Below are 115,343 nucleotides of genomic sequence, written 5' to 3' on the forward strand. Positions count from 1 at the left end.
TACATGTCTGCAGTCGCACTGGGTTTTTCGACCATAGAAAATATCTTCTATTCCTTTAGCAGCAATTACCCCTACACACTACTGGCACTTCGATCGGTTATTTGTGTTTTAGGTCACATGTCCTTTTCCGGCTATATGGGTATTGCTTATTACATTCATAAAAAATCAAGCAGCAACTGGAGAGGTTTATTAGTTTCTTTTATTGTGGCTTCAGTGGCACATGGTCTCTATGATGGTTTTATTTTTGAGACCAATTCAAATCTATTGATATATGGCTTTTGGCTAATTTCAGTGATATTCTTCATTGCCTTTTTCAATATGACCTTAAGCCTCTCACCTTTTAAAAAGAGGTTTCACCATGATGAATTCAAAGAAATTAACAAGGTAATTTCATTTCAATGTATTAATTGCGAAGCTGATATTAAATCTAACAGATTAACCTTCCAGAAACTAGAGTTTTCTATTTGCGAAAGCTGTGATCAGGTACTGGTAAGTCGCGACCATGTATTCAAACTATTTACCTATTACCGGCCTGGGTTCCGAAAAAAAAAGTTTGTCAATTCACTGCCTGAGGGAGGCCAGAAAGCATTGTTAGATGACAACGGCAACATCCATTACCACAGCCAACATCATCTACTCAGTGCCAGGCACGATCACTTGGAGATTTGGCTTAACAACTTTGGTAAAAAAGGTGTGCTAGAACGTATAGAAACAAAAATATCAGGAAAGATTTTTAAGTGGATTGGGGCGGATAAGTTGTTGGGCTTAAATGCTTAATTTAACATTAATCAACTCAATCCCGAGGCCCGTGAGACACCAACCTTACTAAGAATTAATGAATTGGTTAACGAAGAAAAAGAAAGTGAAAATTTAAAAATTAATCTTCGTAAATAAATTCAACTAAAAGTTCTTCGAAATCTACATATACTGTCAAAGGGTAACCATCTTCATTGTATGTAATTTCGAAATCATTAAACGTAGTTGAAATCACATTATTCCTAATTGGATATATAGAAAAAGATGATATTAAATTGTCATAGACAGGTCTGGGGAATTGGAAAAAGGGGTTTAATTTATTATCCACTTCAAGCTCAAAAGTGGTTTCTGAATTATTATTAAAAATACTTACCAATTTATCACCCTCATAATTGTATTTTAACCATTCATTTCTAAAGCCAGCCACTAGTTTCCACGATTCTATTAGGTTTCCTTCATTATCATATAAAAATTCAGACGTAGATGTATAGTCCTGAAAATTTCTTGTTTCGTAGGATTCTGTAAACTGTCCTTTCTCGTTATATGAAAAAACATGATAATATATTCGATCCAGAGGATAGTACTCGTTAAGACCTACAATTAAATCTCCATCATATACTAATTCTCTTGTTTCATAGATAGTGCCATCTGTGGAATTATAATTTTCTATCTTCAATAGTCTATTACCTTCGTAAGTAAAGTCAGCCATCAATTGTCCATTATACAGTATCTTGTCAATTTTTGGAGGAACTAAAGGACTCACACTTTCTTCACTTTCTGAACAGGCGTTAGTAAATAATAAAACTATTAAAGATATCCTAAATATTTTCATATGGTTCAGTTTAAGTGGGCGAAATTAACTTCATAAGCCATACTTTACAAAAGAAGTTTCACATTTCTTCTCTCAATTCAAATACCTTCCTCATCTTACCAATCAGCTTAGATGACTCGTCAAAATTTAGTGTTTGCTGACCGTCAGAATAGGCCTCCTCAGGTTTCTCATGTGTTTCGTAAATCACTCCATCGGCTCCAGCCATAATACAGGCTAAAGCAACAGGCTCAACAAAATCCCTGATACCTATACCGTGCGAAGGGTCTGCAATAACAGGCAAGTGGGACTTCTCTTTCAAAATAGCAATAGCATTAATGTCCATGGTATTTCTGCTGGCACGCTCGTAAGTTCTAATGCCACGTTCGCACAGCATCAAGTTTTCATTACCTGCTGAAAATACATATTCTGCTGAAGATAATAGTTCTTCAATAGTACCAGATATCCCTCTTTTAATTAATACAGGTCTATCTACTTTGCCCAACTCATCAAGCAAATTGAAGTTTTGCGTATTTCTGGCGCCTACCTGATATACATCTACATAATCATACATTTCCTCGATTTGTGAAACCTGCATCACCTCTGTGATGATTTTGATGCCAGCTTCACGAGTTGCCTTATACCACATCTTCAAGCCATCAATCCCCAAACCTCTAAATGAGTAAGGCGAACTCCTTGGTTTATAAACACCACCGCGCATGATCCTGATATTATTTTCAACAAGATGAGCAATGGTCTTTTCTATCTGCTCCTCACTCTCTATGGAACACGGGCCTGCCATCAGAGCCATACCGCCTTCTTCAATGGTCACGCCATCACCAAGGTCGATCACAGTTGGCTTTACTTTCCACTTTCTTGACACGAGTTTATAATCATCAGAAACAATGTGGATATCAGCTATGCCAGGCATATGGCCAATGTCCCGGATATCGAAATCCTTTTTGCCTATACCCACCAAGTAATTGCCTTTTTGAGTTTTTACTTCTGTGGATTTGTATTTGAGCCCAGCAATTTTATCTATGATCTGATTTTTATCATCGCTGGTTATATTGTCTTTTAGTTGTATTAGCATCTTTTAACGAGTTTCGTGTTTTGAGTTACGAGCTGCGAGCTTTACTGCACTAGCAGCTCGAAACTATTGGCTCATGGCCATTAACATTTAATTGATTCCTTTAATATTTTTAACAAATTCTCTTATATCGCCTTTCAAATCTGAGCTTTTGGCAATTGTTTTGATAAAGGCACTTCCTACAATAGCTCCACTTGAAGTTCGTGTTGCCTGATCAAAAGTTGTGTGATTTGAAATCCCAAAACCGGTGAGTGTAGGATTATTCAATTCCATATCCTTGATTCTTGTGAAATAGGCCATGTTTTCCTCTGAAAACTTATCCTTTGCGCCAGTCGTTCCTGCTGAAGAAACCATATAAATAAAACTGTCAGAGATGCTATCGATATGTCTTATCCTCTCTTCCGAGGTCTGCGGAGAGATTAAAAACACATTTTTAAGTCCATATTGCTGAAAGGTGGACTGGTAATGTTCCTGATACTCCAAAACGGGAAGGTCAGGCAAAATCAAACCATCAACACCTACTTCCTGACAGGCTTTGCAAAACTCCTCAAGTCCAAACTGGATCACTGGATTGATATAACCCATCAGAATTACTGGAATATCAACTGATTTCCGCAGACCTTTTAGCTGCTCAAAAAGCAGTTTTAAAGTCATCCCATTGTTCAAAGCCTTTTGATTACTCTCCTGAATGGTCGGTCCATCAGCAACAGGATCTGAAAATGGAATACCAATCTCCACCATATCTGCGCCCGCTCTTTGAAGGTGCTGAGTTATGGCAAGGGTATCATCAATCTTTGGAAACCCTGCAGTATAATAGACCGAGAGAATGCCCGATGATTTTTCGTTAAATAATTTATTAATTCTGTTCATATTTTAAAAGTTATAAGCAACGAGTGGTGAGCTTTGAGCCATGAATTAATCTCGCAACTAGTCCCCCGAAACTCGAAGCCATTTAATACTCTCCCCACTTTATATAAGTCTCTAAATCTTTATCTCCCCTACCTGACAGGTTAATTATTACAATTTCATCTGTCTTCAATTCCAATTTATTTAAAGCCGCCAAAGCATGGGCAGATTCGATTGCAGGAATAATACCTTCCAATCTACTCAACTCAACGCCAGCTTCCATAGCCTCCTGATCAGTGGCACTTTCAAACTTCACACGTCCTACATCAAATAAATGAGCATGAATAGGACCAATACCCGGATAGTCCAACCCGGCAGAAATAGAGTAAGGCTCTACCACTTGCCCATCTTCTGTTTGCATAAGCAAAGTCTTGCTGCCATGTAACACACCCGGTTTACCTAATACCGTTGTAGCCGCAGATTTTCCGCTTTCATTTCCTTTTCCGGCTGCCTCCACTGCAATGAGCTCTACCCTTTCATCATTTAGGTAATGATAAAATGCCCCAGCAGCATTACTACCTCCACCAACACAGGCTATAATTTTATCCGGCAATGCTCTTCCTTCTAAGCTGGACAGTTGAGTTCTTATCTCAGCGCTAATCACCGACTGAAATCTTGCCACCATATCGGGATATGGATGCGGACCTACAACAGAGCCAATGATGTAATGTGTATCGGTAGGATTACTGATCCAATGGCGCATGGCTTCATTGGTTGCATCTTTCAAGGTCTTACTTCCACTTTTCGCAGGCACAACCTCTGCCCCTAACAATCGCATGCGCTCAACATTAGGCCGCTGACGGGCCATATCCACTTCACCCATATACACAATGCACTCCATGCCCATCAAAGCACAAACTGTGGCAGTGGCCACACCATGCTGTCCGGCTCCGGTTTCTGCAATTATCTTTTGCTTGTTCAATGCCTTAGCCAATAATATCTGTCCAATGGTATTGTTAACCTTGTGGGCACCAGTGTGACACAAGTCTTCCCTTTTCAGATAAATCTTGGCCTTATACTTTTCAGAAAGTCGTTTTGCAAAATAAAGAGGTGTTGGCCTGCCAACATACTGCTTTAGTAAATCATCAAACTCAGCTTTAAAACTCTCTTTCTCAATGATTTTTAAGTACTGCTGTCGTAGCTCCTCAATGTTTGGATAGAGCATTTCAGGAATAAACGCGCCACCAAACTGCCCATAGTAGCCGTTACTATCTACATCATATTTCATGTGTCATCATTTTTTTAAGTGACTTCAGTTTTTCTATATCTTTTCTTCCCGGGCTGATTTCGAATTTGCTATTCACATCAATAGCAAAAATCTCAAGCCTATTCAGTTCCTCAATGGATGCTATATTTTCAAGGCTCAACCCGCCTGATAAAAAGATTGGTTTTTTAATTGTCAAGGTTTTCAGGTTGTTCCAGTCAAAGGTCATTCCCGTTCCACCATATGTTTCCAGCTTGGTATCGAACAAAAAGTAATCTACAAAAGGCAGGAAAGCATCAATTTCGTGCTGAGCAGGAAGCTTATTCCCCGCAAATACCTTAATGATTTTTAAATCATAAGCCTTTAGTTCCACGCAATAATCCACATTCTCATTGCCATGCAGCTGAACCATGTCAAAACGGTGTTTCTTCGCCAGATCAAGCACCTCATCAATAGGCTGATTAACAAAAACTCCAATTTTAAAAGCTTCATTTTTTAAGTTATTTGAGAAATCTTTTCCAATATATCTTGGCGATTTGTCATAGCATATAAAGCCCATAAAATCAGGCTTAAGTGCAGCCACCTCTGTGATATTATCACGAAGTCCGCAAACCTTGAGCTTTATATTGGCCAGTTTAGACATATTGCTTTTTCTCCAATTGACTAAGTGATTCTATAAATCGGGCGCAAGCTTTTTCTGGTCTGCTATTCTGCATGAAACGCTCCCCCATCAAAAAGCCTTGAAAACCAGCTGCTCTTAAATCCATAATTGTATCAGGATCACTGATTCCACTTTCAGAGACTTTAACAAAATCAGAAGGGATTTGTGGAGCTAGGGCTTTAGAAGTTTCAATGCTTACCTTAAAGGTTTTGAGGTTTCGGTTATTCACCCCGACAAGATCAATGTGTTCATTTACAGAGGCCGATAATTCTTCTTCATTATGCACCTCCAAAAGTGTCTCCAGTCCTAGCGACTGTGCAAATGCAGCCAACTCCTTCAACCTTTTTGGATCAAGTGCAGCTGCAATCAATAAAACTGCATCTGCCCCTATGGATTTGGCTTCCACAATCTGATACTCATCAACCGTAAAGTCCTTCCTCAATATTGGACAGAAGTTAAATTTTCTGGCTGTAGTTAAATCTTCATTTTTCCCGCCAAAGTAATCAGTATCTGTCAGTACTGACAGTGCAGAAGCCCCAGCCTGCATATAGCCAATGGATGTGCGCTCTATTGATACGTGTGCATTGATAGTACCTTTAGAAGGCGATTTTCTTTTAATCTCAGCTATAATGCCTGATTTATCTTCCCTTAATATGTACTTCTTCAGAGAGACAGTATCTGAGTTAAAATAGATACTCTTCTCCAATAATTTGGTAGGAAACAGCGACTTCCTCTCCTCTACTTCCTTGTATTTATGTGCAATAATTTGTTCCAGTATATCCATGATTTAATGATTTGAGATCGTAGTTTTCTTATTTATCAAATTTTTAAAAGCGCTCAGTGCCTTGCCCGATTTCAGGGATTCATCAGCCCTGGCAATGGCTTCTTCGTAAGACTGCGATTGATCAGTACAATATAGTGCCATTCCTGCATTTGCCAGTACAGCATTGGTTTGCGCTTTAGTCCCTTTACCCTTTAACACATCCTCAAAAATTTTGGCTGCCGATTCTATAGTACTTCCTCCATATAAATCCTGAGGTGTTACAGAAGTAAAACCCAGTTGTTTTGGAGACAACACCTGTTCGCCACTATTGGTTATCATTTTAAAGTCCCCTGTTAGCGATATTTCGTCATAACCATCCAAAGCATGAAGTATCACAAAGCTCTTGTTTGTTTTCTGGTATAGATAACCATATAGTCTGGCGAGCTCAAGGCTAAAAACACCAACTAACTGATTCTTAGGAAATGATGGGTTAACCATAGGTCCCAGCATATTAAAGAATGTCTTTACTCCCAAATCTTTACGTATAGGAGCTACATTTTTCATGGCAGGGTGAAAAAGAGGTGCATGCAAAAAGCATATGTTGGCTTCATCAAGGCTCTTTTTTAGCGTATCAATATCATTGGTGAATTCATAACCAAAATGTGCTAACAAGTTGGACGAACCACAAACCGAACTCACACCATTGTTACCATGCTTGCCCACTGCCTGTCCGGCACCTGCTACAACAAATGAAGCCAGTGTAGAAATATTGAATGTATCTCTACCATCGCCACCAGTACCGCAAAGATCAATGGCATTGTATTCATCAATCTCAACAGGAAGGCAAAGCTCCAGCATCGCATCCCTAAACCCTTCCAATTCATCAACGGTGATGCTTCGCATCATATACACCGTTAAGAATGCAGCAACCTGACTATGATTAAACTTTCCATTTGCAAGATCGATCAATATTTGACGTGCCGTCTCTTTATCTAGCGTATCGTGTTCGAATAATTTATATAGTATTTCTTTCATTTTTTTTGAGTAGCTAGTAGTTAATTCTCTTCAAGAGGGGATTTCTAGTGTTTCATCCAATTTTCAATCATCGTTATTCCATGTTCTGTCATTATAGATTCAGGGTGAAATTGTAAGCCCTGAACGTCATATTCCTGATGTCTTAAACCCATAATCAGTCCTTGATCATCTTCGGCAGTAATGCTTAAAGGTGATGCAATAGACTCCTTTTTTACAGCCCATGAATGATAATGAGCACCAATAAACGATGCTGGAATTCCTTTGAATAAATAGTTTTGGTTATCTAGCACATTTATCTGTCCTGACATACCATGCTTAACTTCTTTCATATTGAAAAGCTGTGCTCCGAAAACTTCGGCAATGGCCTGATGTCCAAGACAAACCCCTAATATGGATTTCGATGAAGCATAAGTTTTTATCAATGACTTTAAGATTCCAGCTTCATCAGGGATACCTGGCCCTGGGCTAAGCAATATTTTATCATAAGCCTCCACTTCATCAAGCGCAATCTTATCATTTCGGGCTATAGTCATTTGTGGCCCGTAACCAAGCTCCTTGATGATATGAACAAGGTTATAAGTGAATGAATCGTAATTATCCAGAACTAGTATCTTCATGATGCTCCGTTAATTGTTTGCGCCATATTCAATGCATTTCTTAAAGCTGCCAGTTTGTTATCCACCTCTTTCAGCTCACTTTCGGGAACAGATTTAGCCACTACTCCTGCGCCAGCCTGGTAATGCAGCACATTATTTTTACTCAAAAATGATCTGATCATAATGGCATGGTTAAACTCTCCATTGAACCCAAGAAAGCCAATGGCACCACCATAATAGCTTCTGCTTCTATTTTCATATTTATCTATCAGTTGCATGGCCTTATACTTTGGTGCCCCAGAAAGGGTGCCCGCAGGAAATGTGTCGCCAACCAATTGTAAAGCCGAATCATTTTCATTCAGTTCTCCAGACACTTTGGACACCAGGTGAATCACATGGGAGTAGTACTGTATCTCTTTAAAAACCTCTACACTCACCTTCTCTGCACTTCTGCTCAAATCATTGCGTGCGAGATCCACTAGCATAATGTGCTCTGCATTTTCCTTTTCATCTTCAGATAGTTTCTTTGCTAATTCTGCATCTGCAGTGTCATCACCTGTTCTTCTGAAGGTACCAGCTATAGGATATATTGTTGCCTTGTTATTACTGATCGTAATCTGAGATTCTGGTGATGAGCCAAAAATCTTAAAGCTGCCATAATCGAAGTAAAATAAATAAGGCGATGGATTAATAGACCTTAGCGCGCGGTACACATTAAATTCATCGCCTTTAAATTTTTTCTGGAATCTTCGGGAGAGGACAATCTGAAAAACATCACCCCTCAAACAATGGTTTTGACCATTCTTTATAATCTCTAGAAAGGTTTCATCATCATAATTGGAAGACTCCTCACCTACCATCTCAAACCCAAATTGTGGATCATCATGTCTTTTTATTAATGAAACCAAATTTTCGATCTGAGATTCATTGTCACCTTCAAGCTGATGTTCAAATAGATAAAGCTCATTTTTAAAATGATCAATTACAATCACAAAACGGTACATCCGATACATGACAGTAGGAATATCTTCATTCTTATTATTAAAAGTAATGTCTTCAAATTCCTGAACAGCATCGTAGCTCATGTATCCAAAAAGGCCATTGATGCTAAATTTAAATTCATGAGGGTCATTACTAAAAGAAGCCTTAAATGCCTCCATTTCTTTCACCAGGCTGCCTTTCTTCAAATCAGATTCCTCTTTTGACAAGTCAGGATACTGCCTGATTAACTTCTTGCCCTCCACTGAAAATGATGCTATTGGAGAGCAACAGATATATGACATGCTGTTGTCATTGCCATGATAGTCAGAACTTTCCAAAAGAATGGAGTCGGCATACTTATCTCTTAGTCTTAAATACAAACTAACCGGAGTCAGCGTATCTGCCAGAAGTTTCTTGTATTTCGTTTTTATTTTAAATGTTTTCATATATCGTTTTTTAAACAAAAAGGCCTTGCGAGTGAACACAAGGCCTTTTTATCAGACATAGCAAGTGTGTTCAATCCTTATGAATTGTTATGTGCCACCACCAGTTTAAAATTTGCTTGTTTTTCATTTTTGTTAATTAAAAAAGGCTTGCTGAATGAACAGCAAGCCTTTAGATTATATTTTTATATACAATAACGCTGTCCACTTCCTATTTAAGGAAATGCCACCACCATGCGTTATTTGTAAAATTTTTCTTCATTGTGCTTCAAATATAGAATCTGCTTTGATATATAAAAATACTTTATGTTTATTTTTTGAAAAATAAAGGAGGTGTCTCAAAAATATTAAATCTCGTCTTTGCGAGGAATCGAAGCAATCTCATGACGGTTTATACCCATTTAATGGAGATTGCTTCACTGCGTTCGCAAAGACGCTTAACTTTTGAGACGCCTTCTGAAAGCAACATTTGCTATGCTTTTGTTTTCTTAGCTGCAGCCTTCTTTTTAGGCTTTTCTTTCACTTCAGCTGCCACAGCCGATCCCTTTTTACTATCAGCCCGTCTTCTTGTTACACCGAAGGTACCTTTGGCTATTTTACCTCTTCTTGTTTTAATATCTCCTTTTCCCATTGTCTTTTTAGATTTTTGTTGAAAGATTAATTAAGCCATAAAGTAAAAAAACCTCTGGTAATTAAGCCAGAGGTTCTTCTAATTATTAAGAATCATTAGTTACCAAATCTTCACTCTGGCACTATCTGCTCTGTACATACCGTCCCCTTCTTTTACATCAAAAGCTTTATAGAAAGCTTCTAAGTTAACAAGCGGTCCATTGGCTCTGTACATTCCCGGAGAATGTGGATCTGTAAGCACCTGGGTTCTTAGAGTCTCATCTTTGTATTTAATTCTCCATACCGTTGCCCATGACATAAAGAATCGCTGTTCTGGAGTGTATCCATCAATTAAACCGGGATTTCCATTGGCAGCTAAATGTCTTTGTAAACCATCATAAGCGGCATTTATTCCTCCCAGGTCACCGATATTTTCGCCTAAAGTGAATGCCCCATTTACATGCACACTATCCAATGGCTCGTAAGCATCATATTGAGCTACCAACATTCCTGTTCTTTCCTTAAAGTTCGCAGCATCCTCGTCAGACCACCAGTTTTTCAAGTTACCTTCAGCATCAAATCTACTTCCCTGATCATCAAAACAATGAGATATTTCATGGCCAATTACCGCTCCAACACCTCCATAATTAACAGCATCGTCTGCTTTGTAGTTGTAGAATGGTGGCTGCAAAATAGCTGCCGGGAATACAATCTCATTAAATAATGGATTAAAATATGCATTAACCGTTTGTGGGCTCATGCCCCACTCCTTTTTATCAACTGGCTTACCGAGTTTGGCTACCTGACGTTCAAAGCCAAATTTAGCTGCGTTCATCAGATTCTGTGCGTATGAGCTAGTTTCAGGGTCACCATTAACCTCTAAAGCACTATAATCCCTCCACTCATCAGGATACCCGATTTTGACCGTCATGGTCTTAAGCTTCTCCAATGCCTTTTCCTTTGTAGAATCTGTCATCCAATCCAATGCCTTGATTCTTTCAGCAAAAGCAATTTTGATATTCTCTACCATTTCCAAGGCCTTCTGCTTGGCTTCTGGAGGGAAAGTTTCATCTACATACAATTTGCCAATGGCTTCTCCTAATGAGCCGTTGGTTGTTCCAAGCACACGCTTCCATCTCGGACGCATTTCTTCCACTCCATTTAATTCTTTACTGAAGAACTCGAAGTTGGTCTGAACGAAGTCATTGCTTAAGTAAGCCGCTGCGCCATCAATTAACCTCCATCTTAAGTATTCTTTGATTTCAGCCATAGGAACCTTGGTAGCAATTTTTTGAAACTCTTCCATAAACTTAGGCTGAGTAACAATTAAGGTGTCAACCCCAGTTACACCCATATCTGCCAAGTACATTTTCCAGTCAATTGAGGGAACAATTTTAGAAAGCTCACCTAAAGACATTTTATTATACAAGGCTGGAATATTCCTTTGCTCAACATTAGTCATAGAAGCATTGGCCAATTTTGTTTCTAATGACATTATCCTTTTTGCCTGAGCTTCAGCAGAACCTGCGTCATCACCAAGCAGTTGAAGCATTCTTGCAACGTGTTTAACGTACTTCTCACGAATCTCTTTAGACTTGCCATCTTGCTTAGTGTAATAGTCTCTATCAGGGAGCCCTAATCCACCCTGACCAAGATACGTACCCATCACTTTGCTATTTTTCAAATCAGGAAAAACGCCAAATCCAAAAAATGCACCTCCACCATAGGTCTCTTGCTTAGATAAATATTTCTGTAAGCTAGCCACATCACCAATGGCTGCTATTTGCTCAAAATGTGGTTGTAAAGGTTGAACCCCTGCGCGCTCAGCAAGTAACGAATCCATGCCTATAGCATAGAAATCAGCTGCTTTACGTTGGTCAGTACCGGCTGCGTATTTATCGCTTTTGGCTGCAGTTTCAAGTACATTCAAAACAGTCTCATTAGTCTGCTCTCGCAATTCGTTGAAACTGCCCCACCTTCCCTGGTCTCCGGGTATTTCAGTTTTATCGATCCATTTTCCATTCACAAATCGAAAAAAATCATCTGCCGGACTAACAGTGGTATCCATCAATTCAAGATTGATGGCCACTACTTCAGGTGCTTCAGTTGCTGCCTCTGGTTTCTCACCACATGACTGCCAAATAAGGGCTGCACCCAGTATGGCTGCCATTGGCTTCACATTAAATTTGTTTATTCTCATCGTAGTATTTTTTGGTTTTTGATTTAAAGGGAGCACCAAAATATTCATTTTTATTCAATCCCGCCTCAAAAATCCTGACTAACGGTCATTAGTTTAGATTAGCACCTCATTTGTGGTTTATGTGTTGTGAGCAAACTTTCCTTTTTGTATTTTGTTATTAATTAAAACACGAAGGCATGGCAAAAGCTAATAATGAAATCATTCTGGTGCTGAGAAAAACAGCCAAAGAGTTATCGAAGGCATCGACCTATCAGTGGGGACATATGGGAAGCTGTAACTGCGGATTTCTTGCTCAGCAGATCACTAAAATGAGCAGCAAAGAGATTCACTCAAAAGCCATGCAAAAACATGGCGATTGGAATGAACAGTTGAATGATTATTGTCCTACCAGTGGGTTGTTGATGGATGACCTTATTAGCCAAATGCTTGATTTTGGTTTTGACTCAGACGACCTCAAACATCTTGAGAAATTAAGCGATAAGAAAATATTACAATGCGTGCCTATTGAAGAGCGACATCTTCAACACAACAATAAAAATGATGTGATCAAATACCTAGAAACATGGGCCGCCATGCTAGAACAATCTCTTATCAAAAATATTGAGTTGCCAGCAATTGATGTTCAAAAAATCAGAAAGAAACGTGCTACCTTTGCTGAGGTTTAAAGCTTATTTATGATTCACGAATATTTCAAAAAAGATTTTGGCGACTTTAAAATTATTGTTCAATTAAATCCCAAAACCTTCGAAGGTGTTGAGTTGACCGTTCACTTAAACAAAGAGATTGAAAAAAGGCAGATGCAATTTGATGCTGAAATATATGATGACTTCAAAGAGGATAATTTTATAAAAGCAAGCCCGTTAGAGTTCAACCTTTACCTCAATGGCATAAGCGATTAATAGACCTCCCATTCCAGACTATACTTAGCCGCCTCTCCTTTTTCAGCTTTTAGGTCAGTTCTGAAAGGCCCTCCTCTTTCGTTAATCAACATACTAAATGTTCCAAGTTTATCATTAGGTGTCCAAAAATCATATTCCCATAGTTCCATACTCACTGTTTCATCTTTATTGATACCTTCTATATTGTGAGCTACCTTATGATCACCTTCTTTCATTTTTACATATTTGGCATCAACTGGCCATATCTTTTCTTTCTTAATCTTTAAGAAAACTTCATCACCATCACTTTCATCTTGTCGATAACAAGAAAGGTTTAGTATTCTTAACTGGTATTTCACATTATCTGCCATGAGTAAAGGTGGTTTTGAATTATGAATTTATAAAAGATATGGCAAAGTGAGAATATAATTTTAACAATTGATTTATTCGGCTTAACTTTGCCTTGGCAAATCAGTACGACCAGCTCCTGCTGAACTCCCCCAGGACCGGAAGGTAGCAAGGGTAAGCGGTTGTAGCGGTGCGATACTTGATTTGCCTTTTTTATTTCCCCTATTCTTTAAAGTAAGAAACTGTTAACACAGCATTCAGAGTGGATTGCAATTCAACCCATTGTCCATGACTGGTTTTTCTTTCAAAGGTTCTATATTCTTTATTATTAGAAGTCCTTTTGTCATCTACCATTAACCCTGTAAAAGGTGGAAGGCTCTTAAACCCAGGCCAGTTCATCATATTGCCATGATACTTGAAATAATGTGTCGAGTCATTTTCAACCACCATTTCAACCTTTTTATTACCAAGCAAATATTGTCTTTCCTTCCAGTCTCCCCACTCCTTTAGCCCAATAAGTAAACTATCACGCTGTTTTCGATCTTCAAGCCATTCAAAGCCTACAACTATACTTTTATTGTCAAACACTAAATCATAGTATGAAAGATCAAAGTTTAACCAACCAAACCTTTTTGCTTTTCGCAAAATGATTTCCCTTTTTAAGAGTTCTTTTCCCGGCTTATTTCCTAAAGAATCCCACTCATAAAAGTGCAATCTAAATGTTGCGGTATCCTTTGAGTTATACATTAGCCTTAGTTGTAACTTATCAATAAAAAAAACATTCTCAGATGGGTCTAGTAGTATTGCCACTGTACCTCCGCCCATAATTGTATCAAAAGGCAACACACCTTCTTTACCTTTCATCCAGCCGAGTCTTTCCCTTTTCAACCTGGCTTTTTTTGAATACACCTTTACTTCTTCTAGTATCTGAGCCTTAGGTTTTAACTCTAGTTTATAAAGCATGTCCATCTCCGTGATTTTAAAAGTCTCAGTTTCATAGCCAATAGATGAAACAGTAATTTCCTCATTCATAAAAGCAAGTGGGACTTTGATTTCAAAACTTCCGTCAGGGTCTGACAGGGTACCAACATTCTTATTTATGATGCCAATGTTCGCATATGGAATAGGTTCATTAGTTTGAGCCTTCTTAACCTCGCCTTTAATGGCAATTTCACCATGCCTATGGGTAAATTGACATTGAGTGATTTCTAATTCACCCCTCACCAGTTCTTCCAGAGAATACAAACATTGATCATATTGAAGCACTTTATCAAGATCAATAATTAATGGATTTTCAAAATCACGCTTGTAATAAGTGTAAATTCTTCTTGCTTTTAAATCATAAATATTTGAGTAAACCGTCAGTTCTTCTTGATGTGTATTGACTAATATTTTTTTCATATTAGCTACACTAGCCATATCATTTTCCAATATTAGCTCCTCTGCTTTCCCATAACGCCAGCATTTAGGTTCCTCACTGAGTTCTGGTTGCCACGGATTGAAGTTAGTTTGAAGAAGGTAGGATTCTTTAATCGATTTAACTTCAATATTTCCATCTTTCACACCAATTATTATTGCGCCACCTGTAGAATCAGCCAGAAAAACATGTGCCTCTTCCAGATCAGGCAATTGGTAATGAGAAAGTAATTTCAATGCATCTTCTACAGTGGAGCACTTATCAAGGACTTCCTGCCATATATAGCCATCAAAATGAGTTCTTTCAGGTAAATGATTAATTTCTTGATAAGGAGTATAGGCAGCATCAAAAAACAAACCTTGGTCATTAATACCTCCTTGCGCCCATTTTTCATCTTGGAAAGTAAAAATTAGAGAACCAAATCTATTCTCGTTAGGGGCATTCACTTTGATGGCCGCATTATCTTTAAACCAGTCCTCATGATTGCCAATTATTGTACGCTGGTCATCTTTCAGACAAAGTATTAAGCACGCCCTAGATGAGCCAAAACTGAAAACCAAAACGAACAAACATGCAAAAATGGTTTTATAAACTACAGAGATATGTTTCATTATAAGCTAGATGAGGATTCTTAAGCTTTAGTTGCATATCCGAACCAATTAAGAATCCTACACTACAGGGAGTTATTAACTCAAGAGTGTTTTTACTCACATAAAATTCTTTATTGATACCGCAAATCCAGATAACATCAATCAAGCCTTATACCTTGATGTTCTTAATGGAGTTACTACCAACACTATATTTATGGCCAAAGAAGGGATTACCAGAGAAGTTCATAATTGTTGCACGTCCTCACTAGCATGAAAAGTAATGCATCGTAACCGTGCGATACTTGATTTGCCATTTTTATTTTTAGCATTCAAGTAAGGTTTACAACAAAAATACAGATAATTCTGAAGGAGACTTTAGGTCAAACTATTGCTTAATGAACCTTTTTCTAACCGCTTGGCCTTCAAATACAACCTCAAGTAGATACACTCCGACTGCAAGCTCGCTCACATCCAATTGTGCCTCATGGATGCTAGTATTGATGGGAACGCTTAAAAGTTGGCCACTTCTGTCTCTAACCAAAATATAAGCATTGCTTAAATCATTGGAAGCAATAATATTTAAAATATTATTAGCAGGGTTTGGGTAGGTATCTAATACGCCAATTTGTTCATTATTCACCCTCGCTGGTTCAAAGTATTCGATTGTTCCATCATAGTCTGTTTGTGTTAAGCGGTAATAGGAAAGGCCTGGCAATGGGTGCTTATCTATAAAAAAGTAGCTGTTTTCATTTATTGAATTACCAGCCCCATCAATTGTAGCTATGCCTGTCCAATTTAAAGCATCATTTGAACGCTGGATGGTAAAAGATTCATTATTAATCTCTATTGCCGTTTTCCAAATAATTTCCACCGAGCCGGCAGATACTGAAGCCGTGAACTCAATTAATTCAATCGGAAGTGGATTACTCAGACCTACAGGCCATGACGAAGCTTCAGGTGCAGTATAATTTCCCTCAACATCACCGCAATTGGAGGAACAATTGTCACCAGACCAAAACGTTTCACCATCTACAGAAATAAAGTGCGTATCGCCACCGAAAGCCGTGCCGTCTTGCATCTGGCCTCCGGCCTCCATAATTACCCCAGAATCAGGTCCGGTAAAAGTAAGACTGCCATAATTAGGACATACTCCACACGTACTTTCCATTACCAAAGTTCCTTCAATAATCAATATGGTGTTATTCATTGTATGATCACTTCCCGGAACTGTTACATTAACCCCTGCTGGTATTAAGATAACTTCGTTATCACCTGGCACTCCACTTGGGCTCCATGTCGCTGCTGCATTCCAATTTCCTGTTGAAGCTGTTTTGGTCTGAGCGCAAACTAAGGCTGATGTCAAGCTTATAAAAAAGAAAAGTCCAGTTTTTATTAAGTTATTCAACATGACTATTGCGGTTTTTGAATTAGACCTTGATTATATAATACCTAATTCAAAGGTAAATCAAACCACAGCAAATACTCCAATCAGCAATTTTGTAGTAGTTACTTTGAAAGTGACATTTCACCTTGTCTGACATTTTAAGCTTGATTTAGGTCAATACTTAAGGGATATATTACATGGTCATTCAGTGGCTATTGGCACCACTATATAAAATATGCCGAAGTTCCGTTTTGCATTAAAGGGGTTTCATATTCCTTATTTCATTATTAAAACCATACAAGTGTTTAAAGCCAGAAAAGTAAAAACAGAAATGACCCTTTAGCTTTTAGGAAGCTATTGAATTCATATTTAACTTAGCACTACTTTTAACTATCAACCATAATTACTCCTATGAAATTCTTTATTGATACAGCAAATCTCGATGATATAAAACAAGCCTATGACCTTGGTGTTCTCGATGGGGTGACCACCAACCCTTCATTAATGGCAAAGGAAGGCATAACTGGTGATGCAAATGTTAAAGCTCATTACAAAGCTATCTGCGACATTGTAGATAATAATGTAAGCGCAGAAGTTATCGCCACTGATTTTGCTGGCATGGTAAAGGAAGGTGAAGAATTGGCTAAGATAGATGACAAGATTGTAGTAAAAGTGCCAATGATTAAAGATGGTGTGAAAGCTATCAAATATTTTAGTGATAAAGGAATAAGAACTAACTGTACGTTGGTTTTTTCTGCCGGACAAGCCCTTTTGGCTGCTAAAGCTGGTGCCAGTTATGTTTCTCCATTTATTGGAAGGTTAGATGACATCTCGCATGATGGACTTAGTCTTATAGAGCAGATCGTCCAGATTTATGATAACTATGGTTACGAAACTGAGGTATTGGCCGCAAGCGTAAGACACACCATGCACTTGGTACAATGTGCTGAAATTGGAGCTGATGTAGTTACTTGCCCATTAAAAGTGATTACAAGCCTGTTGAACCACCCTCTTACTGACAGTGGTTTAGCGGCATTTTTAGCAGATCATAAAAAAGCCAGTCAAAAATAATGTCGTTTTCCAATGACCCGGTAGTTAAAGTTCAGGATGCCTGCATCTTTCAGGATAATAATACCGTCTTGAGTGATGTAAACTTTGAGCTTGAAAAAGGCGAATTTGTCTTTTTAATTGGCCGCACGGGTGGTGGAAAATCTTCATTGTTAAAAACACTCTATGCTGACCTGCCATTGAGGCTGGGTCAGATTAATGTTGCCGGTTATAATATCGGCAACATTAGAAACTCTGAGATACCTATGCTCAGGAGAAAAATTGGTATTATTTTCCAGGACTTTCAATTATTCCCTGACCGTACGGTAGCTGAAAATCTGACTTTCGTAATGAAAGCTACTGGCTGGAAGGAAGGCTCTAAAATAAAATCAAGGCAGGCCGAAGTGCTAATGCAAGTGGGTTTAGGCTCAGTGGGCACTAAAATGCCGCATCAACTCTCTGGTGGTGAGCAGCAGCGTGTCGTTATTGCCAGGGCTTTAATCAATGACCCAGTAATGTTAATAGCAGATGAGCCAACTGGAAATCTTGACCCCGAAGTTTCGCAAGGTATCTTCAGACTTTTTCAGGACATTAACAAAAAAGGAACTGCCGTTCTCATGGCCACTCATGATCATAATCTGGTTAAAGGGCAGACAGTAAGGGTATTAAAATGTGAAAAAGGGAAGCTATTGGACTCTACTAAAGAAAAGTTTGAGATTAAAACAAATCTATATTAAACACTGGCGTCATCATCAGAGGCATTAACTTCTTCCTCAACAACCTCACTTTTCTCCAACTCATCAATCTTGCCATTTAGAACGTCAATACGCACAAGCATATTGAGAATAAGAGCATCTACTACTTTCTTGCTTGGGTTGATTTTTAGCTCTTCTTTCAGCACTTGATACATCGCATCAAGTTTCTGTAAGTCTTGCTCAAAATCAACTTCTATAGGAGTTTCCTGAGTGTCAAAATCATAAATCAGGTCCCGTTTATCAGAAATAATTTGAAAGTAGTACGATTCTATATCCACAAAGTCTTCGGATATCTGCCCTTTTTTAGCGATAAGCTCATCTTTACTTTCCGCCTTTTGAAAGAATAGGTAAACTGTGCTACAGAAAAAGAGCGTGGCGGCTACCTTCCAAATCCAGCTAAAATTCCTTCCTCCAGAAGAAAGTTTTGAATCAATTTTATTCCAAACCTTTCCTGACGGCTCTTTGTCATCAAAAGCTGATTTATTGGATCTTATGTGTTTATCAAAGTTATCGCCCATAATAAGCCTCCTTTTCTATGATCTCTTTTAACTTCTTCTTTGACCTGTTAAACTGCGATTTAGAGGTTGATTCTGTTATCCCCAAAATTTCAGCAATCTCACCATGGTCATACCCTTCTAGTAAATAGAGCGAAAAAACAACTCTATAACCATCTGGAAGCATATCAACAGCTCTTTTTATTTGACTTATGTCAAACTCGAAACTTTCGTTAAAGATTGGCTCCTCTTCCGGCACATCAGGTAGCACATCCACGGGAGTAATCTCTATATGCTTCTTTTTAATATAATTTAGCGATTTATTTATTACAATCCTTTTAAGCCATGCACCAAATGTGGATACGCCACTATAACCCGCTAAATTTTTAAAGGCACTTACAAATGCTTCCTGCAAAACATCTTCAGCATCGTTTTCATTGTGAACAATCCGAAAACTAACATTATACATCGCTTTGGAATACAATTTATACAGCTCATATTGAGCCATACGGTCTCCCTCAAGACATCTGTCAATAATATCCTGATGTATGTTCAAAGAAGTCTGTTCCAAGCCTTTATACCTCTATTATCAAAGACAAAGATATATGATAGAGGTTGCAAGAGCAGTAAAATTTATTTTAGTGCTTCCAGATTGTCTTTCGCCAGTTGGAAATCCGGAGCCAGTTGTAAAGCTTGCTCATAAAATGATTTAGCAGCGGCCTTATCACCTTGCTCGGTAGCAATAAGACCCTTCAGATTAATTAAGGCCACTCTTATGGGGTACTCTTTTTGAGAGCCATCTGCCAGATTATAAATTGCCTTAAGCTCGTCTATTTCCTTCTTAGCTAACAATATATCAGCATTTGTTTTGCTTTCTGTATAGTTCTTTAATTCATACTGAAGGAATGCAATCTTATACAAAGTGTTAAAATCATCTGTTTTCAAGTACAAAGACTCGTATGTCTCCAGGGCCTTATCCTTGGCACCAATATTATCATAAGAAACCGCAGCTATCTCCAATGCTCCAATATTATCTGGATTCATAGTAAGAACATCCCTTGCTGTAAGCGCAGAAGAGGTGTAATTCTGCATCTGATAATACAATAACGAAAGGGAATATAATATCGAGTCATTTTGTGGGTTCTCAACCAAAATATTGATTAAAGCATGTTTGGCTACATTATAGTCATTATATCTGATCCCTGCCTGATAAGTTCTGGCATAATGCATAGAAAGTACTTGGCCTGCCGTTGGCTGCTGCTGCCTGGTTGCTGGCGTTTGAGGTTGGTCCTGACCAAATGAAACGTTACCTGCTACAAGCAACAACACAATAATCCAATATTTCATAAGTTTTAAAATTTTAATGTTTGAGTTTTTGTTAAACAAATTCAAGTCTGATTCTATTCGCAAAATTTTGCCAAAGCTAATTATTTCCTGATATTTTGACTAACCCCTTTTGCCGGGCCACTTTATGCATGTAATCTAACGCATGAGTACGGTCATTGGGAATCTTTCCTTCCAATATAGCTTCCTTTATTTCCTCCTTTATTTCTCCTATTATCCTGCTTGGATTCAAATTGAAAGCTGCCATTATTTCCTCACCACTTACAGGTGGCTGGAAGTTCCTTACCTGATCCTTCTCCTCCACCTCACGCATTTTTTTCTCAACTTTTTTAAAATTTGATAAATAGCGCTGAACCTTATCATCATTCTTGGAGGTGATATCAGCGCGGCAGAGCGCCATCAAATCCTCAACATCATCACCAGCCTCAAAAAGTAATCGTCTTATAGCCGTGTCCGTAATATTATCCCTCACCAGGGCAATTGGTCTTAAATGCAGCCTAACCAGTTTTTTAACATAATGCATCTTTTCATTCAATGGCAGCTTCAGTTCCCTGAAAATATTTGGAACCATCCTGGCACCTTTATCTTCGTGCCCATGAAATGTCCAGCCAACTTTAGGGTCAAACCTTTTGGTAGGCGGCTTGGCAATATCATGCAATATGGCCGCCCATCTAAGCCAAAGATCATTCGACTTTTCTGCTACATTATCCAACACCTGCAGCGTATGGAAGAAGTTATCTTTATGCGATTTTCCATCAATGGTTTCAACACCGTGCAAATCTACCATTTCAGGGAAAATCAGTTTCAACAAACCACAATGAAAGAGGAGTTTAAACCCGTAAGAAGGCCTCTTTGAAAGGATTATTTTATTGAGTTCATCTGAAATCCTTTCTTTAGAGACAATTTTAATCCTTTCAGCATTCTTGATAATACCTTCAAAAGTCACAGGCTCAATATCAAAATTTAATTGACTTGCAAACCTGACCGCTCGCATCATCCTCAACGGATCATCTGAAAAAGTAATGTCTGGATCAAGCGGTGTTCGAATAATTTTCCTTTTCAGGTCTTTCACACCATCAAATGGATCTATCAAATCACCATAGTCATCAGCATTCAGACTGATAGCCATGGCATTAATGGTGAAATCCCGTCTATTTTGGTCATCCTCCAAGGTGCCATCTTCAACAATCGGCTTTCTGGAATCACGATTATAAGACTCCTTGCGTGCACCTACAAACTCATATTCAAAGCCTTTGCTTTTGATCATTGCTGTCCCAAAATTCTTAAACACCTGAACATTTGATGCGTTGATTTTATCTGCAACTTTTGTGGCCAACTCTATCCCACTGCCAACAGTTACAAAATCAACATCCTTACTTGGTCTTTTTAAAATGAGATCGCGCACATAGCCTCCTACAACAAATGTCTGCTGATGTGACTCACTTACTTCGGAAACAATATTAAATACTGGATACTTATCCAGATTGGGTTTAAAATTCATGCTCGCTTTATATCGAAATCTGTAGCCTTTCAACTACATCAATTCCCAAAGTTAGCATTATTAGCCCTTATGGTGAAGCGGTTATTTGTTAAAGGTTGGGCAAGGGATAAACTTATCCTTCTTTTTTACTTTTGAGCGGAAGGCGATGTCCAATCTGTAAAGCAAAGAAACTTCATGTGCCCCTCCAGAAATAGCACCAAGTTCAGATACTGTAAAGTCATAGCTATACCCTATTTCTATCTGGTCAAACTGCATTCCCAAGATCAAAACAACAGCATCCTGACTTACATTGTCATTCACATTTTGCTGGATAGGAATGCCCCTGTACCAAATCCCAACCATGATAGGCTCATACAAAAAATGCAAACCAACATCGAGTTGATCAAATTCGCCTTGATTTTTATAGATAAAAGATGGGGCAATACTGGAAATACGCTCTCGTTTAAATGCTCCGTTGTATAAAGGAATACGAACCCCGGCATGGATAGAAGTCTTCATAGGTACAACACTTTCTTCGTCAAGTAATGATCTATTTGGTTCGTTTATGTGTGCTGCAGAAAACCCTGCCCAGAAAGTTTTATTATACACCAAAATACCAGCTCCAAAATCAAAGAAACTGGCATTACCAAGACTTCCCGCACTCATATCCGAAGTTGGCACCTGTCCATCTGTCTGAAAATCAAGCTGGTCTCCAAATACCAATTTATCAAAGTCTATACTTCTATTTGAGTATCCGAATGACAACCCAGGGGTTACAATCCACTTGTTGGCCATCTGTATTTTATAAGAATACAGAAAATTAAAGCTTGTAGAAGTCAAATTCGCTGATCCTGCTTTGTCCACAGTGGCCAGAAAGCCCACCCCACTTCTTAAACTCTCCATGTTATAATCATATGAAAAGGCATAGGTGACAAATCCATTGGCAAATGCTGGCCATTGATTACGGTAATTTGCTATAAATCGATGATCTGACCCTGTTCCTGCAAATGCAGGATTCAAATACAATGGAGCCGCATAGTATTGCGAAAACTGCGGATCTTGTGCCAATAAATTTATTGAGCTAATTACAAAATATGATAATATGATTATTCGCTTTATCATCTAATCAGATTTACGTCTCCGTTTCGGGTTATCTTCTGTCCATTTTCAAAGACCAGATTGACTTTGTAGATATATACATCCTGAGGGCACAATTTGCCATTGTAGTAGCCATCCCAACCAATATTTTTATCCTTGCTTCTAAAAAGCATTTCTCCCCACCTATTGAAAATGAACATTTCAAATTCTTTTACACTTTGAGTCAAAGGCAGAAAAATATCATTAGTGCCTGGTTGTCCTGAAGCATCTCCTGAAACAGGCCCTGAAAGGTTTGGTGTAAATGCATTAGGAACTAAAAACCTGCCGTTCATCTGACCTTCAACAATGCTTTCCCGCTTCAATGTATCTGCGCAACCGTTACTGTTCATTGCAATTAAAGTGATATCATAAGTTCCCTCTTCTTTATAATAGTAAGTAGGTTCGGACTCAGTACTCGTACCTCCATCACCAAAATCCCAAAAGAAAGATGTAGCCCTTTGACTATTGTTGTTCGTATAAATAGGGTTATCAGGAACAAAAACAATAGTTGGCCTAACATCAAATTGGGCTATTGGTGTTTCAAATACTTCAATGATCTGTGTCTTAGTCTCGGTATCTGTTTGACCAACACTATTAGATGCTGTAAGACTCACCGTGTAAACCCCTGGTTCAAAATAGGTATAAGTTGGATTAATTGATGTTGAAGTTCCTTGACCAGCACCAAAGTTCCATTGGTAGGAGGCGTCATCTGTAAACTGACTCAAGTTTGTGAACTGAACAGTTAATGGAGTGCAGCCACTGTCTGGATTATAATCAAAATCCACAATTGGCGGATTTGGTGGTATCGGGTTGATGGTAATTGACTTTACAGTTACTTCCTGACAAGTCCCTGTAAAGGCAGTCAAAGAAATAGCATAGGTGCCTGCATCTGCATATGTGTATTCAGAAATATTGGGATCAGAACTGGTATTACCATCTCCAAAATCCCAGGAATAATTCCATGGGCCTGAATTCGTATTGTTAGTTAAAAATACGGTTGCATCAGGTAATGTCTGATTATTGGGTGTAACGTCAAAATCAACATTGATCTCCTGTCGTTGTTCTATTTGAATAGTCTGAGATGACTCTGGACTTTGACATCCTGCAAAATTCGTAGTAATTAGTCCAACTTCAAGGTCAAGAGGGCTTGTCGTCTTGTTGATCAGGTAGTCAAAATTATCACCTTCGGTATTGGAAGAAAACAGCGTTGTTCCATTTATTTTAAGTATCCATTGGTATTCAGTCAACCCCTTTTGTGTCGCATTAAAGTTCAGCATTATTTCATCGCAGGTGGCAGATACCGTATCAATAACAAATCCTGATAAAGGAATAGGATTAACCCTAACTGTTAATGAACTATCATTTGTACAACTACCCGGCAATGTAGTTGTGAGTAGAACATTATAGTCCTTTATGCTCTGTGTAAGGTTATCAAATGTATAATCCAATAAAGGAGTGACCCCAGTACTGATAACATCTACAACACCTGAAGTATCCGATACTGTCCAGCTGTAATCAGTCGGTGACTGATTCTGAGTTTGATTATCTACTCTGAAGGTAACATCCAGTGGACTACAGTTATCATTGAATGGAGAATAGTTGATCGTATTAAAACCAGATAAGGGTGCGGGAAACACAGTTATATCTACAGGAGCACTAACTGTCTGGCAACCATTAGTCGTTACTGAGGTAAGTCTAACAGAGTAAATCACATTTGTTTGACTGTTATTTTCAAACAGCCTGACTAGAGCATTCGAAAAACCCGGATCTGTTGGTGACTGGATTGAATCAACAACAAACCCTCCACCATCGTCCACTTCCCAGATGTACTCATCAATCACATCTGGCTGAGAACCCACAAAATCATTACTAAAATTAACCGCTAGCACACTACATCCTTCAGTCACATCAGGAGTTATTTGAGCAAGAGGTAGCGGGTTAAGTGTTACTGATTTAACTGTAATGTTACTGCATGCATTTTGGTCAGTAGTTACTTGTAAGGCTACATCATAAGTTCCTGGTATGGCAAAATCATAATCAAAAGTGGTTTGGTTATCATAAACAGGATCCTTATTAAAAGTAACTCCATCATAATTAAAGTCCCACTCCCAACTAATTATTGATTCTCCGTTTATCGAGGTCAAAGAGGATAAATCCTGAAATGACACCAATTCTCCTTCGCAAACATCCAGAGCTTCAAAATCAGCATCCGGATCAGAATACACATATACAAACTCCTCCGCTACGCTTTCACATGTTGTTGCATTATCCCTTATGATAAGCACCCCTCTGTAAACTCCCGGATTGCTGAATGTTCTATCATACGGCCCGAGAGGCACTGCAGAAAATGCTCCTGCTGCAGGATCCTCAAAGACAAGACTGTTATTCTCATCATAAAACTCCCATCGCCATCTTGTGTTTGCTGTAGCACTTCCAACTGAGTTGTCCCTAAACCTCACATCAAAACTCTGGCTATTCGAATTATCCTGACAAAACCTAGGGTCTATTGGGTTGTCAGATAAATCTGATAACTCAATACCTGCAACCAAAGAAGGAGATATATCTACGAATCCTTCATAAATTTCAATACACGATCCTTGAGCCGTAGGATCCTCAGCCGTTAACCGTATAAGCTTTTGACCGGGAGAACCAAAGTCAAATGTTGGGTTATTATTCGTGCTCGTATTTAATAGGAAAGTTCCAGTATTGTCATCATAAAACTCCCAGGTAAAGTCAAGCCCTCCAATGCCAGGAGTTTCATTGTCAAAATAAATGTCTTCCCCTAGGCAGAAAGTTGTTGTAATGGCACCAGAAGCATCTCCTCTTCTGGTTATAAAATCTGGTTGAGGTGAGTCAATGATAACAATATAGGCAGTAGTAGAAATGGCTTCATCGTAATTAGGGTTTAAAGGATCTCCATTATACGGGTTACACACATTCCAATTAAACATGGTTATTTCAAATGTATTTCCAATGAGATTATTTACATCTGCGGGGGCGTTCATAGGAAATGTAATTGATACGGGGCCATCTGCAGGAAAAGGAATATTTTCTACAGGCCCGAAATACCCACCTGTTACCATTAGGCCGGCAGTTCCTCTGGTAGTTGGGGTTGCAAGGTTTCCGCTTCCATCTGTTAGGGACTGTGTCCCTCCATCTTCCAGACTCAGATTTAAAATGGTTGAACCGGGATTGTGGTTTGTACCATATACAAATTGAACATGTCGATCCTGCCTATTAGGATTATCAGGCTCAACAGCTATCCGGCAATTGAAGTCTGAGGTATCAAAGAATACGGCATTGGTAATTGGATTGTTAAAACAGACATCATAGAATGTTGGTGAGATTGAAAGATCACCATTTCCATCCTCATCAGTGCCCCAGAAAAAGGCAGTTTGCTGTTGAGCAGAGGTTGGACAAAGCACTCCATTGATATAAATGTATGAAGTTGGTCTTAACGTACAATCATCATTGATAAAGTATGTAAACGGTGGTGCTGAGGCTGTAAATTCCGTATCACTATTTGCCGCAATTAGTCCATTTCCAATATTGACAACCGAAATTTGATTTCCTGGATCATTCCATTCGAAACGAATTTCGATATTTGCAGGAATCTGTGGTGTATTAAAAAAATATGTTATAGTGAAGTCAGTGACCTCGACTGGCGCACAATCCTGATCTGTGTTAAAAGTAATCGCAGTTTGTGGACGTAGGGAATTGCATTGTCCATAAACTTCAGACAGTGACCAATAGAAAAGAAAAAATAAGCCTAAAAAATATTTTGTGTACATGCTTTACAAGGAGTCCTCATAAAGCCAACCAGACATTGTTAATTATGCAAAGTTGGAAAAGGAAACCATTGTAAATCAATGGATTATAATAATAATCGACTAACTACATCTTTGTCTGTTGAATGGAATTATATGTAGACAAATGGATTAATTCCAGAAGCCCTCTTTACTGTTGAAGGTTGGACATGGTATCAGCTTGTTTTTGCGTTTCACCCCTCTTCTAAAAGGCTTAGCTACAAACTCATAAATCAGCGAGATTTCATGTGCGCCTCCAGCCGCTGTTGATAGCTCAGAAATAGTAAAGTCATAACTATAGCCCACCTGGAAAGCATTGAAAAGTAGCGCCAATGAGAACACCAGTGCATCATTTTGCACCTGTTTGTCTTCTATACCCAGATATTGGAACGAACGCTGCAAAGGCACCCCTCTGTACCATACACCAATAGAAACAGGGTCAATATGGTAATTAACACCAAAGTCAAACTGTGAGAACGTACCTTGTCTGCGATAAACAAAACCAGGTGTTAAATAGGAAACCCGACTAATGGTTCTAGGGCCATTATATAATGGTAATTTCATTCCACCATGAACATTAAGTTTCATCGGAAGTCTACTCTCGTTACCTATTAAAGAGATGTTCGGGTTGTTCATATGGTAAGCTGAAATACCAAACCAGAGGGCTCTATTATACATTACTATACCTGAACCTACGTCAAAGTATTGTGCGTTGTCAATTCTTAAAATCTGACTGTCATTTGATCCTGCCTGATCAGAAGCCAGCTCATCTCCCAAAAGCAGCTTACTTTGGTCAATACCCTGCTGTCCATATCCAAAATAGATACCTGGTGAAAACACCCAGTCTTTACTAACCCTAATTTTATATGAATAAAGTAAACCAGCATTGGTTGTTCTCCATCCACCAGTTCCCATTTTATCAGTACTTGCCATTAGCCCAAAGCCACTCTTAAGCTCACCTACAAACATCTCGTAAGAAACGGCATATGTAGAAAACACCTGAGGCAAATTAGGCCATTGCAATCTATGATTAGCAATCAACCTCTGCTGAGGTGTTATACCCGTAAAACCAGGATTTAGATATAATGGAGCATTATAAAACTGAGAAAACTGCGGATCCTGAGCCTGCAACTTGAGACCAGTAACCAAAAGAATCGTAAGCAGTAAAACTTTTTTCATTTCAATTATAGTTCAAGTTATCTAATCAAAGTTACATCTCCAACCCTTGTCGTTCGTTGTCCGCTCGACAATATGAGATCGAGTTTATACACATATACACCTGGCGGCAATAATTGGCCTTTGCTATTGTATCCGTCCCATCCAACACGTTTATTGTCACTAAAGAAGATCAGGTTACCCCATCGATCATAGATATACATCTTAAACTCGGTTACACCATTGGTAATTGGCAAGAATATATCATTTGCCGCATCTCCAGAACCAGGTACACTTGGATCAAACTCTGCACCTCCCGATGGTCCGTTCAAGCTAGGCGTAAAGGCATTAGGGGTTTTTGTAAAGCCACCTTCCTCTACAATTACCGTATCTACAGCAGAATCAACACAACCAAAGTCATTCTTGACATTAAGAGTTACAATATATTCACCTTCCTCTTCATAGAAATGCTCTGGGCTTCTAAACATATTTTCTTGCCCAAAGGAGAAGTCTCCAAAGTCCCATTCATACTCAGAAGCTCTTTGCGATCTATTGGTAGGTCTAAAACCATCATCTGGTATATAAACTACAGTTTGAGTGATTTCGAATATCGCAGATGGCTTGTCAAACACAGTTATTACCAGCTCATCAGTTGCTGTATCCCCATGACCATTGTCACCCTCAACACGAACATTATAAACACCTCTTTCAGTAAATGTAAATGTCGGGTTTGGTGTTCTCAGTGTATTACCATCAATTGTCCATGTTAAGTCCTCAACCACAATATTCTTTGAAAGGCTAAGGTCTTCCCTGAAACTTTCAAAGTTGACTGTAAACGGAGGACAACCTTCTAAAATATCAGCAACACCAACTACTGTAGGCTGTGCTGGCAACACCTCAATAAAGAAGTTCTCAACATCATTACAATTATTTGCGTTTGGTGATTCTACCTGTAATTCAACAGAGTAACCCAGCGTACCAAACTCAGAGGGTGATGTAAATGTATATTGGAAACTCGCTGATATTTCATCATCTAACAAAATATCATCCCCAATTTGCAATTTATAAGTATTGGCAGGCTGGAAATTATTAACAACTATGTCAACAGTCACTGTGCCAGAATTAAAGTCTAATGTCACCGCCTCAGGATTCTTCGATCCATTTATGGTGAAGTCCGCTTCCGCCTGCTCAAATACAATATTTACCTCATCTGAAGGATTAACTACACAATTATAGAAATCTTCCATTTCAACAATTCGGTAAGAAACAGACTCATTAGCTAATATTACGTGTCTAGTCGCCAGATTTTCAAGTATCTCAGTAGTTACAAAACCATCTGCATCTGTTTTCTCCAAGGTCAATTTAAATGGCGCAGAACCTGCCAATTGGAATTCTATAGCCTTGTTATTTCCAATACATAGTATCTCATCTTCAGTCAAGATTTCAGCACTCACTGGAGGACTAACTGTTACAATTACTACTTGTGGCAACCCAGCACAAGGGTCAACATCTGGAGCAGGTTGAATAATTTGAGGAGTAATTGTGTACAATATTGTTCCTGGCGTTGTACCTGTATGAGCAATAACCTGATTAATGGATTCACCATTTACCAAAGTATCTGCTACATACCCTGAAATATCTGGGTTAGTTGATGATGCTTTTACAATGTAAGTCGTATTTGGTGTATTTCCATCCAGCAATATATCTACAGTCTCACCAGCACAAATTGATATTTGGCTTTCATTGATAATAACATCAGGTACAGGATCAATCATCACAGTAATGGTTTCTACCGGCCCAGTACAGCCATTATCTAGCAACAAGAATGGCTCTACAGTATATGTTAAGACTTGTTGAGTAGAAGACGTATTAATCAATGACTGGAATAATGATCCTCCCAGGCCATCAAACTGACCTATAACATTCGGGTTAGAAGATACCGTCCATGCAGCAATAGAATTAGTCACATCTGTTGGCAATGAAATATTGACTATTTCGCCACTACAAATTTGAATGTCATTAATAGATGGAGTTACTGTTGGTCTTGGGTTAATTGTTACTACAAAATCAAATGGTGTACCATCACAATCTCCAGCATCACTACCAACAATTCTTGGTAATAGTGTATATGTAACCGTTTGTGCTGTAGTTATACCTGCCCCTATGTTAATAATATCATTCAATTCATTATTTGGTGCTATAGTAGTTAACGTACCAGACGTACTGAAATCAGTAACAGCTGGATCAGAAGCAACAGCCCCTTGAATAACATATTCGACTGTTCCAGTTCCAGAAGGTATTTTACTTGTAGTTATAAAATTATCCAGATCACCTATCGATTCACCCTCACAAATTGTTACAAAAATTTGATCAAAAGAACCTGTTGGTTCAGGCTCGACAAAAACGCTTACAACTGTTGGTGAACCAGGACACCCACCAAGCAGCTTTGGTGTAATTGAGTACTGCATCTCAGCAACTGTATTTCCTAAGTTCCTTAGATTATCTTCGATTACAAATCCATTACTTAGATTCTGTCTAACAAATGGGGCTCCAGTAACAGAACCGATAGGTGTAGCCTGAACATCAAATGTAACATCTTGTGGGTTGCCACTTTTAGGAATTGTAATAGAAGACACCAGAATTGAAGTGACATCTTCGTTACATATATTCTCGTTTCCGGGTATTACTAAAGTAGGTTCAGGTTCCACCGTTAGAGTAACTATCTCAGCAGGGCCTTCACATGAGTTAAGGCCTTCTATTGGAATTATAGTATAGACTACATCCAGCGAAACACCTAAAGTATTATTTATGTACTGATCGTTTGCTATTTCACTAGGATCAATAGTCAAGGTGTTATCTGCAGTCTGACTAACAATTGTTAATCCTGCTTCAGGAACAACGGATACTATCCTATATTGGGCAGCTGGAGCCCCTGTAGACGCAGATAAAATTATCCCCGATAATTCATCACTACATACTGTAGCATCTAAAGGATCTAAATTAGGCGCAGAGAAAATCGTAATGACCAATGTAAAATTATCTCCGATACAACTTCCATTAACTGGTCTTACAACATAACGAACCTCTTTGGCGCTACTTGTTGTATTAATGAATCTATCGTTAACAATAGCATTTAATGTAAGTCCATTTCCTGTAGTAGTTACCACTGGAGTTAAACCTGTATCTGGAGTTACAGATATCACATCATAGCTAGTGGCTGCTACTGACGTTGGTGCCACACCTAACTGTACATTTAAAGGATCATCGCTACACACCGGAAATGGACTTATAGTAGCATCAAATACTGGTTCTGGATTAATAGAGACTGCAATAACAAATGGCTCTCCTTCACAATCCAATGAGCTAAAAGGTGTTACCGTATAGAATACTGAAACAGGTGCATTAGTTGTATTGGTCCAAGCATCTCCAGCAATTTCAATGGCAGTTTTGTTGATGCCAGAACTGTTTGTGCCTGCACTCTGTATTAGCCCATTTGGATTCACGTTTATGGTATAATATGCAGCTCCAACAGAACTTCCGGCAGTACTCAGGTTTATGCCAGTTAAGTCATCACTACATATAGGGAATGGTCCTGTTAGTGATGGGTCAACCACAGGTTCTGGATCTATTCTAAATCTAATATCAAAACTCTCTCCTGTACAATTTATTGGGGCAGCTCCAATTCTTCTAGGTGTAACCGTGTAAGTAATAAATACTGCTGAAGAAGTGGTATTGATATATGAATCCGCTGGTATTGAAATTGGACCAGTAGCAAACGCCTGACCTGCCAGCGGAGGAACAGCAATCGGATCGCTAGAGGATACAGTGTACATAAATTCACTATTCAATCCATTATTTGTATTGATATTACCCTGCAAATCATAACTGGTAGCTACTCCACTACACACCACTTCATCTAAATCATCGGTACCAATAGGTGCCGGATATACATCAAAAGTTACTTCGAATGGCTCACCGTCACAGCCAATACCTAAAGTATTAACAGGGGTTATTTCGTAAGTAACTGTAATTGCTGAGTTTCCTGAATTAATAAATGTATCAGCTATTGGCTGGATGGTCGCTACCACTCTATTCAAAGAAGCAGGAACTGGTGATAAATCACCTCCTGGATCTACGGCACTTACTGTATATTTATATGTGCCAGCAACACCGTTACCTCCATTATCAATATTATCAGCAAAAATGTCATAATTAATTTGGTCACCACTACACACATCTTCGGCATCAGCAACACCCGCAGGGCCAGGTACTATTTCGAAATTCAAAAGAAAATTCTGACCTTGACAACCAGTTGCAGCGTCAAATGGTGTTACTGTATAGGTAACAATGACAGGATCACCAGAAAGGTTAGTATAGTTATCTGCAATTGGGTCACTGGATGCAGTAATTCTGTCCAAGGTTCCAGGTGTTGGAACAGCTACTTCATCATCACTCTGTACTGTATAAGTAAATTCACTAGCTATAGTATTAGAAATAGCGTCCTGTATATTAAAGGCAACAAGTGAAGTTGCTCCTCCACAGACCTGCCTATCTTGATCAGCACCTACTGGTTCTGGAAGGATATCAAATTTCAGCGTAAACTGGTCACCTTGACAACCATTTGGAGTGTCTGCATAAGGTGTAACTACATAGGTGATGGTCTTTGTTGAACTAGTTTGATTTACATAACTGAAGTCAATTCCAGCACTACTTCTTATTGTCCTATTAGGCTGTAACACTAATGAGCCACTAACGGTAAATGTAAATTCACTATCAACTTCATTGCCACCGCTACCAGTATCATCAATATTACCTTGTAAATCATAAATTAAATGACTCGAACCATCAAAATCACTGCATATCTCTATTGGTACGGGTTCATCAAATCCTACTGGATCAGATTCAATAGTAAACTGCACGATAAATGGATCACCTTCACAATTACTACCAGCAAGGGCATATGGTATAACAGTGTAAGTTATTACTGCATCGGTTCCAGTTTTATTAATATACGTATGATTAATAGGGCTAACAGATTTATTAGCCGGTATTCTATCAGCTTCAGGGACAACACCAGCGTTATCACTTGAGACAGTATATGAAAACAAGCTCAAAACACTATTACCCCCATTAAAAGTGTCATTAATATTTTGTGTTTGGAAGTTGTATTGTATGGTGTTACTGCATTGAACAGAAATAAAATCATCAAACCCTACTGGTTCTGACTGTACTGTTACCGTATGGGTAAACGATTGTGCCGGTACGCCCGCACAGCCTTCTGGATCGGAGGTCGGGAAGATTGTATATACTACATCTATCGAAGCGCCTGTCACATTTGTTAACGTCTCTGATAAACTACTGCCATTAGGGATGGGTGCTGGTGCTACCCCACCTGTTACTGCCCCATAGACCGCACTCCATGTAAAGGAACTTGGTACTCCATTGCCGCCAACTGCATCTATATTGTTCGTTTGAGGATTGATGCTAAAGCTCGTCCCTGAACAAATTGTCTCTGTGGTATTGATGCCTACTGGCTCTGGGTCTACTGTTACCGTATGGGTAAAAGATTGTGCCGGTACGCCCGCACAGCCTTCCGGGTCTGATGTCGGGAAGATTGTATACACTACATCTATCGAAGCGCCTGTTACATTCGTTAATGTCTCTGATAAACTACTGCCATTAGGGATGGGTGCTGGTGCTACCCCGCCTGTTACCGCGCCATATACCGCACTCCATGTAAAGGAACTTGGTACTCCATTGCCGCCAACTGCATCTATATTGTTCGTTTGAGGATTGATGCTGAAACTTTCGCCTGAACAGATCGTCTCTGTGGTATTGATGCCTACCGGCTCTGGGTCTACCGTTACCGTATGGGTAAAGGATTGGGCTGGTACGCCCGCACAACCCTCTGGATCTGATGTCGGGAAGATTGTATACACTACATCTATAGAAGCTCCTGTTACATTCGTTAACGTCTCTGATAACAATCCGCCATTGGGGATGGGTGCTGGCGCTACCCCGCCTGTTACTGCACCATAGACCGCACTCCACGTAAACGAACTTGGTACGCCATTGCCTGCTCCTGCATCTATATTGTTCGTTTGAGGATTGATGCTAAAACTCGTCCCTGAACATATCGTCTCTGTCGTATTGATGCCTACCGGCTCTGGGTTTACTGTGATTACTACATTTTCTATGGTACCATCGCATGCCACTCCACTTGTAGCGGTTACCACATAAGTTACATCAAATGGTGCACCTGTAGTATTCGTAAGGACATCTGTGATGTGCAAAGTGCCAGCCGCTCCCATAGCTATTCCAGCCTGTGATGTTGCAGGACCTATTCCATCTGGATCTGCCCAACTAAATACTGTACCTGCTGGTAGGTTCAATGGTGATAATAATATCTCATAATTAACATTTTCGCCACTGCAAATTTCTTTCGTCTGGGCAGGTATTATTACAGGCTCTGGATTTACAGTAATCACTACATCTACCGCTGGTAAGGTTGTACAGTTTAATCCGCCATCCACCGTTGGGGTGACACTATACGTAGCCGTGATGCTTGCTCCTGTTGTATTGGTCAATACATCAGTAATGGTCAATGCATTTGATTCAGGTACATCTGTTCCAATACTTCCCTGAGCTGGGCCAGCCGACATGGTTGGAAGTCCCCATGTGTATTCGGTGTTCAATGGTAAGCCTGCTGGCGTTAGGTTGACATGGTAATCTACATTGTCCCCACTACAGATCGTCTTCACCTGTAAAGGTACGATCACTGGCTGCGGCTCTACTGTTACTGTAATTGTTTGACCAACTCCTTCACAAGCAGGTGATACTGGAAGTTCATTTTCAGTAGGCGTAACTATATACTGAACAATACCGGAAGATCCTGAAACATTGGTAATTTGATCTGTTAAATTTCCTACACCTGTTTGATTTAAAACAACACCCGAAACATTCGCAGCTACATTTGTGACCCTCCAGTTAAAAGTAATTGGATTTACAGGAGCAACACCGCCAACTGTAGCGGTAAAATTGATATTAGAAGATGGGGAATCACCACTACAAATAGTTGTACTATTTGCGGAGGTCATTACCGGAACATCATTGAGGAATACATTCACTGATACTGGCGCTCCAGCACAGAGGTTTGAGTTCGACTCAGTAACTCTCACAAATGGTGGTGGCGCAGTTGAAGTACCCCAATTCACAGTAATAGATGCGAAATTACCACTTGACGGCCCTACTATGGAACCACCTTGAACTTCCCAAACGTAGTTTGAGCCAACTTGCGCTCCTCCAACTAATGAATATGTGACCCCTGTCTCTCCCTTACAAACTTGTGTTTCAGGAGCATCAAAAACTAGTGGTGGTGGTGCTCCTGTAACATTAACTGTAGTAGTAGCATCAGGCCCCAAGCATCCATCTATTGTTTCTGAAGCAACTATATCAAATGTTCCTGCATTAGGAAACCTTAAAAGAAGTAAAAAAGATGCTTGAGTAACTGTATAAGAATCTGTAACCGTGAAAGTTGTGCCATCAAAAACCTCGAAGTTAGTGCCGTTTCCATCTATTTCCCAGTTATATACATGAGTAGTGCCAAAGACATTAGTCGCTGGATCTAACTGATATATCCTAACTTGTGAGGGACTTGTACACTGGATAGTACTACCATTAATAGAATTTGCCGCTGGTAAAGGAGAAGTAACAAATGCTACTTCCTGAAAATTGGCACAAGCGTTGGCATCTTCAGCTCTTGCAAATACAGAACTCCCCCCAAAAGCTGTAAAATTACCAACCTGACCTACAGCTGCTCCGGCAGCAATTTGATTAGAACCTGCTTGAGCATCTGCTAAAGTTGGAAACCACGTTATTGTTGTAGTCCCACTTATTTGTGCATTATAAGCATCTAAATCAACACCTGCATGTGACCCTGACCCCTGTACATCCTCACAGAAAGTCCGACTCGCTATTGTTGGTTCAGTTACTGCTGGCAGTGGATATACAGTAAATGTGATTTCACTATCACTGGTACAAGTTGTATTTAGAGACGGATCAGTATCTGTGACTGTGATATAAACAACCTCACCATCACTTATATCAACATCCGTTGGATCAAGAATAAGGTCAGTAGCTATATTTCTTGATGCATCGTCAAAATATGCAATTGAACGATTTGCAGAACCAACAATTCCTGTGATCGCATCAGAATAAAGTGCAATTGTCAAATCAACTCCAGTAACTTCTAAAGGATTGCCAAATGTCTCATCACAAAGTTCAGGAGTTATGTCATTTGCGGTAGGGAGAGGATTTCTTTGTACATCAACTGTTTGCGTAGATGGCGCACAAGATCCTAAAGCGCTTGATACCGACCAAGTCAGTGTAGTTATTCCAACAGGAAGGCCACTGACCGTAGCGTTTTCATCATGGATATCGTCAAACGTCAGAATTGTGCCTGCAGCGTCAGTTAAACTAACATTATCAAAAGATAAAAATTCTGCATTGGCATTGTTAAGCACCTTAACTCGGATAACTACATTGGTACCTCCACCTGTTGGAATAGTTCCTGAAATTGGTGATGTTCCGAAATTACCAGTGACCTGACCCACCATCTGCTCAGCATTGGCATCAATTTGATACCACAATTGTATGTAATCTGTTCCTTCATGATCACCAACTTCAATGGCATCTATTGAAATATCAAAATTAGCAATGGCTGAAATATCAATAGGCTCTGAATTCCATATACCTTCCCCATTCAGGTCATTTGCCTCAAAAGCATTAGATCGTACTTCAAAATGATCTGTTGGACCATCAAAGGCAGTAGCAGAAATATCACGAGACCAACCAAAAGTTCCTAAGCTTTGATAGGTTCCATCAGAAAAACCATTAAAATCTTCATAAAACAAAAGCCCTGGAAAAGTCCACGTTCCTGTACCTCCATTATCGGCAGCAATTGCTCCAAGAAGCAACTCATCTGTACATGTTTCTAATAAAGTTACATCATTGTCTAAATCAGCATCTGCGGCAGTTGGCAACAAATCTTGAATGTGTTCAACATCCAACGTGTTAACGCTATGACAATTAGTTGGTGCAGTATTACTCTCAATTACCGTAATATAAGTTTGAGTAGCATTGCTATTTGGTGTGAAAGTTTCTTCATTTGAACCTCCCGTTACTCCTATCGCAGGGGTATTGGTCAATTCATCTGTATATGCAGTATACCAACGCACTACAAAACCTGCTCCAGGATCATCAACTGAAATTGTCGCTCCTGTTGGATCTGAAGAACACGCAGTTGCACCAATAGGACCGGTGGGATCAGCTGGTCGTGGGTTTATAATAATGTCTCTAGCGTCAGGAAGGCCGGTCGCATTACAGTTTGTAGTAATATTAACAATTGAAGTAATTTCGAAGGTATAAGTACCAGGAGTAGTACCCAATTGAGTCACATAATCAGGATTAATCGTGAATTCTCCAGAAGCATCTGTAGTAGTGGATAATATTTGATCTGAACCTCCATTTATATTATAAGTAATTTCATAATCTTGTATCAAATCAGGTGCTAAATCTACGGTCAATGTTGGTGCAACTGTTGCCAAGTCATCATCACATACAGGTGAGCCGGGAACAAAAAATTCTATACTTGGAGGCAAAGTAGGACTTATGGTAACAGAAGCAACTCCACCCAGAGAAGTCGCTGAGCAAACATTATCATCAACTAATGAAATTATCTCATAATCGGTATCCTGAGCCGGATTTGGAGATACAATTGTAAATATATTGGTTGTGTGCCCTGAGATAGGTGTGTCTACAATAATATTAGCCCCGCCTGGATCGGTAATTGTTCTTAAAACGAAATCATAGTTTGGGGTGCCGGTAAATGTCCAGACAATATTTGGTGCAGCAGTACCAGCACAAACAGATCCACCTCCTGATACTGTAGCAGTGGGTAATGGGTCTACTAAAATTTCAATTTCATTACTAAAAGTGGTTGGACATACACCTGATATAACCTGCCTCCTATAATACATTGTGGAAGTTAGAACAGGCGGATCATAAGTCGATAAATTATTTACACCTGCAGCTGCAACAAAACCAACCCCTCCACCAGTGGTAGACTCCTGCCACGTGATGTTATATGTAACCCCATCACCACCACTAGGAGGAGTAGTTTCCCCTAAAATTGATGGATCATCCCCGGCACATATATTTTGAGGGTTGTTAACAACTCCTGGATCTACTATCTGATCCATTGTAACTTCTACAACATTGGATACTGCCGAACCAGGGGCGCAAACTCCTGAAAATACCAATCTTCTATAAAATGTAGTGTTTGTTAAAACTGGGGGATTATAAGTTACTTGATCGTTTGTTCCAGAAGCAGCGGCATATGGCCCACCAAAGCTATTCGATTGTTGCCATAAATAGGTGAATATGCCATTTCCCCCTGATGCTGGTGCAATACTTGTTAATGCAGCTGGGTCACTACCAGTACATAAAGTTTGAGGATTACCAATGGCACCTGCAGTAACTGGTTGATCGACTGAAAATTCAATGACATTTGAAAAAACATCAGCACACTGCCCGGATCTTACCCTTCTTCTATACCAAGTTGTGGTGGCTAGAGCCGGTGGGTCGTAAGTAGGCTGATCATTTATACCAGACGCAGCAGCGAATCCCGCAACTGCTGAGGTTGTGGAAGATTGCCATTGATAGGTAAATATGCCACCAGGTCCACCTCCTGAACCAGGAGTAGTACTCGTAAATGCCGGAGGGTTATCTCCTGTACAAATTGATATTGGTGTAGCACCAGATGGATGAGAGATTGTACCTGCAGTATTAAGAGCATCTATTTGAATAGTAATTTCAGCTGGTGGGCTAGTACAATTTATACCTCCAGGATCTGTTTGTGTTACATATCTTGTGAATATTGTACTAGTAGCCACATTTTTGTTAATTCTGAATCCGGCCGGCCCTTGAGTCACTGGGTTAAACGTGTTGTCATTATTAGGGCCTTGTAATACTTGAGTTAAAGCAGCATCAGCATACCAGGTATAGTTAGCTCCAGCTACACCATTGGCAGTTATTGTAAATGAGCCATTACCGGCAGATTCGCACTCTACCGGATTGTTCACAGTAGGAGCATCAGGAGAAGTAACTACAATAATTTCATCAGTTATCTCTCTGGCATTCATTCCCACAGCATCGCCTAACCCATCATAAGTATTACAAAAATTCCAATATTGAATAGTAATGTTGAAAGTTCTGCCAGCATCTCCTATTAGTGTGGGTGTTGAAGTAGTAATGGTCTCTAACGTCCCTGCTGGTCCGGCAACAGGAGCAGGAAAATTGACTACCCCAAATGCATCTGGTGTTCCCAAAGCATTAGGTATTGTAGGGATAAAACCTCCTGGGATTAACAAGTTTCCAGAAGCATCTGTAATTTGAGTACCCAGCACCTCTACATTTCTTATGGTATTACCAGGAACATGAGGAAAACCATAAATTACCCTTATGTTCCTATCTCTGGAATTTAAAGTAAATGGTGCCGGAGCAGCAGCTAAATCAATACAATTTAAATCAGAAATATCGTCAAATGACATATTGACAAAATCCCCCTCACACACTTGGTCTGTAAAGGCAACAGTAGGCTGCGATGCAAGTGCCCCATCGCCTTCTCCTGCTCCATCGGTATTATAAGAAGAATAAACAACATTTTGATTGGCATCGGCAATTGCACACAAAATAGCAGGTGCATTATACAGGCGAAGTCTTGTAGCCGAAGAATAACCACAAACATTTTCATTGGCAGGATAACTATAACCAGTTAAACTGTGATCAACTGTAACAAAAAATTGATTAGCTGCTGGATTACCTCCGGCATCAGACTCATATGTGCCAATTTCCGTAAATGTATTTCCAGCATCCCCCCAAAATACTCTACTTCCAATTGCCCCTACATTCCAGTTGCTAGAGTTTCTTAACCTAGCCGTCACAACAAAAGTCATTCTTGTTTGTGGTGATACTGGTGCACAGACATCCGTTGCAACATTGTTTCCAACCCAACTAAAATCATCACATACCTGAATCCAATTATTCTGAGAATTTAAATTTACGATGTTATTAATAGCAGCATCCCCCGCAAAATTTACAACTACACTTTCACCAATACCGATGGCAGGTGTAAATGAGATTGTCACCACGTTCGATCCAGGCGCGCCAATTACGCTACTTATTGTGGCAGGCGAGCCACCTACAGTTAAGGCCCAACCAGCCGTATTAGAATATAAAACTCCTAAATTACCATCAAGAGTTACTGCTACCTGATTCTGCAATAAAGATTCATGTCTTGCCTGCGTAGCATTTAATTGCCCAAAACCAACATTTGCAAAACCGAGAAAAACTAAAAAAAGGGTGAGGCGGAGGTATATCTTCATTCTATATAAGAATCAATTTTGACTTAAGTGGGTAAAAATAGCAATTATCTTAGTAATCTATAATCTGTTTAAATAATTATTCTATTTAAATAAAGCCACGGTTAGATATCCGTATCAAAGCTATGGTAACCTGCCAAATAGGCACTTTTTTAGACATTTAAACCAAATTATTTTTTTTAGGAATTAAAACTGGGTCTCACTTAATATTGTCAAGTTATTCCAATACCTTTGCACCCCATAAGTTTAACAGCAAAAAATTCATACCTAAATCAACTTATGGCCACTGCAAAATATATCTTCGTCACAGGTGGTGTGACGTCTTCATTAGGAAAAGGAATAATATCAGCTTCTTTGGGCAAACTTTTGCAAGCCAGAGGTTTTAAGGTAACCATCCAAAAGTTCGATCCTTATATCAATATTGATCCGGGTACGCTAAATCCATATGAACATGGTGAGTGCTTCGTAACAGACGATGGGGCAGAAACCGATCTTGACCTTGGTCATTATGAGCGTTTTCTTAACTCCCCTACTTCACAGGCCAATAATGTGACCACTGGACGCATTTACAATAATGTAATTACCAAAGAGCGCAAAGGCGAATACCTTGGCAAAACAGTTCAGGTAGTACCACACATCACTGATGAGATCAAAAGAAATATCTATCAACTTGGAGAAAGTGGAGATTATGATTTTGTTATTACTGAAATTGGTGGCTGTGTTGGTGATATAGAATCATTGCCATTTATAGAGGCTGTTCGTCAGGTAAAATGGGATGTAGGTACCAACAATTTTCTTGTTATCCATCTTACACTCATTCCATATTTAAGTGCTGCTAAAGAGCTTAAAACAAAACCTACTCAACATTCGGTAAAGCAGCTATTGGAAGCAGGTATTCAGCCTGACATATTGGTTTGCAGGTCTGAAAGACATTTGCCGCAAGATATCAGAAAGAAATTGGCGTTATTCTGCAACGTACATATCAATTCGGTAATTGAGGCGCTTGATGCCGAAACAATTTATGATGTGCCAATTCTTATGCGTAAGGAAAAACTCGCTGAAAGGGTTTTGGCCAAACTTAAGATTAATCATAAAGAAGAGCCTGATCTTGATCAGTGGAAAGCATTTCTGGGTAAGCTTAAAAACCCAACCGATGAAGTAGAAATAGGATTGGTAGGTAAGTATGTAGAACTACCTGATGCTTATAAATCAATAGTGGAGTCTTTTGTGCATGCAGGCGCTGCCAATGAGTGCAAGGTAAACCTTCATTGGATATCTTCTGAAACCATAAATGCAGACAACTGCGAAAATATTTTAAGTCAATATCACGGCATTTTAGTGGCACCGGGATTTGGTGAAAGGGGCGTTCAGGGCAAAATTGAAGCGGTAAGGTATGTTCGTGAGAACAATGTTCCTTTTTTTGGAATTTGCCTCGGTATGCAATGCGCTGTAATTGAATTCGCCAGAAATGTACTAACGTTGCCAAACGCCTCGTCTACAGAGATAGATGCAAAAGCAAAAGATCCGGTAATTGATTTAATGGAAGATCAAAAAAAAGTAACAAATATGGGTGGTACCATGAGGTTAGGTGCTTATCCTTGCAAGCTTAAAAAAGGAAGTAAGGCTTTTAGTGTATATGGAAAGCAAAATATTAGCGAACGCCACAGACACCGTTATGAGTTCAATAATAAATATTTAGAGCGAATGGAAGCTGCGGGAATGAAAGCAACTGGTATTAATCCGGAAACCGGGTTGGTCGAAATTGTCGAGTTGGAAAATCACCCGTGGTTTATAGGCACACAATATCATCCTGAATTAAAAAGTACGGTATTGAACCCTCACCCGCTATTTGTAAAGTTCGTTGAAGCCGCAATTCAAAAAAAGAAATCTTAATCATAAGTAAAATATAAAAAATGGATAAGAACCAAGCTACCGGGTTAATACTCATTTCAGTTATGCTTTTTGGATACTGGATGTTTTTTAAGCCGGATTTACCCGCTCCTGAAGAGACTGCAACCAATACTGAACTGGTTATGCCGAGTGATTCTACAGTTGTAGAGGCTCAGAACACGCCAGCATTGCCGGACTCATTATTAGATGCTGAGCTAGTCAACAAATTTGGAGTATTTGCAGCCGGAGCTAAAGGCGAGTCAACCAAGAAAACTGTTGAAAATGAGACCGTTAAAATCACTTTCGACTCAAAAGGTGGTAAAGTATCAGAAGTAATACTAAAAACTTTCAACTCTAAAGATGGTAATCCTGTAAGGTTGATTACACCAGAAAGCAATGAGTTTAAAACGATCGTTACTTCTTTCGGAAAGACTATAGACCTAAATCAACTTTATTACAGACTAGGAACCAGCACCAGCGGTGACTCAACCATAATTTCATATTCCCTTGACTTAGGTGAAGGTAAATCTGTAAAGCATGTATATAGCATTCCTAGCGCAGGGTACGAAGTAGGCTACAAACTGCAATTCAAAGGTTTAGAAAGTAGTATTACTAAAGAAGAGGTATTGTTCCAGTGGAATGACCATATGATTACTCAGGAGAGTGATGTAAATATGAGCCGTCAGAACTCCACTGTTAACTACTATACCACATCAGGGGAATTTGAAGAACTATCTGAAAGATCTACATCATACGAAGAGGAAGTTATCAGCGAGTCTATCAAATGGACAACTATCAAGCAGAGGTTCTTTTTATCGGCCATAATTGCCAATAAAAGCTTTACTAAAGGAAAGATATCTACCAACGTAGATCCTAACAACCCTGAAGTAGTAAAGTATGCTGAAGTAACATTAAGTCTTCCGTTAAGTGATCTGAACAAGGGTCAGGGCAATTACAGGTTCTATTTCGGGCCTAATGATTACCATATTACAAGTGAAGTAACCGAAGAGTTCTCAAAGAACCTTTTTCTGGGATGGCCTCCTATGCTTTGGGTAAATAAATATGTATTAATTCCATTATTTGATGTTTTAAATGACATTTTAGACAACTATGGATTAATCATCATCATCATAGTATTGATTATCAAATTGGTATTGTCACCGCTTTCGTACAAGTCATATTTATCAATGGCCAAAATGAAAGTTTTGAAACCTGAGCTTGATGAAATTAAAGAAAAACATGGCAGTGACATGGCAAAGGCTCAGTCTGAGCAAATGAAATTATATCAGCAGGTAGGCGTAAATCCTATTAGCGGCTGTATTCCGATGCTATTTCAAATGCCTATTTTGCTTTCCATGTTCTATTTCTTCCCTCAATCTATTGAGTTAAGAGGTGAAAGCTTCTTATGGGCTACGGATTTATCAAGTTATGATTCAATTTTAACACTTCCATTCGAAATACCTTTTTATGGTAGTCATGTTAGTTTGTTTGTGTTGCTTATGACAATCTCAACCATCATGATTACCTACTCTCAGCAGCAGGTGAGCACAGTACAAGGCCCTATGAAATCAATCTCTTATTTCATGCCTGTTATCTTCATGTTTGTGCTAAACTCCTACCCTGCAGCCTTGAGTTTTTATTACTTTATTGCTAACCTGGTTACTTTTGGTCAACAAGCGCTCATAAGAAGGTTTGTGGATGAAGATAAGATCAGAAGGATTTTGGATGAGAATAAAAAGAATGCAGGCAGTAGAAAAAAATCCAAATTTCAGCAGAGATTGGAAGATGCCATGAAAGCTCAGAACAAGAACAAAAAGTAATTTTCTTAGCGATATTAAACTGATTGAAAGGCCCTTATAAATTGGGCCTTTCTTTTTATCAGATTGGTTAAGGGTAACTCTTACATAATTCAATTAAACTTATATCTTTGTAACCCCAATTTGAAAATACTTAGTTTTCAAAGAAGTGGCTTAAAACGCCTTTTTTGAGCAATAAAGCACGATTAAAACCATTTCCTGTGTCATAAATGTTTGAAAACAAAGGATTTGAATTGGTATATAATTTAACCGTAAAAACTAACAGTTAATGACTAAGGTAATAGCCATTGCAAATCAAAAAGGAGGAGTAGGTAAAACAACTACGGCAATAAATTTAGCTGCGAGTTTGGCAGCCCTTGAGTATCGCACTTTAATTGTTGATGCCGACCCTCAGGCTAATTCAACATCAGGGGTTGGGCTCAACCCTCGTGAAGTTGAGCACAGCATTTATGAGTGTATGGTTGATGGTGTAGACGTGTATGATGCTATTACCAAAACGGATATAGAATACTTACATATTCTCCCCTCTCACATAGACCTTGTCGGTGCTGAAGTGGAGATGGTAAATATTGAAAGAAGAGAAGAACGTATGAAAGACTCCCTTAAAAAAGCTAAAAAGGATTACGACTATATAATCATAGACTGTTCCCCTTCGTTAGGACTTATAACTATCAATGCGTTAACTGCTTCAGATTCCGTAATTATCCCGGTTCAGTGCGAATATTTTGCTTTGGAGGGTTTGGGTAAATTGTTGAATACCATAAAAATTATTCAAACAAGGCTTAACAAAGCATTGGAAATTGAGGGTATTCTGTTAACAATGTATGATGTAAGATTGAGGCTGTCTAATCAGGTGGTGGAAGAAGTTCAAACACATTTTAAGAAAATAGTTTTCGATACAATTATTCCCAGAAACATTAAGTTGAGTGAGTCTCCAAGCTTTGGAGTACCTGCTATAGCCCACGATGCTGAAAGTAAAGGTGCCGTAAGTTATTTAAATTTGGCTAAGGAAATTCTAGTCAAAAACGGCAAATCATAATATTAATACCAATGGCCAATAAATCAATAAAAAGAAAAAGTGCGTTAGGAAGAGGACTCGGAGCCTTATTGGAAGATTCTCCTTCGATGGAGAAAAATATTGCCGTTGGTGAAAGTAATCCAGCTGGTTCCATCAACGAGATCAGCCTGGATGAAATAGAGGTAAACCCATTTCAACCAAGAACACATTTTGATCAGGATGCCCTTCAGGAGTTAAGCGAGTCTATTAAAGTTCAGGGCATAATTCAGCCGATCACCGTCAGGAAATTATCCAAGAATAAGTACCAGTTGATCTCCGGGGAAAGAAGGTTTCAAGCTTCCAAGCTAGCAGGACTTACAGCCATACCCGCTTATGTAAGAACTGCAGATGATCAGCAGATGCTAGAAATGGCATTAATTGAAAACATTCAGCGGGAAAACCTTAATGCCATTGAAATTGCCTTGAGTTACCAAAGGCTACTCACTGAATGTGAGCTTAAGCAGGAAGAACTTGGAGACCGTGTGGGCAAAAACAGAACCACGGTAAACAACTATTTAAGGTTATTGAAATTGCCTCCGGCCATTCAGGCTGCTATACGCGATAAAAAAATAACAATGGGCCACGCAAGAGCCCTGATCACAATTGATAGTGTTGATCAGCAACTGGACATTTTCAAAAGAATTCTAAGTCAGGATTTATCAGTCAGAAAGGTAGAAGAACTGGTTCGTTCAGAATATTCTTCAAAAAAACCAGCTGAACCTAAAGAACAAAACGAAGGCGGCAAGGAAATTGCTAATTTGCAACACAAATTAACATCGCATTTTGGCACCAAAGTTCAAATTAAGTCAGATGGTAAAAAAGGTGAGATAAAAATTCCTTTTGTATCCGTTGAAGATTTGAACAGGCTGTTGGAAATTCTTGAAATATAAATGAAAAAGGCATTTCTTCTCACTGGATTAATCCTATTGATATTCTGTTCGGCTCAAGCACAAATAAGCCCTGCAGGAGTTAATACTGACTCTACCAGAAATGATGAGCCCATCCTGGTTGAAAGTGAGGACAATGTTCGCGTTCAAGAAATAGATACCTATGCCGATAAGTTTGTGCCAAGAAGGGCCTCGTTATTAGCGGCTGTGCTGCCAGGTGCAGGTCAAATTTATAATAAGAAGTACTGGAAGTTACCTATTGTTTATGGTGGTTTTATAACCCTGGGATATGTTGCCAGTGTTTACGATAATCAATATAAAGAATTCCGAGGAGAGCTTTTTCAACTATTACAAGACCCTGATTTTACACCCCCATCCGGTGCTACTGAAGAGCAGCTGCGCTCTGCTATAAACAGCACAAGGAGAGATAGGGACTTCTATTTAATATTAATGGGCGTTTTTTATATGATGCAGATATTAGATGCACACATTGATGCACATTTGAAGGAATTTGATTTAAATCCTGATTTAAAAGTTACAATCGACCCCATGTTTGAGCAGCCTGTATATGCAAGGTACAATGCCGGGGTCTCCATAAAACTAAAGTTTAAGTGAGAATACTATTGATTGGCTATGGGAAAATGGGCCACGCCATAGAAGCCATAGCCTTAAAAAGAGGACATCAAATAGCAGGCACCATTGACCGTGACAATGCCAATGACTTACAAAAATTCAATGCATCTAACACAGACGTGGCTATTGAATTTAGCCAGCCTGAATCTGCTTTCGCTAATATTAAATACTGTTTAGAAAACAACATTCCGATATTATCGGGCACAACAGGATGGCTAAATAAAAAAGCTGAAGTTGAAGAGCTGTGTAAAAACAACAATGGCACTTTCTTCTATGCTTCTAACTATAGCATTGGGGTTAACCTGTTTTTTCAACTTAATGAGCAGCTTGCCCGATTAATGGCAGACCAAAGTGAATACAATGTTGATATTGATGAGATTCATCATACGCAAAAGAAAGATGCCCCAAGTGGCACAGCAATAAGTCTCGCTGAAGGCATTATAGATAACAACCCTAATAAGGAAAATTGGCTGCTTGAAAAAGAAAGTGAGAAATCCATTACTATTCATGCACACAGGGTAGAGAATGTGCCAGGCACGCATACTGTAAAATATTCATCACCAATAGACGATATAGAAATCAAGCACACGGCACATTCCAGAGAGGGATTTGCGATGGGTGCAGTTATGGTGAGTGAATGGCTGCCACAGCAAAAAGGTATCTTAAATATGAAAGACTTTTTAGCTAACCTGAAAAAATAATAGACACAAATTGTAAGAAACAATGCTGGTAATATACCAGTAACAAAAAATCAAAATATATGAACTGGAAATTTTGGGAGAAGAAAGAAAAGCCTGAAGTAAAAAAATCAAAGGCCAGAGAGTGGTTAGATGCCATCACCTTCGCAGTTATTGCTGCAACACTTATCAGATGGTTGATAATGGAGGCATTTACTATCCCTACCCCATCAATGGAAAAATCCTTGTTAGTAGGCGATTTTCTTTTTGTAAGTAAGTTCCATTATGGCACCAGAACACCTGCCACACCCTTACAAATACCTTTAACACATCAAAAAATATGGGGCACCGAAATTCCTTCTTATGTAGACTGGATCCAACTGCCACAATATAGACTTCCGGGTTTTACCTCTATCCAGCAAAATGACGTGGTGGTATTTAATGTGCCTCCAAAAAGTCTGAATGAAAACATTGATTACCCTATAGATTTGAAGACAAACTACATTAAACGTTGTGTCGGGCTTCCTGGTGATGTGCTTAAAATCGAAGACAAACAAATATATATCAATGATAAGGCCATTGAAAACCCGGAAGAAATGCAATTCTCGTACCTGGTCTTCTCAAAAAATGCCTTGAGCCAAAGAATTTTAGATGATCAGGATATTACTGACAGTCAGGTTGTAAGCAGGGACGATAATGGCGTGGTTCAGCTCATGTACATCACTTCAGCTCAGGCTGAGACACTTAAAAAACTTCCATTTATCACAGAGGTACGTCCTTCATCCAATAATCCTTACAGACAATTTGAATCGTATCATAAAGGTGAGTTAGATAATGGAATATTCCCTAATGACCCTGAATTATTTTCATGGAATGCAGACTGGTATGGGCCTTTAACCATTCCTAAAGAAGGCGCAACAATAAAAATTGACAGGGCTTCACTTGCAACATACGGAGATGCCATAACCCTGTATGAGCACAATGAAAATGCCGAGATCAAAGATGGCAAACTGTTTATTGATGGTAAAGAAACTGCTGAGTATACATTTAAGCAGAATTATTACTTTATGATGGGTGACAACAGGCACAATTCACTAGACTCGCGTTATTGGGGATTCGTACCTGAGGATCATGTGGTAGGTAAAGGGTTCTTTATCTGGCTGTCCTTAGATCCTAACAAAGGCTTCTTTAGCAGAATACGCTGGAGAAGGTTCTTCAATCTTATAAGATAAGTATAAAGAGGTGATCTAAATAGATTGCCTCTTTTATTACCAGCTTATTGTATCCAAACCTTTTGATTTCAAATAGTCATTAGTTCTGCTAAAAGGTTTGCTACCAAAAAAGCCTCTGTCTGCAGCAAATGGTGAAGGATGAGCAGATTTGATTATCATGTGCTTTTGCGCATCAATCACCTCCCCTTTCTTCTGGGCATATGCTCCCCACAAAATAAAGACTAGGTGCTCCTTCTTATCAGACAACAGCTTGATAACAGCATCTGTAAACTGCTCCCATCCTTTCTTCTGATGTGAGCCTGGTGAGTTTGCCCTTACGGTTAGCGTTGCATTCAACAATAAAACCCCCTGATCAGCCCACCTTTCCAAATTACCAGATTCTGGAATCTCCGTGCCCAGATCATTTCTTATCTCTTTAAAAATATTGATTAATGAAGGTGGTTTCCTTACTCCATCATTTACGGAAAAACATAAGCCATTGCCCTGACCGGGGCCATGATATGGGTCTTGACCAATTATCACCACTTTCACATCTTCAAAGCCACAATGGTCAAACGCACTGAAGATCTGTTTTCCTGGAGGAAATATTGTGTGAGACTTATATTCCTCTTTAATAAATGATACTAAATTCTTAAAATATGCCTTTTCAAACTCTCCATTTAACTTATCCTTCCACGAATCAGCGATTTTTACGTCCATTTAATTTTTTTATTTGGAATTAGATTTAAATTTAAAACTTCTTTAACATCCAATGCGTTTTGTAATAACAAAATAAATTACTCAATGGTAACGGAAATAACAAAAGGTATAAAAGTAAGTGTGGAGACTGAATATCAACCAGCATATTCCAGTCCTAGCCAGTACCATTATGTATTCACTTACAGAGTTACTATTGAAAATCAGAGTGATAACACAATACAGTTATTAAGGCGTCATTGGAACATTCATGATGCGGCACTTATCCCCCGAGAAGTTGAAGGCGAAGGCGTTGTTGGACAGCAGCCCATTTTAGAACCTAGTCAATATCATCAGTATGTATCAGGTTGCAATTTAAAATCTGGTATCGGTAAAATGGGTGGTACTTTTTTGATGGAGAGAATTGTAGATGGTCATAGGTTTAAAGTCACCATACCTGAATTTACCATGATTGCTCCATTCAAATTGAATTAATTTGTCTTTTATTCATCAAACCTTCAGTTACTTTAATTATTGGTTAAACGAGGAAAATGAGCATTCCCTTCATTCTCCATTTATCTATGAGCTTTATAAAAAGGTGATTCTAGATACTAATAGGAAACCTTTATTTCCAGACATTGAGAAGATAAGGGAACAATTTGCGCTAAGTACCAATACCATTGAGGTTGTAGATCTGGGAAGCGGGTCTAATGTTTCTAAAAACAATCAAAGAAAAATCTCTGATATAGCCACTAAAGGTATTTCAAAAAGAAAATTCTCAGAACTATACGAGCGCTTGATCAGGCATTTTGACTACAATATAGTTGTAGAGCTCGGCACTTCTTTAGGGGTTAACACCTTATACCTTTCAAAAAACAAAGATTCAAGGGTTTTTACATTTGAGGGTGACCCTTCTTTAGCCGCTATTGCATCGGCAGTGTTTCAAGGGAATGAGAAAACCAATACTGAAGTTATTGAAGGTAATATTGACCAAACACTGCCCCTTTTTCTTAATAAGTATAAAAAGGTCGATTTTGCCCTAATAGATGCTAATCACACCTACAAGGCTACATTGGCTTATTTTAATTTATTTCTTAGCCATATTTCTGATCATACATGCTTGGTGTTTGATGATATTCATATGAATGGAGAAATGGAAAAGGCCTGGAATGAAATCAAAAGTCACTATCAGGTTACAGTTACTATTGATCTGTTTCAGGTTGGTCTAGTGTTTTTCAATCCTGAAATAAGGAAGCAGGACTTTATTTTGACTTTTTAGTTGAGACGCAGTTTAATCATAACTTCACTTAGCCTCCTCACAGCTTTCTTTTTGTTGTTCATTTTACCTAATCTCATAAACTCAAGAGAGCGTTATCATTTTTCTTCTGAATACAGAATAAAACAAGCCGATGCGTTGTTTAACAATCACGATTCAGATTCAATAAACACATCCATTTCTAAGTTTTACGATCGCAATTCAATTGCAACTACCCTTTTTGGTAATCATTACAGGGAACTTTGGAGTAAGGAAATACAGCTTCCTGTGTTTACCGGACTCGATACATTGCAATTTCACAAAGTAGGTGGCGGCCAGCAGACAACCAGCATTGAAATGAAGGCTCCTAACCACAAGCACTACTCGTTTAGGTCAATTGACAAGGACCAGTCCAGGGTATTGCCCAACTGGCTAATTAATTCTGCATTAAGGCCACTTTTAAGGGATCAAACTTCTGCACTTAATCCATATGCAGCCCCAGTAGTGGCAAGCCTTTCAGAATCTCTTAATATCCTTCACACCAACCCTGCTATCTACATACTCCCTTACTATTCTCAGGTTCATGACAGTATAAAGCTTCACTTGCCTGGTGCAGCAGTAATTTTTGAAGAAGAATTGGATTCAAAATGGAAGGGCAGCAAAGCCTTTTTTGAGCCTGCAGATGTCATTAACACGGATGAGATGCTTAGTGCAATTCAAAATGCAACCATAAGGCTTGATACCCTTGAGTATTTAAAATGCAGGATTTTTGATATCTTAATCAGCGACTGGGACAGACACGCGGGGCAATGGAAGTGGTTGGTATACGATACTCTTGATCATCAAATAATCAGACCCTTTCCTATTGATAGGGATATGGCCTTTTGCAGGTTTAATGATGGGTGGGTCAACACGGTAGTTGTAAATACAACAAACAAATTCAAGTCTTTCCGAAAAGGAGAGGCAAGTGTGAATGATGCCGCTAAAAAAGTGACCGATCTGGACATGCTGTTATTAAAAGGTATGAGCCAGAAAAGTTTTAAAAATGTTACTACAGAAATCAAAAAAGCCCTTTCCGAACCTGTCATAGACCAGGCTATGACGGAATACCCTCCTGAAATTCATAAGGAAATTGCCAGTGAACAAAAGGCTACTTTGATCGATCGTCTTGACCATCTGGAAAGTGCTTCAACAGAACTCTATAACAATATCAATAATTAACTTTCAATTACAGATATAACCTTAAGCAAAATACCCATCAATCGGTATTGATGCTGCACCATTACCTCAATATCTTTATTAAAATATTAAGCATATGTTTTTTCAAAACAGAAATATAAAGGTGATTGAATCTGTAATTGATTATTACGAAGGCAATATCGACCATATTCCTTATTCCGTATCTGACATTGTAAAGGCACTTGAGTATACTAAAAGGTTTAGGAGTGACTACCCTGACGAAGTTATTGAAAAATTAAAAATGGTAAGAACTATACTTAAAAGTTAGTATTACTTTATATAAACTGTCTTAATGTTCACAAACTCCTTAATACCATAAGCACTTAGTTCTCTGCCATAGCCACTACCTTTTACTCCCCCAAAAGGTAATCTGGGATCAGACTTCACAAAGTCATTAACAAAACAGCATCCTGCTTCAATTTCATCTTTAGCAATATACTCACCCCGCTTCAGGTCTTTGGTGAAAACTGCTGCACCTAATCCAAAAAAGCTGTCATTAGCTATTTCAATAGCTTCTTTCTCATTGCTGGCTTCTATAATAGAGGCCACCGGACCAAATAATTCTTCATGATAAGCTGGTGAACCCCATTTAACATCTGTAAGTATGGTTGGCGGGTAGAATGCTCCTTCACTATTATGATCAATAACACCACCTAAAATACAGTTGGCACCCATTTCCTTGCTCTTTGTCACTTGATCGTGGAGCTCATCACGCAAATCCATTCTTGCCATCGGCCCCAGATCTGTTCTTTTATCTAAAGGGTCCCCCACTACTCGTTCTGACATATACTTTGAAAGTAGCTTTTCAAACTCAGCTTTCACTTCCTTAACCACAATAAAGCGTTTGGCAGAAATACAACTCTGCCCATTATTTATCAATCGACTTGTAGCACATGTTTTAGCCGCTAATTCCAAATCGGCATCTTCTAAAATTATATATGGGTCACTACCACCTAATTCCAGAACAGTTTTCTTAATCTGACTGCCGGCTATGGCAGCTACAGACTTACCAGCGGGCGTACTACCTGTAAGGGTTACTGCCTTAACTTTTTCATTTTTTATCACCTCAGCCACCTGATTGGACGGAATAATAAGTGTTCTGAAAATATTTTTCGGGAAACCTGCTTTTTGAAAAGCTTTCTCAATAGCAATGGCGCACCCACTCACATTAGAGGCATGCTTTAATACCCCTGCATTACCAGCCATTAAAGCAGGTGCTGCAAATCTCATGACTTGCCAGAAGGGAAAATTCCAAGGCATAACAGCCAAAACAATACCAATAGGTTTGTAAGATATGAAGCTATTGGAAGCTTCAGTGTCAACTTTATGATCCTTTAAGAATTCTTTAGCATTATCAGCATAATAATCACAAACCCAGGCGCATTTTTCAATTTCAGACTCCCCATCTTTCAGCACCTTACCCATTTCCAGTGTCATTAATTCTGCATAAGATGCTTTGTTTTCCCTCAAAACTTCCGCGGCTTTATGCATTAATTGACTTCTCTCATCAAAAGAGGTCTTGCGCCAATTTTTCCAGTCGAGGTCTGACTCATCAATGATATGTTTCACTTCTTTAGAGGTCATTGCCTTGTAAGTGGCAACGCTTTCTCCATTAGCAGGATTGATTGATTCGATATTCATTATTTCTTACTTTATAAGATGCACCCAACCTTTACAAGTGGTCACATCTTCAATAACAGCTTCATAATAATATACACCAGATGGTTCATTAACCCCCTTCCAATCATTCTGATAATCATCTGTTTCTAAAATAGTCTTACCCCAGCGGTTCCAAACTGTTAACTTAACTTTATTGGAAGCTATTATCTCGAAAACTTCATTATCAGAATCTCCATTTGGCGTATAAACATTGGGTACTTTAAGCGTTTGTATAGCAACTGTTTTGGATTCTTCGTACACACATTGCCCACTAGCCCCAATTAAAGTTACGGAATAGTTACCATCTTGCTGGTAGATATGCGTATCCTCAGGCTGATCAGAGATAGAGCCATCGCCAAAATCCCATGAATATGCTCCCTCATCTAAGCTTGTATTAACAACTTGCAGCTCAGGTCTCGAAAAACAATCGTACACTTTGAGGTAATCAAAACTCAATTCAAGTCCTGGCAGCACCTCTACGTTTACCGTATCTATTTTACTGCAGCCTAGTTCATCACTTATAGAAACATAATAGGTTGTGCGTTCTAAAGGTGACACCTCATAAATAGCATTTGTAGATTGAGAAAGACTATCCGCACTGGTCCAGAAGTAATTAGTCCCTCCAAATGCAGTTAGTCTCAGTGAACTGCCTTCACATAATGTCTGGTCTCCAATCACATCAAAAATGGGCCGTGCCACCTGCAGAGTTGTTGAGGTAACATCTTCCGATATACAGGTATTCTGATCTATGGCTTTTAATGTGATCTTATAATTGCCAGCATTGGCATAATTATGAACTATTGGCAAAGTGTCATTAGCTACAACACTATTCCCATCACCAAAATCCCATTCAAATATTTCGCCCCCAATACTTAAGTTTTGAAAGACTACATCATCAGGGAAACAGACAATGGAAACGCCAGGATTGTTCAATTCAACAGAATTGGTTTGAATTACAGCCCTCAAAGAGGCCAAATCAAACTTAAAAGCAGCATTGTTACAATTTTGGCTATTATTAGTTGACGAAAATGCATCAGGGGTGGTAGGGAAGTCAGAAAAACTACCACAGCCTGCACATACCGCATGATACACAATACCTCTTTTATCAAACCTACTGGTACCACCATCAACGTGCGTTTGAGATTGACTACCTCCCAGATAAGTGGCATAGAGTAACTCTTCTGCATTGGCACTTAAAGTCATTAAATAAAAATCAGAACCATTAGTAGTAGATTGAAAGGCATCGGCAGTAATAGGCATTCCAACGGTTGAGCCTCCAATAAAACCATTGTTAGTCCCCCCGCCCCATCCGCTGAGATAAATGTTATCACAGTCATTGACCAAAAAAGCAGTGGGGGAAATATTTGGAAAACTGCCTGAGGAACCGAACCTTGTTGATAGCTCTAAATTTGTAAGGTCGTTATTCCATTTTTGTAAAAACTGGCCTCCTCCAGAGGTATAGACATTCCCTTTTATCGGAAAAGCACCACTAGTTTGTCCGTAAGTATAAATATTACCCTCGGAATCCAAATCAATAAAATACACCTGGTCGGTTTCTGATGTACCAACATAAATACCTGTATCCAGTTTAAAAGTTACATTATCAATTATAGATACCCAGCCATCAATTTTGCCTGGTTTACTGTTTGAAAATCGTTCTGTTGGCTTGGCTAAAGCCGCAGAATTGGTACCACCTGCTACAATTATCTTTCCGTTGTTATTTGATTTAATGGAATAAGCGGCATCCATAACCGGGCCTCCCAAATAGGAGGAAAAAATTAAATCAGTTAGGTTAGCACTCATTTCAAAAACTACAGCATCAGTGGAACCTCCTGCAAAGGTATCTTGAAATGCGTTTAACAATGGAAAGTCAGTGGAGCTGGTTTTGGAGGCCACTAAAATATTGCCGTCTTCCTTTATATAAATATCACCTCTTGACTGATCTCCGTAATTACTAACCAGCGCCTCTCCAGCTATCATTAGCCCGTCATTAGCCGTGCCACCTATAAAGGTAGATGCTAATAAGCTGCTTCCAGAGGCACTTATTTTGGTGACAAAAATATCAGACCCAGACGGAAACAATACATTATTAGCACCACCACCAAAAGGTTCAGCATTTGTGCCTCCTCCATATGATGATTGAAATGCATTTTGAGTTGGGTAATTAGATGAGCCTGTAACTCCCATGACAAGTAGGTTATTATTTTTGTCAACTATCAGGCTTTGCGGCACTTCCGATTGGCTTCCGCCCAGGTATGTGGCATATATTGGTTGACGACCCAGAGAATCATATTTAAGTATGGCAACGTCCCAGGCACCGGCATATGTTGTCTGATAGGCTCCTGAAGTAGCCGGAAAGGCTCCGCCAGAGTAATGGCTTGTAATTCCACCCGAATACAAATTGCTTGCATCATCAAAAGTGGCAGTATTGCCCCAATTATCTGCCGTGGAACCAGAATAGGTTGAAAAAATTAATGTGGGATCAATAGTCAGCTCCAAACAAGGGTCATAATCTTCGAGAAGATTAATAGACAGGCTTCCATTATTCAATGAAAATTCAGCCTCATAAAATTTCTTTTCACCATTTATCCATTGATAAGCAATTGGACGGGTTTCCATTAACTTATTAACCTCCGTTTCAATATTTAGATGACCTAATTCATCTATATAAGATGCATTAGCCCCATCAATTTCAATTGCAATTTGATTAATATCAGCTTCTGGGGCCACTATAAAATCATACTTTACCGAGTTGCCATAGTTGTAGTATTTAAAATCTATGCCTGTATACAACTCAGCGTAGTAAACTTCTGAATATTCATGGGCTTCAGTAGTCCACTTACTTTTGTCCCCTACAAAGTAGTTATGAACTAATTGCCCTTTGAAATTTCCTGTGACTTTAACATCTGGGTTTGAGTTCTTAAATTGAAAATAATAGGCATGTCTGTTAATTAAATCCATTTCAGACTCACCATCCTGATGCAAGCCCATGCCGGGTTCATCATGGTGCGACTTCATATTATAGAAGTCGTACACGAGTTTATCGGCCTGAAAAAACACTCTGCCTTCTGGCAATTTTCCATAGAAGAAGTTTTTAGGTGTGTATTGACCTTTATTCTCTATGAACATAGTCTGTGCAAATACCACAGGGCATTTCGACAATAGTAAGCATAGAAAGATTACTCCTAAAAGGCTTTTCATATAAGAATCATAATTACTTTAATACCACATAATTTTGAGCATGGAACATTAAAGATAATTAACCTATACTTCTTTTCTTAAAACTTCAAGTGGTGATCGATGAATTACCCCTCGTGTATTTAACCATCCCACAAAAATGGTCAGACCCATTATGGTCAACCAGAGATATAAAAGACCCAAATAGTCTGGCAGGAAGATTACCTCGAAAAAGAATGTAGACAAAAGCCATCCTGAAATGATTGACAACGAGATACCAGTCAATCCTGCAAAAAAGCCTAGATATCCATACTCTAAAATGGTCATGCCTACGATCTGCTTACTTACTGCACCTATTGTCCTTAACATCACATTCTCCTTAAGTCTTATATATTTACTATTAATCACTGCTCCAGCCAGCACTACAAGACCAGTTAATACACTGAACAAAGCCATAAATTGAATTACAAAAGAGACTTTATCAAAGAATTCATTTATAGTGGTAAGAACAAGACTCAAGTCAATCAATGACACATTAGGGAACAATGCTACCAGCTCACGCTGATAAGTATTCGCCTTGGATTGAGCATCTATTCTAGTTGTAAGCACATAAATCTGCGGTGCCTGCTCCAATACCCCATTAGGAAATACAAAAATAAAATTTGGTGGATCAACAGGCCAATCCACATCTCGAATGCCTCCAAGATAGGTAGTAATACTAATGCCCTGAACATCAAATACAATCTCATCACCAATGTCCAACTCAAGATTTTCATGCATCCCCTTACTAACCGTTACATAAATACTGTCATTAGAAACATGTTGTAATTTACCTACTTCCAATATTTCAGACGTATGGATTGAGTCCCTATAAGTGACCCTATACTCCCTGGTAAGTGCCCAGTTTGGCACGGCATCAGTAGTATCTTGCTGAATATCTCTAATGGTCTTGCCATTTATACTGCTCAACCTGCAGGTAATAATTGGAACCAGTTGCTGAACTGGTAAATCATTATCATTGGTCAACTTAACTACTCCTTCTCTCTGGTTTGGCTGTATGTCAAAAAGAATGGTATTCGATTGATTTTCATTACCAACAAACTCAACCTGATTCAGCAGGCTGTTTTGAATAATATTTAAAGTGGCAATTAGAAAGGCTCCAAGGCCAATTACCACAACTAATACAATTGTTTGATTGTTAGGTCTGAATAAATTGGCAAGACTCTGTCTCCAAATGAATGACCACCCTGACGGAAAAAATTTCCTTACGGTTCTCATCAAAAGAAGTGCTACCCCTGCCAATGCAGCAAAGGCTACCACCAAACCTAAAAAGAACAACGCTCCAATTGTAAGGCTAGAGGATTGATACGCAGCAAATAACAGTGGAAACAGTAAAATCAGAACGATTACCAATATTCGGGCTTTTGAGAACCTTCTTAGTGGCTCAAAGCCAGTTCTCAGCACTGATAATGGAGGCACAAACCTTACAGAGATTAATGGAAGTACTGAAAACAATACGGAAATAACCAAACCTAATAACAGGCCTTCCAAAATTGCCCCCCAGGCAATACTTAAATCCAAGTCTAGCGGTATAAACTCTTGGAGCAGGGCTGGCAATGCATATTGAATAACCACTCCAAGCAAAACTCCAATGGCACTTCCCACAAGTCCTATAACCAATGTCTGCACAAAAAAGATATTGAAAGCCTGCCACCCTGAAGCGCCTATACACCTAAGGACTGCAACAGTATTTCTCTTCTCTCTTACATAGATGTGTACCGAACTGGCAACACCAATACAACCTAGTATCAGAGCTATAAATGCCAGCAAATTGAAGAACTTATAAAGGTTCTGAAAACCCTCTCCGAGATTCTCCTTTCTCCTCTCAACTGTTTCTACCGAATGCCCATATTTTCTGGCAATAGGTTTCAATTTATCTACAAACTGATCTGTTTCTTCCTGAGAGGCTGTTTTAAAATATCTTTTGTAATCAACCCTACTACCGTACTGTACCAAGCCAGTAGAGTCAAGGTATTTCATGGAAATATAAACTGAAGGCGTGAATGTTGATTGGATACCCCCTCCTCCAGGTATTTTAGAAACCTCTCCGGCTATCTTGAAGGTCATTTTCCCAATTTTCACGGAATCATCAGCACTCACATCATATTGGCCCATCAGGTTTTTGTCCATCATGGCATAGGGCTCATTACGCATTAACTCAGGAGCATTTTCCGGAAGCGTTTCCAACTCACCATAAAAAGGAAAATCACCTTCAATAGCTACAATTCTTACCAACCTCGTACCAGGGGTGCTGGTCATAAACATGACCATAGACGCTAAATCTGCTTCGCTGGCCTTTATAGCGTCTACCGAGTCAAAAGCCTGAATCATTTCCTCTTCAAAGGCCTTATTGCCGTTTATTACAAAGTCAGCTCCTAAAAGGTCTTTAGCCTGATTGTCAATACTACCTTGCAAGTTGATATTGAATGAGTTAATGGATACCAGCGCTGCGATACCAATAATTACAGAAGAGATAAACAAGAAAAGCCTACCCAAATTATTGCGGGCATCTTTCAAAGCCATTTTCCAGACCCATTTATCAGAAAAAAGCGAATTTTTTCTTTTCTTAATTTTGATAAAATATTCCATCTATGCCTTCACCGGGGTTTTCTCATCACTTATTACTTTTCCACCCTTTAATCTTAATATTCTATCGGTGAATGAAGCCAACTCCAGGTTGTGAGTTACCATTATCAAGGTAGTGCCTTCTTGTTTGTTGAGATCAAACAAAAGATTTTGAACCTTTTCTGCCGTTTCTTCATCAAGATTACCAGTAGGCTCATCAGCAAATAATACCTTGGGGGAAGTGATGAATGCCCTGGCCATGGCCACCCGCTGCTGCTCGCCACCAGATAACTGAGACGGGTAATGCGTCATTCTGTCACCAAGACCAACCCTTTCGAGCAGCTCAATGGCTTTGTCCTTAAAGTCTTTCTCACCTCTTAATTCCAATGGAACCGTTACATTCTCCAAGGCGGTAAGCGTAGGCAATAGTTGAAAATTTTGAAAAATAAATCCCACATTCTGGTTTCGCACATAAGCCCTGTCATCTTCATCCAAGGCGTTAAGCTTGATGCCTGTTAATGATACCGTACCACTTGATGCAATATCCAAACCCGCGCACAACCCTAATAATGTTGTTTTTCCGCTGCCAGAAGGTCCTACTATAGATATACTAGAGCCTTCCTCGATGCTGAAAGACACATCATCCAGCACTGTCAATGATCTATTTCCTGATTTAAATGTTTTGGTGAGTTTTTCAACTACAAGAATTTCTGCCATAGTGAGGATAACAAGATTTTATATTTATCGTTAAAAATGTGTTAAACATTTCCTTCGTTTAACGTGATATTAAATTTTTGTTTACTTTAATTAACATATTTGGAGCAATAATTGATTAAAACTAATTAATGTTCAATCAGTCATCAAATTATAGACCCCACATGAAGTTCAAGTTTTTAGGTTTAATAGTTCTATTTTTCACGTTGTCATTTACTTCCGGGAAAAAGACGATCTTGTTTTATGGAGACAGTCTAACGGCAGGATACGGACTTTCAAAAGAGCAGGCCTTTCCTGCTATTATAGATAGAAAGTTAAATTCAAATTCTGATCAGTATAAGATTATTAATGCCGGGCTGAGCGGTGAAACCACTGCCGGTGGATTAAACAGACTAGATTGGATACTGAAAGAACCAGTAGATATTTTTATACTTGAGCTTGGCGCAAATGATGGGCTAAGAGGTCTCCCTCTTTCACAAACTGAGAGTAATCTTCAACAGATTATTGACAAGGTAAAGGAGAAAAATCCTAATGTAGAGGTCATCATTGCCGGCATGATGGTACCTCCTAACCTGGGTGAAGATTATACTGAAAATTTCAGGTCGATCTTTCCAAGAATTGCAAAAAAGAACAATGCTGCGCTTATTCCATTTCTCCTACAGGGTGTTGCTGGAGATGAAAACCTTAATTTGGCAGATGGGATTCACCCAAATGTTGAAGGCCATAAAATAGTTGCCAACAATGTTTTAGAGGTTATAAGACCGTTATTGTAGCAAAAGACAAAAAAGATAATTTCTATTGAAGTAATTGTCGAATATTTATAGCTTTGCGACTTAATTTCGAAAGTAGAAATGGCGCTGTGGCCGAGTGGCTAGGCAGAGGTCTGCAAAACCTTCTACAGCGGTTCGAATCCGCTCAGCGCCTCAAGTAAAATCCCATCCGTCTGGTGGGATTTTTTTATTTACAGCCAGATATAACTGTAGTCTATATGACCATTGATAATAATTATAAATAAAGTAGTTCGATCAAAGAACCAAAAATGTCTACATTTGTGTTCCTAAATCGAAATGATATTTTCACTCTTTAAATAGAAATAAAATGAGTAAAACAATTGAAATCACAGACTCTAACTTTGACGAAATCTTAAACAGTGACAAACCTGTTTTGGTAGATTTCTGGGCAGAGTGGTGTGGTCCTTGTAAAATGATCGGTCCGGTTGTTGAAGAATTGGCTGGCGAATATGAGGGTAAAGCTGTTATAGGAAAAATGAACGTTGACGAAAATCCTAACGTTCCCGTTAAGTTTGGAATCAGAAGCATTCCAACTTTATTAGTTTTCAAGGGTGGAGAGATAGTAGATAAACAAGTAGGTGCTGTGCCTAAAGGTGTATTGGCTCAAAAACTTGATGCTCAATTAGCATAAAAAGCTTAGACAATAAAAAAGCCCTTCCGGAAATTCCGGAAGGGCTTTTTTTGTCTTTTGATCAAGTATTAGCTAATCTCAACTAATTCAATATCAAAAATTAAATCTTTACCAGCCAGAGGGTGATTTGCATCGATCTCTATGGTTTCAGTTTCTACCTTAGTAACAACCACAGGAATAGCCTGTCCGTTTGGCTGCTGCATGCTTAGCTGCTGACCGATTTCAGGATTTAAATCAGGTGGCAACTGGGCCTTAGGCACAGAAACTACCATGTCATCATTTTTTTCACCATATGCTTCAGCGGCAGGTATTTCTGCTACTTTTTTATCACCTACTTTCATTCCATTCACAGCGTTATCAAAACCTGCGATCATCATTCCTGCTCCTACTTCAAATTCAAGAGGTTCTCTGTTGGCAGATGAATCAAATACTGACCCATCATTCAATTTACCAGTGTAATGCACTTTTACTTTGTCCCCTTTTTTTACTTCAGACATAACATTCTATTTTCATTTCAAAATTATCTCCTTGATTGTCAAGGACTGCAAAGGTAGCCATATGCCATGCAAATAAAAATTTAAAGCCAGATGTGTACCTTTTTATAACTGGTGCATTATAAGGGTACTTCATTTCTAAACAATGTTGTGAGAGGCATTGTAAGGCGGAAATATCCGGCTACTGGTTCCGAAGTCAGTAGTCCGGATATTTTACTTCTTCGATTAATGATGGTATATTAAATAGTGCTAATAATTATGGTATGAGTTTTAGTAAATCGTTTAATTATCCTTCCTGGCTCATTATGTTTTATAGATTGGAAAATATTCTATACCCATATCTTAAAACTACAACCAGCGCCTACCACGTGTCAAAAGAGGAAATAAGAGAAGAACTATCTATCATAGAAAAAGCAAAAGAAAACCCAGAACACTTCGCTCCGATATATATCAAATACCACGATCAGGTATTTTTATTTGTAAACAAACGAGTAGATAATCTTGAACTTTCAGCAGACATAACTTCCAGGGTGTTTCTCAATTGTTTGAAAAAAATTGAAAGTTTTAAGTTTCAGGGCGTACCGTTTTCTTCATGGCTATATAAGATCGCCTTAAACGAGATCAATCAGTTTTTCAGAAGACGAAATAATGCCCTGCGGTCTGTAAGCATAGAAGATCACCACATCAACCTATTAATAGAGGAAATAGACTATTCTGAAACCCTCATTGACTCGCATGTGTTGATATCAGTACTGCTGGAGCAGTTAGATGAATATGAAATTCAGTTCATAGAATTAAGGTTTTTTGAAAATCACTCCTTTAAAGAAATCGGGTATTTAATGGGAATGACAGAGGTGAACGCCAAAATCAAAACCTATAGAATATTGAAGAAGTTGAAAAAGTTGTCGGAGAATATAAACTATAGCGAATAATGACTAAGCTCAAAGTAAATATTAACAAACCCCAGCCACCTTTAGAGGTCATTCATAAGTACAGGGATTTTGGTGGGTTGATGCAGCAATACAGCAAATATTATCGCACTGACGGCATTCGCCATATGTTATATAATGATAGAAGAAAACTTGTTTACATTGTTATTATCATTGTATTCATTTTATTAATGCTTTTTTCTGATGACATTTCGCTTTAAATGGGTAATTCCATTATGTTTTATACTAAACTCCAGTTTTTGTCAAAACCTAGCTTACCCTATTTATAAAGCTAAAGATCAACTATCACCCCAATTTATAAGTGCCATTTGCACGGCTGCCCGTACCAAACAAAAAACAGCTAACTCCTTTGTTACCGAACTGGAAGTTTTAATCTCAGAGGCAGCGGGTATTAAATACAAAAGTGAAGAACTGCCTGAAGTAAGTTTTAAATGGTTTACCAAATATGGCAGCCAGTGCCACTGTTCCGCTGACGGAGGTTTTAAAGAAGGAAACGTTTTAAGGCAAGTAGTTCAGGCTGACTTTCGTGAGTTTGCAAATATCATTGGTCCAAACAATAGGTTAAGCCTCAATTTAGAAATGAAAGATGCTAAAGATGGACTTACGCTTCTCGAATATGTCAACAAAAAGAGAATTGACATAGAAAAATCCCATAATGACAAGCGCTTTGAGTTTCAGCAAGATGAAGAATGGAGAAATATAATGTTCTTTTATTTTTTATTCAGCGAATACAGCATTAATTAGCTGCTGTGAATTTACTACATGCCCTCGACTTAATAGGAACGTTCGTTTTCGCCATAAGTGGACTGCGATTAGCCGCTAAGAAAGATATGGACCTATTTGGTGCTGCCGTCATTGCTTTTGTTACAGCAGTGGGTGGAGGCACCACTAGAGACCTGCTCTTAGGGGCAACTCCAGTGGCCTGGATAGACAATGTGGAATACCCCATTGCTATACTTTTGGCTGTTCCTTTTACTCTTCTATTCAAAAAATACATTGTCAATTTGAAAAGGACATTTTTCATATTTGACAGTATTGGTATCGCATTATTTACCATCAGCGGAATGCAGAAAGCATTGGATTTTGGTCTAAATCCGGGCATGGCCATGGTAATGGGTATGGTCTCAGCGGTAGTAGGTGGTGTTATTAGAGATATACTCTGCAATGAAATTCCTCTAATTTTTAGGAAGGAAATATATGCTACTCCGTGCCTGATTGGCGCATTTACATTCTTTGTGCTTTCAGAAACAGGGTTGAATCAGGATGTTAACTATATTATAACTACATCCATAATATTGACAATAAGAGTGGTGGCCATTAAATACAATCTGTCAATGCCAAAGATGAGATAATTACTCCATCGCAGAAACAAACTGTGATTCCCAAGTTTGCCAATCGGTGGTTTTAAAATTATCTCCACCAATAAACTTAACGATCATCTCAAAACGATCAGGCTTTTGATATCCAGGAAGTGGCTGGATAATGTTGAAATTCTCGTCAAGAAATACAACTGTAGGGTAACTCAATTTATTGTTCAGCAAAGAGGCCGCTAATTCGTGGTATCCTCTCCTTCCTGACTCTACAAATTTAAAAGTATGGTCTCTAAAAATTATATCTTCACGTTGTTCTGCGTTAAGCTTTACAGCATAAAAATTTTCATTGAGGTATGCTGCAATCACAGGTTGGCTAAAAGTATTTTTATCCATCACTTTACACCAACCGCACCAGTCAGTATATACATCAATAAAAATTTTCCTTTTCTCAGTTTTAGATTTTTCAACTGCCTCCTCAAAAGACAGCCAGTTTACTTCACCATCTTGGGCAAAAGAACTCTGCGAAAACAAGACTCCAAAAATGAAGACTAAAGTAAAAACAGGGCATTTAAGTGATTTCATTCTATTCATTAGTTCAAAAATATACGATATAAACCATTTTCAGTTCAAATAAATTTCCTTATTTCTTTATTTGATCATCAATATACCCAAGTATATTCTGAAAATCGTCAGGATGAAACCACTTGATTTCATTATCTCGTCTAAACCAGGTCATTTGTCGTTTAGCATACCTTCTTGTATTTCTTTTAATCAATTCGACTGCTTCATCCAGTGTTGTCAATCCATCTAAATGGTCAAAAATCTCTTTATAGCCAACTGTCTGCAAAGCCTGCTTTTCGCGAAAAGCTTCTAATGCTTTAACTTCCTCCTGCAGCCCTAGAGACATCATCATATCAACCCTCTTGTTTATTCGTTCATATAATTCTTCCCTAAATCTGTCCAAACCAATTTTTATCACAACAAAATTGCGAAGCTTTTTTTCACCTGTCCTGAAAGTTGAGTACGGTTTGCCTGATGACAAATAAACTTCCAGCCCCCTAATTACCCGGTATGGATTACCCTTATCAACAGTCTCATAATAGACAGGATCAGCCTCTTGTAATTCATCAAGTAGCACCTTAAGCCCTTCCTTTTCAAATTTGGAATTCAGATTTAGCCTGATCTCAGGATCAATTTCTGGCATTTCATTAAAACCATTCAATACTGCATCAATATAAAGCCCAGAGCCTCCGGTCATAATTACAGCTTCCTTACTTTCATGAAGTTCTGTGATTATTTCAATGGCCTCTTTTTCAAATTTCCCTGCTGAAAATTCGTCTTCAACTGAACGATCTCCGACAAAATGATGCCTAACCTGGATCAATTCCTGCTCAGTCGGCTTGGCAGTTCCAATAGACATTTCTTTATAAAATTGCCTTGAATCCGCTGATATAATTTCTGTTTTTAAAGCCTTTGCCAGATCAATACAGAGGGCTGTCTTCCCCACTGCTGTCGGACCAACTATACTGACTAAATATTTTGATTTTAATGACACTGTGAGCAAAATACATCTTTAAATATCACAATGTCAAAAACAACCATTAGATTAGAATTTGTTAATTTCACAGGGCATGAAGGGTGATACAAAGTTACTCAACCAGAAGGTTGTAATGTTGGAGAGAGAGCTTCAGGAAGAGCGTCAGAAAAATGCTTTTTCCAATGCTATTTTAGAGAGTGGCAATCTTATCATTTGGGCTGTAGATTCAGAATTCAACCTACTTTCTTACAATCAAAATTACTTTGAATATTTCCTGCTGCTTAATGACGCAGAATACATTCATTACGAATTGAAAGGTGAGTTAAAGTCCTTAAAAACCAAGACCTTTTGGAGCAGACAGTACAATAAAGTACTAAAGGGAAAGTCTGTAAACGTAGTTATCCGAATGGATATCGAGGATGGTTTTGAGTGGAAGGAATTATTCCTGAACCCTGTATATGGCTCCAGTGCCCAGATACATGCCATTTCTGGTCTGGCTTATGATATTACAGAGAAGACAGAATCCAGAATTAAGCTTGTAAAGAGTGAAGAAAAGTTTAGAAATATCTTTGAGTCATTTCAGGATCTTTATTTTAGAACTGACTTCAAAGGAAACATCACCATGCTTAGTCCGTCAGTTAAAGATATTATGGGCTATAGGGAAAGTGAGCTTAAAAGTAAAAACATTACCAATTTTTACATCTACAATATAAAGATCAAAACCCTTCTTAAAGACTTGATAAATCATGGGAGTGTTCGAAATTTTGAGACTGGTATTGTTCATAAATCTGGCAAAGTCATCCCCACTATTTGTAACATCAGGATAATAAGAGATGGCAAAAAACCTCTTTACATTGAGGGAACGGCCCGTGATATAACAGAACTTAAAAAAACCAATGAACAGCTGCAGTATTCTAAAGAGTTAGCAGAACGCTCTCTAAAAATAAAAGAGAGGTTTTTGGCCAATATGAGCCATGAGATTAAAACCCCACTTAACGGCATTATGGGTATGATTCACTTGCTCGATGAGTCAGTGCTTGAAGGCAAACAACGAAAGCACTTTGACTCACTTAAAAACTCCTCAGAGATTTTAATGAATGTGTTGAATGACCTGCTGGACATGTCAAAGATAGAAGCGGGTAAGATGGAGCTTAAAAACTCGATAATAAAAACAGATAAACTTCTGAGCAAGCTAAAGACCCTATATGGGCATGAGGCTAAGAGGAATGGCATAAATCTCCAATTCAATTTAGAGAAAAAACTACCAAAGAACATACTGACAGATGAGGTCAAAATAATTCAGATCTATTCCAACCTTATTTCTAACGCATTAAAATTTACTCCCAAGAAAGGGACTATAACTGTTTCTTTAAACAGCTTTAAAAAGAAGAAAAATGGCACATTAAAGCTAAAAGGCTCAGTAGTTGATACCGGCATAGGTATAAGCTTAAATGACAGCAAACTTTTATTCAAAAGCTTCACTCAACTGGACGGTTCAACCAGTAAGTCATTTAAAGGCACGGGTTTAGGGTTGTTCATATCTAAAAAGCTTGCCAAAATGCTGGGAGGAAAAATAGGTGCTTTGCCCAACAAAGATAAGGGCACCACCTTCTGGTTTACTTTCGAAACCATTGCTACATCTCCGTCAGCTACCCTTGTAGAAGATAAAATTAAAATCGAATTAAAGAACAAACCAAGAGTTTTATTGGTTGACGATAATAACGTTAACCTTCAACTGGCATCAGAGATGCTTAGACGTGCAGGATGCGTTATTCAACAAGCAGATAGTGGTGAAAAGGCCATTGAATTAGCGGGGAAGAAAAATTATCAAGTTATTTTAATGGACATACAGATGCCAAAGATGGATGGTGTTACGGCCTCCAAACATATTAGAAAAACTGAGCTGAACAAGAACACTCCAATTATTGCCATGACGGCCTATTCTTTAAAAGGAGATAAAAATAAGTACTTGAATGCTGGCCTGGACGATTACATTTCAAAACCAATTGTTCCAGAAAATCTGATCAGAACAATAAAAAAGTGGACTGAGGATACTGAAATTGAGCAGCATTTGGAAAAGAAAATAAAGGAATTGGAGAAACGTCAAACACTAAACCAAAAAACATTAAGCAGATTAATGGAATTTGGTGGAAAAGAAATGGTATCAGAAGCACTGGAAGAGTTTGATAATGAGTGCAGTATACAATTAAATTGGTGCAAGAGACTTATTTCTGAACCAAATAATGAAGAAATTTTGAATATTTTACATACTTTAAAGGGCAATGCGGGAACCTTGGGCGTTGAAAAAATGGCTTTTTGGTCCGAATTCACTGAAGATGAAGTGAAAAAGAAAAATTATCATATTTTTGAAAACAACTTGAAGGAATTATATAACCTTCATTACGACTTCAAAAAAGCAAAAGAACAGTTTAATAATAATTAGAATGGCAAAGCGAATCTTATTAGCAGATGATAGTCCAGTTATTCAAACGTTGTCAAAAAAGATATTCTTTGGGCAGGGTTATGAACTGAAAGGTTTTAAGTCAGGAGCAAAAGTAATTAGCGAAATTGAAGCTAATGACTATGATGTTATTATACTTGACATTATTCTTCCTGGAGTGAGTGGAATGGAGTTGGCCAAACAAATCAGACAGTTGCCTGACAAAAAGAAGGCTTCTACACCGATTATAGCTATTTCTGGTAACTATAAGAATTATTCGAAAGCTGACTTTGACGAGGTGGGCATTAACGACTACTTAATTAAACCTCTTGACTACGATGCTTTGGTAAGTGCGGTGAAAAAGTATGTTTAAATGAGCCTCAGGTACTCGAAGCATTTTCTCAACAAACTTGAAGACTTAATAGCCGAAACAGACTATATCCTTAGGTATGAAAGAGGGAATTTCACATCAGGATGGTGTATTTTAAATGATACTAAGGTTATTATTGTAAACAAGTTTTTTGCAACAGATGGCAAAATCAATTGCCTGTTGGATATTATAAAATCGCTCAATATCGATAAAAACTCTCTCAGCGAGAAGAACCAAAAATTGTTCTACGAGCTTTCACAAACAAAACTAGAGCTTTGAAAATCACATTTCTGGGTACTGGCACGTCACAGGGTATACCTGTAATTGCCTGTAGTTGTGACGTTTGCACTTCATTAGACTTCAGGGATCACCGATTAAGAACTTCCGTGCATATAGAAGTTGAAGGAAAGAGCTTTGTTATAGACACTGGGCCAGATTTTCGGCAGCAAATGCTGCGGGAAAGAATTAACTCTTTAGATGGTGTTATCTATACTCATGAGCATAAAGATCATACAGCTGGCCTAGATGACGTAAGGGCTTATAATTTTATTCAGCAAAAAGAAATGCCGATTTATGCCACTAAAAGAGTCTTGAATCAGCTAAAAATGGAATATAGCTACATTTTTACGACTGGTAAGAAATATCCTGGCATACCTCAAATCAAAGTTGAAGAAATAACCAATATGCCTTTCGAAGCTGACGGTATTAAATTTACTCCTATTGAAGTGCTGCATTTGAACCTGCCAGTATTTGGTTTCAGGATTAATAACTTCACGTATATAACAGACGCCAATTATATTTCTGAAGAAGAAAAAGAAAAGATAAAAGGATCAAAAGCTTTGGTCATTAATGCGCTACAGAAAGCAGAGCACATTTCTCATTTCAACCTTGAGCAAGCAGTAGCATTGGCTCAAGAGCTGAATATCGACCATACCTACTTTACTCATTTAAGCCATAGAATGGGCAGGCATGCAGATGTTGAAAAAGAACTTCCTGAAAACATATCTTTGGCCTTTGACGGTCAACAGATTGAATTATAGTGCACAATAACTATTACTTCCTTAAACAGCTTACTCCTGAATTGGGAGAAAGGATCAAGAATTTAAAAGTATCATCCTGCTTCTCTCAAAATAAGGACGAGTTGATTATTTCATTTGGTAATAAGGAGAATGAGTTTTACATAAAAGCATTTTTAAGTGCTTCATTTTGCTGTTTATCATTTCCGGAAAACTTTCACAGAGCCAGAAAGAACAGTGTTGACCTATTTAATGAAGTGCTTAACAAAACAGTATTGAGCACATATCAATACCTTAATGAACGCTGCTTTTCTATCAAGCTCGAAGATGGTTATGAATTTCTGTTTAAGATGCATGGCAATAGATCTAATATTATTCTGTTTAATAATGGACAGATAGTTTCATTGTTCAACAAACATCTAACAAAAGATCAAGCAATTGACATTACCAACCTTGATAGGCATATTGACCAGTCAAAAGAGGCATTTATCAATTCAGAAGGCAATACAAAACTATTGTTTCCTACTTTTGGAAAGGAGATTGAAAGTCTTTTAAATGAGCAAGGTTTAAAAAACCTCTCACTTCCCGAACAGTGGAACCTTGTTGAAAATACGCTGGCACAGCTAGACAAGCGTGAGTTCTTTATTCGTTCAGATAAGTTATCGCTACTTCCTTTTGAAGACTCAAAGCGCTATGGTGATCCTTTAACTGCACTAAATAATTTCTATATTGGATATATTAGCTCTAGCGGGTTAGAAAAAGAAAAAAGGGAAATAGTTAACGCTCTAGAGAAAAACATAAAACGATCTAAATCATTCATTAATAAAACAAAGCAAAAGCTCAGTGAGATTAACAATAAAACAAGCTATCAAATACTTGGTGATTTGGTCATGGCCAATTTACACGTTATTAATAGCAGCAGTGACAAAGTTGAACTCACAAACTTTTATGATGAAAATAGGCCAATTGAAATCAAGCTAAAGCGACATTTAACACCTCAAAAAAATGCTGAGAATTTCTACAAAAAGGCTAAGAACCAGTCGAAGGAAATAAAAAACCTGGAAGAAGTAGTTGAGAGTAAAGAATTTGAGCTATTAAGTCTGGAGGAGCACTATTGTAAAATCAATAAAATCGAACATCTCAAGGATTTAAGAGAGTACATCAAAACAGAAAACCTTTTAAAGACTGCTACTCAACAAAAAGTAAATAAGCCTTATAACCTATTCATTTATCAAGGCTTTGACATTTGGGTGGGTAAAAATGCTTCTGCAAATGATGAGATGTTGCGCCACACTTATAAGGAAGATTTGTGGCTGCATGCAAAGGATGTAGCCGGATCACATGTGATAATCAAATACAAATCTGGCAGTCCGTTTCCTGTAAGTGTCAAAGAAAAAGCAGCTCAACTTGCTGCATATTATTCTAAGAGGAAAACTGACTCGCTATGTCCGGTTATTATTACTCCAAGAAAGTTTGTAAGAAAGCGTAAAGGTGATCCACCTGGCGCAGTAGTAGTTGATAAAGAACAGACGTTGCTGGTTGAGCCATCAAATCAATTATAAAAAAAGGGTTGCCTGACAGCAACCCTTTTGATTTATGATTTAAAAATCAGAAAGAAATTAATCAACAATATTAAGTTTTACTGTGTTTGTTCTACCTCTTGCATGGATGGGCATGCTTGCCGTTGTAATAAACACATCTCCCATGCCTATGTGACCTTTCTCCTTTAAAATCTCTTCAATATCTGCAAAGGTATCATCCGTTGATACTTCCTTGTCATAATAGTATCCTCTCACTCCCCAAATCAAATTCATTGTATTTAACAATGGCCTGTTACTGGTAAAAATGAAGATGTTAGCTTTTGGCCTATGCGATGCTAGCTTAAATGCCGTATAACCTGAAGCTGTCATCCCAATAATTGCCTTGGCTTTTGAAGCCTTGGCCAACCTGCTTGCCGCTAATACCAGGGTATTGTTGAAAAACAGCTCATCATCTTCGGCAGGTAAATCATGTTTAAAATAAAGTTGCTCAGATTGCTGTTCAACACTAGTTATGGTTTTCACCATACTTTTTATTACCTCAATAGGATAAAGCCCAGCCGCTGTTTCAGCAGATAGCATTAAAGCATCAGCACCATCCATAACAGCATTGGCCACATCATTGGTTTCAGCTCTTGTTGGTCGGGGATTCTCTATCATGCTCTCCATCATTTGAGTAGCAATGATAACTGGTTTGGCCGCTTTATTACATAATGATACAATGCGCTTTTGAGCCATAGGCACCTCTTCCATATAAATTTCAACACCCAAATCACCCCTTGCCACCATCACTGCATCAGTAGCTTCAATGATAGATTCGATATTGTTCATTGCCTCTGGCTTTTCAACCTTGGCAACTATTCGGCAGTTTTTCCCGGCCTTTTGAATTCTTTCGCGAAGTTCATGAATATCAGCAGCAGACCTTACAAAAGAAAGGGCTATCCAGTTAATATCCTGAGTAAGGCCAAATTCAAGGTCTTTCAAGTCCTTTTCGGTCAAACATGGAGCAGAAACCTTCGTAAATGGAAGGTTAATACCCTTTCGTGATTTTAATTTTCCACCATATACTACTTCACTGATTACATCCTCTCCTTTTACCTCTTTTACTTTAAGCTCGATCTTTCCATCATCGATAAGGATCATATCACCTGGTTTCACATCCTTATGAAGGTTGGTGTAAACTGTGCTGGCCTTTTCACTAGTGCCAAGCATTTCATGAGGTGTAATGGTAAATAATTGTCCTACTTTAAGTTTAACACCCTTATCTACTTCACCCACACGGATTTTCGGCCCCTGCAAATCCTGAAGCAAACATATATTAGTATCTAATTCTTCATTTAATTCCTTTACGTATTTTATTACTTTGGCATGATCCTCATGGGTACCATGAGAAAAATTGAGTCTAAAAATATCAACACCTGCTTCTATCAACTCCTTTAGCTTTTCCTTCGTGTTAGATGCTGGCCCTACTGTAGCTATTACTTTGGTCTTATTAAATAAAATTTCCTCTCTCATATTAATTTAAAAAATTGTCTTTCGATTTGAGTTTTTCTAACGCAATCGGAGCAATATATTCAATGTATTTCACTTCCCGTAATTCTTTTATAACTTCTTCAGCCGCAAACGTTTGAAATGAGCCATTAATTTTTAAGATAAAATCAAAGTGGGTCATTTCCGGCAATAAGTACTTATTTTCATAATCTGGAGATTTGTTTTTAAAAAGATGTATCAAACAACTTTCATCTTCATGGCAATAATTTATGAAATTTATGCTCTCCCCCTTCTCGAAATCGATTGTATAATCTTCAAGTTTCACCAGCCTTGTAGACAGTAACGAATTGATAGCCCAGGCCAGTTTAAAAAACCTGGCTGAGGAGGCTATTCCGAATAGCTCAAAGTCGTACTCGTAATCAATAAGGAGTTTAGTCTTCTTCATTGTACTTATATTAAGCCAAAATTAGTATGTTAATTTGAGTTATTTTACCTATTCTTGGACAAATGAAAGCTAGGAATAACTTTCAGAAAATTGTTTGACATTAAATCTATAATGTATTTCTTTGCAGATATTTTAACTAAATTATTAAACACATGTCTGAAATAGCACAAAAAGTTAAATCAATCATCATCGATAAGTTAGGTGTTGAAGAGTCTGAAGTTACTCCTGAAGCAAGCTTCACAAACGATCTAGGAGCCGATTCATTGGATACAGTTGAACTTATCATGGAGTTTGAAAAAGAATTTAACATTTCAATCCCTGATGATCAGGCTGAAAATATTTCAACAGTAGGACAAGCTATCTCTTACTTAGAAGAGAACGTAAAATAAAACCAATTAAGCCCCAGCTGAACTTATTATATGAGTTTGAGAAGAGTAGTAGTAACAGGAATAGGAGCGCTTACACCTATAGGTAGTAATGCCAATGATTATTGGGATGGCCTAAAAAATGGTGTCAGTGGAGCTGCGCGTATCACAAGATTCGACCCAGAGAAATTCAGAACACAGTTTGCCTGTGAAGTAAAGAATTTCAATGCCGAGGATCACTTTGATAGAAAAGAAGCTCGAAAAATGGATCCCTTCACTCAGTATGCACTTGTTGTTGCTGATGAAGCCATACAGGACTCTAAACTAGACCTTAATGCTATTGATCACGATCGGGCCGGTGTAATATGGGGTTCAGGTATTGGTGGTTTATGGACATTTCAAGAAGAGGTTAAAAGCTATGCGAACAATGACAACACGCCACGCTTTAACCCCTTCTTTATTCCTAAAATGATAGCCGACATTAGTGCTGGCTACATTTCTATTAAATATTCTTTTAGAGGCCCAAATTTCGTAACGGTTTCTGCTTGCGCCTCAGCTACCAATGCCCTTATAGATGCAATGAATTATATCCGCTTAGGACATATGGATATTGCCATCTCAGGAGGTAGTGAAGCAGCTGTAACTGAAGCAGGTATTGGTGGTTTCAACGCAATGAAAGCACTTTCTGAGCGTAACGATTCACCACAAACTGCCTCCAGACCTTTTGATAAGGACAGGGATGGGTTTGTATTGGGAGAAGGTGCTGCCGCACTTATCTTAGAAGAATATGAGCACGCTAAAGCCAGAGGTGCTAAAATTTATGCTGAATTGATTGGTGGTGGTATGTCAGCCGATGCTTACCACATCACCGCACCTCACCCTGAAGGGTTAGGTGCAACCAATGTGATGAAAAACGCACTTAGAGATGCTAATATCAAGCCTGAAGAAGTTGATTACATCAACGTTCATGGTACTTCTACTCCTTTAGGAGATGTAAGTGAGACATTAGCTATCAAAAAAATATTTGGTGAGCATGCCTACAAACTTAATATCAGCTCCACTAAATCTATGACTGGTCACCTGCTTGGTGCTGCCGGAGCTATTGAAGCGGTTGCATGTGTTAAGGCCATGGAAAACAGCCTTGTCCCTCCTACTATCAATCATTTTACTGATGATGACCAGTTGGATAATAAGTTGAACCTTACTTTCAACAAGGCTCAGGAAAGAAATATTAGAGTTGCCTTGAGCAACACATTTGGTTTTGGAGGGCATAATACCTCAATCATCTTCCGTAAACTAGAGGAATAGTGTATCGTGCTGCAAAGCGCTTTATAAATACATTTAGGAAAAGATCGACAAAAGATAAAAGGCTTATTACGGCTATTGAAACAATAGTAGGTAGTAAGCCTTTAAATCTTGATCTCTACAAACTGGCTACAAGGCACTCTTCCGTAGCAGAAACCAACGAGCAAGGTCTTAAAGAATCCAATGAGAGGTTAGAATATCTGGGTGATGCCGTCTTGGGTGCTGCCATTGCAGACTATCTCTTCAAAAAATATCCATTTAAAGACGAAGGTTTCCTTACCGAAATAAGATCCCGCATTGTCAATAGGGAGTCTCTTAACAACCTTGGTAAAAAGGTAGGCCTGAATGCCTTAGTTGAGTACGATCAAACCAAACGTGACAGGCTCTCCCACAAATCATTATATGGTGATACGCTTGAAGCCTTTGTTGGTGCTGTGTACCTTGACCATGGTTATGATTTTTGCAAGACTTTTATTCTTGAGAAGCTAATTATGCCCTACTTTGACTTGCAAACAGTGATTGAATCAACCATAAATTTCAAAAGTAAGCTGATAGAATGGTCTCAAAAGGAAAATGCAGAGTTGAGGTTTGACGTATTGGGTACTAAAACTAATAGTCAGCACAAGGAATTTACGGCCGAGGTAATTGTTAATAATGAAACAATGGGCAAAGGCTATGGTTACAATAAGAAAAAAGCCGAGCAGGATGCTGCTCAAAAAACATTGGTCATGTTAGGGTTAATAGAGAATTGATGAGTAAAACAAGAGTTGGTGGGGCTACCCTAAACCAAACACCATTAGACTGGAAGGGCAATCGGAAAAATATTCTTGAAGCTATAAAGAAAGCTCAGAAAGAAAAGGTCGAAATTTTGTGCCTTCCTGAATTGGCCATCTCTGGATATGGGTGTGAAGACAATTTTCTTAGCGACTGGATTTACAGACAGGCATTAAAAAGTTTATTGCAGATAGTTCCTCATTGCAATGATATTATTGTTGTAGTTGGACTTCCTTATAAACATAATGACATTAATTTTAATGTAGCCTGTATCATAAAAGATAAAACCATACTTGGGTTTTATGCCAAACAAAACCTGGCATTGGATGGTGTGCATTATGAGCCGCGTTGGTTCAAAAAGTGGCCATCTGAGGTTATTGAACAGACAGAAATTGATGGTACATTCTATGACATTGGCGATCTCATCATAACCCACAAAGACTTTACCTTCGGTTTTGAAATCTGTGAAGACGCTTGGAGAAAAATCCGGCCAGCTATAAAACTAAGCCAAAAAGGTGTGGATATGATTCTCAACCCAAGTGCCAGTCATTTTGCATTTGGTAAGACAATAGACAGGGAAAATCTGGTTGTAAATAGCTCATCAGAATTTAACTGCACTTATGTATATGCCAACTTGTTAGGCAATGAAGCAGGAAGGATGATCTATGATGGTGAAATTCTCCTCGCTAAAAAAGGAAAACTCATTCAACGAAATGATTGGCTTTCTTTTAAAAATTTCAATCTCGTTTATTCTGATATCGACATAACAGGTTCTCAAGAATTTGACAACCCAATAGAATTTTCACGAGATAAAAACACTGAATTTGTAAAGGCATCAAGCCTTGCCCTGTTTGACTATCTGAGAAAAAGCAGAAGTAATGGTTTTGTACTTTCATTGAGCGGTGGAGCTGATTCCTCAAGCATAGCCATTATGGTTTCCGAAATGGTAAGAAGAGGCATTGAGCAATTGGGTATTGAAGGTTTTTTAATTAAAATCAATCGTTCAGACTTGATTGATAAAGAGAAAGGGAAAGAATCTCAGGCTGCAGCAAAGTCGATCATGAATGACCTTATGACTTGTGCCTACCAAGGCACAGTTAATTCTTCTGATGAAACCTTTAACTCCGCCAAAAAACTAGCTGAGGATATTGGAGCTACATTTTATCAATGGACTATTGATGATGAAGTAAATTCATATACCAGCAAAATTGAAAACGCCATTGGGAGAAAACTCTCGTGGGAAAAGGATGATCTGGCACTCCAAAACATTCAGGCTCGTAGTAGATCTCCAATCATTTGGATGCTTGCCAATATAAATAATGCATTGTTATTAACCACTTCTAATAGAAGTGAGGGTGATGTGGGTTACGCCACTATGGACGGGGATACCAGCGGCAGTATATCACCAATAGCAGCAGTGGATAAATACTTTATAATTAATTGGTTAAAGTGGGCAGAAAAAGAACTTAACTACCCTGCGCTCAACTATGTAAATAACCTGAAGCCAACTGCCGAACTTCGTCCTTTAGAGGATAACCAAACGGACGAAGATGATCTGATGCCTTACTCCATTATTGTGGAAATTGAAAAAGAGGCAATAAGAAACCATAGATCACCATTGGAAGTATTTAAAATACTGGATGAACGAAATCTTGAAGAAAAAGAGTTACTGAGAAGCCATGTCACCAAATTCTTCAAAATGTGGAGTAGAAATCAGTGGAAGCGCGAGCGGATAGCCCCGTCTTTTCATTTGGATGATTTTAATATTGACCCCAGAACCTGGTGTAGGTTCCCAATTTTGTCCAGTGGCTTTGAAGAAGAATTAAAAGAACTTAATAACCTATAATAATTAAAGGCTGTTTCATTCAAATACTAGGTTGAAACATTAGCTACTAAAACCTATCTCTTTATATTTGCCAGATGTCATTTTTAAGCTTCATTATTTGGAATGTTGACCCTGAATTTTTCACCATTCCCTTTTTAGATAGACCTGTTAGATGGTACGGATTATTGTTTGCTTTAGGCTTTCTCATAAGTCAGCAAATTATGTTTTATCTCTACCGAAAGGAAGGTAAACCCGAGAAAGATGTAGAGACATTAACTATTTATATGGTTATTGCCACCATTCTGGGAGCAAGGTTGGGGCATGTGCTTTTCTATGAGCCTGATAAATATTTAGCCAACCCACTTGACATACTTAAAATCTGGGAAGGTGGTCTGGCAAGTCATGGTGCGGCCTTTGGAATATTGTTCGCATTGTGGCTTTACACCAAATATGACATTAAACTAAAATTCTTCTGGATTATCAAAGACCTGATCGGTATTCCGTATAGCGCTTCGGCTAAGAAAGTCACCCGACCAAACCAAAATTACCTACAGGTAGTAGATAGAATAGTAATTGTAGTAGCATTGACCGGCTGCCTTATCCGTTTTGGAAATTTCATGAACTCCGAAATTTATGGAAAGCCAACACATACCGATTATGGTGTAATATTTACCAATAATGTTTCTCAGGTACTAGTTTCCAACACTAGTCCTATTGAAAGCCTGAGTGTATCAAAGGATGCTACCAGAGAAGCCAATGCTGAAGGTTATGTTCCGTTATCCATTGAACTTAACTTTAAAAATCAACCCGAAATATTGGATGAAGCTAGCCTATCAAGATATATTGAGGGGAGATTTAGCGAAATTGTTGATACCTACACTTACGTTAATGAGCACATATTATTAACAAATTCAAACCAGCCAGATTACGCTTTGAGCAAACAAGCCGATGGGCATTATACTGCCACGGTTCTGGCCTTTGGTATCCCGAGGCATCCAACACAATTGTATGAGTCCATGACTTCCTTAGCATTGTGTTTTCTGCTCTTCTTCATTTGGACCAGAAGAAAAGAAAAGACTCCTGCAGGTTTGCTGTTAGGTTTATTTTTAATAATCCTTTTCGGACTAAGGTTTGTGCATGAACTATTCAAAGAAAATCAAGTGGCCTTTGAGGATGACATGTCACTGAATATGGGGCAGATATTGAGTATTCCTTTGATTATAGCGGGTGTTTTTATTTTGATAAGGGCGCTAAGGGCCAAAACGATTGAGGGCCAATAGTGGGTTACTTATCTATTGATATCAAGGCGTTTTTATTTACTTTAGCTAATTATTCAGAAATTTTGTAGTCAAAGGAGGCTGAAATTGGCTGAATGAGGATGGAGATGCTGGCATTATTACTTTCACTTACACTTTCTTTTAATAACATTGTCGGTTTAGACAGTGTCACCTATATGTCTCCTGATTCTGTTTCTCAGCTATCAGAAAAAGACCTTCCTGTAACTATAGACAACATCTTCTTTATTGGCAATAAAGTAACAAAAGAAGATATAATGCTCAGGGAGATGAACATTGCAATAGGTGATGTTTACAATAAGAAAGACCTCGAGAACATCCTGGTACTGGATAAGAGCAAGCTGATCAATACCCGGCTATTCAACTCTGTGGAAATTTCCATATTACACTTAAATGAAACTTTGGTAGATATTGTTGTCAATGTATCTGAAAGATGGTACACTTTTCCTGTACCAATTTTTGACCTTGTTGATAGAAATTTTAACGACTGGTGGCAAAATCAGGATAAAGACCTGAGCAGAACAAACCTTGGCATCAAACTCTATAGAAACAATTTTAGAGGCCGCAATGAGTCATTAAGGTTTCTTCTACAACTAGGTTATACCAAACAATTTGGCATTACCTATAAAATACCTTATTTGGATGCCAATAAACAGCACGGAATAACCCTGAATTTCGATTATGCTGAAAACAAAAATATTGCGGTACGTACGGTTAATCATAAACCCGTATTTTTTGATTCAGAGGAAACTTTAAGAATAAGACGTAATTACTCTATCGGCTACAGTTATAGAAGGTCTTTTTACAGCTTTCATAACTTCAACATTGAATACAATTATAATACTATAAATGATACCATTGTGGGCTTAAATCCTGAATACTATGAGCCTACTAAAATCACACAGCGGTACTTCCAACTGACCTACGCCTTCACCTATGACAGACGCGATGTTGCTTCATACCCTCTAAAAGGTCACCGATTGGATGTGTTGGTGGAAAAGCAAGGTATTGGTGCCTATGATGATATCGATAGGGCAGAAATAAACGTCAGCTATTCTAAATTCTTAGATATAGGAAAAGGTTTTTTTGTAGCTAACTATTTATCAGGGTTCAGTAGCCTACCCTCAAAACAACCTTATTCAAATTTAGGGGCATTGGGTTATAGGAAGGACTTCATCAGGGGCTATGAACTCTATTTGGTTGAAAGCAAAAATTTCATTCTCAATAGAACAACCCTGAAAAAAAGGTTGATTTCCACAGTTGGTAATATGAGGTTTATGCCTATTGATCAATTTAAGAAAATACCACTTGACATATACTTTAAAGTCTATTTTGATAGTGGTTATGGCGAGAATTTTGAAAACTATGAACTAAACACCACCTTATCCGACAGGTATTTGTTCGGTACCGGTGCCGGCATTGATTTTGTTACCTACTACGACTCGGTTATTCGGTTAGAGTACACCATTAATAGAGAGAATGAAGCAGGATTCTTCCTGCATTTCAAGAAGGAATTCTAGAATTCACATTTTTAAATATTAATATTTCTTTATATTTTATACCTTTATTTAACATCAAAATAAGGGTTGAAAGCGTTTACATTATTTCTTCTTTGCATTTCTGTAACCAGTTTGACAAACGCTCAAAATGGCACCACTCAGTTTGGAGCAAAAGCTGCGGGACTTGGATATGCTTATTCATCTATTGCTGATCAATGGTCTGCCCTTAATAATCCTGGAGGTCTGGGCTACTTAGAAAAAACCTCGGCTTTTGCTGGTTTCGAAAATAAATACAATATATCAGGGTTCAATAGTTTAGCGGCAGGGCTTACCACCACACTTCCTCTTGGATCATTTTCTGCAACCGCATTTAAGTTTGGTGATGATTTATACAACGAGCAGATATTTTCGCTGGGTTATGGAAATAAATTCGGAATTGCAGGTCTTGGCATCAGGTTAAACTACAACCAGTATTACATAGATGAATTCGGTTCAAGGGGAGTTTTGTCCATTGATTTTGGCGGTATAGCGGAAATTTCTGACCAACTCAGGTTCGGAGCCTACATAAGGAATATTAATCAAGCGCAGCTTGCCGAACTTTATGATGAGCGAATACCCACCTACCTGAATGCCGGACTTGGATACCTGCCCAATGATAACCTTACCCTATCAGCTGAAGTAGAAAAAGAACTGGAAAATGATCCTGTTTTTAGAATGGGGTTGGAGTACATCTTCCATAAAAAACTTGCCGTGCGCACAGGTATAAAAACCAACGCTTTCACTAACTATTTTGGATTAGGCTTCATTAGCCAAAAATTACTGATCGACTATGCACTGACTAAACACCAGGTTTTGGGTTTAAGTCATCAGGTTGGCATAGCTTACATTATAAAACAATGAAGCCGTTTCTCTTAATTATATTGGCTTTAGGAATTTCTTCGCTGGCCTTTGCACAGCTAAACCAACAGAAGGCTATTGATATTGAACGGTTTATAGAAGAAGTATTTGCGGTGCAGAATGGTGATGTTAGTGCAGAAGAGTTATATGAGACGCTCCTCCTATTCTATTCCAACCCTATAAACCTAAATAATACAAATAAAGATGAACTGCGATCCCTATTTATACTCTCAGAATTGCAAATCAACAATTTGGTGTCATATATAGAAGAAAATGGAAACCTGCTTAGTATTTATGAGCTGCAAGCTATACCTGATTTCGACTTAAATACTATTTACAGGTTAACCCCGTTCGTCACAGTAAAGGAAACAGGTCTCAATCGTGATAATCGTGGCTTTATTGAAAGAGTACTTAGTGAACCAAATAACTATCTGTTGCTGCGTTATGAAACAGTTTTAGAAGATAAAAAGGGCTACTTACCAAAACAGGACAGCTCTGACTCACGATATGTTGGCAACAAAGGCAAGTATTACACAAGGTTTAGGGTAAGCCATATCAATGACTTTAGCATTGGATTCACTGCGGAAAAGGATGCTGGAGAACAGTTGGCCTGGAATCCAAAAACAAAAAATTTTGGTGCTGACTTCTACAGTGGCCACATCCAACTACAAAATCAAGGCCGCTTTAAAAACATTGTTATTGGCGACTATCAGATACAATATGGACAAAGCCTGCTTATAGGCGCTGGCTTCAATGTTGGTAAAGGTGCAGAAACCATTACCACAGTTAGAAGATCAAACCTGGGAATAAGGCCGTACACATCGGTAATAGAAACCAACTTCTTCAGAGGTGGGGCAGCTACAGTGAGCATTGCTCAAAATCTCGAGTTTACTGGTTTTTACTCAAGGTTAAATCAGGATGCGGCACTAAAAGCAGATACTTTGGAAAGGGAAAACTTTATCACTTCCATACAGCAGTCAGGTTTTCATAGAACAGATGCTGAGCTCAATGCAAAAGACAAGGTTGTGGAAAGTAACTATGGAGGAACACTTCTTTACCAACCCTCTAAACACCCATTGACTTTGGGCAGCACTTTTATTATCAATGAATTTAGTACACGCCTAATAAGAGCAGAGCGAGTTTATAACAATTTTGAATTTAAAGGTACTTCAAATTATAACATTGGCCTTTTTGGAGATTATAACTGGCAAAATATTAGCCTTTTTGCAGAGGGTGCAATGTCAAAGAGTGGTGGTTTTGGAGGGGTTATCGGAGTCATCATCAACTTAAATTCGAGACTTGAAACATCTATGGTTTTAAGAAATTATGATAAAGACTTTCATTCTCTTTATGGCAATGCCTTTGGTGAATCTACCAGAAATATTAACGAGCAAGGCTGGTATTGGGGCATGAAATATAAACCTTTTAGGAAGGTTGAATTTACTGGCTACTTCGACTCATTTCGGTACCAATGGTTAACATCATCAATAAATGCGCCCTCCACAGGGTTTGAATACCTTGGCAGGGTTAGCTACCGACCAACCAGAAATACCTTATTATTTTTTCAATTTAGAGAGCAGGCCAAGGATCATAACCCATCGGCCAATGATCAGGAAGAGGTCATTAGATTCCCACTTTTAGGCAAGAAAAGAAACTATACCGTTAACTTGGATTTTCCGGCCAATGATTGGTTATCTTTCAAATCAAGAGTACAATGGAGCTCTTATGATTTCAACAATAAGTTGACGGAAGGTTTTGCCATTTGGCAGGATATGAATTTAGATTTTGGTAAATTTCGAATTAGCGGAAGGTATGCTATTTTTGGTACCGATGATTTCAACAATGCTCAATATGCTTATGAAAGGGATTTGCTTTACGCATTCTCAGTACCCGCCTATTCGGGCACAGCATCGAGACATTATGTTTTGATTCAGTACAGACCAATTAAAAGAATAACCTTTTGGATCAAGTATGCCCAAACAAATTATCGTGACAGGGATACAATAGGCACCGGACTAGAGCAAATTGAAGGAAATAAAAGAACGGATTTTAAATTTCAACTGAGGATTAATTTTTAAAAAATGCATGCAGTAGATCTTATAGATGCCCCCACTTTACTAGCTCTGGCCATTGGTGGGATATTATTTATAGTAATTTTTAAATTGATTTTTAGAAAAAAGAAATGATAGCTGTACATTACAAATGTGTAATTATAACTTTGCTGACAAACTATTAAACAAAGATTGCAGATGAATATTAAAGGAAAGCTACTAGAAGTTTCGGACACCCAACAAATATCAGATTCATTCAAAAAACGTGAATTTGTTATAGAATATGCTGAAAACCCACAATACCCAGAGTTTGTAAAATTTGAGGCCATTCAGGACAAATGCGCTTTACTGGATACTTTTAAGTCAGGTGACGAAATTGATGTTTACTTTAATATCAAAGGCAGAAAATGGAACGACCCAAAAGGTGGTGTTAAGTATTTCAACTCTCTACAGGCATGGAAAATTGATGGAGTAAACGCTTCTACAGGTTCTGCCGGAGCACCTCCTGCTTCACCAGATATGCCTACTGAGGAGCCAGGATGGGTATCGGAAAATGAAGATGATTTACCATTTTAAACAATGAAGCTACTGTTTGTCACCTTATTGGTGTTAATGATCACAACCGAAAAGACCCGTTATTTTGAATATAACGGGTCGAAGGTAAATACAACCTATGATGTTGACGGCAAATTCTACGGCACCTATAAGGGAAGAAAAACGGGATTTCTGACACTTAACGAAAATGGCACCGGGATATATAATTATGATGTATTCGGTTTTGCCCCTGTAACTTGTAAAAAGGGTGCCATACAAATAGAATGGGGCTTCCTCCTAAAGGATAATGGCTCCATTGTTACATTTAACCGCGAATACGGAAAATCATACCCTATACTTCTAAAAAGTACCAGCGAAACTAAATTCCAAGGTTGCAAAACCGAAATCCTGCTGGATTTTATCATGGAATACAAAGATGGAAAACTAGGGGTTTCTTCATCTGACGACTGGACAAAAGAATAATCTAAGCTATTTACGGTTCGTAGATTTGCCCTTTCGGTTACAGGTTAATGTATATAAGTTTAGCATATAACAATTAAAAGATATATGATAAACATCAGTAAATACATGCTTTTATTTTGCATGTTCATTACAATCAATGCATTGGCCGTTGGCCAGGATGTAACCAGAAAAACTATTGAGCTTGGTGAATTTCAAAGCATATATGTCAACTCCAATTATACTGTTTACCTCAAACAGTCAAACAAGCAGGAAGTAACTGTTGAGGTGCTTTCTGAAATTTATAGCATCAGCGAATTCAAAGTAGAAAATAGTATTCTTCATATTAATGTAAAACAAAAAAAGGAAGACCCTAATGCCAGTGTGTGGGCTAAGATTGATAATATAAAAATTGCCCCAACTATGAATGTGTATATCAGTGTGCGGGATATTAACCAACTGAAGGTAAATGGAGGTGGAAAGATTATTAGTGAAAATTCAATTGCATCCAATAACCTTGATCTTGGGGTAAGCGGGCCGGGCTCAATAGAAATAGACGTAAAAGGCAGGATGCTCACTACGAAGATATCAGGTGCCGGCTCTATAAAACTCAAAGGATATGCCTCAAATAATGCAATTGATATTAGCGGATCAGGTAGTTTGAATGCCTTTGAATGCGAGATTCAAAGTGCTCAAGCAGCATTGAGTGGCTCCGGCAACTGCAATATTAATGTCTCTGATGAATTAGATGCCACCGTATTTGGAAGTGGTGTTTTAAAACATAAGGGCCAAACCAAAAACGTGGTTAAAAAAGTTTATGGAAAAGGTGAAGTGGACAGGGCCTATTGACAAATGGAAAGTGTGGTGTTGATGAAAAAGCCCTGACTGAACAGTCAGGGCTTTTGCTTTAGTCTTCTTCTTCTAACTCAAACAAATTTTCAATTGATATATTTAAAGCCTGAGCAATTTTGAATGCCAATATTACAGAAGGTGTAAAGCGTCTATTTTCGATAGCATAGATTGTTTGCCTAGTAACACCAACTTTTTCTGCAAGATCACTCTGGGATAAGTTACATCTAGCCCTTTCAACCTTAATCAGATTTTTCATTTGCTCAATATTATAACTTTTCGAATCTTATTTAAAATAAGAAAAATAAATACCTGAGCTTCAAATAAATAAGTAGCTGACATATCCCAATCCCCTTGAAGAATTAATCTTATGATAATAAAAATTAAGGTGCCAAAAAAGACTATTTGAAGGCTATCACCCTTAATTTTCGTCAAATATTCATCCTTAATTCTATCCTGAGAAAGAACATAAACCATCAAACCAACATAACCTAAGATTTCAGCTGTGTTTGATTTAAAAAAGGACGAAAGATGCTGGGAAGCATTTGTATCTTCAGGCAGTGAGTGAAAACCGTCCATGAATGCTGATAACCATGTAGGACCTGCAAAGATCAGTGCTAGTAGAAGCCCGAAATATTTAAACTGAAAAGGCAAAATCTGTAATCTCATATTAATGTAAACTATAATTATACAATTGTAAATTATAGTTTACATTATTGCAACTAAACATTACACTTTATTACCACTTTTCAAAGTAATGATGGTCAGCTCTGGTGGCATACCCACCCTGCCAGGATAACCAATATAGCCAAATCCACGATTGACATACAAATGCTGATTGCCCTCAGTGTATAAACCCGCCCACTGTTTATAAGCATATTGAGATGGGCTCCATTTAAAATCACCCAGTTCAACGCCAAACTGGAAGCCATGTGTATGACCAGCAAACATAAGGTCAATGTCTTTATAATTTGGCTTAACCTGTGCGTCCCAGTGGCTCGGATCATGAGACAATAGTATCTTTACTGCAGCCTCCTCAGTGCCTTCATAGGCCTTTGATAAATCACCATATTTGGCAAACCTACCAGCTCCCCAGTTTTCATTGCCCAAGATGGCTACCTTCTCCCCTCCCAATTCAATATACCTATTCTCGTTCATCAACAGGTCATAATTCATCAAACGGTGAGCTTCTATCAAATCTTTAAAATTCTGCTGCTTCTCAGCCTGCGAGCTCCAATTTTTATAGTCACCATAATCATGGTTCCCGGTCACAGAGTACACGCCTAAAGGTGCTTTCAGTTTGTCAAATATGTTTATATACTCTTCTACCTCTGATGATTCATTATTAACCAAATCCCCTGTAAAAAAAAGCAGGTCAGGTTTCTCTTTCATCATCATCTCGACACCACCTTTTACTGCTGTTTTATTGAAAAAACTTCCTGAATGGATATCTGAGACTTGCCCTATTGTTATTCCATCAAATGACTTAGGAAGATTAGGCAAATAAATAGTCTTACGTCTAAACCGATAATCGTGTGCACCGGAAATTATTCCCCAGCTCATGGCCACTAAGGGAAGTGTGCCTGCAACCATAGCCGTTTTAGCCAAAAATTCTGAGCGGGGTATAGTATTGCCACCAGCTGATGGAGACGGGTTTTGAAATAATGACACCACCCATTTAACGCCACGCACTAAATCCCCTCCAAACAGGAATATAGCCGCAAAAACCTTTGAAAAGTAGTTGATAAAAATTCCAGTAAATATCAGGCTTCTGGAAGTACCCTTTAGCCAGTCTGGATTTCCGAAATTGTAAAATATGATGATCGAAAATGTAATTACCGTAAGTGACCAATAACCATATTTAACAACATTTCTCAAGCTGTTGGATGTGCCCTTTATGGCCAGTAAGGCTCCCTGATAGACATACCAGTCTATGGCAAAAAGCACAGCCAACAGCAGAGATATAATTAAGATTCTATTCATCCTTCAACTAAGCAACAGCTGCCTGAACCTTTTTGTTAGCCTTTCTACCCCAAATCCAGAACTTCATTCTATAAACGATAGTAAACAGAACAGGAACTATAATAAGGGTTAGGAATGTAGCGACTATCAAACCGAAGATTACTGTCCATGCCAATGGGCCCCAGAATATCACGTTATCACCACCCATATAGATCTTAGGGTCAAACTCAGTTACCAATGAAAAGAAGTCGATATTTAAACCTATCGCCAATGGTATAAGCCCCAAAACTGTTGTAATTGCGGTAAGTAGCACAGGACGCAGCCTGGCCTTTCCTCCTTTGATTATAAGTTCCCTAACCTCCTCTTTGGTGAGCATTTCTGTTGAGTCCATACTGCGCTCTTCTTTCCTTCTATCAATGAGCAGCTGCGTATAGTCAAGTAGCACAACACCATTGTTTACCACAATACCCGCCAGGGATATGATACCCATCATGGTCATCATAATAACAAATGACCAGCCTGTAATCATCAACCCACCAAATACTCCGATAAAACTCAAGAATATCGCTAAAAGAATAATCAAAGGTTTAGAAACCCCTCCGAATTGGAATACAAGAATCAGAATTATCAATCCAAGGCCTCCAAAGAAAGCACTCATTAAAAAGGCCATCTGCTTGTTCTGCTCCTCAATCTGACCAGTATAATCAATTTTCACTTCCTTGGGCATGTCCTTGTATTCTTGCATTTCCTGCTGAATCTCTGAAACAATAGCTGCTGCATCAGTAAAACCAGGCTGAAGGCCTGAATATATAGTCACCACTCGTTTCTTGTCCCTATGCTTAATAGCACTAAAGGCCGAAGTGTTTTTCTGGGTAGCCACCGCAGAAATAGGCACTTCCTTGATTTGGCCAGAAGACTGATCCCTGAAAATTATGTTTTGGTTAAATAGTGCACTGGTGTTATATCGTAAGTCTTCATTAAACCTTACATTGATGTCATAATCATCGCCATCCTTTTTATAAACACCTGCCTTTTCCCCAAAAAGTGACCTCCTCAGCTGGTTTCCTACCTGCCCAACGGCTACACCTAATTCACCTGCTTTTTCACGGTCAACTACTACCTGCATTGCAGGTTTTCCTTTGTTAACATCGATTTTCAACTCTTCAATACCACCAATATTCTTTGTATTGATAAAATTTCTAATCTTTTCCGCCTCCACAATCAATTGATCGTAATCAGGGCCTTCAAGTTCGAGGTTAATGGGATATCCGGCAGGAGGGCCAGCGGCTTCCTTCTCAACCGAAATAGCCACACCCGGATATATACCTCTCAATGCTTCTTGAACTTTGCCCCTCAACTTTTCCGTGTCCTTACCTCTTCTGTATTTAAACTCGCGCATAGAAGCTGTAATCTTTCCCCTGTGAGGCATTTCCGCAGAAGAACCACCATCGGTTTGAGGGTTACCAGCACCTTCTCCCACTTGAGAAACAGAGGACTCTACCAGGTAATTAAAACCATCATCCATATACTCTGGATCATTGAGAATGCCATAAACACGCTGCTCAATTTCCTTAGTCAAGGCATTGGTTTTTTCAATAGCAGTACCTTGTGGGTATTCTATGTAGACTATGATCTGGTTAGGTGTGTTGTCAGGGAAAAACTCGATTTTAGTCCTTCCAGACCCAACGGACATACCAAAGGCCATAAAAGCTGCAATAAGCATAAACACTGTTGCCCCGAAATACCAATAAACATTGTTCTTTTTCAAAGCGTGGGTAATTCTTCTTGCATACCAGTTTTCAAATTTCACCAAAGTGTTTTTCTGAAAATGGTTAGCCACTCTTTTTATGCCATACTTATACAGCCAAAGTAAGATAGCAGTAAAAACCATGATTGTACCCAGACCTCTCATAGCACCCCCAACAACCAGGATAAAAATCCCGAAAACCAGCAGTATTGCAGAAGTTCTTATCAACTGCTTTGTTTTCAGAACCTTGTTGCCTACTTCCATAAATCTGGAAACAAGCATTGAGTTCATGAAAATGGCAACAAACAATGACGAACCTAAAACCACTGACAGCGTAATTGGGAAATAGATCATAAATTGACCAAAAATGCCCGGCCACAGACCCAAAGGCACGAAGGCTGCCACCGTTGTTATGGTAGATATAATGATAGGATAAGCAATCTCAGCAATGCCCTTTTTGGCAGCCTCAATCTTAGTCATGCCCTCTTCTTCCATCAAACGATACACATTCTCAACAACCACAATACCATTATCCACAAGCATACCAAGTCCCATAATAAGTCCGAACAGGATCATGGTATTAAGAGTATAACCTAACAATGAAAGTATCATGAAAGACATGAACATTGACATCGGTATTGCGAAACCAACAAACAAAGCATTTCTAAATCCCAGGAAGAACATCAATACGGTAACCACTAGCAGGATACCAAAAATGATATTGTTAACAAGGTCTTCTACCTGATTCAAGGTTCTTGATGATGAGTCATTGGAAATAGAAATCTCCAGATCTTGCGGAAAAGTGTCTTCCTGCGCTTTGGTAATTATTTCCCTGATCTGATTAGCAGCCTCAATCATGTTCTTTCCTGCACGTTTCTTTACGTCCAGCATAACCACACTGCTGCCAAACTCACGGGCAAAAGTCGTTTTCTCTTTATCACTAAAACTTATTTTAGCCACATCTTTGAGATAGACAGGGGCTCCATTTTCTGTTTTAACCACAAAATTTTCAAGCTCTGAAGGTTTTTCTATCTCCCCTAAAATCCTTACGGTCCTTCTTTGTCCGCTGGTTTTTAAGTTACCAGCAGACATGGTCATATTGCCATTACCTAAAGCTTGAGTTATATCATCAAAGCTCACTTTAGCAGCCATCATCTTATAGATGTCCACAGCTACCTCAACTTCTTTCTCCTGTGCTCCTCTAATATCAACTTGCTTGATTTGAGGAAGGTCTTCTATCTCATCTTCAAGATACTCACCAAACTCCTTCAACTTGTCAACAGGGTAGTCACCTGTAATATTGATGTTCATGATTGGCTGCTCTTCTGATAAATTAAGGTCGAATACATTAGGCTCTACCTTAGCTCCATTAAATAAAGGCCAGTCTTCACCCGCTTTCTCACCATCCACTTCATCTTTCACCTTTTGCTTGGCGGCTTCAACAGTAATATCCTCATCAAACTCTACCGTAATAATAGAATAGTCCTCTTGTGATGTAGAAATAACCTCCACCACATTACTAATATTCTTAAGAACATCTTCCAGCGGATCTGTAATAAGCCTTTCTATATCTTCGGCAGTATTACCAGGGAAAGGTGTACTTATATAAATTTTCGTTTCCTTGATCTCAGGAAAATCTTCCCGAGGCATAGCGAAATAAGAGGACAATCCGATCAGGAAAAACAATGCGATCATCACCCAGATCACAGACGGATTATCAATGGCCCATGAAGCCAATCGGAACTCTTTATCTACTTTCTTATTTTGATTACTCATTTCGGTTATTTATTTAAAATTTTAACCTGTTGATTATCTTTTACACTTCGCGCACCTTCTTCAATAACATTATCACCAGCATTTAAACCTGACAATACCTCCACGAAATCTCCTTGGGTTTTACCAGTGGTGATAATGTTTTTATGTGCAACCCCTACATTGTCTTTAATATCAGAGGCGATATAAGCATACTGTTCACCTTCAGCATTTTCAGAAATGATACTCTGAGGAATGAGGATTGCCTGTGGATTATTATAGTCATTGATATGCACCTTAGCCGTCATGTTAGGCTTGATTTTTCCATCAGGATTTGGCACGGGCACTTCAATTGTAAATGATCTGTTGTTTGGATTGATGTAGTTGCCAGTCTGTCTTATTTTAGACTCAATAGTTTTGTTCAAGATTGGAAAGAACACCTTAACTGTTTTGCCTGGAACAACATTGGCTATGTAAGATTCCGGAACATCAACCTCAATATACATATCAGATAAGTTCACAATTCTGAATACTTCAGAACCAGGACCCGCAGGTGCTACCACCGTACCCTGATCTTTGATCACATCATCGATAATACCTGAAAAAGGTGCCATAATCGAAAACTTGCTTAACTGACCTTTAAACTGCTTTACATTGTTCTCAAGTGACTCATAGTTGGCCTTTGCCTGAAGGTATTGAATCTCAGTACCAATTTTTTGTTCCCAAAGCCTCTCCTGTCTTTTAAAGGTAGTTTCTGCCAGTGCCAACTGCGTTTCCATTTGTGCTAACTGACTGCTCATTCCTCCATCATCGATAGACCCGAGCAACTGACCCTTATTCACACGCTGTCCCTTTTTAACATACACTTTCAAAAGCGTACCTGCTGCCTCAGGATAAACAAGCACATTTTGCTGTGTAGTTACATCACCCTGAAGTTCTACATAATGATCAAAATTTGAGACACTGGCTTTATGGGTAGTAACTAACGACAGTTTCTTATTACCTGCTTTTTCACCAATTGCTGCATCCAAAAGTGCTATTTCCTCTTCCAGGCCAGCCAGTTGTGATGCTAGTTCTTTTTTCTTGGCCCTTAATTCCTCCAAATTTCCATTAGAAATTATGGCGCTCACAGAACCTTCATCCGGGTTTCCGCATGCTGACATCAAAACGATGAACAGCAAAAATATAGTTGATGTTGATTTCATAGTTGTTATATATCTAGGATAGTTTTTCATTTGTTAAGTCTTCCGTATGCCTTTTCTAATTCTACTTTGGCAACCAAAGCAGCATATAAGGCATCATAATAATTTGTTTGTGCTTCTTTATAATCGGCATCGGCATTTGTTACTTCAAGATTGCTACCTACACCTTCTTGATACTTTATTTTAGCGATATCATAGATCTCACGAGCCAAGGCAGCATTCTCCTTTTGCACGACCATGTTATCAATGGCTGTGTTCATGTTAACTTTTGCCTGCTTAATTTCTAAGTCAATTGAATTCTCCAAAAGGTCAAATGACTGCTCTATTTGTTTAGCTTGTATCCTGTTTTTTTGAATTCTACTGCTTTTCAAGAATCCATCAAATATTGGCATGCTTAGACTAAGGCCCACAGCGCCAAAGTTTAACCAACGGCTGCCTTTAAAAAGCTGATCAGACTGTCCTGTTTGAGTATTGTAACCATAGTTAAAATTGGCATACAATGTTGGAAAAAACTGAACCTTGTTATTCTTCATGTCCAGATTAACCAAAGCCAGATTAGTTTGTAGCTGAGAATACTCAATCCTTTCGTTGTAATCAAAACCTGATTCTTCAATCACAGTAAAATCAACTTCCTCCAGTTTATCAGTTAAAGTCAAATCACTATCCTGACCGGCCCCCATCTGAAACTTTAACAAGTCATTACTTAATTCAAGAAGTTGCTTTGTGTTGCTCACCTGAACTTTAAGATTGTTATACTGCACCTGTATTCTGGATACATCAATCTTTTCAGCAAAGCCCTCTTTCTCCAAGCCCTTGGTATCTCTAAGTAAAGAATCTAACCTTGACAGGTTTACATCCAAAAGTTCAAGACGCTCCTGATTAACCAATACATTGTAGTAAGCCTTAGAAACAGCCTCAACAACATCAATCTGTGTCTTAATGTGTTCTTTTGAAGAAAGCTCCCTATATGTCTTGGCAGCTTGCAAACCGACAAAAAATGAACCATCAAACAAAAGTTGCGAAGCACTTAAAGCTATATTTCCATCATATGCCTGGCCAAAGGCGAATTGAATCTCTTCACCAGCCGCTGCATTAGGATCAAAAATTGTAGCTGGCAACAATGACTTTTGTAATTCATAGTTATAGTTAAGGCCTGAGTTAATATTAACTTGAGGCAATCCCCTACTTAAGGTTTCCTTTACTTGAGTATCAGCAATATCTTTTTCAAATGCTGCATTAATCAAGTTCTGATTATGCTCCAAAGCATAATCAATACACTCTTGCAATGAGTAACTCATTACTTCCGAATCATTCTGCGCCCTGATATTGAAAGTGCAAATGATAATAATGAATGCGGTAATAGTTATTTTCTTTAGCATTCCTGATTTATTTATGTTGGTTTGAATTTTCACTGTTAATGTGTTTTTGATATAATTTTCTTCCTTTTTCGGTCACTATCCCATGAACGAAATGATTGAAAAACTGTAGTTGCAAGTCCCTTAAATTATATTGGTCAGCCGGAAATACATCTTCATCAAATGCAAGCTGAACAAGCTCTACCCTTAGCCTGGCTAGAATGTCAGGATTGATATCTTCCCTGAAATAACCTTCTGCCATTCCTCTTTTAAGGTTTTCCATTACCTGATTTTTGATGTATTCATTTTTAAAGCTTAACCAGATTTTCCATGCATTAGGGTGATATTTTTGCATATCAAATATTAATGAAGGTTTCATATCCCTAAAGTCCTGACGCATACATTTTGATACATTCACCAATTCCTCAATGGCATTATTTGTATTGTTAAATATTTGATCATACTCCTGTTTCTCATACTCGAGATGTTTCTTTAATGACAACGATACAATCTCATCTTTATCTTTGTAGTACTGATAAATGGTCTTTTTTGAAATGGAAAGGTGTCTGGCAATGTCGTCCATAGAAACACTTCGTATTCCGTATTTTTTGAACAACTCTCCTGCTCCTATTATTATCTTTTCTTCAATGCTCATGCGCCTTTTAAATTAGCTCGCAAAACTACGGAAACTTTTAGCATATTTAAAGTTTCCGTAGTTTATAATGTGCTCAACGGCTCATAAATCAATAGGTTGCAGTAGATTGAATAAATTTTTATTAATTATTTTTCAGGATTTTCCAGACTTTTAGAAGTTTCATTTTCGAAATCGTTTGTTCTTCCACAATTCCACTTATTAGCCCATTTTTCTTTAAAAGCCACTCGCTCTTCAGGGGACATATCTTTAAATTTTTGTTTCCAATTACCTCCCCATTTTGATGGTCCAGACCTATGTCCTCCTCCTTTAAACCCACCAAAAAGGATTTTGGAAAGCAGTATCAGACCAAAGGCCTGCCAAAAAGTAACTACAGGGCCATTAAACAATTCTGGAATCAACCAATTCCATAAGTACATCACCACGGTCACGAATACAAAAATCACCACGGGGATAATCAGTATCGCGAATAAAATCTTCTTTCCTTTTGAATATCTCATGATTATATCTCTTTATATATTTCTTCTAATTTTTTTCTTAACGCCAACACGGCATACCGTTTCCTTGATATAAGTGTGTTAATAGGAATGCTTAACTTCTCCTCAATCTGTTTAAAACTATAGTCTTCCAATTCATGAAGTATAAAAACCTCCCTATGCAGCTCAGGCAATTGATCAACTGCTGTCATTATTTCTTCAGAAAGTATCTCCTGAAAATATTTCTCCTCTGGAGTCTGCCCAAGATCTGGTAAAATATCTTTGAGCATTAAAGGTGCATTCTCATCATCGTCCTCCTCATTTAAAGTAACCTGATTGCTGCGCACCTTTCTATACCGATACAGATCAACAATCTTATTTGCAGCAACCCTGAACAGCCAGGAAGAGGCCTTCTCTATGGTTTTTATTTCACCGCTATCAACAAATTGCTCCAACACATCCTGCAGAATATCTTCAGCATCTTCCAGGTTACTAACTCTGGACCTGATGAAACCTAGAAGTTTTCCACGCTCTTGATTAATAGTCTCTTCCTGCCTTTTTTTCATAGAGTAGGTTAATATGGAAGTGTTTTGTTGGGCCATCTGATTTATAAGTCGGATGACTCCCGAAAATATTTTATATGTTTAAAAATAATTTATGACAAGTCACTTTTTAACATATGAAGATCACGTCATCCATTATTATAAAATGGGTAATGGCATTAAGACAAAACTGGCGTTTCATGGTTTTGGTTTAGATGGCAGCAGTTTTAAGCCAATTGCTGATTCTTGGTCAAATGTATATACAATTTACAGTTTCGATCTTTTTTATCATGGAAAAAGTCATTGGGGAGAGCCAAATAATAAATTGACTAAGCAGCAATGGCAAAAGATTTTACAAGCATTTTTTCAAAAAGAGAAAATCAATGATTTTTCTTTGATGGCCTTCAGCCTGGGAGGAAAATTTGCACTAACCACTCTGGAGTTATTTCCTCATAAGATAAAGGAGATAACCTTTATAGCACCAGATGGCATAAAAACGCAGATGTGGTATAACCTCGCCACCTATCCGCTGATTTTTCAAAATTATTTTAAAACCATGATCGTAAAACCGAACAGGTTTTTTAAAATATTGAACCTTGTAAAATCAATAGGGCTGTTGGATAAGAGTATTTCTAAGTTCGCTGCCTCACAAATGAATTCGGCAAGAAAAAGACGAAGGGTTTATTATTCATGGGTGATCTTTAAAGACCTCAAGTCTGACATGAAATATATCGGCAAGCTGGTCAATACACATAATATTGAAGTCACCATGTTTTTGGGAAGCTATGATAAAATCATAACTGAAGAAGGAATGAACAAGCTACTTCATAAGCTGAAAGACTATGATCTTCATACCTTGGAATGCGGACATAATAACCTAATTCCTCATGTAGCTGCATTTTTAAGACAAATTGAGTAGTTTTCCGCTTGTAAGCAGAAAACAGATGAACGCAAGAGTTAGAAACCACTTAATTTCTTTAGCACGTAAGGGAGATTCTCCCATCCCCTACAGAAGACTTATTAACCAAACAGAGCTAGGCCTCAACCTCGACATCAAGCATGAAAAGCAGTTGCTTGGAGAAATTTTGGATGAAATTTCTGAAGATGAGCACGAAAGCAAGCGGCCACTTTTAAGCGCACTTGTTCAGGACAAAAGAAATGGTCAGGGTGATCGCTTCTTCAAACTTTGTGAGCGCCTGGAGATGGGCGAATGGAAAGAACTCAAAAAAGACGAGGACTTTAGAAACGAGCAAATCGAAAAATGCTATGCTTTCTGGCAGGACGACAAAAACTATAAAGCACATTTTTAATTCTACTCTCGAATAATCATTTTTTAATTCTTAACAGAATTATTTTCTTAGGTTATCGCGTGGTCATTTCAGATGTTAAAATAAATTCTTTTAACTACTTTTGCGCTTGTAAAATTTGACCCACTCAAACCTTCTATTTCATGATCAAGTTTTTCCGAAGTCGTAGCAATAATGTCTATGCAGTAGGATTAAAAACCACACTAACCGACAGCGATCTTAACAAACTTGTTTGGCTTTTTGGCGAAGCAGAAATCATTAACAATGAAGCTCTTGCTGAGAAGTTTATTGGCCCAAGAAAAGAAATGATTACTCCATGGAGCACTAATGCCGTGGAGATCACACAGAACATGGGAATTTCAGGCATTGATCGAATAGAAGAATTCAAACCCTGGTCTGAAGATTATCATTTCGACTCTATGCTAGAGGTGATTTATGATGGTTTAGATCAAAAGGTATTTACAATAGAGCATGATCCAGAGCCAGTATTGGAGATTTCTGATATATCAGCATACAACCAAAAAGAAGGTTTGGCGCTCAGTGGTGAAGAAATCTCATATTTAGAAGGTGTTGCAAAACAATTGAGTCGTCCATTGACAGATTCAGAGGTATTTGGATTCTCTCAGGTTAACTCAGAGCACTGCCGACATAAAATTTTCAATGGTACTTTTATTATTGATGGTAAAGAGATGGAAAGTTCTCTATTCAAATTGATAAAAAAGACCTCTGAGAAAAATCCTAATTATATAGTTTCTGCCTATAAAGATAATGTTGCATTTGTAAAAGGGCCAAAAGCAGAGCAGTTCGCTCCTGCCACTCAAAACAAAGCAGACTTCTTTGAAACGAAAGATATTGACACCGTACTTAGCTTAAAAGCTGAGACACATAATTTCCCTACTACAGTAGAGCCATTTAATGGCGCTGCCACAGGGTCTGGGGGAGAGATACGGGACAGGCTGGCTGGTGGAAAAGGTAGTCTTCCTTTGGCAGGAACAGCCGTTTATATGACCTCCTATTCGCGCCTAGAAAAAGACAGATCCTGGGAGAATGGAATGGAAGAAAGGAAGTGGCTATACCAAACCCCTATGGATATTTTGATCAAAGCTTCTGATGGTGCTTCAGACTTTGGGAATAAATTTGGTCAGCCTTTAATATGCGGAAGTCTCCTGACTTTTGAGCATACCGAAAACGGTAAGAACTACGGCTTTGATAAGGTGATTATGCAGGCTGGTGGTATTGGGTTTGGTAAGGAAAAAGATAGCAAAAAAGATACTCCTGAAAAAGGTGATAGAATTGTGATCCTTGGTGGCGATAATTACCGTATAGGAATGGGCGGCAGTGCCGTATCTTCAGTAGCTACAGGAGAATTTGGCAATAGTATTGAACTCAATGCAATACAACGATCTAATCCTGAAATGCAGAAAAGAGCAATGAATGCTATTAGAGCGATGCAGGAAAGTGATAACAATCCAATCGTATCAATACATGATCATGGTGCTGGAGGGCATTTAAATTGCCTTTCTGAGCTTGTAGAAGAAACGGGCGGAACCATAGACATCCATGCACTTCCAATCGGTGATCCAACCCTCTCTGATAAAGAGATTGCTGGTAATGAATCACAAGAACGCATGGGCCTTGTGATGAAAAGTAAAGACATTCAAACTTTAAAAGAAGTCTCCGAAAGGGAACGGGCTCCTTTCTATAATGTTGGCGAAGTAACTGGTGATGGACATTTTAAGTTTGAAAATAAGATAACTAAAAAGAATGCCATTGATTGGGACTTGAGCCATATGTTTGGCTCCTCTCCTAAAACCATTCTTGAAGACAGTCTTGTGAAATCTTCATTCGAAGATTTATCTTACTCTGAAGATAAAATCACAGAATACATAGAACAAATACTTCAACTTGAGGCAGTAGCTTGTAAAGACTGGTTAACCAATAAAGTGGACAGATCTGTTACGGGAAAAGTGGCAAAACAGCAGACTTGTGGAGAAATACAACTGCCATTGAATGATGTGGCGGTAATGGCCATTGATTACAAAGGCAACAAGGGTGTGGCCACCTCTATTGGTCATGCACCAATTGCTGCCTTGGTTGATCCTGTTGCTGGCTCAAGACTGGCAATTGCTGAGTCCCTAACAAACCTGATCTTTGCTCCTTTAACCAATAGGTTAAAAGGAGTTTCATTAAGTGCCAACTGGATGTGGCCAGCCAAAAATGAAGGTGAAAATGCCAGATTATACGAAGCCGTAAAGGCCATCAGTGATTTTGCTCAAGAACTTGGTATTAACATTCCTACAGGAAAAGATTCTTTGTCAATGACCCAGAAATATCCTGACGGAAAGGTGGTCTACTCACCGGGAACCGTAATTATCAGCACCATAGGTGAAGTTGAGGATGTCAATAAGGTGATTAGTCCAAACATTGTAAATAACGCTGATTCATCAATATTATATATAGACTTATCAAAAGATGAGTCGCATTTGGGTGGCAGTTCATTTGCCCAAGTGCTCAACAAGATCGGCTCTCAGTCACCAAGTGTAAAAGATAGCCAATACTTCCAAAATGCATTTAATACCATTCAAGACTTAATTGATTCAGGTAAAGTGTTAGCGGGCCATGATATTTCAGCTGGTGGCATTGTAACAGCGCTTCTGGAAATGACATTTCCTAACCAAACAGGAGGTTTAAAAATTGACCTTAACAAGATCAAGGGGCCAGATTTAGCAAAAACACTTTTCACTGAAAAGCCAGCAGTTTTAATTCAGGCAGCAAATGCAGATCAGGTAATTGAAGAATTGAAGCAAAAAGGTGTAGAAGCAATCAATATCGGAAATCCTGTACAAGGCAGAACATTGGAAATTACTTGTGGCAGTAAAAAATTATCATTGGAAATTGATGCATTAAGAGACACTTGGATTAAAACTTCCTATCTGCTTGACACTAAACAAAGTGGAAAGTCACATGCTGATGACCGATTCAATAATTACAAGAATCAACCATTACACTATTCCTTCCCTAAAGACTTCACTGGAAAGCTTTCAAGCTACAACTTAGATAAAAACAGAAAAGTTAAGTCAGGAATAAAAGGCGCCATTATCCGTGAAAAAGGTGTAAATGGTGACAGGGAAATGGCCTGGTGCATGCATTTGGCAGGGTTTGATGTGAAAGACATCCACATGACTGATTTGATTTCTGGCAGGGAAGATTTATCAGATGTCAACTTCATTGCTTTTGTCGGAGGCTTCTCAAATTCTGATGTTTTAGGTTCTGCTAAAGGCTGGGCAGGTGCATTCTTATATAATGAAAAAGCAAAAACAGCGCTTGACAATTTCTATGCAAGGCCTGACACATTAAGTTTGGGTGTATGTAATGGTTGTCAGTTGATGATGGAGTTAGGATTATTATTCCCTGAAATGACGAATCATCCAAAGATGCACCATAATGCTTCTGGGAAATTTGAATCTGCATTTATCAATGTTAATATTCCCCAAAACAATTCAGTGATGTTCGAGACATTATCTGAATCAAGGTTAGGTGTCTGGTTGGCTCATGGTGAAGGCAAATTCGTTCTTCCAGGTGATGAGTCTCAATACAACATTATTGCCAAGTACAGTTATGAGCAGTATCCTGGCAATCCAAACGGATCTGAGCAAGCTGCTGCTGCTGTATGCTCCAGTGATGGCCGCCACCTTGCAATAATGCCTCACCTCGAGAGATCTTTATATCCTTACAACTGGGCTAACTACCCAGACACTAGACACTCGGATGAGGTAAGTCCATGGATCGAGCCATTTGTGAATGCCAGAAAATGGATTGAAGAAAAATAATTATTGCGAAGTGTCGATTTTTTGACAGTATTTATTTCTCAGAATCAGGATTTTAAGCTAACTTTTACGTGGTTTTATAAAGCTATTACCATGAAGTCAGTTGTTTTAATTCTTATAGTTTTTGGTGTAGGTGCCTGTATGAGTTATAGAGAACTCCCGGTAGAGTATGACTACAGTTTTAAAGGTAGATTTCATAAGTATAACACCTACGATTTTTTTTCTGTAAATGAGTTTCAAGGTGATGATACGCTCAATATTAGATCATCTATAGAGCAGCACATGAAGTTTCTCGGATACAAAAGAAAGAAAAACAAACCGGATTTATATCTCAACTACGCCATCTATAAAGACAGCCTTAAATTCAGAGGTTATAATCAACCGGACATCAATGTTTGGTCAAAAAGAAGAGACAGCGACCTTGAATATGATAAACTTAATTTTGATTTAAGAAATGGGACCTTGCTCATTCAGGTTTTTGACCGAAAAATGAATTCTTCAATATGGCAAGGCTATGCCACTGATACTTATCAGAAGGTTGACTTTTATGATTATCAACAAGTTAGAAATGCCGTAAAATCAATTCTTAACAAGTATCAATTTTTTGCTGATGGCTTCTTAGAGGAGCAAATGAAAAAATCTGATAATAACAATTAGATTTTTTTCTTCCAGCCTTTATTATTTTTAAAAATAAATTTTACATTTGCAATCCCAAAATAAGGGGAATAGTAATGCCCGATGGTGTAACTGGCAACACGTCTGGTTTTGGTCCAGAAGAGTCTAGGTTCGAGCCCTAGTCGGGCAACAAAAGGGCGAGCAGCTGCTCGCCCTTGTTTTTAAGCTTAAAACTAAAAAATGTCATCAGTAAAAATTTTCTCAGGTCAGTCCACTAAGTACCTTGCTGATAAAATAGCGCAGTCTTATGGCAAACCTCTGGGAGAAGTTACACTACAAAAATTCAGTGACGGGGAAATGTGTCCCTATTTCAACGAATCTGTTCGTGGTGCTGATGTATTTTTAATCCAATCTACTTTTCCTCCTGCTGACAATTTCTTGGAGCTATTGCTCATGATTGACGGAGCGAAAAGAGCAAGTGCCAAGTATGTAACTGTAGTGGTGCCATACTTTGGTTATGCAAGACAGGATAGAAAAGACAAGCCAAGAGTTGCTATTGCTGCCAAAATGATGGCTAACCTGTTAACAGCGGCTGGTGCGGATAGGATTATGACCTGCGATTTGCATGCTGATCAGATTCAGGGATTTTTTGATATTCCGTTAGATCACCTGGATGGCACTTCTATATTCATCCCTTACCTAAAGGCCTTAAATTTAGAGAACATTATTTTTGCTTCACCAGATGTTGGTGGTGTAAAAAGAACGAGAACTTTTGCTAAGTTCTTTAATGCAGAAATGGTGGTTTGCGATAAGTATAGAGAAAGGGCAAATGAAGTTGCTTCTATGCGCTTGATTGGTGAAGTAGAAGGCAAAGATGTGATCATGGTTGATGACCTGATAGACACTGGTGGCACAATGTGCAAGGCTGCCGCCCTTCTTAAGGAGAAAGGTGCCAATTCAGTTAGAGCCGTAGTAACACACCCGGTATTATCTGGCAAGGCTTATGAAAACATTGAAAACTCAGTATTAGAAGAGCTGGTTATTACAGATACACTCCCACTAAAAGGCAGTTCGTCTAAAATAAAAGTATTAACCGTAGCTGACCTGTTTGCTAAAGCAATCAGAAAGATACACGATCATGAATCAATCAGTTCATTGTTCATTCAGTCATAATCGGTTTAAAAAAGAACTCATTAATTAAATATAATATATTATGAAAACAGTTGAGATTATAGGGTATAACAGAGCAAATCTCGGCAAAGCTGAAGCCAAGAGGCTTAGAGCAGAAGGCCATGTACCATGTGTTATTTATGGTGGCGAAGAGCAAGTGCATTTTTATGCACCAATGATCCTTTTCAGGGAATTAATTTACACTGATTTGGCACACTTCGTTCATATAAACATTGAAGGAAAAGAATACCAAGCTATACTTCAAGAAGCGCAATTCCACCCAGTAAGTGAAGTAATTCTTCACGCTGACTTCCTTCAGTTATTTGAAGGCAAACTAATGAAAATGAAAATACCTGTACACTTCGAAGGAACATCTCCTGGAGTTGTTAAAGGTGGATCATTGATCAAGAAGAGAAGACACTTAATGGTTAAAGCACTTCCTAAACATTTCCCTGATTTTATTACAGTTGATATTTCAAAACTTGATTTTGGAAAGGCACTTAAAGTGGGCGAAATAGAAGAAAATAACTTTGAAATTTTAGATTCTAAAATTGCTTCTGTTGCCGTGGTTGAAATACCAAGGGCACTTAGAGGTAAAACTGCAGAGGAAGAAGAAGCTGAAGAGGCAGAAGCTGCAGAAGGAGCAGAAGCTCCAGCAGAAGACGCTGCTGAATAAGCACTCTGACAAAAGCAAAATCTCAAATCCTGTTTTGGCTAAGCTGAAACAGGATTTTTTGTTTAACCATTTTCAAAACATAATTTTGGCTTTATTTTAAACCTATGAAACACCTTATTGTAGGGCTCGGAAATATTGGTCCTGAATACGAACTGACAAGACACAACATTGGTTTTCTCGTGCTAGATAAATTGGCAGATGACAAAGGTGTAAGCTTCAACTCAGGAAGATATGCCAATACTGCTGAAGTGAAGCATAAAGGAAGGCAGCTTTTTCTTATAAAACCTACTACCTACATGAATTTAAGTGGGAAGGCCGTTAATTATTGGATGAAGGAATTAAAAATCCCTAAAGAGAACATCTTGGTCATTGTTGATGATATTGCCCTTCCCTTTGGGAAACTAAGGATGCGAGCCAAAGGATCTGCGGCCGGTCATAATGGGCTAAAAAATATTGAAGAACTAACTGGTGGTCAAGACTATCCCAGACTTAAGTTTGGGGTAGACAACAACTTCAGGCCAGGGCAGCAGGTTGATTATGTTCTGAGTAATTTCAATAAAGAGGAGTTCAATTTTCTTCCTGAAAAAATTGACAAGGCCATTGAAATGATTTATTCATTTGCCAGCATTGGTATTGCAAGAACAATGAACCAATTCAATGACTAGTACCTTTAGAACTCATTTTACCTAAAAAACAAACATCATCTTCATGATAAATCACAAAATAAATGCTGGCCTTCAGGTTGTACCTCATACGGAGCACCTTCCTATTTACCCTATAATAGACGAAGCTATCAAAGTCATTCAGCAATCTGGATTGAGGTATATGGTAACCCCAATGGAAACTGTTATTGAAGGACATTATGATGAAGTTATGACAGTTGTTAAACGTGCACAAGAGGCTGCCCTGGCCGCTGGAGCCCAGGAGCTAGTGGTCACTCTGAGGCTCCATATTAAGAAGGCATCAGATGTTTCTTTTGAAGATAAGACAGCTAAGTTTAACTGATAGTTGACCCCGGGCTCACTTTATCAGAGGGCATTACAAATTTCAGACTTCCATCTTTATTTTCAGCCATAAGAATCATCCCCTGAGACTCTTGTCCCATGATGTTTCTTGGTGCCAGATTGACAAGTATTGATACTTGTTTACCAATTATATCTTCAGGACTAAAGTGCTGCGCGATACCACTTAATACAGTTCGCTTATCAATACCGGTATCAACTTTAAGCTTTAATAGCTTTTTAGATTTAGGAACTGCCTCTGCTTCAAGGATTGTACCGATTCTAATATCCATTTTCATGAAATCATCAAAAGTGATTTCAGCCTTTGAAGGTGTCACCGGTGCATTTTCCATATCATTCTTCTGTTTAGTAGCTTCAAGCTTTTGTATTTGCTTTTCGATTAAATCGTCTTCTATTTTCTCAAACAACAGCTCAGGTTTGTTCACGGTGGAACCGTCCTTCAATATTTCCATTCCCCCCGCTTCATTCCATTTAAGTTTATCAAGATTTAACATTCCTGTTAATTTAGCAGCTGTAAAAGGCAAAAATGGCTCTCCCAGTATAGCAAGGTTTGCAACTATTTGAAGAGCAATGTTCATGATAGTCTTCACCCTTTCTTCATCCTCCTTTACCAACTTCCATGGCTCTGTATCTGCCAGATACTTATTGCCTATCCGTGCCAGGTCAATTAATTCAGCCATAGCATCCCTAAACTTAAACTGCTCAACGGCTTTGGCTATTTTATCAGGAGCCATTTTAACTTTGGCTATAGTGTCATTATCTATATCAAACAATTGACCTTTCGCAGGTACAGCCCCGTTATAATACTTCTGCGTAAGTACTGCCGCCCTGTTTACAAAATTGCCTAGAATAGCTACTAACTCACTGTTATTCCTTGTTTGAAAGTCTTTCCATGTAAAATCATTATCTTTTGTCTCCGGAGCATTCGCACATAGTGCGTACCGAAGTACATCCTCTTTGCCAGGGATATCTTCTAAATATTCGTGTAACCAAACCGCCCAGTTTTTAGAGGTACTGATTTTATTGCCTTCTAGATTCAGAAACTCATTGGCTGGAACATTGTCAGGTAATATAAAATCTCCATCAGCCTTTAAAATGGTTGGGAAAATTATACAATGGAATACAATGTTATCCTTACCAATAAAGTGCACCAATTTGGTGTCCTTATCTTGCCAATAAGGCTGCCAGTCCTTCCCATTTTGCTCTGCCCACTCTTTGGTTGCAGAAATATACCCTATTGGTGCGTCAAACCACACATATAAAACTTTACCATCAGCTCCTTTTACAGGGACTTTCACACCCCAATCAAGGTCTCTGGTCATCGCTCTTGGCATCAAGCCATTATCTAACCACGACTTGCACTGGCCATAAACATTGGCCTTCCATTCTTTATGTCCGTCTAAAATCCACTCCTTCAACCAAGGCTCATATTTGTCCATTGGCAGGTACCAGTGCTTTGTCTCTTTAAGTACTGGTTTGGCACCACTTAGTGCCGACCTTGGATTGATCAATTCTGAAGGGCTTAGAGATGTTCCGCATCGCTCACACTGGTCTCCGTAAGCATTGTCAAAACTACAATTTGGACAAGTGCCAATTATATATCTGTCTGCCAAGAATTGTTTATTCTCTTCATCGTAATACTGAGATGAAACCTGCTCATCAAAACAGCCCTTCTCATACATCTTCTTAAAAATGTCGGCTGAAAGTTGATGATGTACTGGTGATGAAGTTCTTGAATATATGTCAAAGTCAATTCCAAACTTCTCGAACGACTCCTTTATAATGTTGTGATACTTGTCAACAACTTGTTGAGGTGTAATTCCCTCCTTTTTGGCTCTTAAAGTAATTGCCACACCATGCTCATCTGAACCACAAACAAATACCACATCCCTGCCCCTACTTCTGAGGTATCTGACATAAATATCTGAAGGAACATAAACACCTGCCAAGTGCCCAATATGAACGGGGCCATTGGCGTAAGGAAGAGCAGCTGTAACAGTATATCTTTTAAAATCTTTATTGGCCATTTTCTGAAAAAATTAATGGCGGCAAAGATAGAACATAATTATAGCAATGGGTATTAATCCAATTAGGATATTGGTAGTTTAATTTTGAAATGTGTGTGATTTTCATCATCCAGAAGCACAATATTTCCCCCAAGTCTTATGACCGATTGCTTTACTACATAAAGCCCTAGCCCAAGTGTTCTGTGGTGTAATGCAGATTTAGCGAAAAGCTCAAAAACATCCCCCAATTCCTTATTTTTAGGACCTGATTCCTGATCTATTATATCAACCTCTAGTTCAGAATTGTTCCTTTTTAAAGTGATGAGAATATCATGTGAGTCTAATTCAACATCACGCATCTTAATCACACTTTGAATAATATTAAAGAAGATCAAATCCAGCAGCGTTGGGTCAGAAACAAAAGATAAGCCATGATCTATTTTATACTTTACAGAAACACTTTCATCTCCCTCAATCTTTCGGTTTTGCTCAACACATTCTTCAATAATTTTAGAAAAATCGATAGACTGGAATTTAAGCTCAAGGCTGGAAATATCGCTGACGGTCTTAAGTCTGGCAAGTATTGAATTTAAACCTAAAGCCGTTTCATTTAGCATTTCAAAATAATTTCTAGCCTTGTCTTCCTCCACATCCAACAAGGCCACATTGCACATACCCAGCAATGTAGCTAGTGGCCCTTTAATATCATGAGATGATTTATAGATAAAATTATCGAGCTCCAGATTAGCTAGCATCAATTGATCATTTCGTTCTTTCAGCTGATCAGACTGTTCATCCACAGCAGATTTCAGCTGCCTGTTATATTTTTCAAGCTGGTCATTCTGATTTTTAATTGTTCTTTGGGCAGTCTCAAGCTGAGCATTCTTCTCAAGTAAGGATTCCTTTTGAACTTCAATTTCTATCTTTTGCTGATTGATTTCCTGATTTCTAAGATTTAATGCCTTATTCCTCTTTTTATTAATTCTCACTTGATAAAGTGTAATGACAACAGTGATAAGAACTAGCACAATAACAACAATCAGAAATATGACATACCGTCTTTCCTCTTTTAATTCTTCTTCTTTTAGAGATAGCGCTCGCTGATTTTCTTCTTCTTGTATTTTTAATTGTATACCAGCTAAATTTCTGGCCATATTCTCATTGAATAAAAAATCCCTAAGTCTCAGCAGGCTATCCTGATAGAAAAAGGCATTGGCTAAATTTCCTATATCATGATAGATTTTAGCATAGAGCTCGTAATTATCAAAGATTCTATCCTTGGCAGAAATTTCTTCTGCTATTTTATGGCTTTGATTAAGATGAAACAAAGAGCTATCATAATTCTGATTCAGGTAATTCTCGTTACTCAGCATATAATATATCTCCGAAATGCCTCGTTTATCACCAATCTCATCCCTTAACTCAAGGGCCTTGTCAAAATAAGTTCTGGAGTCTTTAAACTGCCCCCTTAATTGATAAACCTGTCCCATACCGCTGAAAGTCACTGCTTTCCAATTTTTATTATCAACCTCAATGGCCAATGACCTTCTAAAATAGTTCTCGGCCTGTTCAAGGTTATTTTGGCTTAGGTAGGTAAAACCTGCATTGTTTTGAGAGTAAAGTATCAAGTTATTATCCTTCTGCTGCTCTGCTATATCAAGGGCCTCAAGAAAGTACTTTCTGGCGGTGCCGTAATCTTTAAGATTCTGATAAACCAAGCCTATATTATTAGTATTAAGAACAAGTCCATACTCTTGTTTCAGTGCTTTCTTCAAATTCAATGATCTTAGTAGATATTCTAAAGCATTCTGATAACTGCCCAGATTATTATGAGCTAAACCCAGATTATTAAGAACATTATTCATGAGTACAGAATCTTCTAGCTCCTGGGCTATCTTTAAGGACAGATTCGAATAATGGATTACAGAATCATAATTGCCTTTGTAGTAATGCACCCCCCCAATAAGACGTAGTGACGATGATAGAAACTTGGGATCATCCAATTTTTTGGCTTTTTGATATGCCAAACGCGCATAACTCATGGCACTATCAGGAAAGTTGAGCCAAATGGAGATAGTCTTCTGATTGAGGCGTTCGATATCTTCTTTGAGAGCGTCACTATCGCTCATACTTTTTTGTCCAACAACTGGTAAGGCAATTATCGTTAGAAAAAAGATAAGTAATAACCTCATTATAAAGCCAAAGAAGAATGTTTAGCCTTATAAGGTATTAAAAATGCTTTAATATAACAACGGAGATTGGTTTTAGTTTAGCGGCAATGTGACCCTAAACAAGGTATCCCCTTCGTCAGATTTTTTTACTTCAATTTTACCATCAAGCTTTTCAGTAGCCAGCTTTACCAGGTACAGCCCAAGACCGGCAGTATCTTGTATTTCAGAAGTTTTTGAGAAAATATCAAATATCTGGTGAGCCACACTTTCTTCTATACCAACGCCATTATCAATTACCTCAAATATGAATAGGTCACCTTCAATGCAGGATCTAACAATTATAAAAGAATCAACCCTTTTCGAGTCATTGTGAAATTTAAAAGCATTGCTGATTAGGTTGCCAAGTATAATTTTGAGTAAGTCGGGATCAGATGTAATTGTCAGGCTTTTTGAAATCTCAATCTTCACTGAAATTTCTTTACTGAAATAGCTCATCTTATTCTCATCAACCATACTAATTACCAAATTGTGCAACCTTACATCTTCCAGTAGAGGTAGGGCGTTGTTGATTTGGTTAATCACCAGCAGCTTAGAAAGTATCAGATTCAGTTTGTAGGCTGTCTTGCTCAACTTTTGTAGATAATCAACAGCCATTGGATCATTAATGTCCATTAAAGCGATATTACAAATACCCTGAAGGGTGGCAAGAGGCCCCCTGATGTCATGAGAAGTCTTATATATAAAGTTATCAAGATCATGATTCGACTTAATTAAGGCCTCGTTCGATTCCCTTAATTCTTCAGTCCTTTCTTTTACACGTTCTTCAAGCACAGAGTTGAGCTCTGTCAAGGTCCTGTTTTGGCTCTCAATAGTTTTATTTGCAGCAGTAAGTTTATTATTAACCCTACGCCTGATTTTATTATTACGATAGAGGATAAATATGATAACCACCGTTAACACAGAAATAATAATGGACAAGAGAAGCAATGTTGTCCTTCGACCTATTTCTTTATCCTTAAGGGCGATAATTTCAAGATTCTGGCGCTCCTCGAAATCTACCTGAATTTGAAGAAGGTTCTTTGCAACAACATCATTTAATATTTCAGAATTAACTGAGTCATATTTAACCTGATTGTCATAAGCTTTTTGAAATTCACCGGCTTGACTATACAACTCAGCATACAGTCTAAAGTTCTTTTTTGCCCAATTTCGGCTAGCTAACTTTACTGCTAATATTTGACTGGAATCTAGGCGGTTTAATGCCATCTCAAAATCATTCTCTGCAAAATCTATTTGTGCCAAATTATTATAGATTGATATTAGATTAGATTCTGCATCTTCCTGATAAGCCACCTCCAGTGCGAGAAGTAATTTTTCACGAGCTTCTTTTTTTTTCTCTAATGCAAAGAGACAGGCACCTGCCCCATTGTAGGCTTCGAGAAAAATGGAATTACTACACCCTTCGTTACATAATTCAATTCCCCTGTTAAAATTTTCTAATGCAACATCAAATTCTTTTAGCCCTAAATAAGCAAGTCCTAAATTGACATATGTCCCTTCTATATCTTGTCCCCCTAATTCTTTTTCTATTTCAAGTGCTCTTTTAAAATACAATATGGCCTTACTGAAATCATTTAATTGATAATATACTAAGCCAATATTGTTTACGGCTATTGCTATGTCACTTTTATTCCCATCATTCTCCCTAAGAGCTAATGATTCAAAATGATACTTCAAGGATTTATCAAATTGAGATAAACCATAATATGATAAAGCTAAACCATTTAAGCTAGCTTTCTCCCTATCTGTAAAGCCATTATTTCTTGCTGTTTTCAATGCATTGAGATAATGTGCAATTGCATCTTCAGCATACCCTTGATTTTTATACAAATACGCAATGGCATATTCAGCTCTGGTATAATTCAAACTGTCACCAGCCAATAACGCATATTTTTTGGACTCATTGGCATAAAACATCCCACTATCAAAGTTCTGGCGGGTTTTGACAAACAAATCCATGAAAAGCGATGGCTTTTCCTCTAATGTTGCTGATTCAGCCAGATTTATTAAACTATCAATATTATCCTGCCCTAAAACTTTAAAAGGTGCAAAAGCAATAATGACAAAGAATATGGTAACCCCCTTTTTAAAGGCATTCATATAATAATCACACATGGGTAAGATAGAATTCATTTTTAAAGAGCATACAAAAAATTATAAGTACAACTTTGAATCGAAGCCAACTAAATAAAGTGTGATTAAAAAAATAATGTCATAATAATGATATGTAAGAATATTAGTCGAAAGCACTGATTTTTTTGAAATCATTAATATAAAGAAAGTACAATTAAAACCAAACAACAACTATGAAATCAAAATTACTAATCGCATTCGCATTTGCAGCATTTTTCGGACTCACTTCTTGCAGCGAAGAAGAAATTAGCCCAAATGACGGACTTAACCAGAAAGTGGAAACTGTCGGTGATGGAGTGACCAAAGATGATAAAGGTTTCTAAAATTAAATTAAGGAGTTAAAGAACTAAACAACTAGAATATGAAATCTAAATTATTTACAATTTTATCAATTTTACTTCTAACTGCCATATTCACAGCATGTTCTGAAGAGGAAATCAGCCCAAACGAAGGCCTTAATCAGAAAGTAGAGACTGTAGGTGATGGTGTCACTAAAGACGACAAAGGATTCTAATATAGAAAAGACTCAACCAACTAAACATTATTAAATCATGAAATCTAAATTATACACATTATTCAGCATAATCATTCTATCTACCTTATTTACAGCATGTTCTGAAGAGGAAATCAGCCCAAATGATGGTCTCAATCAGAAAGTAGAGACTGTAGGTGATGGTGTCACTAAAGACGACAAAGGATTCTAAGATATATAAGCATTCAACCCAACTAAAACTTTGAAAATCATGAAATCAAAATTATACACAATATTCAGTATCATAATTTTATCAGCCCTATTTACGGCATGTTCCGAAGAAGAAATCAGCCCAAATGACGGACTTAATCAAAAAGTCGAAACTGTAGGAGATGGTGTGACCAAGGACGACAAAGGATTCTAATTAAAAATAAATCAAACTATAATTTAAAATATCAATATCATGAAATCTAAAATATTAATAGCAGCCGTGGCAGTAGCCATACTTGGATCTTTCGCATTTATCACAATCGATAAGAATTCAAATGACAAAATTGTAACAACTGAAACTCAGCAGCAGCCAATGCAAGGCATAACTATGGAAGACACTAATTTCTAATTCGTTAAAGAACTAGAAATATTAACCTTTAAATGTCATGTAAGAATTCGTTTAACTTTTAAATGAATTAAATTTATCCAAGCGACTAATAAATAGTTAGTTGTGAAAATAATTTTAGACATGACTTTCATAGCAGTTATATCAGTTACTGTCAAAAGATGTATAAGATTGCTAAAAAATCTTACATAGATTTTCTGTCGGTTTTGAAAAAGGCTTCACACAGAAAATAAATAAGTGTTAGCAGTGTTTCTGTAATTAGTTTGCTAGCTTTGCAGCTTAATTTCAAAGCATGCAAAACATACGTAATGTTGCAATTATTGCACACGTTGACCACGGTAAAACAACATTGGTTGACAAAATTATCCACGCCTCAAAAATATTGAGGGAAAATCAGGAAACAGATGACCTGATTCTCGATGACGGGGATTTAGAAAGAGAAAGAGGTATTACTATTACCTCTAAAAATGTATCGATAAGATACAAAGATGTAAAGATTAATATTATTGACACTCCTGGTCACTCAGATTTTGGTGGTGAGGTAGAGAGAGTTCTTAAAATGGCTGACGGTGTACTGCTACTGGTAGATGCATTTGAAGGCCCAATGCCACAAACAAGATTTGTTTTGAGCAAGGCGCTGGCGCTTGGTTTAAAACCGATTGTGGTTGTTAATAAGGTAGATAAAGAAAATTGTCGTCCAGATGATGTGCATGAGCAAGTCTTTGACTTAATGTTCAATCTGGATGCTACAGAAGATCAGTTAGACTTCCCTACATTCTATGGATCATCCAAACATGGATGGATGAGTTCTGATTGGAAAAACCCTACAACAGATATATTCGCACTTCTTGATGGTATTATAGAGTTTATTCCTCCAGCACCAACAAAAGAAGGTGTACCTCAGATGAGAATCACTTCATTAGACTTTTCCTCTTTTGTTGGCCGTATTGCAATAGGCCGTATTGCACAGGGTTCTATTAAAGAAGGTGACAATTTAGGTTTGACCAAAAAGGACGGGTCTATTAAAAGAGTTAAGATAAAAGAGGTTCATGTTTTTGAAGGTCTTGGTAAAAAACGTGTGCCTGAAGCTTTTTGTGGGGACATATGTGCATTGGTAGGAGTTGACAATTTTGAGTTAGGTGATACAGTGACAGATTTCGCAAATCCAGAACCTCTACCAAGAATTGCGATCGATGAGCCTACAATGAGCATGTTATTCACAATTAACAATTCTCCTTTTTTTGGTAAGGAAGGTAAGTTTGTGACTTCAAGGCACTTGCGCGATCGATTATATAAAGAAACTGAGAAAAACCTTGCACTTCGAATCGAAGACACCGCTTCTGAAGATAAATTCAATGTGTTTGGTCGTGGAATTCTTCACTTATCAATCTTAATTGAGACTATGAGAAGGGAAGGATATGAACTTCAGGTTGGTCAGCCTCAGGTTCTATTCAAAGAAATTAATGGTGTTAGAAACGAACCAATTGAGCATTTGGTAGTTGATGTACCTTCTGAGTCTTCTGGTAAAGTGATAGAATTGGTAAGTGCCAAAAAAGGTGAGTTGAAGATAATGGAGCCGAAAGGTGACCTTCAGCACTTGGAATTTGACATTCCTGCAAGGGGGTTGATAGGCCTTAGAAATAATGTGCTTACTGCCACTGGTGGTGAAGCTATTATGACTCACAGGTTCAAAGAATACGCACCATACAAAGGTGAGATACAAGGTAGAATCAATGGTTCATTAATATCTATGGAGAATGGCCCAGGAACCCCTTACTCAATTGATAAACTTCAGGATAGAGGAGTATTCTTTGTTGATCCAGGAGAGGATTTATATATGGGTCAGGTTATTGGTGAACATTCAAGGGACAATGATTTAGTTGTTAATATTCAAAAAGGAAAAAAATTAACAAACATGCGTGCTTCTGGTTCTGATAATAATGCCAAGATAGCACCGGCTCGCAAGTTTTCATTAGAAGAGGCTATGGAATACATCCAAAAGGATGAATACCTTGAGGTCACTCCTAAAAGTATCAGGATGAGAAAAATCTATCTTGATGAAAATGAAAGAAAGCGTTTTAATAACAAAGAAGGAAAAGAGTAAAAGAGATTTTATAAAGTAAAAGGCCGGCTCAAATATTTGAGCCGGCCTTTTTTATGAAGTAGTGTTTGATAATGCTTCTTTGTTATGAACTGCGTAAACAAACCTTACTAAAGGGAGTACATATAAGCCTATGAAATGATTACAATAAGCCATTTCATTATCAATATCTGATATTGTTAACAGCTCCTTATCGTTCATGCTCACTCTAAATTTAGAACCTAATTCTAGCTCTCCGATTAGGACTTTTTCCCATGAATTCATACGCCAACTATTGTATTTTAAAGTTGATGATATTCCACTTTTAGATAAATAAGTAATTTCACTTAATTTAACTCATTAAATTCACAAGACACCTATGAGAAAAGTAATATTAAATCTTCTGTTAACGATTTTACTTGTATCAACCTTTAGCTGCGAAACATCCAAGGAAGTGCAGGTTGAAAAAGAACCTTACAAATTTGATTGGGATGCAGCAACGGTATATTTCCTGCTGACTGACCGCTTTAACAATGGTGACACAAGCAACGATCTTAATTTTGAGCGTACTACTGAAACCGGATTATTGCGGAATTTTATGGGAGGTGATATTAAAGGAATAACCGCAAAAATCAATGAGGGATACTTTGACAAATTGGGCATTGAAGCCATCTGGTTTTCACCAGTATTTGAACAGATTCATGGATTTGTTGACGAAGGAACTGGGGCTACTTATGGCTACCACGGTTATTGGATAAAAGACTGGACCAATCTCGATCCAAATTTTGGTACAATGGATGATTTGAAGGAAATGGTCGATGCAGCACATGGCAGAGGCATTAGAATTCTTCTAGATGTAGTCTTAAATCATACTGGTCCGGTTACACCTCTTGACCCGGTATGGCCGGAGAGTTGGGTACGCACTTCCCCTACTTGTACTTATCAAGATTTTGAAACAACCGCTAATTGCACTTTAGTAAAAAACCTTCCTGATATTAAAACCGAATCGATAGATAATGTTGAGCTGCCACAATCTCTAATAGAAAAATGGAAAAGTGAAGGTCGATACGAGAAAGAAATGGCAGAGCTTGATGAATTCTTTAAGACCACTGGCTACTCTAAGGCTCCAAGGTTTTATATCATGAAATGGTTGACCGATTACATCAGACAATTTGGTATAGATGGTTTTAGGGTGGATACAGCCAAACATCTAAGGGAGGATGCCTGGTCTGAGTTATCAATTTTGGCCAAACAGGTGTTTAAAGAATGGAAAAGTAATAACCCAGAGAGCGTTTTAGATGAAAGTGAATTTTTTATGCTGGCTGAAGTTTATGGTTATGGTATTTCTGGAAAGAGAAATTACAATTTTGGCGATCGAAAAGTTGACTATTTTGACAATGGATTTAAAAGCCTTATCAACTTTGAATTCGTTTATGATGCTGAAAAAGATTATGACTTTGTATTTCATAAGTATGACAGCCTTTTAAATCAACCTGAAATGAAAAAAGTGACAGTAATGAACTACATTTCTTCTCATGATGATGGGAATCCTTTTGATGGAGCAAGACAGAAGACTATAGAATCGGCCAATAAGTTACTGCTTACTTCAGGAATGGCCCAAATATACTATGGTGATGAGTCTGCCAGATCCCTAGAAATATCAGGAACAGAGGGTGATGCCACACTGAGATCATTCATGAATTGGGAAGACTTAAGTAATACCGAAACAGGAAAAGTATTTGACCATTGGAGCAAGCTGGGCAAATTCAGAAAAATTCATAAGTCAATAGCCAACGGAGAACATCAAACTATTACTTCTGATCCATATGTCTTTTCAAGAAGTTTTAACAAGGACAAGGTTGTAATTGGGCTTGAACTTAAAGATGGGAAAAAAATCATTAGTGTAGGAGAAGTTTTTGAAAATGGATCAGTATTAATCGACTCCTATTCCAACACAGAAACAGTAGTAAAAGATGGTATGGCAGAAATTGACTCACCATTTAATACAGTTCTGCTTGCTTACAAGTAACAAAAAAAGGAAGCACTTGCTTCCTTTTTTTTATCAGTAATTTCAAGAACTATATGTTGTGTAAGTTGATTGTCATAATTGGTCTTGAAGACTTTTTACTTAAATCTTCAGCAACACTTTTCTTAAACAACCTAAAAAGCCCGCCTTCTTTATGTGTTAAAATAACCAGCATATCTGCATTTACAGCATAAGAGTAAGCCAGTAGCCCCTGCTCGACATTATCATTCTGATTGATATTTAAGGTGTAATTTCTAAACCCAGATTTCTCTGCAAGCTGTTCAACTTCCTTTTGAACCTTATCCTTATCAGAGTTAAGTTCAGCAACATGCACTAAATGCAACTTACCTACAACTGTCTCCGCAAATTCATTCAGGTAAGTCGCAGCTTGTGCATAGTTATCTTTTCTGTCACTCTCCAAGTCTATTCCTACAATTATATTATTAAATGTTGATTGCGTGTAAGTGTCCTTTACGGTAATCACTGGACAAGTAGCTCCTTCAATAACCTGCTGGGCATGGTTTCCAGAGAAAAACTCTTCATAGCTCTCTTCTCCTGAAGTACCCATCACCACGAGATCAATATTTTTCTCTTTAATATATAGCTTGTACCCATCTGAAAAGTCCTCGTCATAAACTTGAAAGTGGATTTTAACAGAAGCACCATGTTTTTCTGCAAGTTTAGAAAGCCTGCTGTGGTTCTTTCTAACCAGCTGTAATTGAAAAACGTCATCCTGACCGA

General features: G+C 38.2%; 99 protein-coding genes, 2 tRNA genes and 1 other RNA gene (2 of these 102 only partly in view). 56 read left to right on the forward strand and 46 right to left on the reverse strand.

Annotated elements, in window-relative coordinates:
- Positions 1-777: the 3' portion of a PrsW family intramembrane metalloprotease gene (locus tag RIB54_RS09740; RefSeq protein WP_350100741.1), read on the forward strand. The gene continues 294 nt to the left of window position 1, outside the view; only the last 777 of its 1,071 coding nucleotides appear in the window; its start codon lies beyond the left edge, outside the window; the stop codon is at positions 775-777.
- A 100-nt stretch (positions 778-877) separates the two neighbouring features.
- Here RIB54_RS09740 and RIB54_RS09745 read toward each other — a convergent pair whose 3' ends face one another.
- From RIB54_RS09745 to RIB54_RS09795, 11 genes are all read right to left on the reverse strand, one after another.
- Entirely contained in the window at positions 878-1,588 is a 711-nt protein-coding gene (locus RIB54_RS09745; RefSeq protein WP_350100743.1) for a hypothetical protein, read from the reverse strand.
- A gap of 58 nt (positions 1,589-1,646) precedes the next feature.
- Positions 1,647-2,657, reverse strand: coding sequence for a 3-deoxy-7-phosphoheptulonate synthase (gene aroF / locus RIB54_RS09750; protein WP_350100744.1), 1,011 nt, complete (start codon positions 2,655-2,657; stop codon positions 1,647-1,649).
- 87 nt (positions 2,658-2,744) lie between these two features.
- Positions 2,745-3,524, reverse strand: a complete 780-nt coding sequence (trpA, locus tag RIB54_RS09755) for a tryptophan synthase subunit alpha (protein ID WP_350100745.1) — start codon at positions 3,522-3,524, stop codon at positions 2,745-2,747.
- 82 nt (positions 3,525-3,606) lie between these two features.
- Positions 3,607-4,788 (reverse strand): tryptophan synthase subunit beta, encoded by a 1,182-nt coding sequence (trpB, locus tag RIB54_RS09760; RefSeq protein ID WP_350100746.1) that lies wholly within the window; start codon positions 4,786-4,788, stop codon positions 3,607-3,609.
- Positions 4,778-5,407, reverse strand: coding sequence for a phosphoribosylanthranilate isomerase (locus RIB54_RS09765; protein WP_350071963.1), 630 nt, complete (start codon positions 5,405-5,407; stop codon positions 4,778-4,780). Before RIB54_RS09765 ends, trpB begins: the two co-directional genes overlap by 11 nt.
- On the reverse strand, positions 5,400-6,209 hold the full coding sequence (trpC, locus tag RIB54_RS09770; protein ID WP_350100747.1) for an indole-3-glycerol phosphate synthase TrpC: 810 nt from the start codon (positions 6,207-6,209) through the stop codon (positions 5,400-5,402). The genes RIB54_RS09765 and trpC overlap by 8 nt, the downstream gene beginning before the upstream one ends.
- A gap of 3 nt (positions 6,210-6,212) precedes the next feature.
- Positions 6,213-7,223 carry an anthranilate phosphoribosyltransferase gene (gene trpD / locus RIB54_RS09775; RefSeq protein WP_350100748.1) on the reverse strand — a complete coding sequence of 337 codons (1,011 nt, stop codon included), beginning with the start codon at positions 7,221-7,223 and terminating at the stop codon, positions 6,213-6,215.
- Positions 7,224-7,267: 44 nt separating this feature from the next.
- Positions 7,268-7,840: an anthranilate synthase component II gene (locus tag RIB54_RS09780; protein ID WP_350100749.1), complete on the reverse strand. Its 573-nt coding sequence runs from the start codon at positions 7,838-7,840 to the stop codon at positions 7,268-7,270.
- Positions 7,837-9,246, reverse strand: coding sequence for an anthranilate synthase component I family protein (locus RIB54_RS09785; RefSeq protein ID WP_350100751.1), 1,410 nt, complete (start codon positions 9,244-9,246; stop codon positions 7,837-7,839). Before RIB54_RS09785 ends, RIB54_RS09780 begins: the two co-directional genes overlap by 4 nt.
- A 469-nt stretch (positions 9,247-9,715) precedes the next feature.
- A complete protein-coding gene (locus tag RIB54_RS09790; RefSeq protein ID WP_350100752.1) occupies positions 9,716-9,874 on the reverse strand; it encodes a 30S ribosomal protein THX in 159 nt (52 codons plus the stop codon).
- A 99-nt stretch (positions 9,875-9,973) separates the two neighbouring features.
- Positions 9,974-12,052 (reverse strand): M13 family metallopeptidase, encoded by a 2,079-nt coding sequence (locus tag RIB54_RS09795; RefSeq protein ID WP_350100753.1) that lies wholly within the window; start codon positions 12,050-12,052, stop codon positions 9,974-9,976.
- Between the two features lie 176 nt (positions 12,053-12,228).
- On the opposite strand from RIB54_RS09795, the gene RIB54_RS09800 reads away from it, so the two are divergent.
- Together RIB54_RS09800 and RIB54_RS09805 are read left to right on the forward strand one after the other, a co-directional pair.
- Positions 12,229-12,717, forward strand: coding sequence for a hypothetical protein (locus RIB54_RS09800; protein ID WP_350100754.1), 489 nt, complete (start codon positions 12,229-12,231; stop codon positions 12,715-12,717).
- A 9-nt stretch (positions 12,718-12,726) separates the two neighbouring features.
- Positions 12,727-12,951, forward strand: coding sequence for a hypothetical protein (locus RIB54_RS09805; protein ID WP_350100755.1), 225 nt, complete (start codon positions 12,727-12,729; stop codon positions 12,949-12,951).
- On the opposite strand, the gene RIB54_RS09810 is transcribed toward RIB54_RS09805, so the two are convergent.
- Complete coding sequence (locus tag RIB54_RS09810) at positions 12,948-13,301, reverse strand: hypothetical protein (RefSeq protein ID WP_350100756.1); 354 nt, start codon at positions 13,299-13,301, stop codon at positions 12,948-12,950. The two genes, RIB54_RS09805 and RIB54_RS09810, sit on opposite strands and share 4 nt — an antisense overlap.
- 92 nt (positions 13,302-13,393) lie before the next feature.
- Here RIB54_RS09810 and ffs point away from each other — a divergent pair.
- Positions 13,394-13,492, forward strand: an RNA gene (ffs, locus tag RIB54_RS09815) — signal recognition particle sRNA small type.
- 8 nt (positions 13,493-13,500) lie between these two features.
- Here the strand turns inward: ffs and RIB54_RS09820 are convergent.
- Both RIB54_RS09820 and RIB54_RS09830 read right to left on the reverse strand, forming a co-directional pair.
- Positions 13,501-15,306: a carboxypeptidase-like regulatory domain-containing protein gene (locus tag RIB54_RS09820; protein WP_350100757.1), complete on the reverse strand. Its 1,806-nt coding sequence runs from the start codon at positions 15,304-15,306 to the stop codon at positions 13,501-13,503.
- A 364-nt stretch (positions 15,307-15,670) separates the two neighbouring features.
- Positions 15,671-16,693, reverse strand: a complete 1,023-nt coding sequence (locus tag RIB54_RS09830) for a T9SS type A sorting domain-containing protein (protein ID WP_350100758.1) — start codon at positions 16,691-16,693, stop codon at positions 15,671-15,673.
- A 387-nt stretch (positions 16,694-17,080) separates the two neighbouring features.
- Between RIB54_RS09830 and fsa the strand changes: the two genes are divergently transcribed.
- Positions 17,081-17,740 (forward strand): fructose-6-phosphate aldolase, encoded by a 660-nt coding sequence (fsa, locus tag RIB54_RS09835; protein WP_350063178.1) that lies wholly within the window; start codon positions 17,081-17,083, stop codon positions 17,738-17,740.
- Positions 17,740-18,453 (forward strand): cell division ATP-binding protein FtsE, encoded by a 714-nt coding sequence (locus RIB54_RS09840; RefSeq protein ID WP_350063177.1) that lies wholly within the window; start codon positions 17,740-17,742, stop codon positions 18,451-18,453. The genes fsa and RIB54_RS09840 overlap by 1 nt, the downstream gene beginning before the upstream one ends.
- On the opposite strand, the gene RIB54_RS09845 is transcribed toward RIB54_RS09840, so the two are convergent.
- The 8 genes from RIB54_RS09845 to RIB54_RS09880 all read right to left on the reverse strand — a co-directional run bounded on the left by RIB54_RS09845 (position 18,450) and on the right by RIB54_RS09880 (position 40,330).
- Positions 18,450-18,989: a hypothetical protein gene (locus RIB54_RS09845; RefSeq protein ID WP_350100761.1), complete on the reverse strand. Its 540-nt coding sequence runs from the start codon at positions 18,987-18,989 to the stop codon at positions 18,450-18,452. The genes RIB54_RS09840 and RIB54_RS09845 overlap by 4 nt on opposite strands.
- A complete protein-coding gene (locus tag RIB54_RS09850; RefSeq protein ID WP_350100762.1) occupies positions 18,979-19,536 on the reverse strand; it encodes an RNA polymerase sigma factor in 558 nt (185 codons plus the stop codon). The genes RIB54_RS09845 and RIB54_RS09850 overlap by 11 nt, the downstream gene beginning before the upstream one ends.
- A 62-nt stretch (positions 19,537-19,598) precedes the next feature.
- On the reverse strand, positions 19,599-20,312 hold the full coding sequence (locus RIB54_RS09855) for a tetratricopeptide repeat protein (RefSeq protein WP_350100763.1): 714 nt from the start codon (positions 20,310-20,312) through the stop codon (positions 19,599-19,601).
- A gap of 76 nt (positions 20,313-20,388) precedes the next feature.
- Positions 20,389-21,810, reverse strand: coding sequence for a CCA tRNA nucleotidyltransferase (locus tag RIB54_RS09860; protein ID WP_350100764.1), 1,422 nt, complete (start codon positions 21,808-21,810; stop codon positions 20,389-20,391).
- Between the two features lie 81 nt (positions 21,811-21,891).
- Positions 21,892-22,911 (reverse strand): PorP/SprF family type IX secretion system membrane protein, encoded by a 1,020-nt coding sequence (locus RIB54_RS09865; protein ID WP_350063172.1) that lies wholly within the window; start codon positions 22,909-22,911, stop codon positions 21,892-21,894.
- On the reverse strand, positions 22,908-26,717 hold the full coding sequence (locus tag RIB54_RS09870; RefSeq protein WP_350100765.1) for a PKD domain-containing protein: 3,810 nt from the start codon (positions 26,715-26,717) through the stop codon (positions 22,908-22,910). The genes RIB54_RS09865 and RIB54_RS09870 overlap by 4 nt, the downstream gene beginning before the upstream one ends.
- A gap of 147 nt (positions 26,718-26,864) precedes the next feature.
- Complete coding sequence (locus RIB54_RS09875; protein ID WP_350063170.1) at positions 26,865-27,911, reverse strand: PorP/SprF family type IX secretion system membrane protein; 1,047 nt, start codon at positions 27,909-27,911, stop codon at positions 26,865-26,867.
- Between the two features lie 17 nt (positions 27,912-27,928).
- The gene (locus tag RIB54_RS09880; RefSeq protein WP_350100766.1) at positions 27,929-40,330 is read right to left on the reverse strand and encodes a PKD-like domain-containing protein; all 12,402 of its coding nucleotides are present in this window, start codon (positions 40,328-40,330) and stop codon (positions 27,929-27,931) included.
- A gap of 276 nt (positions 40,331-40,606) precedes the next feature.
- On the opposite strand from RIB54_RS09880, the gene pyrG reads away from it, so the two are divergent.
- The 7 genes from pyrG (at position 40,607) to lepB (ending at position 48,520) form a co-directional block, all read left to right on the forward strand.
- Positions 40,607-42,220, forward strand: a complete 1,614-nt coding sequence (gene pyrG / locus RIB54_RS09885; RefSeq protein ID WP_350065815.1) for a CTP synthase — start codon at positions 40,607-40,609, stop codon at positions 42,218-42,220.
- A gap of 20 nt (positions 42,221-42,240) precedes the next feature.
- Positions 42,241-44,037, forward strand: coding sequence for a membrane protein insertase YidC (gene yidC / locus RIB54_RS09890; protein ID WP_350100767.1), 1,797 nt, complete (start codon positions 42,241-42,243; stop codon positions 44,035-44,037).
- A 265-nt stretch (positions 44,038-44,302) separates the two neighbouring features.
- Positions 44,303-45,073 carry a ParA family protein gene (locus RIB54_RS09895; RefSeq protein ID WP_350065811.1) on the forward strand — a complete coding sequence of 257 codons (771 nt, stop codon included), beginning with the start codon at positions 44,303-44,305 and terminating at the stop codon, positions 45,071-45,073.
- An 11-nt stretch (positions 45,074-45,084) separates the two neighbouring features.
- On the forward strand, positions 45,085-45,981 hold the full coding sequence (locus RIB54_RS09900) for a ParB/RepB/Spo0J family partition protein (protein ID WP_350065809.1): 897 nt from the start codon (positions 45,085-45,087) through the stop codon (positions 45,979-45,981).
- A complete protein-coding gene (locus RIB54_RS09905; RefSeq protein WP_350100768.1) occupies positions 45,982-46,593 on the forward strand; it encodes a DUF5683 domain-containing protein in 612 nt (203 codons plus the stop codon). It abuts the gene before it with no gap.
- Positions 46,590-47,312 carry a 4-hydroxy-tetrahydrodipicolinate reductase gene (gene dapB / locus RIB54_RS09910; RefSeq protein WP_350100770.1) on the forward strand — a complete coding sequence of 241 codons (723 nt, stop codon included), beginning with the start codon at positions 46,590-46,592 and terminating at the stop codon, positions 47,310-47,312. The genes RIB54_RS09905 and dapB overlap by 4 nt, the downstream gene beginning before the upstream one ends.
- Positions 47,313-47,371: 59 nt before the next feature.
- Positions 47,372-48,520: a signal peptidase I gene (gene lepB / locus RIB54_RS09915; RefSeq protein ID WP_350100771.1), complete on the forward strand. Its 1,149-nt coding sequence runs from the start codon at positions 47,372-47,374 to the stop codon at positions 48,518-48,520.
- Between the two features lie 36 nt (positions 48,521-48,556).
- Here lepB and RIB54_RS09920 read toward each other — a convergent pair whose 3' ends face one another.
- Positions 48,557-49,219, reverse strand: a complete 663-nt coding sequence (locus RIB54_RS09920; protein ID WP_350100772.1) for a uracil-DNA glycosylase — start codon at positions 49,217-49,219, stop codon at positions 48,557-48,559.
- Between the two features lie 84 nt (positions 49,220-49,303).
- Between RIB54_RS09920 and apaG the strand changes: the two genes are divergently transcribed.
- The 4 genes from apaG to RIB54_RS09940 all read left to right on the forward strand — a co-directional run bounded on the left by apaG (position 49,304) and on the right by RIB54_RS09940 (position 51,957).
- On the forward strand, positions 49,304-49,690 hold the full coding sequence (gene apaG, locus RIB54_RS09925) for a Co2+/Mg2+ efflux facilitator ApaG/CorD (RefSeq protein WP_350065800.1): 387 nt from the start codon (positions 49,304-49,306) through the stop codon (positions 49,688-49,690).
- Between the two features lies 1 nt (position 49,691).
- The gene (locus tag RIB54_RS09930; protein ID WP_350100773.1) at positions 49,692-50,474 is read left to right on the forward strand and encodes a class I SAM-dependent methyltransferase; all 783 of its coding nucleotides are present in this window, start codon (positions 49,692-49,694) and stop codon (positions 50,472-50,474) included.
- Complete coding sequence (locus RIB54_RS09935) at positions 50,475-51,671, forward strand: hypothetical protein (protein WP_350100775.1); 1,197 nt, start codon at positions 50,475-50,477, stop codon at positions 51,669-51,671. It abuts the gene before it with no gap.
- A 94-nt stretch (positions 51,672-51,765) separates the two neighbouring features.
- A complete protein-coding gene (locus RIB54_RS09940; protein WP_350065794.1) occupies positions 51,766-51,957 on the forward strand; it encodes a hypothetical protein in 192 nt (63 codons plus the stop codon).
- A 2-nt stretch (positions 51,958-51,959) separates the two neighbouring features.
- On the opposite strand, the gene RIB54_RS09945 is transcribed toward RIB54_RS09940, so the two are convergent.
- From RIB54_RS09945 to RIB54_RS09960, 4 genes are all read right to left on the reverse strand, one after another.
- Positions 51,960-53,330 carry an NAD-dependent succinate-semialdehyde dehydrogenase gene (locus tag RIB54_RS09945; RefSeq protein WP_350100776.1) on the reverse strand — a complete coding sequence of 457 codons (1,371 nt, stop codon included), beginning with the start codon at positions 53,328-53,330 and terminating at the stop codon, positions 51,960-51,962.
- A gap of 6 nt (positions 53,331-53,336) precedes the next feature.
- On the reverse strand, positions 53,337-56,549 hold the full coding sequence (locus RIB54_RS09950; RefSeq protein ID WP_350100777.1) for a DUF7948 domain-containing protein: 3,213 nt from the start codon (positions 56,547-56,549) through the stop codon (positions 53,337-53,339).
- 63 nt (positions 56,550-56,612) lie between these two features.
- Positions 56,613-59,108 (reverse strand): ABC transporter permease, encoded by a 2,496-nt coding sequence (locus RIB54_RS09955; protein WP_350100778.1) that lies wholly within the window; start codon positions 59,106-59,108, stop codon positions 56,613-56,615.
- A gap of 66 nt (positions 59,109-59,174) precedes the next feature.
- A complete protein-coding gene (locus RIB54_RS09960; RefSeq protein ID WP_350065787.1) occupies positions 59,175-59,867 on the reverse strand; it encodes an ABC transporter ATP-binding protein in 693 nt (230 codons plus the stop codon).
- Positions 59,868-60,028: 161 nt separating this feature from the next.
- On the opposite strand from RIB54_RS09960, the gene RIB54_RS09965 reads away from it, so the two are divergent.
- The 3 genes from RIB54_RS09965 (at position 60,029) to trxA (ending at position 61,286) form a co-directional block, all read left to right on the forward strand.
- The gene (locus RIB54_RS09965) at positions 60,029-60,637 is read left to right on the forward strand and encodes an arylesterase (RefSeq protein ID WP_350100780.1); all 609 of its coding nucleotides are present in this window, start codon (positions 60,029-60,031) and stop codon (positions 60,635-60,637) included.
- Between the two features lie 80 nt (positions 60,638-60,717).
- Positions 60,718-60,788: transfer RNA gene (locus RIB54_RS09970), tRNA-Cys, on the forward strand.
- A gap of 174 nt (positions 60,789-60,962) precedes the next feature.
- Positions 60,963-61,286 carry a thioredoxin gene (gene trxA / locus RIB54_RS09975; RefSeq protein ID WP_350065780.1) on the forward strand — a complete coding sequence of 108 codons (324 nt, stop codon included), beginning with the start codon at positions 60,963-60,965 and terminating at the stop codon, positions 61,284-61,286.
- A gap of 68 nt (positions 61,287-61,354) precedes the next feature.
- Here trxA and RIB54_RS09980 read toward each other — a convergent pair whose 3' ends face one another.
- Positions 61,355-61,783, reverse strand: coding sequence for an FKBP-type peptidyl-prolyl cis-trans isomerase (locus RIB54_RS09980; RefSeq protein ID WP_350100781.1), 429 nt, complete (start codon positions 61,781-61,783; stop codon positions 61,355-61,357).
- Positions 61,784-62,043: 260 nt separating this feature from the next.
- Between RIB54_RS09980 and RIB54_RS09985 the strand changes: the two genes are divergently transcribed.
- Genes RIB54_RS09985 through RIB54_RS10000 form a run of 4 tightly spaced genes read left to right on the forward strand, consistent with a single transcriptional unit; the run spans position 62,044 to position 64,082 of the window.
- Positions 62,044-62,712 (forward strand): RNA polymerase sigma factor, encoded by a 669-nt coding sequence (locus RIB54_RS09985; protein WP_350100782.1) that lies wholly within the window; start codon positions 62,044-62,046, stop codon positions 62,710-62,712.
- Positions 62,712-62,930, forward strand: coding sequence for a hypothetical protein (locus RIB54_RS09990; protein WP_350100783.1), 219 nt, complete (start codon positions 62,712-62,714; stop codon positions 62,928-62,930). Before RIB54_RS09985 ends, RIB54_RS09990 begins: the two co-directional genes overlap by 1 nt.
- On the forward strand, positions 62,914-63,474 hold the full coding sequence (locus RIB54_RS09995) for a hypothetical protein (protein WP_350065773.1): 561 nt from the start codon (positions 62,914-62,916) through the stop codon (positions 63,472-63,474). Before RIB54_RS09990 ends, RIB54_RS09995 begins: the two co-directional genes overlap by 17 nt.
- Before the next feature lie 5 nt (positions 63,475-63,479).
- The gene (locus RIB54_RS10000) at positions 63,480-64,082 is read left to right on the forward strand and encodes a trimeric intracellular cation channel family protein (RefSeq protein WP_350100784.1); all 603 of its coding nucleotides are present in this window, start codon (positions 63,480-63,482) and stop codon (positions 64,080-64,082) included.
- Here RIB54_RS10000 and RIB54_RS10005 read toward each other — a convergent pair whose 3' ends face one another.
- Both RIB54_RS10005 and miaA read right to left on the reverse strand, forming a co-directional pair.
- The gene (locus tag RIB54_RS10005; protein ID WP_350100786.1) at positions 64,083-64,625 is read right to left on the reverse strand and encodes a thioredoxin family protein; all 543 of its coding nucleotides are present in this window, start codon (positions 64,623-64,625) and stop codon (positions 64,083-64,085) included.
- Between the two features lie 58 nt (positions 64,626-64,683).
- Complete coding sequence (gene miaA, locus RIB54_RS10010) at positions 64,684-65,598, reverse strand: tRNA (adenosine(37)-N6)-dimethylallyltransferase MiaA (RefSeq protein ID WP_350101026.1); 915 nt, start codon at positions 65,596-65,598, stop codon at positions 64,684-64,686.
- Positions 65,599-65,674: 76 nt separating this feature from the next.
- Here miaA and RIB54_RS10015 point away from each other — a divergent pair, with 76 nt between their 5' ends.
- Genes RIB54_RS10015 through RIB54_RS10035 form a run of 5 tightly spaced genes read left to right on the forward strand, consistent with a single transcriptional unit; the run spans position 65,675 to position 70,968 of the window.
- Positions 65,675-68,023 carry a response regulator gene (locus RIB54_RS10015; RefSeq protein ID WP_350100787.1) on the forward strand — a complete coding sequence of 783 codons (2,349 nt, stop codon included), beginning with the start codon at positions 65,675-65,677 and terminating at the stop codon, positions 68,021-68,023.
- A 1-nt stretch (position 68,024) separates the two neighbouring features.
- Positions 68,025-68,393, forward strand: coding sequence for a response regulator (locus tag RIB54_RS10020; RefSeq protein ID WP_350065765.1), 369 nt, complete (start codon positions 68,025-68,027; stop codon positions 68,391-68,393).
- The gene (locus RIB54_RS10025; RefSeq protein ID WP_350065763.1) at positions 68,394-68,669 is read left to right on the forward strand and encodes a hypothetical protein; all 276 of its coding nucleotides are present in this window, start codon (positions 68,394-68,396) and stop codon (positions 68,667-68,669) included. It begins immediately after the preceding gene.
- The gene (locus RIB54_RS10030; RefSeq protein ID WP_350065761.1) at positions 68,666-69,430 is read left to right on the forward strand and encodes an MBL fold metallo-hydrolase; all 765 of its coding nucleotides are present in this window, start codon (positions 68,666-68,668) and stop codon (positions 69,428-69,430) included. The genes RIB54_RS10025 and RIB54_RS10030 overlap by 4 nt, the downstream gene beginning before the upstream one ends.
- Positions 69,430-70,968 carry an NFACT RNA binding domain-containing protein gene (locus tag RIB54_RS10035; protein WP_350100788.1) on the forward strand — a complete coding sequence of 513 codons (1,539 nt, stop codon included), beginning with the start codon at positions 69,430-69,432 and terminating at the stop codon, positions 70,966-70,968. Before RIB54_RS10030 ends, RIB54_RS10035 begins: the two co-directional genes overlap by 1 nt.
- Positions 70,969-71,025: 57 nt before the next feature.
- On the opposite strand, the gene pyk is transcribed toward RIB54_RS10035, so the two are convergent.
- Together pyk and RIB54_RS10045 are read right to left on the reverse strand one after the other, a co-directional pair.
- Complete coding sequence (gene pyk, locus RIB54_RS10040; protein ID WP_350065758.1) at positions 71,026-72,459, reverse strand: pyruvate kinase; 1,434 nt, start codon at positions 72,457-72,459, stop codon at positions 71,026-71,028.
- A 1-nt stretch (position 72,460) separates the two neighbouring features.
- Positions 72,461-72,880, reverse strand: coding sequence for an IPExxxVDY family protein (locus RIB54_RS10045; protein WP_350065756.1), 420 nt, complete (start codon positions 72,878-72,880; stop codon positions 72,461-72,463).
- Positions 72,881-73,032: 152 nt separating this feature from the next.
- Here RIB54_RS10045 and RIB54_RS10050 point away from each other — a divergent pair, with 152 nt between their 5' ends.
- The 11 genes from RIB54_RS10050 (at position 73,033) to RIB54_RS10100 (ending at position 84,733) form a co-directional block, all read left to right on the forward strand.
- Positions 73,033-73,269, forward strand: a complete 237-nt coding sequence (locus RIB54_RS10050; RefSeq protein ID WP_155175817.1) for an acyl carrier protein — start codon at positions 73,033-73,035, stop codon at positions 73,267-73,269.
- A gap of 30 nt (positions 73,270-73,299) precedes the next feature.
- The gene (gene fabF, locus RIB54_RS10055) at positions 73,300-74,553 is read left to right on the forward strand and encodes a beta-ketoacyl-ACP synthase II (RefSeq protein WP_350100789.1); all 1,254 of its coding nucleotides are present in this window, start codon (positions 73,300-73,302) and stop codon (positions 74,551-74,553) included.
- Positions 74,553-75,302 carry a ribonuclease III gene (rnc, locus tag RIB54_RS10060; RefSeq protein WP_350065749.1) on the forward strand — a complete coding sequence of 250 codons (750 nt, stop codon included), beginning with the start codon at positions 74,553-74,555 and terminating at the stop codon, positions 75,300-75,302. Before fabF ends, rnc begins: the two co-directional genes overlap by 1 nt.
- Positions 75,302-77,170: an NAD(+) synthase gene (gene nadE, locus RIB54_RS10065; RefSeq protein ID WP_350100790.1), complete on the forward strand. Its 1,869-nt coding sequence runs from the start codon at positions 75,302-75,304 to the stop codon at positions 77,168-77,170. Before rnc ends, nadE begins: the two co-directional genes overlap by 1 nt.
- A 74-nt stretch (positions 77,171-77,244) precedes the next feature.
- Positions 77,245-78,429 (forward strand): prolipoprotein diacylglyceryl transferase, encoded by a 1,185-nt coding sequence (locus tag RIB54_RS10070; RefSeq protein ID WP_350100791.1) that lies wholly within the window; start codon positions 77,245-77,247, stop codon positions 78,427-78,429.
- 104 nt (positions 78,430-78,533) lie between these two features.
- Complete coding sequence (locus RIB54_RS10075; protein WP_350100794.1) at positions 78,534-79,964, forward strand: POTRA domain-containing protein; 1,431 nt, start codon at positions 78,534-78,536, stop codon at positions 79,962-79,964.
- Positions 79,965-80,075: 111 nt separating this feature from the next.
- Positions 80,076-80,843, forward strand: a complete 768-nt coding sequence (locus RIB54_RS10080) for a PorV/PorQ family protein (RefSeq protein WP_350100795.1) — start codon at positions 80,076-80,078, stop codon at positions 80,841-80,843.
- Positions 80,840-82,918, forward strand: coding sequence for a ComEA family DNA-binding protein (locus RIB54_RS10085; RefSeq protein ID WP_350100796.1), 2,079 nt, complete (start codon positions 80,840-80,842; stop codon positions 82,916-82,918). The genes RIB54_RS10080 and RIB54_RS10085 overlap by 4 nt, the downstream gene beginning before the upstream one ends.
- Before the next feature lie 171 nt (positions 82,919-83,089).
- A complete protein-coding gene (locus tag RIB54_RS10090) occupies positions 83,090-83,467 on the forward strand; it encodes a DUF3127 domain-containing protein (RefSeq protein ID WP_350066202.1) in 378 nt (125 codons plus the stop codon).
- Positions 83,468-83,470: 3 nt separating this feature from the next.
- Positions 83,471-83,908: a hypothetical protein gene (locus tag RIB54_RS10095; RefSeq protein ID WP_350066204.1), complete on the forward strand. Its 438-nt coding sequence runs from the start codon at positions 83,471-83,473 to the stop codon at positions 83,906-83,908.
- 120 nt (positions 83,909-84,028) lie between these two features.
- Positions 84,029-84,733 carry a head GIN domain-containing protein gene (locus RIB54_RS10100; protein ID WP_350100797.1) on the forward strand — a complete coding sequence of 235 codons (705 nt, stop codon included), beginning with the start codon at positions 84,029-84,031 and terminating at the stop codon, positions 84,731-84,733.
- 58 nt (positions 84,734-84,791) lie between these two features.
- Here RIB54_RS10100 and RIB54_RS10105 read toward each other — a convergent pair whose 3' ends face one another.
- The 9 genes from RIB54_RS10105 to RIB54_RS10145 form a co-directional block, all read right to left on the reverse strand.
- Entirely contained in the window at positions 84,792-84,992 is a 201-nt protein-coding gene (locus RIB54_RS10105; protein WP_350100798.1) for a helix-turn-helix transcriptional regulator, read from the reverse strand.
- Positions 84,989-85,402 (reverse strand): hypothetical protein, encoded by a 414-nt coding sequence (locus RIB54_RS10110; protein ID WP_350100799.1) that lies wholly within the window; start codon positions 85,400-85,402, stop codon positions 84,989-84,991. The genes RIB54_RS10105 and RIB54_RS10110 overlap by 4 nt, the downstream gene beginning before the upstream one ends.
- 60 nt (positions 85,403-85,462) lie before the next feature.
- Positions 85,463-86,716 carry a metallophosphoesterase gene (locus tag RIB54_RS10115; RefSeq protein WP_350100800.1) on the reverse strand — a complete coding sequence of 418 codons (1,254 nt, stop codon included), beginning with the start codon at positions 86,714-86,716 and terminating at the stop codon, positions 85,463-85,465.
- 7 nt (positions 86,717-86,723) lie between these two features.
- On the reverse strand, positions 86,724-90,218 hold the full coding sequence (locus tag RIB54_RS10120; protein WP_350100802.1) for an efflux RND transporter permease subunit: 3,495 nt from the start codon (positions 90,216-90,218) through the stop codon (positions 86,724-86,726).
- A 5-nt stretch (positions 90,219-90,223) separates the two neighbouring features.
- Positions 90,224-91,399 (reverse strand): efflux RND transporter periplasmic adaptor subunit, encoded by a 1,176-nt coding sequence (locus tag RIB54_RS10125; protein WP_350100803.1) that lies wholly within the window; start codon positions 91,397-91,399, stop codon positions 90,224-90,226.
- Between the two features lie 26 nt (positions 91,400-91,425).
- Positions 91,426-92,775 carry a TolC family protein gene (locus RIB54_RS10130; RefSeq protein WP_350100804.1) on the reverse strand — a complete coding sequence of 450 codons (1,350 nt, stop codon included), beginning with the start codon at positions 92,773-92,775 and terminating at the stop codon, positions 91,426-91,428.
- Between the two features lie 7 nt (positions 92,776-92,782).
- Positions 92,783-93,406: a TetR/AcrR family transcriptional regulator gene (locus RIB54_RS10135; protein WP_350071640.1), complete on the reverse strand. Its 624-nt coding sequence runs from the start codon at positions 93,404-93,406 to the stop codon at positions 92,783-92,785.
- Positions 93,407-93,531: 125 nt separating this feature from the next.
- On the reverse strand, positions 93,532-93,903 hold the full coding sequence (locus RIB54_RS10140; protein ID WP_350071643.1) for a hypothetical protein: 372 nt from the start codon (positions 93,901-93,903) through the stop codon (positions 93,532-93,534).
- 2 nt (positions 93,904-93,905) lie between these two features.
- Positions 93,906-94,445, reverse strand: a complete 540-nt coding sequence (locus RIB54_RS10145) for an RNA polymerase sigma factor (RefSeq protein ID WP_350100805.1) — start codon at positions 94,443-94,445, stop codon at positions 93,906-93,908.
- 91 nt (positions 94,446-94,536) lie between these two features.
- On the opposite strand from RIB54_RS10145, the gene RIB54_RS10150 reads away from it, so the two are divergent.
- The 9 genes from RIB54_RS10150 (at position 94,537) to RIB54_RS10190 (ending at position 103,021) form a co-directional block, all read left to right on the forward strand.
- Complete coding sequence (locus RIB54_RS10150) at positions 94,537-95,340, forward strand: alpha/beta hydrolase (RefSeq protein WP_350071649.1); 804 nt, start codon at positions 94,537-94,539, stop codon at positions 95,338-95,340.
- 25 nt (positions 95,341-95,365) lie between these two features.
- Positions 95,366-95,731 carry a hypothetical protein gene (locus tag RIB54_RS10155; RefSeq protein WP_350071652.1) on the forward strand — a complete coding sequence of 122 codons (366 nt, stop codon included), beginning with the start codon at positions 95,366-95,368 and terminating at the stop codon, positions 95,729-95,731.
- A 140-nt stretch (positions 95,732-95,871) separates the two neighbouring features.
- Entirely contained in the window at positions 95,872-99,558 is a 3,687-nt protein-coding gene (purL, locus tag RIB54_RS10160; RefSeq protein WP_350100807.1) for a phosphoribosylformylglycinamidine synthase, read from the forward strand.
- A gap of 90 nt (positions 99,559-99,648) precedes the next feature.
- Positions 99,649-100,212, forward strand: a complete 564-nt coding sequence (locus RIB54_RS10165; protein WP_350100808.1) for a DUF4136 domain-containing protein — start codon at positions 99,649-99,651, stop codon at positions 100,210-100,212.
- Positions 100,213-100,287: 75 nt separating this feature from the next.
- A tRNA-Gln gene (locus tag RIB54_RS10170) sits at positions 100,288-100,360 on the forward strand.
- Positions 100,361-100,410: 50 nt separating this feature from the next.
- Positions 100,411-101,343, forward strand: a complete 933-nt coding sequence (locus tag RIB54_RS10175) for a ribose-phosphate pyrophosphokinase (protein WP_350066164.1) — start codon at positions 100,411-100,413, stop codon at positions 101,341-101,343.
- Between the two features lie 40 nt (positions 101,344-101,383).
- Positions 101,384-102,016 (forward strand): 50S ribosomal protein L25/general stress protein Ctc, encoded by a 633-nt coding sequence (locus RIB54_RS10180; protein WP_350100809.1) that lies wholly within the window; start codon positions 101,384-101,386, stop codon positions 102,014-102,016.
- 104 nt (positions 102,017-102,120) lie between these two features.
- A complete protein-coding gene (pth, locus tag RIB54_RS10185; protein WP_350066160.1) occupies positions 102,121-102,681 on the forward strand; it encodes an aminoacyl-tRNA hydrolase in 561 nt (186 codons plus the stop codon).
- A gap of 43 nt (positions 102,682-102,724) precedes the next feature.
- Entirely contained in the window at positions 102,725-103,021 is a 297-nt protein-coding gene (locus RIB54_RS10190) for a thiamine-binding protein (protein WP_350100810.1), read from the forward strand.
- On the opposite strand, the gene metG is transcribed toward RIB54_RS10190, so the two are convergent.
- From metG to RIB54_RS10205, 3 genes are all read right to left on the reverse strand, one after another.
- Positions 103,014-105,065, reverse strand: coding sequence for a methionine--tRNA ligase (metG, locus tag RIB54_RS10195; RefSeq protein ID WP_350100812.1), 2,052 nt, complete (start codon positions 105,063-105,065; stop codon positions 103,014-103,016). The two genes, RIB54_RS10190 and metG, sit on opposite strands and share 8 nt — an antisense overlap.
- 62 nt (positions 105,066-105,127) lie before the next feature.
- Positions 105,128-107,173, reverse strand: coding sequence for a tetratricopeptide repeat protein (locus tag RIB54_RS10200; protein ID WP_350100813.1), 2,046 nt, complete (start codon positions 107,171-107,173; stop codon positions 105,128-105,130).
- A gap of 135 nt (positions 107,174-107,308) precedes the next feature.
- Positions 107,309-109,408 carry a tetratricopeptide repeat-containing sensor histidine kinase gene (locus tag RIB54_RS10205; RefSeq protein ID WP_350100814.1) on the reverse strand — a complete coding sequence of 700 codons (2,100 nt, stop codon included), beginning with the start codon at positions 109,406-109,408 and terminating at the stop codon, positions 107,309-107,311.
- A 173-nt stretch (positions 109,409-109,581) separates the two neighbouring features.
- On the opposite strand from RIB54_RS10205, the gene RIB54_RS10210 reads away from it, so the two are divergent.
- From RIB54_RS10210 to typA, 6 genes are all read left to right on the forward strand, one after another.
- A complete protein-coding gene (locus tag RIB54_RS10210) occupies positions 109,582-109,731 on the forward strand; it encodes a hypothetical protein (protein WP_350100816.1) in 150 nt (49 codons plus the stop codon).
- 38 nt (positions 109,732-109,769) lie between these two features.
- On the forward strand, positions 109,770-109,922 hold the full coding sequence (locus RIB54_RS10215) for a hypothetical protein (RefSeq protein WP_350100817.1): 153 nt from the start codon (positions 109,770-109,772) through the stop codon (positions 109,920-109,922).
- Positions 109,923-109,959: 37 nt separating this feature from the next.
- Positions 109,960-110,112 (forward strand): hypothetical protein, encoded by a 153-nt coding sequence (locus RIB54_RS10220; RefSeq protein WP_350100818.1) that lies wholly within the window; start codon positions 109,960-109,962, stop codon positions 110,110-110,112.
- A 39-nt stretch (positions 110,113-110,151) separates the two neighbouring features.
- Positions 110,152-110,304, forward strand: coding sequence for a hypothetical protein (locus tag RIB54_RS10225; protein WP_350100820.1), 153 nt, complete (start codon positions 110,152-110,154; stop codon positions 110,302-110,304).
- A gap of 39 nt (positions 110,305-110,343) precedes the next feature.
- Positions 110,344-110,499: a hypothetical protein gene (locus tag RIB54_RS10230; protein ID WP_350100821.1), complete on the forward strand. Its 156-nt coding sequence runs from the start codon at positions 110,344-110,346 to the stop codon at positions 110,497-110,499.
- A gap of 289 nt (positions 110,500-110,788) precedes the next feature.
- Entirely contained in the window at positions 110,789-112,600 is a 1,812-nt protein-coding gene (gene typA / locus RIB54_RS10235) for a translational GTPase TypA (RefSeq protein WP_350071458.1), read from the forward strand.
- A gap of 51 nt (positions 112,601-112,651) precedes the next feature.
- Here the strand turns inward: typA and RIB54_RS10240 are convergent, their stop codons facing one another.
- Positions 112,652-112,798 (reverse strand): hypothetical protein, encoded by a 147-nt coding sequence (locus RIB54_RS10240; RefSeq protein WP_350100822.1) that lies wholly within the window; start codon positions 112,796-112,798, stop codon positions 112,652-112,654.
- Positions 112,799-112,955: 157 nt separating this feature from the next.
- On the opposite strand from RIB54_RS10240, the gene RIB54_RS10245 reads away from it, so the two are divergent.
- The gene (locus RIB54_RS10245) at positions 112,956-114,605 is read left to right on the forward strand and encodes an alpha-amylase family glycosyl hydrolase (protein ID WP_350100823.1); all 1,650 of its coding nucleotides are present in this window, start codon (positions 112,956-112,958) and stop codon (positions 114,603-114,605) included.
- A 49-nt stretch (positions 114,606-114,654) separates the two neighbouring features.
- On the opposite strand, the gene RIB54_RS10250 is transcribed toward RIB54_RS10245, so the two are convergent.
- Positions 114,655-115,343 carry the 3' portion of a universal stress protein gene (locus tag RIB54_RS10250; protein WP_350100825.1) on the reverse strand. Its footprint extends 169 nt past the window's final position, so only the last 689 of its 858 coding nucleotides appear in the window; the start codon falls outside the window, past its right edge — the gene reads right to left on this strand; it ends in the stop codon at positions 114,655-114,657.

The organism is Fulvivirga sp. (assembly GCF_040218215.1).
Taxonomy (GTDB): domain Bacteria; phylum Bacteroidota; class Bacteroidia; order Cytophagales; family Cyclobacteriaceae; genus Fulvivirga.

Excerpts from the sequence above, each read along its gene's own strand:
- purL (WP_350100807.1), top strand. The coding sequence starts at position 95,872 with ATGATCAAGTTTTTCCGAAGTCGTAGCAATAATGTCTATGCAGTAGGA.
- typA (WP_350071458.1), top strand. The coding sequence starts at position 110,789 with ATGCAAAACATACGTAATGTTGCAATTATTGCACACGTTGACCACGGT.
- RIB54_RS10130 (WP_350100804.1), bottom strand. The coding sequence starts at position 92,775 with ATGCTAAAGAAAATAACTATTACCGCATTCATTATTATCATTTGCACT.
- RIB54_RS09745 (WP_350100743.1), bottom strand. The coding sequence starts at position 1,588 with ATGAAAATATTTAGGATATCTTTAATAGTTTTATTATTTACTAACGCC.
- RIB54_RS10190 (WP_350100810.1), top strand. The coding sequence starts at position 102,725 with ATGATAAATCACAAAATAAATGCTGGCCTTCAGGTTGTACCTCATACG.
- RIB54_RS10015 (WP_350100787.1), top strand. The coding sequence starts at position 65,675 with ATGAAGGGTGATACAAAGTTACTCAACCAGAAGGTTGTAATGTTGGAG.
- RIB54_RS10105 (WP_350100798.1), bottom strand. The coding sequence starts at position 84,992 with ATGAAAAATCTGATTAAGGTTGAAAGGGCTAGATGTAACTTATCCCAG.
- trxA (WP_350065780.1), top strand. The coding sequence starts at position 60,963 with ATGAGTAAAACAATTGAAATCACAGACTCTAACTTTGACGAAATCTTA.
- RIB54_RS09855 (WP_350100763.1), bottom strand. The coding sequence starts at position 20,312 with ATGAAATATTGGATTATTGTGTTGTTGCTTGTAGCAGGTAACGTTTCA.
- trpD (WP_350100748.1), bottom strand. The coding sequence starts at position 7,223 with ATGAAAGAAATACTATATAAATTATTCGAACACGATACGCTAGATAAA.
- RIB54_RS09905 (WP_350100768.1), top strand. The coding sequence starts at position 45,982 with ATGAAAAAGGCATTTCTTCTCACTGGATTAATCCTATTGATATTCTGT.
- RIB54_RS09865 (WP_350063172.1), bottom strand. The coding sequence starts at position 22,911 with ATGATAAAGCGAATAATCATATTATCATATTTTGTAATTAGCTCAATA.
- RIB54_RS10140 (WP_350071643.1), bottom strand. The coding sequence starts at position 93,903 with ATGAGATATTCAAAAGGAAAGAAGATTTTATTCGCGATACTGATTATC.
- RIB54_RS10200 (WP_350100813.1), bottom strand. The coding sequence starts at position 107,173 with ATGAGCGATAGTGACGCTCTCAAAGAAGATATCGAACGCCTCAATCAG.
- RIB54_RS10100 (WP_350100797.1), top strand. The coding sequence starts at position 84,029 with ATGTTCATTACAATCAATGCATTGGCCGTTGGCCAGGATGTAACCAGA.
- RIB54_RS10115 (WP_350100800.1), bottom strand. The coding sequence starts at position 86,716 with ATGAATAGAATCTTAATTATATCTCTGCTGTTGGCTGTGCTTTTTGCC.
- RIB54_RS10180 (WP_350100809.1), top strand. The coding sequence starts at position 101,384 with ATGAAAACAGTTGAGATTATAGGGTATAACAGAGCAAATCTCGGCAAA.
- RIB54_RS09785 (WP_350100751.1), bottom strand. The coding sequence starts at position 9,246 with ATGAAAACATTTAAAATAAAAACGAAATACAAGAAACTTCTGGCAGAT.
- RIB54_RS10050 (WP_155175817.1), top strand. The coding sequence starts at position 73,033 with ATGTCTGAAATAGCACAAAAAGTTAAATCAATCATCATCGATAAGTTA.
- RIB54_RS09920 (WP_350100772.1), bottom strand. The coding sequence starts at position 49,219 with ATGGACGTAAAAATCGCTGATTCGTGGAAGGATAAGTTAAATGGAGAG.
- RIB54_RS09790 (WP_350100752.1), bottom strand. The coding sequence starts at position 9,874 with ATGGGAAAAGGAGATATTAAAACAAGAAGAGGTAAAATAGCCAAAGGT.
- yidC (WP_350100767.1), top strand. The coding sequence starts at position 42,241 with ATGGATAAGAACCAAGCTACCGGGTTAATACTCATTTCAGTTATGCTT.
- RIB54_RS09875 (WP_350063170.1), bottom strand. The coding sequence starts at position 27,911 with ATGAAAAAAGTTTTACTGCTTACGATTCTTTTGGTTACTGGTCTCAAG.
- trpC (WP_350100747.1), bottom strand. The coding sequence starts at position 6,209 with ATGGATATACTGGAACAAATTATTGCACATAAATACAAGGAAGTAGAG.
- RIB54_RS09945 (WP_350100776.1), bottom strand. The coding sequence starts at position 53,330 with ATGAATATCGAATCAATCAATCCTGCTAATGGAGAAAGCGTTGCCACT.
- RIB54_RS09955 (WP_350100778.1), bottom strand. The coding sequence starts at position 59,108 with ATGGCTTTGAAAGATGCCCGCAATAATTTGGGTAGGCTTTTCTTGTTT.
- nadE (WP_350100790.1), top strand. The coding sequence starts at position 75,302 with ATGAGTAAAACAAGAGTTGGTGGGGCTACCCTAAACCAAACACCATTA.
- RIB54_RS10005 (WP_350100786.1), bottom strand. The coding sequence starts at position 64,625 with ATGAAATCACTTAAATGCCCTGTTTTTACTTTAGTCTTCATTTTTGGA.
- RIB54_RS09830 (WP_350100758.1), bottom strand. The coding sequence starts at position 16,693 with ATGTTGAATAACTTAATAAAAACTGGACTTTTCTTTTTTATAAGCTTG.
- trpB (WP_350100746.1), bottom strand. The coding sequence starts at position 4,788 with ATGAAATATGATGTAGATAGTAACGGCTACTATGGGCAGTTTGGTGGC.
- RIB54_RS09985 (WP_350100782.1), top strand. The coding sequence starts at position 62,044 with ATGAGTTTTAGTAAATCGTTTAATTATCCTTCCTGGCTCATTATGTTT.
- pth (WP_350066160.1), top strand. The coding sequence starts at position 102,121 with ATGAAACACCTTATTGTAGGGCTCGGAAATATTGGTCCTGAATACGAA.
- RIB54_RS10020 (WP_350065765.1), top strand. The coding sequence starts at position 68,025 with ATGGCAAAGCGAATCTTATTAGCAGATGATAGTCCAGTTATTCAAACG.
- RIB54_RS10205 (WP_350100814.1), bottom strand. The coding sequence starts at position 109,408 with ATGAATTCTATCTTACCCATGTGTGATTATTATATGAATGCCTTTAAA.
- RIB54_RS10230 (WP_350100821.1), top strand. The coding sequence starts at position 110,344 with ATGAAATCTAAAATATTAATAGCAGCCGTGGCAGTAGCCATACTTGGA.
- RIB54_RS10225 (WP_350100820.1), top strand. The coding sequence starts at position 110,152 with ATGAAATCAAAATTATACACAATATTCAGTATCATAATTTTATCAGCC.
- RIB54_RS10110 (WP_350100799.1), bottom strand. The coding sequence starts at position 85,402 with ATGAGATTACAGATTTTGCCTTTTCAGTTTAAATATTTCGGGCTTCTA.
- RIB54_RS09895 (WP_350065811.1), top strand. The coding sequence starts at position 44,303 with ATGACTAAGGTAATAGCCATTGCAAATCAAAAAGGAGGAGTAGGTAAA.
- RIB54_RS10240 (WP_350100822.1), bottom strand. The coding sequence starts at position 112,798 with ATGAACGATAAGGAGCTGTTAACAATATCAGATATTGATAATGAAATG.
- RIB54_RS09820 (WP_350100757.1), bottom strand. The coding sequence starts at position 15,306 with ATGAAACATATCTCTGTAGTTTATAAAACCATTTTTGCATGTTTGTTC.
- RIB54_RS09940 (WP_350065794.1), top strand. The coding sequence starts at position 51,766 with ATGTTTTTTCAAAACAGAAATATAAAGGTGATTGAATCTGTAATTGAT.
- fsa (WP_350063178.1), top strand. The coding sequence starts at position 17,081 with ATGAAATTCTTTATTGATACAGCAAATCTCGATGATATAAAACAAGCC.
- aroF (WP_350100744.1), bottom strand. The coding sequence starts at position 2,657 with ATGCTAATACAACTAAAAGACAATATAACCAGCGATGATAAAAATCAG.
- RIB54_RS09780 (WP_350100749.1), bottom strand. The coding sequence starts at position 7,840 with ATGAAGATACTAGTTCTGGATAATTACGATTCATTCACTTATAACCTT.
- RIB54_RS10210 (WP_350100816.1), top strand. The coding sequence starts at position 109,582 with ATGAAATCAAAATTACTAATCGCATTCGCATTTGCAGCATTTTTCGGA.
- RIB54_RS09765 (WP_350071963.1), bottom strand. The coding sequence starts at position 5,407 with ATGTCTAAACTGGCCAATATAAAGCTCAAGGTTTGCGGACTTCGTGAT.
- RIB54_RS10025 (WP_350065763.1), top strand. The coding sequence starts at position 68,394 with ATGAGCCTCAGGTACTCGAAGCATTTTCTCAACAAACTTGAAGACTTA.
- RIB54_RS10165 (WP_350100808.1), top strand. The coding sequence starts at position 99,649 with ATGAAGTCAGTTGTTTTAATTCTTATAGTTTTTGGTGTAGGTGCCTGT.
- fabF (WP_350100789.1), top strand. The coding sequence starts at position 73,300 with ATGAGTTTGAGAAGAGTAGTAGTAACAGGAATAGGAGCGCTTACACCT.
- RIB54_RS09800 (WP_350100754.1), top strand. The coding sequence starts at position 12,229 with ATGGCAAAAGCTAATAATGAAATCATTCTGGTGCTGAGAAAAACAGCC.
- pyrG (WP_350065815.1), top strand. The coding sequence starts at position 40,607 with ATGGCCACTGCAAAATATATCTTCGTCACAGGTGGTGTGACGTCTTCA.
- RIB54_RS10045 (WP_350065756.1), bottom strand. The coding sequence starts at position 72,880 with ATGAAGAAGACTAAACTCCTTATTGATTACGAGTACGACTTTGAGCTA.
- RIB54_RS10135 (WP_350071640.1), bottom strand. The coding sequence starts at position 93,406 with ATGAGCATTGAAGAAAAGATAATAATAGGAGCAGGAGAGTTGTTCAAA.
- lepB (WP_350100771.1), top strand. The coding sequence starts at position 47,372 with ATGAACTGGAAATTTTGGGAGAAGAAAGAAAAGCCTGAAGTAAAAAAA.
- RIB54_RS10095 (WP_350066204.1), top strand. The coding sequence starts at position 83,471 with ATGAAGCTACTGTTTGTCACCTTATTGGTGTTAATGATCACAACCGAA.
- RIB54_RS09840 (WP_350063177.1), top strand. The coding sequence starts at position 17,740 with ATGTCGTTTTCCAATGACCCGGTAGTTAAAGTTCAGGATGCCTGCATC.
- RIB54_RS10245 (WP_350100823.1), top strand. The coding sequence starts at position 112,956 with ATGAGAAAAGTAATATTAAATCTTCTGTTAACGATTTTACTTGTATCA.
- RIB54_RS09860 (WP_350100764.1), bottom strand. The coding sequence starts at position 21,810 with ATGAATTTTAAACCCAATCTGGATAAGTATCCAGTATTTAATATTGTT.
- RIB54_RS10215 (WP_350100817.1), top strand. The coding sequence starts at position 109,770 with ATGAAATCTAAATTATTTACAATTTTATCAATTTTACTTCTAACTGCC.
- RIB54_RS10150 (WP_350071649.1), top strand. The coding sequence starts at position 94,537 with ATGACAAGTCACTTTTTAACATATGAAGATCACGTCATCCATTATTAT.
- RIB54_RS10120 (WP_350100802.1), bottom strand. The coding sequence starts at position 90,218 with ATGAGTAATCAAAATAAGAAAGTAGATAAAGAGTTCCGATTGGCTTCA.
- RIB54_RS09980 (WP_350100781.1), bottom strand. The coding sequence starts at position 61,783 with ATGTCTGAAGTAAAAAAAGGGGACAAAGTAAAAGTGCATTACACTGGT.
- RIB54_RS10155 (WP_350071652.1), top strand. The coding sequence starts at position 95,366 with ATGAACGCAAGAGTTAGAAACCACTTAATTTCTTTAGCACGTAAGGGA.
- RIB54_RS09810 (WP_350100756.1), bottom strand. The coding sequence starts at position 13,301 with ATGGCAGATAATGTGAAATACCAGTTAAGAATACTAAACCTTTCTTGT.
- RIB54_RS09960 (WP_350065787.1), bottom strand. The coding sequence starts at position 59,867 with ATGGCAGAAATTCTTGTAGTTGAAAAACTCACCAAAACATTTAAATCA.
- RIB54_RS09805 (WP_350100755.1), top strand. The coding sequence starts at position 12,727 with ATGATTCACGAATATTTCAAAAAAGATTTTGGCGACTTTAAAATTATT.
- RIB54_RS09950 (WP_350100777.1), bottom strand. The coding sequence starts at position 56,549 with ATGAAAAGCCTTTTAGGAGTAATCTTTCTATGCTTACTATTGTCGAAA.
- RIB54_RS10175 (WP_350066164.1), top strand. The coding sequence starts at position 100,411 with ATGTCATCAGTAAAAATTTTCTCAGGTCAGTCCACTAAGTACCTTGCT.
- RIB54_RS10070 (WP_350100791.1), top strand. The coding sequence starts at position 77,245 with ATGTCATTTTTAAGCTTCATTATTTGGAATGTTGACCCTGAATTTTTC.
- RIB54_RS09995 (WP_350065773.1), top strand. The coding sequence starts at position 62,914 with ATGACATTTCGCTTTAAATGGGTAATTCCATTATGTTTTATACTAAAC.
- RIB54_RS10220 (WP_350100818.1), top strand. The coding sequence starts at position 109,960 with ATGAAATCTAAATTATACACATTATTCAGCATAATCATTCTATCTACC.
- trpA (WP_350100745.1), bottom strand. The coding sequence starts at position 3,524 with ATGAACAGAATTAATAAATTATTTAACGAAAAATCATCGGGCATTCTC.
- RIB54_RS10145 (WP_350100805.1), bottom strand. The coding sequence starts at position 94,445 with ATGAAAAAAAGGCAGGAAGAGACTATTAATCAAGAGCGTGGAAAACTT.
- pyk (WP_350065758.1), bottom strand. The coding sequence starts at position 72,459 with ATGAGAGAGGAAATTTTATTTAATAAGACCAAAGTAATAGCTACAGTA.
- RIB54_RS09845 (WP_350100761.1), bottom strand. The coding sequence starts at position 18,989 with ATGGGCGATAACTTTGATAAACACATAAGATCCAATAAATCAGCTTTT.
- RIB54_RS09870 (WP_350100765.1), bottom strand. The coding sequence starts at position 26,717 with ATGTACACAAAATATTTTTTAGGCTTATTTTTTCTTTTCTATTGGTCA.
- RIB54_RS10085 (WP_350100796.1), top strand. The coding sequence starts at position 80,840 with ATGAAGCCGTTTCTCTTAATTATATTGGCTTTAGGAATTTCTTCGCTG.
- metG (WP_350100812.1), bottom strand. The coding sequence starts at position 105,065 with ATGGCCAATAAAGATTTTAAAAGATATACTGTTACAGCTGCTCTTCCT.
- RIB54_RS09965 (WP_350100780.1), top strand. The coding sequence starts at position 60,029 with ATGAAGTTCAAGTTTTTAGGTTTAATAGTTCTATTTTTCACGTTGTCA.
- RIB54_RS09795 (WP_350100753.1), bottom strand. The coding sequence starts at position 12,052 with ATGAGAATAAACAAATTTAATGTGAAGCCAATGGCAGCCATACTGGGT.
- RIB54_RS09880 (WP_350100766.1), bottom strand. The coding sequence starts at position 40,330 with ATGAAGATATACCTCCGCCTCACCCTTTTTTTAGTTTTTCTCGGTTTT.
- RIB54_RS10125 (WP_350100803.1), bottom strand. The coding sequence starts at position 91,399 with ATGAAATCAACATCAACTATATTTTTGCTGTTCATCGTTTTGATGTCA.
- apaG (WP_350065800.1), top strand. The coding sequence starts at position 49,304 with ATGGTAACGGAAATAACAAAAGGTATAAAAGTAAGTGTGGAGACTGAA.
- RIB54_RS10075 (WP_350100794.1), top strand. The coding sequence starts at position 78,534 with ATGCTGGCATTATTACTTTCACTTACACTTTCTTTTAATAACATTGTC.
- RIB54_RS09990 (WP_350100783.1), top strand. The coding sequence starts at position 62,712 with ATGACTAAGCTCAAAGTAAATATTAACAAACCCCAGCCACCTTTAGAG.
- RIB54_RS10090 (WP_350066202.1), top strand. The coding sequence starts at position 83,090 with ATGAATATTAAAGGAAAGCTACTAGAAGTTTCGGACACCCAACAAATA.
- RIB54_RS09900 (WP_350065809.1), top strand. The coding sequence starts at position 45,085 with ATGGCCAATAAATCAATAAAAAGAAAAAGTGCGTTAGGAAGAGGACTC.